Source organism: Ascidiaceihabitans donghaensis, from assembly GCF_900302465.1.
In the GTDB taxonomy this organism is placed as follows: Bacteria; Pseudomonadota; Alphaproteobacteria; order Rhodobacterales; family Rhodobacteraceae; genus Ascidiaceihabitans; species Ascidiaceihabitans donghaensis.
Genome location: NZ_OMOR01000001.1, coordinates 2677510 through 2789643, shown reverse-complemented (window position 1 = coordinate 2789643; position 112134 = coordinate 2677510). Strand labels below are relative to the sequence as shown.

Sequence of the window (112134 nt, the reverse complement as noted above, 5' to 3'; positions counted from 1 at the left end):
AACATATGCTTTACCCGGCCATCGGGGACCGCATGGCGCGGTTTGCGCATGCATTTGACGGGCGCATCAACGAAATCGTCCTGAATGTGCGGTCACATGATCACTATTGGGCCTCTGCCGCGTCTTACGGTGTGTGCCGTGGCCACGCATTGCCCACGGAGCGTGCGTTACAAGCCATTTCCGAAAGTACACGGACATGGCGGGATGTCATTGTGGACTTGTCTTGTGCCGTGCCGGACGCGGCCATTTGGGTCCTGCCGTTTGAAGAATTTGCTGGGCGTCCGGATGCAATGTTTCGTGCAAGCACTGGCATTGATGCGCCACGCGATACAGCGCATGAGTGGTTGAACCGTGCCCCAACAGTCGCCAATTTGCGCGACACGTTGCTTGAACGCGGCATTGTTCCCCATTTCCCGCAGAACGACACCGAACGCTGGCAACCGTTCGATGATGATCAACGCGCGGCGTTGCGCGAAGCTTACGCTGACGATTTGCATTGGCTTATGGCCGGAGCAGATGGAACAGCAACCCTGACAGAGGATCCGGGCCGGAAAAGAGCGGGACCAATCCCGTCTGCTGGCTCACAGACAAGAGGACACGACAGACATGACCAACAAGAAAGAAACTTGGCGCAATCTGGCTGAGGGCGAACTACGTGGGCGGCCATTGGACGACCTGACGTGGAAAACGCTTGAAGGCATTGAAGTGCAGCCGATCTACACGGAAGACGACCTTAAGGACGTGGCCCATCTGGGCACCATTCCGGGGCAAGCGCCATTCACGCGCGGTGTCAAAGCAACCATGTATGCCGGTCGTCCATGGACGATCCGTCAATATGCCGGGTTTTCGACCGCTGAAGAATCCAACGCCTTTTATCGTCGCGGTTTGGCGGCAGGGCAACAAGGTGTATCCGTGGCCTTCGATCTTGCAACGCACCGTGGGTATGACAGCGACCATGAACGGGTCGTTGGCGATGTCGGCAAAGCGGGCGTTGCGATTGACAGCGTCGAGGATATGAAAATCCTGTTTGACGGTATCCCGCTCGATAAAGTGTCGGTGTCCATGACCATGAATGGGGCCGTGATCCCTATTCTTGCGTCCTTCATCGTCGCTGGAGAAGAGCAGGGGCATGACAAATCGGTTCTGGCGGGGACCATTCAGAACGACATTCTGAAAGAATTCATGGTCCGCAACACCTATATCTACCCACCTGAGCCTTCGATGCGGATTATCGGTGATATTATCGAATACACATCCGATCACATGCCCAAGTTCAATTCGATCTCGATTTCGGGCTACCATATGCAAGAGGCCGGCGCGAACCTTGTGCAGGAATTGGCCTTTACCTTGGCGGATGGCCGCGAATATGTGCGTACTGCGATTGCGGCAGGCATGGATGTGGACCGGTTTGCGCCACGGCTTAGCTTTTTCTTTGCCATCGGCATGAATTTTTTCATGGAAGCCGCAAAACTGCGTGCGGCGCGTCTGCTGTGGCACCGCATCATGTCTGAATTCGAGCCCAAGAATGCAAAATCGTCCATGCTGCGCACCCACTGCCAGACGTCCGGTGTGTCGTTGCAAGAACAAGACCCCTACAACAATGTGGTTCGCACGGCCTATGAAGCGATGGCTGCGGCACTTGGAGGAACGCAATCACTGCACACCAACGCGTTGGACGAAGCCATTGCTTTGCCAACAGATTTTTCGGCACGTATCGCCCGAAACACCCAGTTGATCTTGCAAGAGGAAACGGGCGTGACCAACGTGGTCGACCCGCTTGCTGGCTCTTACTACGTTGAAAAGCTGACACATGATCTGGCCGAAGAAGCATGGAAGCTGATCCAGGAGGTCGAAGATCTGGGGGGCATGACCAAAGCTGTGGCATCGGGCATGCCAAAACTGCGCATCGAAGAAGCCGCGGCCACGCGTCAGGCCAATATCGATCGGGGGTCCGAGGTTATTGTTGGTGTGAACAAATACCGACTGGATAAAGAAGACCCGATCGACATTCTCGACATCGACAATGCGGCTGTTCGCGACAGCCAGATTGCACGTCTGAACACCATCCGCCAAACGCGCGATGACGCCGCTTGCACAGCTGCACTGGCTGAATTGACACGCCGTTCCGAAGAGGGAGGGAATTTGTTGGAAGGCGCAGTTGAGGCTGCACGCGCACGTGCCACTGTAGGAGAAATCAGCATGGCGATGGAAAAAGTGTTCGGACGCCACCGTGCAGAAGTGAAGACTTTGGCAGGTGTCTATGGTGCCGCTTATGAAGGGGATGAAGGTTTTGCCGCGATCCAGAAATCTGTAGAAGATTTTGCCGAAGTCGAAGGACGTCGCCCGCGTATGTTGGTTGTTAAGATGGGACAAGATGGTCACGACCGTGGTGCAAAAGTGATCGCGACCGCCTTTGCGGACATTGGGTTTGATGTGGACGTTGGTCCGTTGTTCCAAACGCCTGCTGAAGCTGCACAAGATGCGGTGGACAACGATGTCCATGTGATTGGCATCAGTTCACAAGCGGCAGGTCACAAGACATTGGCGCCGCAACTGGTGCAGGCCCTCAAAGACGCAGGTGCGGACGATATTATCGTCATTTGTGGCGGCGTCATTCCGCAGCAAGACTACCAGTACCTGTACGACAATGGAGTCAAAGCAATCTTTGGACCTGGTACAAACATCCCGAAAGCCGCTTCGGAAATTCTGGATATTATTCGCGACATGCGCACCTAAATTGCGCTTAACACGACTGTTAGATCAAAAAAAGGAGCCCCGATCAGGGCTCCTTTCGCATTGAATGCCGACGGCGATTAAGAGCGGGAGGGGAAAAGCCCCTGCAACGCTACACACCAGTTGATGGCAAGATAGGGGTTCGAGACATTGAATGCCTGATTTGAGCCTGTGTTTTGAACCATGCGCGGATCCATTGTCGAATCCGGGGGGCCATCGTGATAGATTTTTGCGCCATCACTTGATTTGGCCAATAAATCGGTCACTGGACCGCCTTTGTCACCGGTCTGATTGACAGACAGGATATTGTGGTTGTGTGACGGCAGGTTGGTTGCATTCAGCACAACAGTCTCTGTTCCGCCGCGTTGCCCAATGGTGCGCGGTGACAGACCTGGTCCATTGCCGTAATGCATTGGGATACGTCCGCGCAGGTCCGGCAATGCAAAAGTTGTCCGGCCGTCACCACCGTAAATGGTGCCATATAGTGAAAACAGTGCAGTGTTGCTGGAAATCGCCAGCAGTTGGCCGTTTGCAGCAGCAGTTGTGCGCTGGCAGAAGTTGAACCCTACCGGCACCAGTTGGCCGACGTAAAATTCCTGTGCAGAAGCAGATTGCGGCGCAGCCATCATGCCAAGTGACACCAGCGCTGCGGCTTTGGCACCTGCAATATATTTGGTTAGTTTTTTCATCTTAAAGTCGTCCTTTGTCATCTAAACATTTTGCCAAAAAGCAAAGCTGAATAGTCCTAAATTCAAATGTGATCAGCTGCGTGACGGGTAGATGCCCGCGTCCACAATGCACCAATTGATCGCCAAAAACGGGTTTTCGATGCTGAATTGCAAATTCGAACCAGTCATAGAAACCATACGTGGATCCATAGATGAATCCGGTGGCCCGTCGTGATACTCTCGTGCTGAACTGGACGATTTAGCCAACAAATCAGTGACCGGACCGCCTTTGTCACCATCCTTGTTCACAGACGCGATGATGTGATTGTGGGATGGCATGCTTGCGACGGTCAATTGCTGAACTTCGGAACCGGCTTTCTGACCGATTGGACGGTTCGACAGCCCCGGACCCTGTCCGTTGTGTAGCGGAATACGCCCGCGAAGATCAGGCAACGCGAAGGTTGTGCGCCCATCCCCGCCATAGATCGTTCCCAACAAAGAAAATAACGCGCTGTTGCTTGAGATCGCCAGCAGTTGGCCGTTCAGTTGCAATGATGACCGAGGGCAAAAATTGAACCCGACCGGAAAGATTTCACCCAGATAACTAGGCTGAGCAGAGACGCTTTGCGGCGCTCCGCCGACGCCCAAGGTAAGCATGACCGCAGTCAAGACGCCACCTAAGCGTTTGGTTTTATAATGCTTCATTCGTATTCCCCTGCAGTTTTACGGGGGCGGCGCCAAAATAACCCGGGCACGTGCCCCATAAAAGAATGATAATATTAAAAGTAGTACTCAGTATGGGGGAAGGGTCGCACTGCAAAAGTCCCTGTGTCAACACTGATCCATTACTGGGCGCAACCTATAGGGGAAAATTCAGAAAATTTCGGAAGTTTCGAAAAAAGACGAAAGGGACGATGCGGGGTCTTGCTTCGTCCTTTTAACATGCTCAACCCATAGGCTATGCTTTTGTAACAGCGCGACGGACATGTTCGGGGGGAAGACGATTGCAATTGGATCATTTGGCCGTATCTGGGGCGACCTTACAGGAGGCACGCACCCATGTTGAAGACGCGCTGGGCGTAAACATGCAGCCTGGCGGAGAGCACGATGTGTTTCACACCCACAACGCGTTGATGGGTCTTGAAGACGGGCTGTATCTGGAAGCGATTGCGATCAATCCGGATGCCCCGCAGCCGGACCGCCCCCGATGGTTTGCATTGGACGACTTTGCAGGGGCTGCGCGTTTGACGAATTGGATTTGCCGTACCGATGATCTGAAGGCAGATATGCACAACTTGCCTGCGTCCATGGGGACGCCTGTAGCGTTGCAAAGGGGCGACCTGCGGTGGCGTATGGTTGTGCCAGAAACCGGCCATTTGCCGTTCGACAACCTATGTGCGGCTTTGATCAAATGGGACACATCGCTTCATCCGGCGACCGCCATGGTTCAAACGGGGTGTCGTCTGCGCAGGCTGACGTTGACTCATCCGGACGCGGATGCGTTGAAAGCGACTTTGGGCAAGGTTCTAAGGGATGACCGGATCGCGATTGAAACAGGTGCAGTGGCCATGCAGGCGGATTTTTCAACGCCTCACGGACAACGTGCGCTATGATTCGGCCCGCGACGCCACCTGACGTTGACGATATTTGTGCGCTTTGGAACGATGTTATTACGTCCACAACAATCACCTTCACCACGCAAAACAAAACACCCGAGGATGTTCTGAAGACGCTGGATGGCCCGTGGCCCACGCTGATTGCGACCCGAAATGGCGCGTTTTCAGGTTTCGCAAGCCTGTCCCCGTTTCGCGCGGGTCCCGGGTATCGCCATGTCGCGGAACACACAGTGTACCTGCGCGACGACGCACGTGGCGCTGGCCAAGGGAAAGCGTTGATGATGGCGGTGCAAAAGGCGGCAAAAGACATTGGTCTTCGTGCCTTGATCGGTGCGGTCAGCGGCAGCAATCCTGCGGCAGTTGCGTTTCATGAAAAACTTGGCTTTTCCAAGGTCGGTGTTTTGCCTGAAATCGGCGAAAAATGGGGGACGCGTCTGGATCTTATTTTGATGCAGAAAAATCTGTGAAACGGCCTGACATGCCGCGCCGCAGCAGGTAGGCTGGTTGCATGTCTATCTGGTCCCGCATCACTGAAGCCATTTCGGCGCTGACGTCCGGCGAAGGTTTGTCTGCAGTTTTCGAAAAATTGCGCAGCCCGCCAGAACGGTCTGTGGCGTTTGCCATTGCGGTGATTGCTTTGGGCGCAAAAATGGCAAAAGCGGATGGGCAGGTGACCCGTGATGAGGTGACAGCCTTTCGTGAAGTGTTCCAGATCGCGGCGCAAGACGAAGCGGGGGCTGCAAGGGTGTTCAATCTGGCGCGGCAAGATGTTGCGGGTTTTGAAGACTATGCGACGCGCATTCACGCAATGTTTGCCGACGAAGAAAAGACGCTGACGGATCTGATGGAAGGCTTGTTCCACATCGCTATGGCCGATGGCTTTTATCATCCCAATGAAAATGCGTTTCTGGAACGCGTCGCCGACATTTTCAATTTAAGCAACCAGCAATTTCGCGCATTGCGGATGCGGTTTGTGCCCGCGTCGCGCTCTGACCCCTATTCGGTGCTGGGGGTTGATCCCGCGCAAAGCCTTGATGACATTCGTCGGGTCTGGCGCCAGCTTGTGCGTGAAAATCACCCCGATGCCATGATGGCGCGGGGTGTTCCTGCGGAAGCCGTGCAGCTGGCCGAAAAGCGTATGCGCGACATCAACCGGGCCTGGGACGAAATCCAAAAAGAGGCGGCCTGAATGCGGATCGCGACCTACAACGTCGAATGGATGAACACGCTTTTTGACGATGATGGGACGTTGATGCGCGATACCGTCTGGTCTGCGCGGCACAACATCACCAGAGCCCGACAAGCGGATGCGTTAGGCACTGTTTTCAAAGCTATGGACGCGGATGCTGTGATGATAATCGAAGCCCCTGACAGCGGGCGCAAGCGGTCGTCGACCACGGCTTTGGAAAGCTTTGCAAAAGCCTTTGGGTTGCGAACAAACAAGGCCGTGACGGGATTTGCCAACGACACGCAGCAAGAAATTACATTGCTGTTTGACCCGGACAAGATGCAGGCCCGCCATGATCCGATCGGCGCGGAAACAGGGTTCAGCGGCAGTAAAACAGCCCCGCGTTTTGACGAAGTGTTTCGCATCGATCTGGATGTTGACCGCACAGAGGATCTGGTGAAGTTTTCCAAACCGCCACTGGAACTGGCCATGCGCACGACGCAGGGGTTCGAATTTCGCATGATTGGGGCGCACTTGAAATCGAAAGCACCGCATGGTGCCAAAAACCACGATGAGGCGATGCGTTTTTCCATAGCAAACCGGCGCAAACAACTGGCGCAGGCAATATGGTTGCGTCAACGGGTTTCGGACCATCTGAACGCGCGGGTCCCGTTGATGGTTATGGGGGATTTGAATGACGGCCCCGGATTGGATGAATTTGAACATTTGTTTGGGCGGTCTTCTGTCGAAATCGTTCTGGGTCGCACCGACGAAATTCCCTTGTTTGATCCACATGCACGCATGGCCTTATCGCGCAAACTGGGGGCTGCCCCGACGACTTCGCGGTTTTGGATCAGGCATGAAAAGCGTTTTTTGCAGGCCTTGTTGGACTACATCATGATATCGCCCGATTTGCGTGATCATGCGCCTGTCTGGCGGATATGGCACCCTTTGGATGATCCCGATTGCTGGGCACAACCCGAACTGCGTGACGCATTGGTGGATGCGTCGGACCACTTTCCGGTGACTTTGGATATTGAAATTTAGTCTTTGACGACCTTCACCTGAACCTCCGCCGACAAAGACCGCGCAAGTGACTGTAACCGCGATTCCGCGACTTCGCCAAACAATGGAACCGAAGCTTTGCTCAGGCGCAATTCAAGCAACTTTTTCTTCGGATACCACCGAAAGGCAGCACGGTCGGCGTCTTTATCCATCCAAAGCATGGCACCAAAACGCATGGCCTTGCCTAGAATTTCAGCTTCAAGTCGGGTCTTTTCATCTACCAATTCGTACAAGTCTTCGAACCGGGTCCCCTCACGGGAATTGGAATAGCGATGCAACAAAGCCAACCCCAAATAAATACGTTCAGAGTGTTTAAGCCCGCCCAAATTCGCACGGGTGGCGTTGTCGAAGCAGACTTCGGCGCGGTAATCAGGATGGGCGCGCCAACTGACATCGTGCAACAGGCAAGCCGCGCGCACCAACCGTTTGCGCGGCGCTGAATAGCCTTTGAAAATTGGCATTATGAAATCATGCAGCACTTTGCCAAAGCCGGGCAGGCGGGCGTCTTTGGCTTCTGCGAAACGTGACGCTTCGATCAGCGGATCACGGTCCCGCAACTGCTGCGGCATCTGTTCATAAAGCATCCCTTCGCGGATGCCATAACTGCTGATTGCGATGTCTTTTGGTTTGAAGGTTTTGACCAGACGTTTCAGGACTTCTGCGGCCAGAGGCACCAAGGACATACGTGCCGCCGATATACCACACGCTGCGCGCAGGTCTTCGATGTCGGCCTTTGCAATGTATTTCGCGGTTTCACGTACAGTCTTCGGTGTCATGCGATATTCATGCAGAACATGCAGGGGATAACCGCGCCGGTGCATGTCAACACGGGCAATAGCACGCCAAGAGCCACCGACTAGAAACAGACGATCACGTTGTGCGCCCATCCGGCTGTGCAAATCTGCCATGACGGTGTTGATGTGGGCGGATCGCCCTTTTTTGCCGCCTTTAATGTCGCGCAGCTTCAAAGGCCCCAGATTCGATGTGACGCGACGCCCGACACGGCCATCGGAAATCTCGGCCAGTTCCATCGAAGATCCGCCGATATCGCACACCAGCCCGTATGATCCCGGCCAGCCCAACAAAACGCCCTGAGCAGACAGGCGCGCCTCTTCTTCACCGTCGATGACCCAGATGCGCAATCCCGTTTCACGCAAAACATCCGCGCAAAACTCGGGCCCGTCCGCTGCATCGCGCACAGCGGCTGTGGCCACAACCATCAGCTCTTTCAGACCCATGCCATCGGCCAAATGCTTGAAGCGCAGCAAAGCCGAAAGTGCGCGGACGCGCCCGTCCGGATTCAGATTGCCGCTTTCAGACAGGCCTGCACCCAAAGCACACATGATTTTTTCGTTGTAAAAATAGGCCGGTGATCGAGCGGCACCGTCAAACACGACCAACCGGACAGAGTTTGACCCCACATCCACAACGCCGACCCGCGCCAGTTTACGCGATCTCGGGTCGTCAAACAGTGGACGCCCAAAGGGGTTGGCCTCTGTGTCGGCGCGGGTGTCAGTTTGCATGGGCCCCCCAAAGGCGCTGTGTCGTTATCAAGTTGTGTACCAAGCCTTGGCGCAGGGTCAATCTTCGGTGTGGGTCAATTTCGGCACATCGGAAGCGCCCGCCGACCCGCGCCCGGACAGAGACGGGTTTTCCATAAAGAAACGGTGGCAGTTGAACGCGAAGGTCCCTTCCGCAATGTCGGGGCGATCAAAGCTGCCGTCAGGTTTCATCACCCAGCTTTGCGCGACATCAGCCAGATTGGCGGCCATGACTTGCCCTACGATCTGGGCTTTGACAGTGGCATTTTCGATTTCGACCAGTGTTTCAACCCGCCGGTTCAGGTTGCGGCCCATCCAGTCGGCAGACGACATGAAAACGCGTGACTTTTTGTGGGGCAGGCCTTTGCCATTGCCGAAACAAACGATCCTGCTGTGTTCCAGAAACCGGCCAACGATGGATTTGACGCGGATATTTTCGCTAAGACCTTTTACGCCGGGCCGCAGGCCGCAAATGCCGCGGATGATCAGGCTGATTTTCACACCTGCTTTGCTGGCCGAATACAGTGCATCAATCACCTCTGCATCGATAAGGCTGTTCATTTTTGCCCAGATGACGGCGGGGCGGCCGGCTTGGGCGTGTTCGGCTTCTGCAGCGATCATTTCCAACAGACGCGGTTTCAGCGTCATGGGTGAAATTGCAAGATTGCTCAGGCCTTCGGGTGGGGCGTAGCCAGACAGGTAATTGAACACTTTGGTGGCGTCGCGCCCCAGTTTTGCATCGCAGGTGAAGAACGAAAGATCGGTGTAAATACGTGCCGTGATTGGGTGATAGTTGCCGGTGCCGTAATGGGTGTAGGTGACCAGTTCTTTGCCTTCGCGGCGCACCACCGTGCTAATTTTTGCGTGTGTTTTAAGATCGATGAACCCGTAAACGACATGCGCACCAGCCCGTTCCAGCCGTCGTGACTGGCGAATGTTGGCAGCTTCGTCAAAGCGGGCTTTCAATTCCACAAGGGCGGTGACGGATTTGCCGTCTTCTGCCGCCTCACACAAGGCTTCCACAATCGGCGACCGCTTTGAGGTACGGTACAACGTCTGTTTGATGGCCACGACTTTGGGATCACGCGCGGCCTGTTGCAAGAACCGCACGACCATATCGAAGGTTTCATAGGGGTGGTGCAACAGCATGTCTTTCTGACGGATCGCTGTAAACATATCGCCGTCAAAGTCGGTGACGCGTTCAGGCACACGGGGGGTGAAGGTTGGCCAAAGCAAGTCGGGGCGGTCTTCCAGAACAAGTTCCGACAGATCATCGACGCCAATCATGCCGTCGATTTCGATGATCTCGTGTTCCTTGACGGCCAGTTCCTTCATGACGACGGATTTCAGCTTGTCGGGGGCCCCCGCAGACATGGTCATACGCACCACTTCCCCACGCCGCCGCCGCTTTAACGCCACTTCGAATTCTCGTACCAAATCTTCCGCTTCGTCTTCGACCTCTAGGTCGCTGTCACGCAAAACGCGGAATTCAAAATGATCTTTCAGCACATATCCCGGAAACAGCCCGCCGATGTTCATCACCAGCAGCTCTTCCAGAGGCAAAAAACGGTGCCCGTCGCCCCCCGGAACCGCGATGAAACGGTCGATCTGGGCGGGAATAGGCAACAAGGCCTGCAAGCTGCGCTTGTCTTTGCTGCGCTCAAGTTGCAGCGCAAGCACGTAACCGGTGTTGGGAATAAAGGGGAAAGGGTGCGCGGGATCGATAGCCAGGGGCGACAACACCGCGAACACCTCGGTCAGGAAGACCTGTTCAAGATGTGTGCGGTCCGCATCGGTCAAATCCGCCGCGCGCAATATCTTGATTTTTTCGGCTTCCATCTCGGCACGCAGTGCTGTCAGAACCCTTTGTTGCGTTTGCATCAGGTTGCGCGCGTTGTCGTTGATCAGCACAAGCTGCTCGGCGGGTGTTAGACCGTCAGCAGCGGGGGTTGTGTTGCCAGCTTGGGCCAGCTCGCGCAGGCCCGCCACGCGCACGGTGTAAAATTCGTCCAGATTGTCGGCGCTGATCGACAAAAAGCGCAGCCGCTCCAACAGTGGCACCCGTGGGTTTTCAGCCTCTTCCACAACGCGCCAGTTGAAACCCAACCAACTGAGTTCGCGATTGTAAAACCGACCGGGCCCGTCAAGGTCCAGGTCCGGCATTTCAACACCTGCGTCAAAAGGGGCCTTTAGGAAGTCTGCATGCGACATAGGGGCTTCCTACAATGTGGATGTAAAGTTCAGGTGACAGTTATGCGCCAGCCTACAGGATTTTGTCCAGTACAGTCGCGGCATAGCTGCGTGTCAGTTTGCGCTGCTCTGTCAGGCAGGCATGATCCAGAACGGCAACAATTTGGCGGGCGGCCTCAAATGAGCGATCCATCCGCAACACCAGATAGGGAATGACGTCACTTGCCGGTTGCACCTGCCGGTCGTGGAAAAGCTTCGCCAACACGGCAGCCAGCAAAGTATCGTCCGGGGCATCCAGCACCGCGACACCGGCGGCATCAATGCGGCTTTGCAAATCGGCAAGCCCCATGTGCCATAGGTTTGGCGCGCCTGCTCCGGTCATCAGCAGCGGCATCTGGGCCGCAAACATCATGTTGTGCAAGTGAAACGCGGCGGCTTGCGCGGTTGCGGTCTGCGCGATCTGATCGACGTCTTCGAGGGCCACAGGCGTGTTTGCAAGGGCTGGCACCATGTCTTCGGTCAAGGCCGCGGCGTCGACGATCCGGGCGCCCACCTCTTTGGCCCAAACATGCACCAGATGGGTTTTGCCCGCGCCAGAGGGGCCGCACAATACCATTTTGTGCAACGGCCATGCTGGCGTTCTGTCAATCATGGACACGGCCACGGCGTTGCTGGGCGATATCAAAAAGTCGTCCCGCCCCAACGCGGTGCGAGGGGGCAAATCAAAGTTCAATTGTTCCGCCATATCAGTTCTGATCTTGTCCGGTCAGGCCCTGATACAGGCGACTGCTTTGGTATTGGTTGACTGCAAAGCGGATCACAACCCCGATGGATGCGGCCAAAGGCACCGCAACCAACATGCCTACAAACCCGAACAGTGTTCCAAACACAGACAGCGCCAGCAACAGCCATACCGGGTGCAGTCCGACGCTGTTGCCGACCAATTTCGGGGTCAGGAAATTGCCTTCAAAGATTTGGCCCGTCACAAAGATGGCAGCGACAATGCCGATGCGAATCCAGTCGGTGCTGTATGTCGTGACATCTCCATTGGTCACTTCGATGCCGTTCCAGTACTGGAACAACGCAAGTCCGATGGCCAACGCACCACCGATCAGCGACCCCAGATAGGGGATGAAAGTGATCAGTCCCGCAACAAAGCCAACGACCAGCCCGAATTGTAATCCCACCAGCATCAAGGCCATCGCGTAATATGTGCCCAGGATCAGACACACAGTGCCCATGCCGCGAATAAAAGACGCCAGCGTCTTGTCTATGTCACCGGCCAATTGCCGGATAACAGGCGCATGGTCACGCGGCAGCAACGCATCAATACGCGCCACCATGTTGTCCCAATCCAGCAACAAATACACCGACACAACCGGCACAATCACAAACAGCATCACCACATTCAGCAATGACGCGGCAGAACTGAGCGCTGTGTTTAAAAGCTGCCCGCCTTTGCTTTGGATGGTGCTGCCGATGCTGGCAATGGATTGGCTTAGCGTTGAGGTTTCGTCCAGCAACGCTGGGAAGCGTTCTGTCAGGAAAGCGCCGAAATTTTTTGCATAATCTGGTGCGCTGGCAATCAACGCGGTGGTTTGGTTCACCAGCGTGGGCACCACCAAAAGCGCCATAAGCACAAAGATCATCAGACCCGAGACTGTGATAATCGCAGTGGCCAACATGCGGCTGGCCCCCATGCGTTCCAGCCTGTCCGCTACAGGGTCCAGAAAATATGCAACAGCGCCACCAAGAATGAACGGCAACAGCACGTCCCCAAGCGCCCAAAGCAGAACGAAAAAGACCACGGCCACAAGGCCCCAATATTTTAGCTGATCTCGGACGGGTAGGCCCATGTGTTTCTCCTTCGGGATAGGCATCACATCGCAAACGGCAGCCGGGATTTCAAGGTGTTTGCCCGTTTTGCTTGGCTGTTTCCCGTCAAAGAGCGGGCTTTGCCCGAATGGTTAACATTGACTAAATCATCCAAACCGCCCTAGATTTTACCCATTATCGGCATGCAATTTAAATATATCAGGAGAAGTTTTTTTGGGCACGATAGACATTAGTAAATATCTGAAATCGGCCGCTACATCGGCGGCTTCGGCTTTTGGGTCTGCAGTGGGTGCACAGGGTGCAGACTTTGTGCTCAACCTTGTGGGTATTGAAACAGACGAACTGGCCCCGGTGAAACGGGCTTTGGCGGACATTCAGCAGACCCTCAAAAGGGTCGAAGCAAAGCTTGGAACCATCGAAAACAAGATTGACTGGCTTTTGACGATGAAGTCTTTTTCAGAACTCAAAGCCTTGGTAGATACGCAGTTTGACAACGCAGCGGGCTTGATTGCGGCACAAAACAATTCAACCACGCGAGACGCAGAAATGACGGCGTTTCTGAACGGGTTGAATGCGGAAAAGATCGAGACGGCCATCGCGGCACTTTACAATGATGTCACCGGAAAATCGTCGTTGTTTGGCAATGGCGAAAACGCGGCCAAGCGGATGTACCGCACGGAATGGGGTACTTTGTTTGCCAATATGCCACTGCAAGATGCCACGGATCGGGCCATGGAAATCTGCTACCGTGTTATTGATCTGCAATGGCGTGGGGCCTTGCTGGCCTACAACGTGCGCATGATCAAAGGCGAGCCGACGATCGCGCAAAAAGGGATTTGGGCGGCTCAGGTCAGGTTACACGAACAAAACAAGCTGTTTGTGACCGAAGCGCCGTCCTTGATGGCCTACATTATGTCGGGCTTTCCCTATGCGGCCGCTGAAGGGGGCGGGTGGCATGTGCGTGTCAAATCCAGTGTGACGGCGGCAGACAGCAGGTATTTGTCACCGGATCCGATTTTGTGGAACGGGAATACGCTTATTTCCTCAAATATGGCGAAAACCGCGACAGATGTGCTGTTGGTCACGTCGCAAAAAGAACCAATGCGCTTTGAATTGCGTGGGGCGCAACAGTATCGGGGCATGGAGATCGTGTCACAGAAAATGCCTGTTACGGCAGGCAGTCGCTCGGTCTACAGAAAATTCGGACCGCGCGAAGAATCCCTGCCGGTTTCGGTGTGGCGTGGGTCCACCAATCTTGCGTCCAACCCTGATGTACAGGTCAATTTTTTAACCACGGCAAAACGCGAAGATTATCTGGTGCGCTTGGGCAATCAGAATCTGGTAGCTTACCACGTCCAGACCCCCAAGAAAGCGCCACTTGAAAGCAGCACAGGCGTGACCAACACGCCTTACAATATCACCTATGCGACCAGATTGCCGCTTCCGGCGGGCGAAGCCGCCACTTGGGAAGTGAAATTGAAGGATTCCAACGAAGTGATTTACAAACAGATGTTCCCATAAAAAATGCCCCATCACAGGATGGTGACGGGGCATAGCTAAAAATTCAGGCACCGGTTTGTCGCCGCGCAGGTGCCTGAATTTGCCTTAGTGGCAGGCGGGGCGTGTACCGGGCAACAACACTTTGTCGATCACGTGGATGACGCCGTTGTCCGCTTTGATGTTTGCGATAATCACATTGGCGGTTTCGCCGGTGCCATCAGCAATGGACACACCCGCAGAGCTTTTCGTGATGCACAAGCGCTCGGATGCCAGCACCGGTTTGAAATAGTTTGAACCCGCCGGGATTGCTTCGGCTGGCAAGTTGCGGTCGTCGACATGGTACAGCAGGACGTTTGTCAGATCGCCTTTGTTTTCAGGCTTCAACAATGTGTCAACGGTGCCAGCGGGCAATGCTGCAAACGCGTCATTGACGGGCGCATAGACTGTGAAAGGGCCAGGGCCTTGCAGCGTTTCCACAAGACCAGCAGCGGATACAGCCGCCACCAAAGTCGAAAAACGTTCGTCGCCCGCGGCAATGTCCACGATTGTGTTGGCAGAAGCGGCAGTTCCCAGCGTCAGGGCGGCGGCAGCGGCAGCGGTCAGGGTGCGCAAAGATTTCATAGGTGTGGTCCTTTCACATAATTGCGTGTGCAAAATACACACGCTTAATATGAACAATGTACGCGCCCTGTCTTTGATTGGATCACGAAGGGGCAAAGTTTTCTGAAAAATCGTGCAAGCCAAGGTGGAAACCCGTCCGAAAGCCGCTTTGAACTTGGCGTCAAGGCGCATACCATGTGTGACGATTGTAAGATTGCGGGTGCGCTCGCTTTGGCATACTCACAGCTAAACATTGTCATCAGGAGCCGCCCCAATGCGTATGAGCCGCTATTTTCTGCCCGTCCTCAAAGAAAACCCCGCTGAGGCGCAGATTGTCAGCCACCGCTTGATGCTGCGTGCGGGCATGATCAAACAGTCTTCGGCCGGTATCTATTCATGGTTGCCTTTGGGCTTCAAAGTTCTGCGCAAGATCGAAAATATCGTGCATGAAGAACAAGCGCGTGCAGGGCATCACGCCATGCAAATGCCCACAATTCAGTCAGCTGATCTATGGCGGGAGAGCGGGCGCTATGATGCTTACGGCGAGGAAATGCTGCGCATTAAAGACCGCCATGGCCGCGATATGCTGTTCACACCCACGGCCGAAGAAATGATCACGGATATTTTTCGTGCACATGTTGGCAGCTACAAAGATTTGCCGCTGACCATGTACCAAATCCAATGGAAATTCCGCGATGAAGTCCGTCCGCGCTTTGGCGTGATGCGGGGCCGTGAATTTTACATGAAAGACGGCTACAACTTTGACCTGACCAAAGAAGACGCGCTGCACGCCTACAACCGTCACCTTGTCAGCTACCTGCGCACTTATGAACGCATGGGGCTGCAAGCAATCCCGATGCGCGCCGATTCAGGGCCTATTGGTGGTGACAACACACACGAATTCCTTGTGCTGGCGGACACCGGTGAATCCGAGGTCTTCTATGACAGCGCCGTCACCGATTTGACGTTTGGTGATCGTGACATCGACTATGATGATCACGCCCAATGTGCCGCAGTGATGGAAGAATTCACCACCAAATACGCCCGCACCGACGAAACCCACGATGAAGCGCTGTTTCACGAAGTCCCAGAAGAACGCCGCAAAACGGCCCGTGGCATCGAAGTGGGGCAGATTTTCTACTTCGGCACCAAGTATTCCGAAGCGATGAAAGCGACCGTGCAAGGCCCTGATGGCAAACCGACGCCTGTGCACATGGGCAGCCACGGCATCGGTGTTTCGCGGTTGCTGGGCGCAATCATCGAAGCCAGCCATGACGACAAAGGTATCATCTGGCCCGAAGGGGTTACGCCCTACCACTGCGGTATTGTGAACCTGAAACAAGGGGACGAAGAAGCCGATGCGGCCTGTGATGCGTTGTATAAATCCATCACAGCACTTGGCCTGGAACCGCTTTATGATGACCGCAAGGAACGTGCGGGCGGGAAGTTTGCCACGATGGACCTGATCGGTTTGCCGTGGCGTATCACCGTTGGCCCTCGTGGTTTGAAAAACGGTGTGGTTGAACTGACCTCGCGGCGCACGGGCGAAAGTGTCGAGATGGCTCCAGAGGCCGCAGTGCAAAAAATTGCGGAAATTTACGCGCAACACTGAGGTGAAAGCCAATGATTTTGCGTGCGTTGACTTTGGCCGGTGGTTTGGCCGCCGGTGCCGCCACATCGCAGTTTCCGGAGTTTTCGCAGCAATATGCGCAGCGATTGGGCGGCGCAGTGGATGCGTTGTCACAGGTTGTGGCGGATTTTGATGCGTCTGCGGCGCAAGAAGGTCTGACACGCAGCGCGGCATTGGATCAGATGAATGGCACAGCCTTCGTGGAGCGGCGCAGGCAAGACATGGAACGGACCTTTGAGCGCCATGCCAAGCTGAGCGCTGATCTGGATGCTTTGCAGGGCCAAGGCCCCTTTACGCGGGCTTACCATGCCGCACGAATGACCGACGGGGATGTTGCGGGTGCGGCGTGGGACAATTTTCAACCAGCACTGCCGTTGAACTTTGCCGGTGCCGTGTTTTCAGGTGTGGGGTTTTTGGCAGGAATGATCGGGCTTGGCGCAGTGTTGGCTGTTCTTCGCTGGCCCTTGCGGTTCATGGGCCGTACGCACGCTTGACCCCACGCAGCACAAAGTCCACTTTGCGCCTGAGCAGCAGCAGGAGCCGTAAATGGCCAGCACCCCAAAGCCCTTTGCCCCCTTTGAATGGATGATCGCGTGGCGCTATTTGCGTGCCCGCCGTGCCGAGGGCGGGGTCAGCGTCATGACGTGGATCAGCCTGATCGGGATCACATTGGCCGTTTTTGCGTTGATCGCAACCTTGGCGGTGCGCGCAGGGTTTCGCGCTGAATTTGTCGGCACAATCCTTGGGGCCAACGCGCACGTGACGATCTATAATGCGGGTGAGGTGACGCAAACCGGCCAGATAGACCGCAACATCGCCAACTACAGCGACATGGCCGCGCGTATTGGCGCCGTGGCCGGGGTCACGCGCGTGGCACCTTTGGTGCGCGGCCAAGTCATGGCAAGTCTGCGTCAGGACAACAGCGGACTGGACGTCTACGGCATTGCCGCGTCTGATCTGGCGTCTTTGCCAAAGGTTGTGAACCCCGAAACCGGGCGCGGTGATATCGCACGGTTTGACCAGGGCATTGCTATCGGATCTGGTGTGGCGCGGGCGTTGAACGCTGGTATTGGCGATCGCATCAAGCTGATTTCGCCCAACGGCGTGCGCACAGCCTTTGGAACAAGTCCCCGTATCAACGCTTACGAAGTCGTCTACATCTTTAATTCCGGCAGCTTCGATATCGATGGAAGCCGGGCCTATCTTCCGCTTGCCGATGCTCAGGAATTTTTCAACAAAGAAGGCGTCGCAACCGAACTGGAAGTGATGGTGCAAGCCCCCGAAGACATCGCGACCCTTGTGCCTGCGATTGTGACCGCGGCGGGCGATCGTGCGCTGCCATGGACATGGCAGGAACGGGCAGGGGGCTTTATGCGTGCGATTTCCATGCAGGACAACGCGCTGTTTATTTTGCTGGCCATTCTGGTGCTGATTGCAACGATGAACATCATCAGTGGGTTGATTATGCTGGTGAAAAATAAGGGCCGCGATATTGGTGTTCTGCGCACCATGGGGCTGACGGAAGGGCAGGTGTTGCGGATTTTCTTCATTGTTGGTGCATCTATTGGCACCATGGGCACGCTGTTCGGTCTGCTGTTGGGTGTGCTCTTTTCTGTTAACATTGAAGGCATTTACCAGCTTGTTGACTTGTTTATGGGACAGGCGCGCACTTCCTTGGAACAACAGGGATTTATCTTTCCCACTGCCAAGCTTGAACTGGGGGATGTGGTGGCAGCGGTTGCATTGTCATTGGGGCTCAGTTTCATCATCACGATTTTCCCTGCGCGAAAGGCGGCGCGAATGAACCCGGTAGAGGCGTTGCGCTATGAGTGATCCAGTGTTGCAGTTGCAAAAGCTGGCCAAGACATACAACGCAGGTCTGCCCGGCGAAGTTCAGGTGTTGCGCGGCATCGATCTGACGGTTCAGGCAGGTGAAGTTGTGGCTTTGGTGGCGCCATCAGGCGCAGGCAAATCGACACTTTTGCACATGGCGGGGCTTTTGGATCAGCCTGATACAGGGGCGGTCGTTTTTAATGGCACCGATGTCACACGGCTAAATGACCATAAACGCACGGTGATCCGGCGTGATGAGGTCGGGTTCATTTACCAGTTCCATCACCTTTTGCCCGAGTTTTCCGCAGTCGAGAACATCGTTTTGCCGCAACTCGCCGCTGGCACATCGCGGAAAATGGCGGAAGGCAAAGCGCTGGATCTGCTGGATAAGGTTGGATTGAAAGGCCGCGGCTTGCATCGTCCGGCAGAGCTGTCGGGCGGCGAAGCACAACGTGTTGCGTTCTGCAGGGCATTGGCCAACGGGCCGCGTTTGCTATTGGGGGATGAGCCAACGGGCAATCTCGATCCGGCCACCTCTGACCAGGTTTTTGGTGCTTTGATGGACCTTGTCCGTGGAACAGGGCTGGCTGCGGTGATTGCCACGCACAACCTTGAACTTGCAGCCCGTATGGATCGGGTGGTGCGGTTGGATGCAGGGCAGATTGTGCCGTAAGGCTCTGATTTAATTTATAAGTTTTGAGGTGCGTTAGCATTGCCACATCATAAGCGGAAACAGTTTGTTTCCCGCGTGGCGCGTATTTTTTGAATAAAAGTCATGGTAAACGCAACGCTTGAGTTTGTTCAGGAGTACCACCTATGACACCCCTTATGATCATGTTGATCGCGGCGCTTGGTCCGATGGTTGCAGTCTTCGACACGGATTCCATATCCGACGATGATGGGGGCGGCACGGACCCTGTAGAACCCGTCGGCAATCCCGGCCTGACATTGACAGGCACGGACGGCACTGATGAGACGCTGACAGGTGAAAGCGGTGATGACACCATTACCGGCGCAGACGGTGCAGACACGCTGTCTGGCGGCGGCGGCGAAGACGTCATTTCAGGCGGCATCGGTGCGGATTCGATCTTGGGTGAAGATGGTGCGGATGTGCTGTCGGGCAATGATGGCGCAGACGTGATCAGTGGCGGCAACGGCGGGGATAATATCTCGGGTGATTTGGGCGCTGACACATTGTCGGGTGACGCAGGCAGCGACACTTTGAGCGGCGGGGGTGACAATGACGCCCTGACAGGTGGTGCGGGCGACGACATGCTGGATGGTGGTGAAGGCGACGACAGCGTGTCAGGTGGCAGCGGTGCGGACACGCTTGTGGGCGGTTTGGGCAATGATTCCCTAAGCGGCGGCTTGGCCAATGACAGCATGGATGGCGGTGAGGGCGACGATTCACTATTCGGCGGTCAAGGTGACGATACGATGGACGGCGGACTGGGGGCGGACACGTTTTCGGGGAATGAAGGCGCTGATGTGATCAATGGCGGCGGCGGCGATGATGTTGTGGCAGGCAATGACGACAATGACACGATCACCGGTGGTGCTGGCGCGGATCTGTTGGACGGTGGCAACGGCGACGATGACATCATGGGCGGCGACGACAACGACACGTTGCTTGGCGGTATCGGCGCGGACACACTTGCGGGTGATCTGGGCGACGACAGCATTGATGCGGGCGCAGGTGATGACAGCGCAGATGGCGGTGCCGGCGCAGACACTGTGATAGGTGGAGATGGCAATGATACGCTGGCCGGTGGTGAAGGCGCGGATCTTTTGCAGGGCGGTGAAGGCGACGACGCACTTTATGGCACAACAAGCACGCAAACAGCGGCATCTGACGCCTCTGCAGACACATTGACGGGTGGCGCGGGGGCAGACTTGTTGTTCCTCGGGGCTGGCGATGTTGGCACCGGCGGCGCCGATGCAGATCAATTCATTGTTGCCAGCGATACGACGGGTGCTGTGACAATCACCGACTACAACGGCGCGGAAGACAGCCTTGTTGTGCAAGCATTGGTGCCGGGGGATGTCTCGGTTACAGACCAGACCGTTGATGAGGGCAATTTGATCATTACACTCAGCACGGGTGCGACGATCACCTTGCAGGGTGTCGGTGTCGCCTTGGACGAAGATGACATCGTGATTGTTGAACCAACAGCCTAAACGGGCGCAATCAACGCTTGACCAAAGCCTAACCCTTTGTTTTGACTACACGTCGAAACAGGGGGACGGGTATGGTCACGGTCACACAAGACGAAATTGAAAAAACAGTCCGCATAGCACTTTTGGCGCATGGGGCAGGCAATTTTGCAGCCGCCGAGGTGGCCCGCGCTGTGCGCAAGGCAGAGGCCCACGGCAACCGCATTTGCGGGCTGTATTATGTGGAAAGCTATTGCCAGCAACTGCTGTCCGGTCGTGTCAAAGGTGAAGTGGCCCCCTTGATCACAACGCCGCGTCCTGCGGTTGTTCAAGTTGACGCACAGTTCGGATTTGCACAACCTGCTTTCGCCTATGGCATTGCAACTGCACTGGATGCAGCCCGCCAGTTTGGCACGGCGACCTTGGCTATTTGCCATGCACACACCTGCACATCGTTGGGATATTTCACCGAACAGATTGCCAACGCGGGGTTTGTCGCAATTGGCCTGACCAACGCGTCGCCGATCGTGGCGGCTCCTGGCGGGAAAACCCGCGTCATCGGCACGAACCCTATCGCGTTCTCGGTCCCTGACGGCAAGGGCGGTCTGGCGATGCAATTTGATCAATCTACAACCACCGTGGCTTTGGGCAAAATAACCATGGCCAAAGCAGCGGGTGAGCGTATTCCCGAAGGATGGGCCGTCGACAAAGACGGCAACCCCACCACAGACCCGGAAGCGGCGCTTGGCGGATCGTTGGTGTCTATGGGGGGCTACAAGGGCTGGGGTTTTGGGCTGATGGCTGAAGTTCTTGCGGCTGGCATGACAGGGTCGGTTCTGAGTAAAGACGTGAAGCCCCTGAAGGCCCCGGAAGGCGCACCGCATGATCTGGGGCAATACTACATTATCATGGACCCAAGCGTGACCGATGGGTTCGGGGAACGTATGGCAGAACTGGCACAAGCCGTATCCCATGACGCAGGGGCACGTATGCCGGGGCAAAACCGCGTTGCGGCGGATCCCGTCGAGGTGCCGGATGCGGTCTGGGAACTTGTCACCGGTCTGGCCGAAGCAACGGCCTAAACCCTAACCGCAAATCCCTTTAATCTGCACCCCATCCCATGGCATACGCACCGCATGTTCGCGGGATTGGGGCAGTGGGGCCACAGGCATCGCGCCGGAAATCAACGCATGCAGGCGTTGGGTGCGCGGGGCTTGGGGGACGAGGGCGCGGCAGCAGACGAATTCTTCCACGATGGCGCCTTGCTGCTCAAAGCCGAAGTCCGAGAACTTAGGTTGTTTGGTAATATCAAACAGATAGGGATCGCCGCCTTTCGAATGTTCGGATGCGGCACGCAGTGGTGAGTATCCTGTTTCGGCGCGGTTTTGCCATTGCCAGACGTGGGTCAGTTCATGTGCCAGCAGCATCGCAGCCACCAGCCCGATACGGTCCGGATAGTCTGGTAGATAGTCGTCCAAAAACCAGTCCTTGTCGAACAAGACAGTGTTAAACAAGGCAACAGCCGCGGGTTTCGCCGTGACGATATCTGTTGTAGGCGGTGGCAAAATACGCTCGCGGCAGGTCGTGCGTGGACGCGGTTTGCGTTTGAACGTGACGGCGCGGGTGGGGGCGCCGTCGTGCAAACGCACGCGTGAGACATCCAACGCATCGCCGTGAATCGTTTTGCTAAATGCAATTTCGGTTTCCGTCAGCGGACGGCCACAGGATGCCAGACCTAGACACAGGAAAAACGCCAGAAGATGCTTCATTTTGTAGGCCGCGCAAAAGTGGCAGTGGCGTGGGCGACATCTTTGCCCCCTGGCCATGTGGTCAACACGCAGCGGGTGAAGATCATCGCCTTACCTGTGCGCGTCACGCTGGCCTCGGCCCGCAGCATCCGCCCCGATCCGGGGCGCAGGAATTGTGTATCAAGGGTGACGGTGGCCACAGGTTCCAATGTTCCAAGGTCACCGATGCAGGCGAATACCATTGCAGTGTCTGCCAATGTGGCCATCGTTTGACCCGACACGATATCCCCCATGCGGGTAATTTGATCAGTGATAGGGATTTCCAGCACAGCGCCGGCTGATGAAATTTTGGTTACCCGAGGATCAAGCGCACGCACCCAAGGGGCAAAGTTCTCATCCAGAATGGCTTGGGCTTTTTCAGGGGTCATCGTGTGGTGTCCTTTGGAATGGGGGCCAGAGTAAGGCCTGCGGCAAAAGTTTCAAGCGCTCCGCAACGCGTGATGAAGGGTGATGGAAGTGGGGGTGTTTGTGTCATTATGTCGCACCTACCTCTTTATCATGATCGCAGCGGACAACCCGCCGCGGCACGCACCGCAAGGCTAAGGCTTTGCTTGGAAAGGAAGATTTGTCATGGAGAAAGTCATCATCCCCACCGTTTTCGGATTTGCAGCCCTGATGAGCTTGTGGGCCGTCACTGTGACTGTGGTCTAAAACACGCAAGCCATAAACCGAATGTTCATCGCTGATTTGTAGTGATGGTGATGGATAAAGAGTGGACTGGTTTTGTTGCGAGAAGGTGGTGCCCCTGCACTGCCTTCTTTTGCGTTTTGATCTAGGTCAGGGCGCATCGTGTTGTGTTGTTTCAAACTACCTGAAACAAGGGGGACTTCGATGCGAGATTGGATTGTGACGACAGCTTTGTGCGTGGGCGTGGCGGCATGTGCCACGTCCGCGCAGCAGGGGGGATCCAGCCCCGACGGGGAAGATGCGCGGCCTTTCGGCGGTCTGTTCGCACGCAAGGAAGCGTCCATGCCGGATCAGGCAGAAGGGCGAACCTTGTTTCTGGATTACTGCGCCCAATGCCACGGTCAAAACGCGATGGGGGGCGAGGCGTGGGAAGGCTACGACGGGCCGCTGCCTGCGAACCTGACAACGCTCTATGCACGCGGGCTGGACCGGGCCCAGATGTTGTCGACGATCGATGGTTACACGAGGGCACCGTTTGAAAGCCACGAGATGCCGGAGTTCGGGCTGTTGTTTAATGACGATTTGGTGCCGATTGAGGTGGACGGGGTTTTGACGCCTGTGCCGAGGGCACTGGCGGCGTTGATGGTGTATTTGGAAGAGGTGCAAGTGGACACAGAGTGAACGCGTAGCCCCGGCAGGGTATTGCGGAGCAATGCACGAGAGGGGCGGCGGATGGGCTGCGCCTGACCCTGGGGCGGAGGCCGTCTTGCAAAAGGTCCTGGGGACCTTTTGAGGCCGGAGCGGTCGCAGACCAGGGGGCACGCAGTGCGCCCTCCCGTGGGGAGGGTCGGGCGCGGCCCAAGGCGGGGCCTTGGTTTTTTGGTCTTTTGGCGGTGACAGTGCGTGATTGATTGCCAAAACAGTGCTTAGTTTAATAGCGCTCTGACTTAAATGCCCTGCATTTTGGCAGCCTCAGCGTTCCCGCAGGGGCGCGGACCCGGCAGCGTATTCGGTAAGAATGCGAGAGAGGGAGACCACCTATTCGTGTTAGAAAATTGGAAGCTGTAGGTGTAAATCTCAATTAGCAAGCCATACGTTGCAATAAGGGCGCTCGTAGGATATTATTGCATTATGTGGGTTGACACAACTTTCGTTCTGACCCATTGGTAGCAAGAGGGCGGAGCGTAGCGACAGTTCTTACGTGCCCTCTTGCTACCAATGGGTCAGAGAAAAGACGTAAGCCTTTGATTTTAAAGGCATTTATTTTCTCTTTACGATTCGTTTTGATGCTGTTTAAGGTGTTGAAAAGTCTCATGGAATTCGTGCTCCTAATTTGGGCGATTTACAAGATAATTTTACTTGATTTTGATAAAATTGTAAATCTTTTCAATTCCTTAAGTGTAATTTTTCTTGAGTAAAGAACTGCTGATTGGCTTCAACTCATGTCCTTTAAACATCCAACTCCTCCACAAACCGCGCGTTCTCTTGAATGTACTCATACCGCAGCTCTGGCTTTTTCCCCATCAAACGCTCGACCAGATCGCCGGTCTCACCCGGTTCGTCCTCGTCAATCGTGACCCTGATCAGTTTCCGCGTCGCGGGGTCCATTGTGGTTTCTTTCAGGTCTTTGGCGTCCATTTCGCCCAAGCCTTTGAACCGCTGTAGGTCGATTTTGCCTTTGCCGCCCAAGCCTTTGGCCATGACTTCATCTTTTTCGGCGTCGCTGGTCACGTAGACGCGGTTGGCGCCCTGCGTCAAACGGTACAAAGGCGGGCAGGCGAGGTACAAATGGCCCGCGTCGATCATCGGGCGCATTTGGGTGAAGAAGAAGGTCATCAGAAGGGCTGCGATGTGGGCGCCGTCGACGTCCGCGTCGGTCATGATGATGATTTTTTCGTAGCGCAGATCGTCGAGGTTGAACTTGGTTCCCATGCCGCAGCCGAGGCTTTCGCAAAGGTCTGATATTTCGGCGTTTGACCCCAGTTTGGAAGAGGCTGCGCCCAGAACGTTCAGGATTTTACCTTTGAGGGGCAAAAGCGCTTGGGTTTTGCGGTTGCGCGCACCCTTGCCAGAGCCGCCCGCGCTGTCGCCCTCCACGATGAACAATTCCGTGCCTTCGCGGTCTTTGCTTGAACAGTCCGTCAGCTTGCCGGGCAGGCGCAGCTTTTTCGTGGCGGTTTTGCGCGCGGTTTCTTTTTCCTGACGGCGGCGCAGACGCTCTTCGGCGCGCAGCACCAAGAAATCCAAAATAGCCCCTGCGGATTTTGTGTCAGCCGCCAGCCAGTTGTCAAAGTGGTCGCGCACAGAGTTTTCGACCATGCGTTGGGCTTCGACCGTCGCCAACCGGTCTTTGGTTTGGCCGACAAATTCAGGTTCGCGGATGAAGCAGGACACCAAGGCCCCGGCCCCTGTGATCAGGTCTTCACGTGTGATCGTGGAGGCTTTTTTGTTGTTCACCAATTCGCCGTAGGCTTTGACGCCTTTGAGGATCGCGGCCCAGAAACCTGCCTCGTGTGTGCCGCCTTCTGGGGTTGGGACCGTGTTGCAGTAGCTTTGGATAAATCCGTCGCGGGCCGGTGTCCAGTTGATGGCCCATTCGACTTTGCCGGGGACTTTGAATTTTTCAAAGCTGACGGACCCCGCAAAGGGTGTTTCGGAGTAGGTCGTGGCCCCTTGGAAAGTTTCCGAAAGGTAATCAGCGAGGCCGCCGGGGAAGTGGAACTTCGCCTCTTTGGGTGTCTCGCCATCATCGATGCCCGTTTTCCAGCGGATTTCGACGCCTGAAAACAGGTAGGCTTTGGATCTTGCCATTTTGAACAGGCGGGCGGGTTTCAGTTTCAGTGCGCCGAAGATGTCTGCGTCGGGGTGGAAGGTGACAGCGGTGCCGCGCCGGTTGGGCGCCGCGCCGATTTTCTCAAGCTTGCCTTGGGGCACGCCGCGCGAAAATTCCATCGCAAACAGTTCTTTGTTACGGGCGACTTCAACGCGCAGATGGTCGGACAGCGCGTTGACCACGGATGATCCAACGCCGTGCAGGCCGCCAGAGGTTTCATAGCTGTCGCCGCTGAACTTGCCGCCTGCGTTGAGCGTACAAAAGATGATTTCCAGCGCGGTTTTGGACGGGTCCTTGGGGTGTGGTCCTGTGGGGATGCCCCGCCCATTGTCGCGCACAGACACATGCCCGTTTTCGTGCAATTCGACTTCGATCCATGTGGCGTGCCCTGCGACGGCTTCGTCCATAGAGTTGTCGACGATTTCCGCCACCATGTGATGCAGTGCGCGATCGTCTTTGCCGCCGATATACATGCCGGGGCGCAGGCGGACGTGCTCCATATCCTCAAGCACTTGAATCGAGGAGGCGTCGTAATCATCGGCGCTTTTTGTGTTGGGCTTTAGCAGATCATCGGACATGGGCGTGCTCGGTTTTTTTATTGGTTGATCCCTAGTATGCCAGAGCAAAGGGGGCGGGGGAAGACATCACGCGTGTCTGATTTTGCGGGTGCTGTTGAGGCTGATGGCTGAAAGGATCGCCTGAATTTGGTGATTTTGAAAACTGGGTAGGATGATGGTGGTGGGCTTGCCTGACATTGGAAAGGCTGTAAGCCTGTGGATTGTCAAAAGACGGCCCGTCGGTGTGCCGCTGCGCCGAAAAAGATAGCTGCGTGGTTCGATGTCATCGCAGCGATACACGAAGTGATCTATTCCATGAAACGCAAGATGTCGTTTGGGCGACCAGAAGGGGCGATATGTTATGCTGTCTTTCGTCACGCTTAGGTTTGGGTGCGTGAAGTAGCTATAGGAACGGACCGCGGCCCACAGGCAAAAGGTGCCCATCGTGCCCATGAAATATTCGTCCGGGCCTGCGTAATTGATCCGGTTTATAAAACTGGTCATGCACATGATGCCAAAAAGCGTAAGGCAGCCGATGATAAACCAATAGGCTAAGGGTTCTGCCTGGATGCGGATGTGTAATTCGTTGGCTGCCATAGGGGGCAGCCTATGGGTATGTTGGCAAAAATTCGAGTGGTATGAGGGTGAGGTTCGAAATCACCAAAGACATCCAAGGGGGCGCGGCGCATGTGTGATGTTGTTGCAGGGTACGAAGCGGCAGCCCCAAAGCTACGCAAGGCGTATGATGCTGTGTGTTCCAGAACACTGCTGGCCCCTGTCCAAGACCTGCTGCCTGCGTCGCCTGCCCATATTCTGGATGTGGGGGCAGGTTCTGGTCGTGACGCAGTGTGGTTTGCGCAGCAGGGGTATCTCGTTCATGCCATCGATCCGGTGCCAGCATTGTCGTGCCAGAACCGCGGGCACCCATGTGTGACATGGATAGAAGATCGCCTGCCGCATTTGAATGCTGTGACAGGTCCCTTCGATTGTATCTTGGTTTTGGGCGTGTGGCAGCACCTGTCGGAAATGCAAAGGCAGGCCAGCTTGCCGCGTTTGTATGCGCTGTTGGCGCCACGGGGGACCGTTGTTTTGTCTTTGCGGCATGGTTTGGGGCATCCGGATCGCCCCATGTTCGACATCGATTTGGACCACCTGAAGGCGCAGGCTGATCACCATGGTTTCGAGTGTGTGCATGAACAGGGTACGGCGTCGGCACAGTCGAAAAATCGGGCCGCCGGTGTGCGTTGGACATGGGTTGTGCTGAAACGACGCGATTGATGCCTACAGATCGCGCAACACGTACAAAGATTTTACGCCGTTGTGCACAACGTTCGGGGCCACATGGGACCGGCAAAGAACGCGCAATCCGATGTATTGCATGACCAGCATATCAGCATATGTTTCGCCGTGTTCCCCAAGGGCTGCCGCAAAGGCATGGCGTAACTTCATCAGTCCTTGGGATACTGCGTCCGCAATTTCCGCGTCATAAGACGCAGGGCCTACAGCCGCAGAGCACAACAGACATCCGCGTCTGTCACCTGCGTCCCACGCATTCGCGACATTTTCAAATAGACCGATGATTCGGTCCCACCCGTTTGGTCCTGTGCGTGTGGGGGGGGCACTTAGGCTGGCTGCAGCATCACAAACGATATGTTGGTCGTAGTTTTCCAAAGATTGAAGAAACAACGTCTTTTTGTCGGTGAACGCTTTGTACAAGCTGCCGCGGGACAGGCCCATGCCGTCCAGCAAGTCGGGCAACGAAGCTTCCTCATATCCGCGTTCCCAAAAGACATTCATTGCTTTTTCAAGGGCGTCTTCAGTGTCGAATTCTCTGGGTCTGGCCATAATGTCGGGTCTCCTTACCTTGCCAATATAGCGTTGGGAACCAATTGGTCAATAATTCACGAAAACGTGTTTGGAACTATTCGGTTCCTTACTCTATCTAGGTTTCACGGAACACAACAACCCAACGCCCCAAGCGCTGATCGGCAGCGATACGGGCACATCGCGAAGGACCACATCATGAAACTTATTCTCTCCGCAGCACTTGCCCTGTCTCTGAGCGCCGCAGCATTCACCAGCCTGACAACATCCGCCGTTGCCGAAACTGTTGCAGCTTCGGGCACCTTCACAGGGGCCAGCGAACACATCACAACCGGCGTTGTGCAAGTGATCAAACAAGACGATGGCAGCGCCTTGGTCGTATTGGGTGATGATTTCAGCTTGGATGGTGCGCCCGACCCGCGTGTGGGCTTTGGCAAAGACGGGGCCTTCGTGGCTGCGACGGACCTGGGGAAACTGGAAAACCTGAACGGCAAGCAAGTTTACAAAGTGCCAGCATCCGTGAACGTCGATGACTTCAACGAAGTCTACATCTGGTGCTTGAAGTTTGGCGTGCCTTTGGGGGTCGCGGCACTGCAATAAGCAAACGATGACAGTGGGTGAAAGCCGTCCCTTCGGGGGCGGCTGATCCTGTTTGTGGTGCTATTGTTTGGAATAGGCGTCCATGAGGCTTTGCAGAACCTCAAGGGAGTCCGGAAGCGCGCCAAAGCTGTGTTGGGCCTGCACGTTAGCCCACGGCAGTTTCTGATCCACCATCACTTCAACAAATGGCGGGAACAACGCTGCATCATCCAAAACTGATGTACGCAAATTGACACGGAACTCGGCCTCTTCGATTTCGGAGAACACAAAGTTGAGGCATGATTTGCAAAAGTAGTGGTGACGGCCGCCTTGCTGAAGCCCGCCTTTGATCACGTCGCCTGTGCAGGCAAACCCGTCTTTTGGGACCATTGTGGTTAAGGAAAATGCGCTGGCGGTTAGTTTTTTGCAGCCGCCGCAATGGCAGGCAAGGGTCAACAAAGGGGGGGCTGTTACGGTGACTTGAACTGCACCACACAGACATGCCCCCGTCAGGGGTGGCTTGGGACGCGCCATTGGATTTCTTTCTTTGGGGATATGCCGACCTTTATAGCAGGCGTTTCACGAAAAAATCCAACAGATCGTCAAAACTTTCAAAGACCGGAGTTCACAACGCCCCAAGCCTTTGCGCAAAGATCACCATCCCAGGCTCAGAACCCATTAAGATAATGAGTCCTGAGCCTAGTCGTCCGGGCGGTTCAGTTCAAAGATGTTGTCGACAACTGCATAGTCCCGATACCCAAGGCGCGACAACGGTTGGAATGTGGTCACATCGAATCGCCCGTCCACAATGGTGTCATCGCGCATATGCACACCGGTCACTTCACCAAACACCACGTAATTGGACGCGCCTTCGATCTGTACGATCTGGGTCATACGACATTCCAGTGATGCAGGCACGCCGCTGATCCGCGCACAATTGATGGTTTCACAATCAACCGGTGTGAGACCGGCCTTCGCAAATTCGTCTTGGGTTTTGTCAAACGCGGCCGAGGTCGTGTTCATGGCATCGCGCGCAGCGCTTTCCACAATGTTCACACAAAACACGCCGGTGTCCCGGATGTTGGCGACGCTGTCTTTTGTGTTGTCTTGGTCGTCTTTCACGCCTGTTGAGGCAAACATCACCTGCGGCGGGACATAAGCGACGGCGTTGAAGAAGGAATAGGGGGCCAAATTGTTGCGCCCCTGCGCGTCGCGGGTTGATATCCAGCCGATGGGGCGGGGTGTGACAATCGCGTTGAATGGGTTGTGTGGCAAGGGGTGGCCGTTTTTGGGTTCATAGAACATTGCAAGCGCCTTGAGTTTGATGGTTTGGCAAAGGGGTAACGCCATGCTAGGGCGGATGCCAGACCGTTCCCTCAACGTAACAACAATTGAACTTGCACCAATGTATGCCCTTTGTCCTGAAACGATAGATGATTGGTGGGAGGTCGAGGCGCTATATGATCTGTGTTTTGCGCCGGGCCGCGAAGCGTTGTCGTCTTACCGCTTGCGCGATGATGTGCCTGCGGTATCGGGCCTTAGCATGGTGGCACGCGACAGTGATGGCATTTTGGCGGGCGCAATCCGGTTTTGGCCGGTCCGTGTTGGCGATGTGCCAAGTTTGCTGCTGGGACCTGTCGCGGTTCACCCGACCCGCCAAGGTGAAGGATTGGGGGGGCAATTGATCGAGGCCAGCCTGAACGTGCCGGAAGCCGCGGCATGGGACCGTGTGATGCTTGTGGGCGATGCGCCCTATTACAAACGCTTCGGATTTGAACGCTTGGAAGGGGTCGTTATGCCGCCGCCGACAAACCCTGCGCGGGTGTTGGGGCGGGCGCTGCGTTCAGGGGCTTGGGATGGTGTGGTCGGTGCCGTGCGCCGCTTTGCACATTGAAAATTGGCGCAAGCCCCCCAATCTTATAGACAAAGGAGCGCCATTTATGAACGATTTGATCTTGCTGCCAACGTCTGACGAAGCGGTTGATGTCGAGGCGGCATTGGACGCTTTGGCGACACGTTACAAAGGGGCAGGCGGCGTCGGGATTGATCTGTTGAACATGTTGGGCGCACAGGCGGGGGGGCTTTTGTCAAAGCTGCCAGCCAAAGTGCGCGATGGATTGCAGGACGCCACTGTTACGGCACTGGGGCAGGCCATGAAGGTGGCCCACACGTCAAGGGGGGTGGTTGCAGATCAGCCGGGCTGGCTGAATTCGGCCGTAAGTACCGCAATGGGGGCCGCGGGTGGGTTTGGCGGTCTTCCCACAGCGCTTGCGGAACTGCCTGTCACCACAACCTTGCTGTTGCGCGTTATTGAAGGCGTAGCGGCGGAACACGGCTTTGATCCGGCCGCTGATAGCGTGCGCTTTGACTGTGTGCAGGTCTTTGCGGCCGCGGGACCGTTAGAACATGACGATAGCGCGGATTTGGCGTTTTTGTCTGCCCGTGCGGCCCTGTCCGGAGCAGCCGTTCAGGCCGTGATCTCGCGCGTGGCCCCACGATTGGCTGTCGTGTTGGGCCAGAAACTGGCCGCGCAGGCGGTTCCGGTTTTGGGGGCTGTTGCAGGGGCCGCGACCAACTACGCCTATACCAGTTACTACACCGACATTGCCCATGTGCACTTTGGGTTGCGCAAGCTGGCCATAGAAGCGGACTGCACGCACGAGGAACTTGTCGAGAAACTGCGCGCCAGAATGCAATCGCTGCCTGTGAAACGGGCCTAACGTCAAATGCGGTGTCGGCGTGATTTAGCGCCCGATCGAACTTGGGGCCACAGAAGTTGCGTTGATCAAAGCGTAACAGGACGTGCCGGGTTTGATGTTCAGATCTTTGATCGCAGGGGCAGGGATACGAGCCAACAACCTGTCGGTTCCCGCCAACAGGCCAACAGCGGCCCCCGGTCCGATCCCCGTTTTGATGGTGGTCACTGTCACCGGCAGAACGTTGGCTGTTGAAAGACCTTCCGGCTTGCGGGGCGATAAAATGACGTCTTGCGCCAGTATCCGCAACCTGACGGTGCTGCCGATAGCGGCCTGTACACCGGGCAGCGTCAGCGTGCCCGCGCTTGTGCGCAATGTGCTTAAGCCCTCTGGCCCATGATTGACGACTGTTGCACACACAATTGCGCCCGCTTGGCGCACGCCCAACAGGGGAACGGCGTTCGGGTCTGACAGCACATCGAAAATGGGCCCCTGTGCGGCCACTTTGCCCTGCGACAACACTACAATGTTGTCGGCAAGACGGGCCACCTCATCCAATGCGTGGCTAACGTATAGAATGGGCAGGGCAGGCGCTGTAGATTTCAGCCGCTCAAGATATGGCAGGATCGCATCTTTGCGCGCGGCGTCCAAAGCAGCAAGAGGTTCGTCCATGAGTAAGGCGCGAGGACGGCTCAGCAAAGCCCGTCCCAAAGCAACGCGCTGCTTTTCGCCGCCTGATAGATCATGCGGTGCACGAGACAGCAAAGGTCCAAGACCCAGCAATTCGATCACGTCATTGCGCTGTGCCCCTTGTGGCCTTTGCGCAGCAAAGCGCACGGCATAATCTAGGTTCTTCGCAACGCTCATATGGGGAAAAAGCCGTGCGTCTTGAAAGACATACCCCATTTGACGTTTGTGAGGGGGGACGTTTGTGCGGACATCAAACAGCGTATCATCACCAAATGTGATCCGTCCGCTGTCCGGTGCAATGACCCCCGCAACCGCATTGATAAGCGTTGTTTTTCCCGCGCCAGAACGGCCGAAAACTGCGGTCACACCCGGACCTGCCTCAAAGCAGGTGTCCAAGGTGAAACCGCCAAGGCTGTGTGTGATGTCTATGCGCAGGGTCATGTGTGCCTCATGCCTGTGTTTGCCCCTGTATGCGCCGGGCCACTTTGTGCGCCAGCCATTCGGAAAGAGCCACAGCAGCAAATGCAATCAGACAGGCCCATATAACTAGGGCGATGGCGCGGTCTTCGCCGCCCGGAACTTGCAAAAACGCGTAGATCGCTGAGGGCAGTGTCTGCGTTTGCCCCGGAATATTGGCCACAAATGTAATCGTGGCGCCGAATTCGCCCAAAGCCTTGGCAAACCCCATGACGGCCCCCGCCAGAACGCCGGGCAAGATTAGGGGCAAGGTCACGGTTGAAAAGACGGCCAAAGGGGGGGCGCCCAAAGTGCGCGCGGCGACCTCAAGTTTCGGGTCTACCGCTTCAATGGCAAGGCGCATGGCACGCACCATCAAGGGAAACCCCATAATCACCGCAGCCAACACGGCGCCGGTCCATTTGAATGCAAGCGTGATACCGAACACGCTGTCCAGCAGATGCCCGACGGGACCATTTCGACCAAACACAACCAGCAGGATGTAACCCGTCACCACAGGGGGCAGCACTAGGGGCAGATGCACGATCGCATTCAGCAGCGCTTTGCCTTTGAAGGTGCCCCGCGCCAAAAGCCACGCCACCCAGAGGGCCAGCGGCAAGGCACACAATGTGGCAGTACTTGCCACCAACAGCGACAGCCCCAAAGCGTCCCAACTGGCGGCGTCCAAAGTCATCATGGGCTTTTGAACCCGTGCTGTTCAAAGACAAGTTGTGCGGGTTCGCTTTTTAAAAGGGTTAAGAATTCAGCGCCGGCGGGGGTCAGTGCTGCGCCGGGATAGGTGATGGGGGGATGATCCTGCGGGGGGATGTCATACACCACGCTCACGTTTATGTCGGCTTGGGCATCGGTGGCGTAAACGATGCCAAGGGGGGCTTCGCCGCGTGCGACAAAAGCCAAAGCACCGCGCACATTGTCAGTTTCCGCCAGTTGGTTTTTCGTTTTGTCCCAAAGCTCTACCCGTTGAAGCCAAGCCTTTGCGTAAAGCCCCGCAGGCACAGCATCGCGTTGCCCCATTGCCAGTCGATCAGTGCCCAGACGGTCGAGCATATCGTTTGGGGCTTGCAGTGCTGCACTCTTCGCGGGGCCGATGACCACCAGTGTATTCCGTGCAACAATGTGCCTGTGCGACGGGTCAACAACACCTTCGGTTTCAAGCCAATCCATCCACTGATCATGGGCCAGAACAATCACATCGGCTGGCGCCCCTTGCGCCACCTGCCGCGCGATTGTGCCTGATCCGGTGGCTGAAACTGTCACCTTGGTGTCGCTTAACTGTGCCACGTCTTGCAGAACATCCCGCAAAGAGGCGGCTGCAAACACAAGTGTCTCGGCCTGTGCAAAGGATGCAGCATTGGCAAGCACAAGCCAGATTGCGCATACACCGCCCGCCCTTGATCCTGCGGGCAAGCCTTTGGTTTTAAAGGGCCATGTCATGGCGCAGACTATTCATGAGCCCTACGAAAGCTGCAAGGCCTTCTGTGTCACGTGTCGCCTCAACTGTCTGGAAAATAACATTATTTTAACCATGCACTGGCAAGCCATTGGCATTTACCCTATTTTGCGGCACGAAACCTCACGCCGTGCGCCCTTGATGATGGGCGTAAATCACCTTTAGATCTGTAAAGAATGCTTGCTTGCGATGTCTGCACCCATGATCAAACAGCTGCCAATATCGGTGGACAAAAGCACCAAAGGCGAAATGCGGACGCAATTTGCAGCTTTGTGTTACCGGATTGTGAACGGCAAAGTGCAAATCATGGTGATCACATCGCGGCGGTCCAAGCGTTGGATTATACCAAAAGGCTGGCCCATGGACGGAAAAACGCCGGCGCAAGCGGCGGCGCAAGAAGCTTGGGAAGAAGCTGGTGTCGAAGGAAAGGTCGGGCAGACCCCTTTGGGCCTGTATTCCTACAAGAAGATGAAAGACGACTTGGGCGATTTGCCGTGCCTTGCAGTGGTCTATCCGCTGCGCGTCAAAAAGCACACGAAAACCTACCCCGAAGCAGGACAGCGCAAACGCAAATGGGTCAGTCGCAAGCGCGCGGCCAAAATGGTGGCTGAACCTGAACTTGCGCGCATCATCCGCGATTTTGCGCCTGTGTTGTGATCTGCTTGGACCTGGTTTTTCAACGGTACGCTTGGTCTTTGGCTTTGGCTGGCTTATGTTTGTTGGATAAATACAGGACAACAACACCGCGATGATAAAATACACTTTGAAATGCGACAACGGCCATGCCTTCGAAAGCTGGTTCCAGTCCGCGGCCGCTTTTGACAAGCTGGCGGGGGCGGGGCATATCGGGTGTGTGCAATGTGGCAGCAGCGCAGTTTCAAAAGCCATAATGGCGCCGCGTGTGCGTCCGGCCCGCTCTGCCGCAAGCGCAGATACGCAGGGCCAACCCAAGGAGTCCGGCACAAGCGTTGCATTGAATGCGCCGCAGTCCGAGGCGGAAGCCGTGCTGGCCAAGATGCGCCAACATGTCGAGGAAAACTCTGACTATGTGGGTGCAAATTTCACAAAAGAAGCCCGCGATATGCATCTTGGTGATGCGCCAGAGCGGTCCATTTACGGATCTGCCAACGCCGAAGAAGCCAAAGCCTTGATCGAGGACGGTGTGCCGGTTGTGCCATTGCCGTTTATGCCCAAAGCAAAAGCGAACTGAGCGTTCAAACAAAAAATCTGACAGGATTGGAAGACCACATGCATGTTGTGATAACCGGGGCATCCCGTGGAATTGGTGCAGGACTGGCGGCGCTCTATGCGGACGCGGGACATAAAGTGACGGGAACAGGCCGGTCTGTTGCGTCTGATGTGCAACTGGATGTGACCCGCCCTTCGGATCACGTCGCTATGGCAGATGCTTTGGCTGGTGAACCGATTGATTTATTGGTGTGCAATGCGGGTGTTTATCTGGACAAAACAGAGACACTGGACGGCGGGTACAGTGCAGATATGTGGGCCGCAAGTTTTGCGGCCAATGTCACCGGTGTCTTTTTAAGTGTGCAGCATATGTTACCGATGCTGCGTTTGGCTGATGCCCCCAAGATCGCAATCATTTCGTCGCAGATGGCATCCCACACACGTGCCCCAGGTGGGTCCTATATCTACCGCGCGTCTAAAGCTGCGGTGTTGAATTTGGGGCGTAATTTATCAACTGATTTGGCGTCTGAAGGTATCGCCGTCGGCATTTATCACCCCGGTTGGGTGCAAACTGACATGGGTGGGGCAGAAGGCGACATCACGGTTGATGCGTCTGTGCAGGGCCTTGCCTTGCGTTTTGATGCGCTGGGCATGGCCACAACAGGGTGCTTTGAGACCTGGGACGGCCGCGCCCATGCCTATTAGGGCCGAAATCCATTAAGCTGGCAACCGCGTCGTGAACCCATTGTGCAGGCCTGCGCCTGCGCGTGATGTTTTGCAAATCCCTGCGGCATTTGCGCTTTTGGGCGTTGTCTGCCCATGTTTGCGCGTGTTTTTGGTCAAGATAGCTCTGGTCTGCCTTGCGATTGCGCCAATCTGTGCGTAAAGCCCTTTGCGGTAAGCGACGCGGGGGATCTATGCCTGTTCTTGTGATGAAATTTGGTGGCACATCCGTCGCCACGTTGGACCGAATTCGCCGCGCGGCTAAGCGCGTGGGCGTTGAAGTGTCCAAAGGGTACGACGTTATTGTCATCGTATCGGCCATGTCCGGCAAAACCAATGAACTGGTTGGCTGGGTCAATGAAACCTCACCGATGTATGATGCACGCGAATATGATGCGGTTGTATCATCGGGTGAAAATGTCACTGCAGGTTTGATGGCGCTGACATTGCAAGAGATGCAAGTACCGGCGCGGTCCTGGCAGGGCTGGCAAGTGCCAGTGCAAACCACCTCTGCGCATGCGTCCGCCCGCATTGAAGCGATCCCTTCCGACAATATCATGGCCAGCTTTGGTGCCGGTATGAAGGTTGCCGTGGTCGCAGGCTTTCAGGGTGTCTCACCCGAGGGCCGCATCACCACATTGGGGCGGGGCGGATCGGATACCACAGCTGTGGCCTTTGCCGCGGCCTTTGAGGCCGAACGGTGTGACATTTATACTGACGTCGATGGTGTTTACACCACAGACCCCCGCGTCGAAAGCAAAGCCCGCAAACTGGACCGCATCGCTTTTGAAGAGATGTTGGAACTTGCGTCTTTGGGTGCAAAGGTTTTGCAAACCCGTTCTGTTGAACTGGCGATGCGATATAAGGTGAAACTGCGTGTACTCAGCAGTTTTGAAGAACAATCGGACGAAGCTGGAACGCTGGTCTGCGATGAGGAGGAAATCATGGAAAGCAATGTTGTGGCAGGGGTCGCGTTTAGCCGCGATGAGGCAAAAATGACCTTGGTGTCGGTGGCAGATCGTCCCGGTATCGCCGCTTTGATTTTCACGGCATTGTCAGATGCAGGCGTCAACGTCGATATGATCGTGCAGAACATTTCCGAAGAAGGTCGCACCGACATGACCTTCAGCTGCCCCACCGATCAGGTAGCGCGCGCCGAGGCTGCGATGGACGAGGCCAAAGGTGCTGGCACCATCAACTTCGCTGAACTTATTGCGGACGTTGATGTCGCCAAAGTCTCTGTGGTTGGCATTGGCATGCGGTCCCATACCGGTGTGGCCGCGAAGATGTTCCAGGTGCTTAGCGCCGAAGGCATCAACATCAAGGTGATCACCACATCCGAAATCAAGATCAGCGTTTTGATAGATCGCAAATATATGGAGTTGGCGGTTCAAGCTTTGCATGATGCCTTTGAATTGGACAAAGCCGCATAACCCTAAGTTTGTCTTTAACGCGTTTTGTTTCCGTTGCATTCGTGATCTAATCACGAGGGTATATCAGGGGGAGCCGCGCCAGTATGGCCGAGCGTTTTGAAACCGAAAGCCGCAAGCTGCTTGGCCGCTTGCGCGATGTGATGGCCGGGGATGACCCGGGCCAAGCCCGTTTGGACAAAATCACCCATCTGATTGCTGACAGTATTCGCACTGAAGTGTGTTCCATCTATCTGTTTCGCGACGAAGACACCCTTGAACTTTGCGCCACCGAAGGCCTGAACGCAGAGGCTGTGCACCAAACCCGCATGAAGATGGGCGAAGGCCTTGTCGGCCGTGTGGCAAAGCGCCGTCATGTGATCAACACCGCTGATGCTCCCAATGCCAAAGGCTTCCGTTTTATGCCGGAAACCGGAGAAGAGGTGTTTTCATCGTTTCTGGGGGTGCCGATCCAGCGTCTTGGCGAATCCATGGGTGTTTTGGTGGTGCAGTCCAAAGAGGCCCGCGAGTTTTCGACCGATGCGGTTTACGCATTGGAAGTTGTCGCAATGGTTCTGGCAGAGATGACGGAACTTGGCGCGTTTGTTGGCGAAGGTGCTGCGATGTCGGCGCGCCATTCCCAACCCTCGATGTTGCGCGGCACCGTGGCGCAGGAAGGCGTGGCGGAAGGGCACATCTGGCTTCATGAGCCGCGGGTTGTTGTATCAAATCCCATCGCCGACGATCCCCACCGAGAACTTGAGCGGCTGGAAGAAGCCGTGGAAGAAGTTCGCGTCGGCGTCGACAAAATGCTGCAGATGTCGCGCGATGCGGAACAACGCCAAGTCCTTGAAGCGTATCGGATGTTTGCCAATTCCAAGGGCTGGATGCGGCGCATGCAAGAGGCCATCAGCAACGGTCTGAGCGCCGAGGCGGCGGTGGAAAAAGAACAATCTATTGCGCGTGCGCGGATGGAAAGCGTGGCGGACAATTACCTGCGCGAACGTCTGAGCGATCTTGATGACCTGTCCAACAGGATGCTGCGCATTCTGACCGGGCAGGGGGCCGATACAGGCGCAGAAATGCCACCTGACCCGATCCTTGTGGCACGCAATATTGGTCCGGCTGAATTGTTGGAATACGGGCGTAACCTGAAGGGAATTATCCTTGAAGGTGGCTCTGTGGGATCGCATGCGGCCATCGTCGCCCGTGCGTTGGCCATTCCCTTAATCGTGCAGACGGCGCGCGTCACCAACGAGGCGCTGAATGGCGACCATGTGATGGTGGACGGCGAACAGGGCATCGTACATTTGCGCCCGGACGATACTGTTGTGACGGCGTTCCGTGACAAAATGGCGATGCAGACCGAAGCGTTGAAACGCTACGCATCTATTCAGGACAAGCCTGCGCTGACTGAATGTGGTCAGATCGTTGAATTGCATATGAACGCTGGCCTGATGGCGGATTTGCCGTCTTTGGAAAGCTCCGGCGCAGAAGGCGTAGGTCTGTTTCGCACCGAATTGCAGTTTTTGGTGCGCAACCAGATGCCGCGACGGTCCGAGTTAAGTGCGCTTTACACGCGTGTTCTGGATGCGGCCCAAGGAAAACGCGTGGTGTTTCGCACGCTGGATATCGGGTCAGACAAAGTATTGCCTTATATGAAGCCCACGGACGAACCCAACCCGGCTTTGGGGTGGCGCGCTATCCGTGTGGGCCTTGATAAACCCGGTGTGATGCAAATGCAGCTGCAGGCGTTGATCCGCGCGGCGCAAGGGCGTCCTTTGACGTTGATGTTTCCCTTTGTGGCGCAATATGAAGAATATCGCCAAGCTCGGGCAGCCTTGGATAAGGCCATCGCCCGTGAGACGCGCCTGGGCCATGTCATTCCTGACGATATCGAAGTGGGGGCCATGCTTGAGACCCCGTCTTTGGGGTTCGCACCAAGGCAGTTCTTTGAAGATGTCGGGTTTTTGTCCATTGGGGGCAACGACTTAAAGCAGTTTTTCTTTGCTGCTGACCGCGAAAACGAACGGGTGCGCAAGCGGTATGATTCCCTGAACGTTAGCTTCCTGAGCTTTCTGGAACAGATCGTGGAACGCTGCGCAGACACCGGCACACCTTTGTCTTTTTGTGGCGAAGATGCGGGGCGCCCTGTCGAAGCTTTATGTCTGGCCGCCATTGGTTTGCGCAGCTTGTCCATGCGCCCTGCATCTATTGGTCCGGTGAAAAGCCTTTTGCGGCGGTCAAATCTGGAAGAGGTGCGTAAGGTGATCATGGATGCGCGCCACCGCGGTGAGATGTCGGTGCGCCCTGCCATTATGAAATGGTTGGCGGAACAAGGGTAGGCCGCGCGGTCGCAGACATAAGTGAGGCACTGGAATGCACCGATTAAATGCAAGCTGGACGGCGCTGAACCGGGTTTTTCGTATTATGGACGAACGCAATCTGGGACTGATTGCGGCCGGTGTGGCTTTTTATGGGATTTTGGCTGTGTTTCCGGGGCTGGCTACGGTCATTGCCCTTTGGGGGGTGATTGGAGATCCCGGAGCGGTGGCGCTGGAGATGGCTGAATTTCAAGCCATGCTGCCCGCAGATGTCTATGCACTGCTGGATCAGCAGTTGAATGCCTTGGCGCAGGCGGACGGGCTGACATTGGGGTGGGCGTCTGGCGTGTCGTTGGCGCTGGCCGTTTGGTCTGCACGCGCCGGTGTAGCCGCTTTGATGCGAGGCCTGAATGCGATCTACAATGTGCCTAATCGTGATGGGCTTGCCCATTACACGCGCGCATTGACGCTGACGGTAGCCCTTGTCGTTGTGGCCGTGATCGCCATCGCATGTGTGGTTTTTGCGCCCATTGCCTTACAGTTTGTTCCATTAGGACCTTTGACGGCATGGGGTATTGAAGCGGCGCGCTGGATCATTGCATTGGGCGTTCTGTTGGCGGGATTTTCGCTGATTTACCGGTTTGGGCCGAACCGTGTGCACAAAATCAATCGCTGGGTCACCCCCGGGGCTGTTGTGTCTACCTTTTGTTGGGCTGCGGCCTCTGCCGGGTTTTCGTACTATTTGTCCAACTTCGGAGCCTACAACGAGGTTTACGGGTCTATCGGTGCGGTGATTGCGATGTTGATGTGGTTATACATCAGTGCGTGGCTGGTTTTGTTAGGGGGGGGGCTGAACGCGGAACTGGAATACCGGTCACGTCTAGCCCAGAACCGTCAACCACAACCAGATGCTTAGAACGGACGCCAGCGTGGCGATCAACACGCTGGACGCCACGACACGTTTCGCGCGCCCGTACATATTGGCAAAGATATAGGCATTGACCCCCGGTGCCATTGCCGCGGTCAGTACGCCCGATTTAAAGAGATCTTGCGGCACGTCCAAAGCAGTCCCGAAGCCAAACACCAATGCGGGATGAATGCACAGCGCAATGACGCAGACCATGGCAATCGCCAGTTTGTCGCCTTCGGGTTTGTATTGAAGCAACGCGCCCCCCAGTGAAAACAACGCCGTTGGCAAAGCCGCACGCACCACCAAACTCAGCGCATCATCAGCGACGGAAGGGATGCTGAAATCCAGCAAGTTCACCACGAACCCGGCACCAATCGCGATCACCAACGCGTTGTGGAACATGGCCCGCCCCACGGCGCGGGCTGTGCGCATGATCCCCGCACCTCGATTGCGTGTGATCTCCATCGCGGTGATTCCAAGCCCATAGCAAAAAGGCGCATGCATGGCGATGATAGCATAGTTTCCGGTCAGCGCCTCGGTGCCATAGGCACGTTCTGTGATCGGAAGCCCCAGCAGGACCGAATTTGAAAAGAGGCAACAAAATCCGATCGTCACGCAATCTTCCCAGTCGCGCTTAAACAAGACCCGTGCCCCCGCCATTCCAAGGGCAAAACAAATGGCGGCGCCGCTGTAAAAGCTGATCAGCAACCCCGGCTGAAACGAGCTTTGCAAATCGATTTTTGCGATGGCCTGAAACAACAGGCAAGGAATAGCAAAGCCTTGGGTGAATTTCATCAACCCATCGACGCCCGATGCGGGAAAGATGTTTTTCCACACTGCGACATAGCCCATGGCGATCACCAGAAAGACGGGCAGAATGACGTCGAGAAGCACTTGCATGACAGCGGCCGTTTCGTTTGGGCGGGCGTGGGATGCCTCCGGCGGAGGTTTATTTGGCGAGATGAACTACGGGATGTCGAATGTCAGGGTCATGCCGTCATATGCGGGGTCGATGTGTTCAGGCGTTTCGGCGGCGACCGTCGCATAATCAAGATCGTTGTGCATGTTGGTCAGCACTGCGTGTTTCGGTTGGGCTTTGGCGATCCAGTCCAGTGTTTGCGCCAGATGTGAATGGCTTGGATGCGGCGCGCGGCGCAAAGCGTCCACAATCCAGCAGTCCAGATTTTCCACATGGTGCCATTGATCGAGCGGGATTGTTTCGACGTCTGGCAAATAGGCAATGCCGCCGATGCGGAACCCGAGGCTGTCGATGGATCCGTGTTTCACTGTGAAGGGGGTGAATGTGATCTGTCCGCCCGGCCCATCGATAGTCACGTCGCCGATGAGGTCGTGCATGTCCAGAATGGGCGGATAAGGCGACCCTTCCGGTGTGATAAACGCGTAACCGAACCGTTCCAGCAGCGCCTCTTTTGTGGGGGCATCAGCCCAGACCTTGAGCCGCGCACGCATGTTGATGGCGATCATGCGCAAATCGTCTAGGCCGTGCACGTGATCGGCATGGCTGTGGGTGTATAGCACCGCATCAATACGGCTGGTGCCTGCGTTCAACAGCTGGGTGCGCATGTCAGGCGACGTGTCGATCAACACAGTTGTGGTCGCGCCGTTTGCCGTGCGTTCAACAAGGATAGAACATCGTTGACGGTGGTTTTTCTGGTTTGCGGGATCGCAATCCCCCCAATTTCCCCCAAGGCGCGGAACACCGCCCGAGGACCCGCACCCCAGTATGGTGATCTTGAGAGTTGCCATCACAAGGCCGCTTTCGTGAACAGCGCATCGAAGTTCTTTTGGGTTTGTGCCGCGAATTCCGCATAATCCATACCGAAGATTTCGGCACCGACCCGTGCCGTGTGCGCTGTATAGGCGGGTTCGTTGCGTTTGCCCCGAAACGGTGGCGGTGCAAGGTAAGGCGCGTCGGTTTCCACTAGAATGCGATCGACAGGCGCGGCTGCGAATATATCGCGCACCTCTTGGCTTTTGGGGAAAGTCGCGATGCCGGACATGGACAAATAGAACCCCAAATCAAGGGCGGCCATCGCCAGTTCTTTGGACGATGAAAAGCAATGCATCACACAGTTGTAGGGGCCTTTTGCGTATTCTTGCGCCAGAATTTGCGCCATATCGTCATCGGCGGCGCGCGCGTGGATGATGAGGGGCAGGCCGGTTTCGCGGGCCGCTTCGATGTGGACGCGCAAAGACTGTTGTTGGATGTCCGCGCTGTCGGCGGTGTAGTGATAATCCAGCCCGGTTTCGCCAATGCCCACAAACTTGGGGTGCTGTGCCAACGAAACCAGTTCATCCACGGTCACCAAGGGTTCCGAAGCCGCGCTCATCGGGTGGGTGCCTGCGGCGTAGAAGACAGGCGCGTGGGCCTCGGCAATGGCGCGCACCTGCGGTTCAAGACGCAATTTTGTGCAGATCGTCACCATGCGGGTCACGCCTGCGGCGGCGGCATCCGTTATGATTTGCTGCAATTGCCCCTCAAAGTCGGGGAAATCGAGATGGCAATGACTGTCTGTAATTTGGGGGGTGCTCATTCAGGCGTGGCCTATGCAGTGCTTTGTATCTTGAACATCGTATCTAGAACCAAAGCAGCGGGGTCAAGGTTCACGGCCCGACCGTGGCGTGCACGTGCCAACGCAGAGTGGCTGATGTCAGCCCAAGCGCGACCTTGATGCGCAGATCCGGACAGCCGCGATAAAACTTCGGCTTCACCGCGTGCTGCTTCGGTTTGGGGGGGCGCACCGGTGGCGCCTGTGCGTGCCAGTCGCGACAAAGCGATTTCCAAAAGGGTGAACAAAAGATCTAACTTTTCTTCGGCGCCTCGTTGGGCTGCTGCTTCGGCCAGACGCAGGGTGCGTGCACGATCCATTTGGGGCAAGGTGCCCAACAGTCCGATGATTTCGTTGTAAATTTCCAGCCCACCCAAAAGCGAAAGGCGCAAAGCTTCCCCGACCGAGCCACCAGACAATTCCGACAACGCGGACCCGCCGGGGCCGGGATCAACGCCAGCATTTTGCATCGCCTGTTCCATTTGTGGCCCGTTCAGGGTGTTCAGGCGCAACGTCCGGCATCTAGAGCGGATGGTAGGCAACAATCCGGACGGTTGATGCGTGATCAAAATTAGGGTTGCACGTTCCGGTGGCTCTTCCAGCATTTTCAGCAAGGCATTTGCGGCTTGGACGTTCATGTCGTCTGCCGCGTCCACAATGACAACACGGCGTCCGCCATCGGCAGACGACATTTGGAAAAATCCCGCCAGCTTGCGAATGTCATCAACACCGATTTTGTCGCGCATGCGTCCAGTTTTCTCGTTCGGAGTGCGGGTGACAGACACCAATCCAGGTTCGGCACCGGCCGCAATGCGGTGGGCCACAGGGTGATCCGGTGAGATATCCAGCGCTGTGGGCGCGGGCGGACCACCAAACATGTCGTCGTCGCCAGCTGGATCAGGGGTGGCCAACAAAAACTGTGCCATTTTCCACGCCAGAGTAGCTTTGCCAACCCCGCGAGGACCGGTCAACATCCACGCATGGTGCAACCTGCCGGATGTAAATGCGTCCAGAAACGCGGCTTCGGCCTGTTCCTGACCGATCAACAGCTGTGTTTCGCGCGGATGCGGTGCGCCGGGAACGCGGGTTGGGTCTGGTGCTTCATCTGCCATGATCGCGGGTGTAGCACCCCGCGCTGCCGGAGGAAACGGGGCACATAAAATTGGGTTGCGAGAGGTCGGTGGTTTTGCGAAGTTGACCAAAATCTGCGCACAGTGACATTCGTAGTTGTCACGCTCTTCATCCAAACGCGGGCAAGGCGTTGTATTGGGTTGTTGGGTAAACTTTAATAGCAACGGGATGCCTGATGGCTCGTATATTGGTTCTTGAAGACAATTGGGTTTTTTCCAATCTGATCTGCACCTCATTGGCGGAACACGGCCACGAAACCAAAGCCTGTGTTGACGCAAGTTCCGCATTGGCAGCCTTCAAGTCGGAACGCTTTGATCTGGTGATTGCCGATATCATTATCCGAAAAGACGGGGTGCCGGTGGCCGATGGGGGATATTCGCTGATCTCAAACATCAAAACCATCAAGGAAGCGCAGCGCCGATATATTCCGATCATCGCGATTTCAGGATCGGTGCACAATGAAGGCATGCAGTATCTTTTGGTGACGGCCAAGGGACTGGGGGCTGACGTGGCAATGGCCAAACCATTTGCGCCACACCAGCTGATCGCACAGATCGAGACCCTTCTGGCGGATGCACCAGACTAAATGTATGCGGATCTCACTTAACGTGGTAGGCTTTGGCCAACACCAACAGTGCGCGACATAGGATCAATTATGAAAATTTTGAAGAAAGCTGTGTTTGCCGCATGCTTTGCATTTGGGGCTGGCGCCGTGTCGGCATCTGAACTGCTGGTCGTTGCAGATGAATGGGCGCCATTTTCCGGGGCCAATTTGCCGGGTAAGGGCATGTCCCTTGATGTTATTACTACGGTTTTGGAACGCGCGGGCCACGATGTGCGCTCTGATGTCGTTCCGTGGGCCCGAATTATGAAAGGGGCGCGGGACGGGACCTATGATGTGGTTGGAAGCCTGTTTTACGATGAAGAAATTGCCAAATTCATGCTGTACAGTGATCCGTTTTATGAAACGCGCGTGAAGTTTATGCAGGCCAAAGGCAAGACGCATGATGTGACGTCGCTGGAGGCTTTGCTGCCTTATTCAATCGCGGTCGGGGACGGTTTTTTGTATGAACCCGAATTCGATCGCTCCGAAGACCTGAACAAGGTGGTTGTCACAACAACCCAACAAGCCGTTCAGATGGTGGCATTTGATCGGGCGGATTTAACATTGGACAGCGAAGAGGTGCTGTCATTTGCGATCCGGGGGTCTGACACAGACATCACGGACAAAGTTGATATTCCACCGCATATTTTGGCCTCTCATAATATTCATATGGCGGTGCGTCGGGATTTTCCGGGCGCTGCAAGCATCGTTGCTGATTTTAACGCGGCCCTCGCCGAAATGCGTCGCGACGGCAGTCTTGATGCGCTGTTGAGCAAGCATGTAACACTTCAAGAGTAACGACCTGCGCCCTCGCGCGTCTGTGTCACAGAGAGCAAAACAGACGATGAAATTTATCAAGCACAAGCTGGGGCGCCGGATCGTAGCCTATATGATTTTAGCGTCTGCAGTTTTTTCGGTTTTCGCGGCGGCGTTCCAACTTTTGACGATTTATGAAAATGGCTTGGACCGGGTGCGCGATGAATTTTCCGAAGTAGAGGGAAGTTTTCAAGCCGGGTTGGAAAGTGCGTTGTGGGAATTCAATTTCTCTCATGTTGATGTGTTGGTTGACGGCATTTACGCCCAACATGATGTGATTGCTGTGACCCTTGTCGCTGAGACAGGCCAACGGTTTGAGCGGGGCGCTATTGGGTCGGGCGAAGTTCTGGTTGAAGAATTTCCACTGTCTTTTGAACGCAGTGCAGGGGATGTGGCGCCTGTGGGGATTCTGCGTGTCACCGCGAGCTTGGAAAATGTGTATGATGAATTGTGGTCGCAAGTTATGGTTTTGCTACTGACCAATTTCGTCAAAACCTTGATTGCATCGCTGATCATGTTCTGGATATTCGACCGGATGGTGTCACGCCATCTGCTGTCGATCACCGGCAGATTGCAAGAAAAGGGCGGTTTTGACGCTGAGAAGAAAATCGTGTTGGATCGCCCCAAAGTCTACAACGATGAATTGGATCTGATCGTTGACGTTATCAACACCAGCCGCGCCACGGAACAATCCGCCAATGCCGAAACCCTTTTGCTGCGCAACCGGCTTGAGACCGTTCTGAACACCGCAACGTCGGGAATTATTGCGCTGAACGCCAATGCGGAGGTTGTGATGGTCAACCCGACGGCGCGACATCTTTTGGGAGGCGTATCGCGGGACGTACCTTTTGCTTGGCCTGAATCGATTCAATTTCTCGATGTGGAAAGCATGACACCTTTGGACGCCAGTGCCGACCCGATCCGGCGGGCTTTGACAGGTCATAACTTGCGTGCTGAAACCCATTTGCTGAGCAGGGTCAATTCCGACGAAGTGGGCCGCTACGTGCGTGTCCAATCCGGCAAGCTGGAACATGCCCGCGATGATATCAGCACCGTTCTGGTCGTGGATGACGTGTCAGTGGGCGAACGCAACCGTCAGGTTGTGGAACGCAAAAGCCGGTTGGATGCCTTGGGGCAACTGACAGGTGGCATCGCCCATGACTTCAACAATCTTCTGGCCTCCATGCTGTACGCCGTTGATCTGGCGCGCCGTCAAGAAGACAAGGAACGGCAAGGCGAGCTTCTGGATATTGCCAGTGCATCTATCGGTCGGGGTCGTGAATTGACGTCACGTCTGTTGGCATTTGCTAAAAAGCAACCCGGATTGGCCACATCCCGCAGCATTGGCCCGATGTTCGAAGAGTTTGAAAAGCTTGTCGGTCCGATGATCGAACAAAACCTTTCGATCACATTCGTGGTCGATGCGCCCGATTTGCAGGTTTATTGCGACCATGCCCAACTTGAAACGGCTCTGATGAACCTGGTTCTGAACAGTCGGGATGCGATTTTGCGCAGTGGTGTGGGACATTCCATCAAGGTGCACGCGCGCTCTGTGTCATTGCCGCAGCCTGTCCTGTTGCCCACTGGAAACCTGACTGAACCCCTAGAGGTCACCGAAGCGGCTGCATCAGCCTACCGCTACACCGAGATTTCCGTGACCGACAACGGCCCTGGAATGGATGAAGAAACCCGTGCGCGTGCAGCTGATCCGTTTTTCACCACCAAAGAAACCAACTCAGGCACCGGCTTGGGATTGTCTATTGTTTACGGCTTCGTGAGACAGGCAGATGGCGATTTGCGCATTTACTCCGAAGAGGGCGTAGGCACGACGATCAATCTGGTTCTGCCGCGGGGCACAGAAGCGGGCCCGCGTGAAGACCCGATGCCTTTGGATGTGCCAATGGCAGGCACAGGCCAGACGGTGATGTTGGTCGAAGATGAAGCAGATTTGCTGAACGTGATGGTCGAAGTGATCAAGGATCTGGGGTTCTTGGTTGTGTCGGCGCCCTCAGGCAACGTCGCAATTGACATGATTGATGCAGGGCAAAATTTCGATGTTCTGTTAACAGACGTCGTCATGCCCGGAAAAATCGGCGGCTTTGAACTGGCGCGAATGGTGCGGGCGCGCCATCCGGAAAAGCCGGTTATTTACATGTCCGGCTATACAGGCTTCACATCGCAGGAAATGGGCGAAGTCCAAGCCATGCTATTGCAAAAACCGACTCCACCCGTTGAATTGTCCGCGGCATTAAACGCGGCGCTTGCCCCGGTTCCGAAGCCTCCGTTGTTATAAAGGGTTGGTTAGTCGACGTTGATGGTCTGACGCAACTGCCCGTCCAAACGCCCGAAGATCAAGATCTGGTTTTGGTCGGTGACAACCGCGTACCAATCGTCGCCTTGGGTAAAGGCCAAGGCAGATGCCCCGATGGGCAGCGTCACGCTGGCAGGCAAGTCCGGCTTTGATCCAGACAGTCGCGTGACAAGCAGGCCGACCACCACTACAACGCCCAAAAGCATCGTGGCGGTCAGAACGGTTACAAGTCTGCGTAGAAAGCGCAGGTTGGCCGGTTCTGGCAGGTTTTCTGGAAGGTTGTCATCCATGTCTGAAACATCCGTGCGGTTTCGCATCGCCGAAGAGCCCCCGGCACGTCTTGATAAGGCGGTTGCGCGGGATGTACCAGTGGACGCGTCTTTGTCGCGGTCGCGTTTGTCCAAATTGATCGCGCAAGGTGCTGTTTCGGTGAATGGCGTGGTGGTCACAGACCCGCGGGCGCGCGTAACAGAAGGGGCAGACGTTCAGATCACCGTCGAGGAAGCGGCCGAAAGTCACATCCTGCCGGAAGACATTCCGCTTGAGGTGATCTATGAGGACGCCGACCTGATCGTGGTGAACAAACCCGCAGGCATGGTCGTTCATCCCGCGCCGGGCACCCCGTCGGGCACATTGGTGAATGCATTGCTGCATCATTGCGGCGACGATCTTTCGGGCGTTGGCGGCATGAAGCGTCCGGGCATCGTGCACCGTATCGACAAGGAAACATCGGGCTTGCTGGTGGTCGCCAAATCCGATGCGGCCCACCACGGGCTGGCAGCCCAATTTGCCGACCACTCGTGTGAACGCTATTACAAGGCGTTGGTGTTTGGCGTGCCCGACGCCAATGATCCCCGGTTGCGCGGGGTCAAAGGTGCAAATTTTGAATCCGGCAACATCCTGAAAATCACCACGATGCTGGCGCGTCACAAAACGGACCGTCAACGCCAAGCGGTCCTGTTCCAAGGTGGCCGCCATGCCGTCACTCGCGCCCGTACCGTGCAACAGTTTGGAACGCCCGGTGTTTTGGCGCTGATGGAATGCTGGCTTGAAACCGGACGGACGCACCAAATCCGTGTTCATATGACCCATGCGGGCCACGGGCTTGTGGGCGATCCGACCTACGGCGGCAAACGCAAACTGCCCAAAGGCGCGATTTCCGAGGCAGGTTTGGTGGCACTTGCGGCGTTTGATCGCCAAGCCTTACATGCGGCCGTGTTGGGTTTTGTGCATCCTGTATCAGGCGAGGCCATGCGCTTTGAAGCGCCTTTGCCGGGTGATATGGCAGATTTGCTGGCGGCGCTGGGCTAAGCGCCCCATGTCGCGGGATCAAGGTTAAACAACGCGGCAAGCTGCGCGTAAACCTGCGGCTCGTCACGCTTCAACTGCTCGGGCTTTTCAAAGAAAACCTCGACCGATGTGGCAAAGAATTCCTCGTAGCCCGTTGCGCCGTAAGGGTCGATCACGGTTTTGCGCCCCGCTTGGGTTTCGCTTGAGTGCCGCTCAAACGCCGCAGCCATGACGCGCCCCCATTCGGCAAGGCTTTGGCCGTCGGGCAGCACCGGAATGCCGTTGGTTTTGCCAGTCATATCGTCAATCTGATGGGCAAACTCGTGCAGAACCACGTTGTGCCCGTCCTCATTGTTCAACGCGCCTTGCGCACTGTCGGCCCATGACAGGATCACTGGGCCACCTGACCAGCTTTCGCCCAAACGCACGGTTTCTGCTTCACGTACAACGCGTCCATCGTGGGTGATGTTCTTGGACTTAAAGGCACTAGGGTAGATAAGAATGGTGGTGAGATTGCCGTACCAAAGGTCTGTGTTCACCACCAAAAGGCAGGCCTGCGCGGCGATGGACAGGCGCATTTCATCCGTGACGTCCAACCCGTTGCAGCCACCAAAATCGACCTGATCCAGAAACAATGCGATTTTGCCGTCAAGTTTGGTCCGCGTTTCTGGCGGCAACTTGCCGATCATCGGCACATGCCGTGAAATAAGCGCACGCTGGGCGTCGCTGAGCCGGCTTTGTAATAAATCGCGCTGTTTTTGCGCCGTATGGCGTCGCCAAAAGAAAATCGCGGCAAAGGTGCAGATCGCAAGGACTAAAAACAGGGTCATGGTGGCTTTCTTGGGTCTGTGAACGTGGGTTTAACGAACTGTTAAGACCTCTATGGTCAGTTCCCGGCGTTTTGTCACGAACAGCACATGCGCGTGAGCGCAGTGTCACAGCTCTGGTACATTTGGGGTGCAAGGGTAATATCAGTACAAGATGTCATCGGCCTACTTGAAACAGGTCAATGGCCCACCCATATCGATGTTAAGCCCATAAACATGGGTCTCCAAAAACAAGGAGGGGACAGAACATGGCGAATTACGCAAACCTACCGGCACCTACACCAGAAGGCGGTCTGAACCGCTATATGCAGGAAATCCGCAAGTTTCCGCTGCTGGAACCGGAAGAAGAATACATGGCCGCCAAGGCTTGGGTCGAAAAAGAAGACACAGCGGCAGCCCATAAAATGGTGACATCTCACCTGCGATTGGCGGCGAAAATTGCCATGGGCTACCGTGGATACGGTTTGCCGCAAGCCGAGGTGATTTCCGAAGCGAACGTGGGTCTGATGCAAGCGGTGAAACGCTTTGATCCCGAAAAAGGCTTCCGTCTGAGCACCTATGCAATGTGGTGGATTCGCGCGAGCATTCAGGAATATATCCTGCGTTCTTGGTCCTTGGTAAAGCTTGGCACAACGTCCGCGCAGAAGAAGTTGTTCTTTAACCTGCGCAAAGCCAAATCCAAGATCGGTGCGCTGGAAGACGGGGACATGCGCCCCGAAAACGTGAAACGCATCGCTACAGATTTGGGCGTGACCGAAGCCGAAGTGATCAGCATGAACCGCCGTCTCAGCGGTGGGGATGCATCGCTGAACGCGACTGTCGGCTCTGAGGGCGAAGGCACGATGCAATGGCAAGACTGGTTGGAGGACGAAAGTGCCGACCAAGCAGGCGATTACGAGGCCAATGACGAACTAACGGTGCGCCGCGAAATGCTGGCCGAGGCAATGGACGTGCTGAACGACCGCGAACGCGACATCCTGCAACAGCGCCGTCTCAGCGACGAGACGGTCACGCTTGAGGATTTGAGCGGTCAATACGACGTCAGCCGCGAACGTATCCGTCAGATTGAAGTGCGTGCTTTTGAAAAGCTGCAAGAACGCATGCGCAGCTTGGCGAAAGAAAAAGGCTTGGCTGTCAACGCGTAAGCCTTCGCCCCAAACGAAAACCGCAAAAGCCTCGATCCTAACCGGTCGGGGCTTTTTCATGTCTGGGCTTAGTGAGGACCAATCCCGAAAGAACGGTTTTGCATCCCACGAATGGCCTATCGTTTGTCGCAGGCGCTTTTGGGCTTAACCGTCCAATGACGTACCGGACCGCAGCCCCTAGACCCGCCGCGCCACACAGGCTACGTGTTGCGCTAACAGTGACCCAAAAAACGAGACTTGCTATGTCCAGCCACGGCGCCCCAATTCCAATGATTTCCAAACCTTGTGGGCCGTTGACTGGCACAGCAGAGGTGCCCGGCGACAAATCAATCTCGCACCGTTCTTTGATCCTTGGGGCAATGAGCGTCGGTGAAACCACCATTTCGGGCCTTTTGGAAGGGCAGGACGTGCTGGACACGGCCAAAGCGATGCAAGCCTTCGGGGCAGACGTGACAAATCATGGCGGTGGCAACTGGTCGGTGCATGGTGTCGGGGTCGGCGGCTTTGCAGAACCTGAAAACGTGATTGATTGTGGCAACTCGGGCACGGGTGTGCGCCTGATCATGGGGGCTATGGCCACCTGTCCGATTACGGTTACATTCACAGGCGACGCCAGCCTGAACGGTCGTCCTATGGCGCGGGTCACTGATCCTTTGGCCTTGTTTGGATGTCAGTCTGTCGGGCGCGAAGGCGGTCGTTTGCCCATGACGTTGGTGGGGGCGGCGGAACCGATCCCTGTGCGCTACACCGTGCCAGTGCCTTCGGCCCAAGTGAAATCTGCAGTGCTGCTGGCGGGTCTGAATGCGCCCGGCGAAACAGTTGTCATCGAACAAGAAGCCACACGCGATCACACGGAACGGATGTTGGCGGGTTTTGGTGCTGAGATCAGCACCGAAGTGACAGACGCAGGCCGCGTGATCACCTTGAAAGGGCAACCAGAGCTGCAAGCGCAGAAAATCGACGTGCCGCGTGATCCGTCCAGTGCGGCTTTCCCTGTGTGCGCGGCCATCATCACGCCAGGTTCTGATGTGTTGGTGCCAGGGATTGGCCTGAACCCGACGCGCGCCGGATTGTTCACCACGCTGCGCGACATGGGCGCTGACCTGACCTATGAAAACGAACGCCTTGAGGGCGGCGAGCCCGTCGCAGATTTACGCGCCCGTTTTTCGCCCGACATGAAAGGGATTGATGTCCCGCCTGCGCGTGCGGCCAGTATGATTGACGAATACCCCATCCTGTCGGTGGTGGCGAGTTTTGCAAAGGGCAAAACCCATATGGCTGGCGTTAAAGAATTGCGCGTCAAGGAAAGCGACCGCATCGATGCAATGGCCGTGGGCCTGCGAGCCAATGGAATCGCGGTTGAAGATGGCCCCGACTGGTGGACTGTGACAGGGTTGGGGCATGGTAATGTGCCGGGCGGTGCCACATCTGCCAGCCACCTTGACCACCGTATCGCCATGTCCTTTTTGATCCTCGGGATGGCCGCCAATGCACCGGTGAGTGTGGACGACGGTGGTCCGATTGCGACGTCTTTCCCGATTTTCGAAGGCCTTATGGGGGGCTTGGGCGCGGACGTGTCGCGCACATGAGCCAACCTTTTACAGTGGCCATTGATGGTCCTGCAGCCGCAGGCAAAGGCACAATCTCAAAAGCGGTGGCTGGCCATTTCGGGTTTGCGCATCTTGATACCGGCCTTCTTTACCGCGCTGTAGGGGCACGTGTTCTGGAGGGCGCACGCGCTGAAGAAGCGGCTGCTGCTTTGTGTGCTGAAGATTTGGGCGGTGACACGTTGCGTACCGCAGCTGTCGCGCAAGCCGCCAGCAAAGTGGCGACAATCCCTCAGGTGCGGGCCGCTTTGGTTGATTTTCAACGCAGTTTTGCACGACGGGCAGGGGGCGCTGTTCTGGACGGTCGTGATATCGGCACGGTCATTTGCCCTCAGGCGGAAGTGAAGTTATTTGTCACTGCCCGCGCAGAGATCCGCGCCGCGCGCCGCTACGAAGAGCTAAAGACCAAAGGTGGCGTGGACAGCTTCGAAACTGTGTTGGCGGATGTGCGTGCCCGTGATGCCCGTGATGCCGACCGCACACATGCGCCGATGGTGGCTGCAGACGACGCAATTCTGGTCGATACTTCGGATCTTTCGATCGCTGCAGCCGTCGCAAAAGCGATTGCAGCCGTTGACGATGTGCGCGGTTGATCACGTCGCCACAGACAGCCGCATCGCCCGTCTGACATATCTTTCACTAAAGTTTGCATCGCTAAGATAAGCCGCACAGCCTAGTCTGGTCTTACACAACCGAAGGGATAAGCGATGCGTGGATTTTTGTCAGTCTGTGTGATGGTCTTGGGAACAAGTTGGGCGGCAGCACAGGAAACACCCGCACCTACGGCCACGGAACCTGCCATGACGATGGACCGTTTGGGTCAGATTATTCTGGCGCTGGACCCTGACGCAAATTTCATTGGCAACGGGATTGATCTGGTGATCGAAGATATTCCGGTCATTGTAATCGCTGATCCCACCGCCAACCGCATGCGTGCCATGGTGCCTATCCGGTCGGCCGAGGGTTTGGAGCCGGAAGAATTAATGCGTTTGATGCAGGCGAATTTTGATTCCGCATTGGATGCGCGATATGCGGTGGCGCGCGGTCGTTTATGGGGCACCTTCATTCATCCATTGTCGTCCTTGGAAAAGGACCAGTTGATTTCTGCGCTTATTCAAACTGTCAACGTCGCCCGAACATACGGGCAGTCGTATTCGGGGGGCGCTTTGACCTTTGGCGGTGGAGACAGCAACGGAATTTATCAAGAGCTGTTTGATGAGTTGCGCAAGCGTGGTGAAGCGTTGTGAGTGATATTCAAATGAGCTGCGCAAGTTTTTGATTTAGGGGGCGCTGCCCCCGTCCTGCGGACTCCCCCGAGGTATATTTTCCAAGATGAAAAGCGGGGGCTGTTCCCTTGTCCTCCGGTATCGCTTTGTAGGCTCTGGACGGGTTTTAATTCGATGAAGCGCCGACGCCCCATTTGCTTTGGGGCAAGGGTTTGGCAGATGAAGTTGAGCGCATGGCCCCCTTGCTTTAGGTGGTTTCATCCCTTATACGCGCGAGCGTCAGTAAGGTGAACACACCGCGGACGTTGCAGCATACAGGGGTCGGAGTCTTCCGGCCCTCTTTGTTTTTCGTCCAAAATTCGTTCATTGACCAATTCGCAATCCAAAGACCGGCGGAGACAACCGCACGGCCCGAAAAACAAAACGTAGATTAGGAAAAACACGCCACATGGCAAATATGATGGATGAGTTTGAAGCGCTCTTAGAAGAAAGCTTCGAAATGGACACACCCGATGAGGGTTCTGTTGTCAAAGGCAAGGTTATCGCGATTGAAGCGGGCCAAGCCATTATCGACGTCGGCTACAAGATGGAAGGCCGCGTTGAGTTGAAAGAATTTGCCGATCCCGGCGAAGCCCCCAAAATCGAAGTTGGCGATGAAGTTGAAGTCTTCTTGCGTCAGGTCGAAAACGCCCGCGGCGAAGCGGTTATCTCTCGTGAGATGGCGCGCCGTGAAGAGGCATGGGACCGTCTGGAAACAGCTTACGCTGGCGAAGCCCGCGTTGAAGGTGCGATCTTTGGTCGTGTCAAAGGTGGTTTCACTGTGGACCTTGGCGGCGCGGTTGCGTTCTTGCCCGGTTCCCAAGTGGATGTGCGCCCTGTGCGTGACGCCGGCCCATTGATGGGTCTGAAGCAGCCATTCCAAATCCTGAAAATGGACCGTCGTCGTGGCAACATCGTTGTGTCCCGTCGTGCCATCCTTGAAGAATCACGCGCTGAACAGCGCGCTGAGGTCATCGGCAACTTGGCCGAAGGTCAGAATGTTGACGGTGTGGTCAAGAACATCACCGAATACGGTGCGTTTGTTGATCTGGGCGGCGTTGACGGCTTGTTGCACGTCACGGACATGGCATGGCGCCGTGTGAACCACCCTTCCGAGATCCTGACAATCGGCGAAACAATCGCTGTTCAGGTCATCAAGATCAACAAAGAGACACACCGCATCTCCTTGGGCATGAAGCAGTTGCAGGAAGATCCATGGGATCTGGTTGCCGCGAAATACCCATTGGAATCCACACACACAGGCCGCGTGACCAACATCACCGATTACGGTGCCTTTGTTGAGCTGGAAGCGGGCGTTGAAGGTCTTGTCCACGTCTCTGAAATGTCCTGGACCAAAAAGAACGTCCATCCGGGCAAAATCGTGTCTACGTCGCAAGAAGTCGAAGTCATGGTTCTGGAAATCGATGGCGCCAAGCGTCGCGTTTCCCTTGGCCTCAAGCAGACTATGCGCAACCCATGGGAAGTGTTTGCAGAAACACACCCTGAGGGCACAGAAGTCGAAGGCGAAGTCAAAAACATCACCGAATTCGGTCTGTTTGTTGGTCTTCCCGGAGACATCGACGGCATGGTGCACTTGTCCGACCTGTCATGGGACGAGCGCGGCGAAGATGCGATCCAGAACTACCGCAAAGGCGACATGGTCGGCGCGGTTGTGTCCGAAGTCGACGTTGAGAAAGAGCGCATCAGCCTTTCCATCAAAGGTGTCGGCGGCGACAAGTTTGCAGAAGCAGTGGGCGGCGTAAAACGCGGTTCCATCGTGACTGTGACTGTGACTGCGATCGAAGAGGGCGGCATCGAGTGCGAATACGAAGGCATGAAATCCTTCATCCGTCGTTCTGATCTGTCCCGTGACCGTGCCGAACAGCGCCCTGAGCGTTTCTCGGTTGGTGACAAGGTCGACGTGCGCATCACAAACGTGGATGCAAAATCCCGTCGTTTGGGTGTGTCGATCAAAGCACGCGAAATCGCGGAAGAGAAAGAAGCTGTGGAACAGTATGGTTCCTCCGACTCCGGTGCGTCCTTGGGCGACATCCTGGGTGCGGCGCTGAAAACCGGCGACGAGTAAGCTTTTCGCTTTTTAATCTTGGGCCTCGCACGGAAACGTGCGGGGCCTTTTTTGTGCACAACGCGCGGCCCCCACGGGGCGCACGCCCATCTGGGTTTCTGTGCAGTTGGGAACAGAGACACATCAAAGAGTGACTGTCTCTGATTGCCCGAATCAAACAGGTGGTATGGTGGCGAAGCTACCGCTTCTTCTCAAAAATTGCTGAAAATGAACGCAAGGTGCCGCGAAACCCAAAAATTATCCGGCAAAAACACGCTGGACCTGCTTTCACTCTATTCCCGATTTCGGAAAATCTGCTTATAGTCGAATGGATTACACATAAAACATCACTGCTCCGGGGGGAACACCAATATGATCCGGTCTGAATTGATCCAGAAAATCGCGGACGAAAACCCACATCTGTATCAGCGCGACGTGGAGCGTATTGTGAACACCATTTTTGACGAGGTGACCGCCGCCATGGCGCGTGGGGATCGTGTTGAATTGCGCGGCTTCGGTGCATTTTCCGTCAAACAGCGCGATGCCCGTGTGGGACGCAACCCACGCACCGGTGAAACAGTGAATGTTGAAGAAAAACATGTCCCGTTTTTCAAGACCGGTAAGCTGTTGCGGGACCGCCTGAACGGAAAAGCATGATGCGTTACATTCGCTACGCCTGCATTGCACTGTTTGCGCTTGCTCTGATCGCGGTGGCTTTGGCCAATCGCGCGGCGGTCACTTTGAAAGTGCTGCCAAATGAGGTCGCCGGCCTGTTTGCCGTCAACCCATCCATAGAAATGCCTTTGTTTGTTGTCATTTTTGGCGGTATTCTTGTGGGCCTTTTGGTGGGTTTTATCTGGGAATGGCTGCGCGAGTTTACTGTACGGTCTGAAGCTGCCAAGTCAGCGCGTCAGGTGCGCCGTCTTGAACGTGAAGTTGATCGCCTGAAGGGCGAAAAGCACGAAGGCAAAGACGACGTACTGGCTTTGCTTGATAAAGCTGGCTGACACACAGATGTCTAATCAAATTGCGGTAAAAATCTGCGGCGTGACGCGGCCTGCCGACGTGGACGCCGTGGCCGCGGCTGGCGCACGGTACCTTGGCTTCAATTTCTTTCCGAAATCACCGCGCTTTGTGTCTTTTGAGATGGCACGCGATTTATCCGTCGATACCCCGGTCGGAGTGGCGAAAGTGGGGCTTGTCGTCAACGCGGATGACGCGATGTTGCAAGATTTGACAGATAAGGTTCCGCTGGATTTTTTGCAGCTTCACGGGTCTGAAACCCCTGAACGCGTTGCGGAAATTCGGGCGCGGTTTGGTCTTCCCATTATAAAGGTGGTGGGTGTTGCCAATGCCGCCGACGTGAATCGCATTGACAGTTATGAAGCGGTCGCGGACCAGATTCTAGTTGACGCGAAAGCACCCAAGGATGCGATTTTGCCCGGTGGAAACGGTTTGGCATTTGACTGGGGGCTGCTGGCGGCACGCAAGTACTGGCGCAAGCCATGGATGCTGGCGGGCGGATTAACGCCCGACAATGTGCGGCAGGCAGTTTTGCGCACGGGTGCGCGGCAAGTTGATGTTGCTTCTGGCGTTGAAAGTGCTCCGGGTGTGAAGGATGCGGATGCCATCCATGATTTTGTGAAACAGGCGCAGATCCCATGAAGTTTAAGCTAAGCGTTGTGGTTGTGATTGTTCTGGGATTGGCGGCTTTGTTAACGAACCCGTCGCAGAACGAAGTCGAAGCGCAGATTGAAGCGCGTCTTTTGGCAGAAATCGATGCGTTTGATCCAGGCACACAACAAGAACCGGTTTTGCAACTGATTGCTGGCGCATGCCAGCTGGGGCGCTCTGCCTGTGCGGGGGTCATACGGTCTTTGATGGATGTGCAAATGGACGATCGCTGGTTTTATTCAAAGATCGATATCCGTTTTGGGCGCGATCATGCACAAAGCTGCATTGGCGTATTCTCAAAGGTGGTTTGTCGTTAATTCTGACGGCCTTTGTAACGAATTTTGCACCCAATCGCTTTACCCCGATTGCCGTTCACGCTACCCATTCATTTCAATGCGATAGGGAGCTTTCGCCATGGCAAATGACCTTTTCAATTCTTTCATGACCGGCCCGGACGAAAACGGGCGCTTTGGTGATTTTGGCGGACGTTTTGTATCCGAGACACTGATGCCTTTGATCCTGAGCCTTGAAGAAGAATACGAAAAGGCCAAGACCGACGAAAGTTTCTGGGCCGAGATGAACGATCTTTGGACCAACTACGTGGGTCGTCCGTCGCCGTTGTATTTCGCCGAGCGTTTGACCGATCACCTCGGTGGCGCAAAAATCTACATGAAACGCGACGAGCTGAACCACACTGGTGCTCATAAAATCAACAACGTATTAGGTCAGATCATTCTGGCACGCCGTATGGGAAAAACGCGTATCATTGCGGAAACCGGGGCAGGGCAACACGGTGTCGCCACGGCGACGGTTTGCGCAAAATTCGGGCTGAAATGTGTGGTTTACATGGGCGCACATGATGTTGAACGCCAAGCGCCCAACGTCTTCCGTATGCGCCTTTTGGGTGCTGAAGTGGTGCCTGTCACCTCAGGTCGTGGCACGCTGAAGGACGCCATGAACGACGCGTTGCGTGACTGGGTCACAAACGTCGACGACACCTTCTACTGTATCGGCACCGTTGCTGGCCCGCACCCATATCCGGCGATGGTGCGCGATTTCCAAAGCATCATCGGCAAGGAAGTTCGCGACCAGATGGTTGCCGCAGAAGGCCGTTTTCCCGACACGTTGATCGCGGCGATCGGTGGCGGGTCCAACGCGATGGGCCTGTTTTTCCCGTTTCTGGATGAGAAAGACGTCGGCATCATCGGTGTTGAGGCTGGCGGCAAAGGCGTCAACGAAAAGATGGAACACTGCGCGTCTTTGACAGGGGGACGTCCCGGCGTTCTGCATGGTAACCGCACGTATTTGTTGCAAGACGACGATGGTCAGATCCTCGAAGGCTTCTCAATCTCCGCGGGCCTTGATTATCCGGGTATCGGCCCTGAACACGCTTGGCTGCACGACATTGGGCGCGCGCAATATGTGTCGATCACAGACGTCGAGGCACTTGAGGCGTTTCAGCTGTGCTGCACCCTCGAAGGGATCATTCCAGCGTTGGAACCCAGCCACGCCTTGGCCCATGTGATGAAGATTGCAGGCGATTTACCCGCCGATCACATCATCTGCATGAACATGTGCGGACGCGGTGACAAAGACATCTTTACCGTGGCGCGCGCACTTGATTTCGACATGGGTGAGTTCGTTTGAAACTTTCCTAAAGAAAAGGCCCGAGAAACAGGGCAAAAGAGGGGTCGCAACTGCGGCTCCTTTTTCATTTATTGCGCCGGTGGGTAATTATGTTGCGCACTTGCCACATATTGTTGCGCGCAGGAATTTTCCCTGTTGAGCAGAATCGTTGTTCCCGCCTAAACACCGCCCACCGATGCAATGCATCAGACCTTAGCGGGATGGGGTGATCACCCACCCGGTGCGGGGCGGCTCTGTCGTCAACGTATACCAAGGCTGCTGCACCTCATTGGTACATTGGAAATGTAGCTCAGGCGGTAGAGCAGTAGGTTCCTAACCTTCATGTCGCAGGTTCGATTCCTGCCTTTTCACCATGGTACTGCGGAGACGCAGGGGTTCGATTCCCCACTTGCCTTCCACGCAAGCATAACATCGGTCGGGGGCTGTTCCTGCGTGGGAACGGCTTGGAATTCTGCACCCTTCGAGGGGCTGAAACCACCCGTGTCCACGCTCTGGCTTTGGGCCGGGACGACACTGGATGGCACGCATCGCCCGTGGTTCGGGTGGTTTGGATTTCGATCCGCACCGCCCCGCCTTTGGCCTTGCCTGCCCTCTCTTGGGTCTCCCCGTTCAACGTCATGGCAAGGGGCAGTTTCCGACCACACCAATTCCCTTTTCAAAAAGGGCAACACCTGACTGCACATGCGGCAACCCACTGAAACCAAAAGGAGTTCGCATTTTGCGACGACGATAAAGATCGAAACAAAAAAGGAGTGCATGACATGCAATTGATAGATCTTGTGACCGATATGGTCCTGGGGCGTACCCGCCTCACAGCAACCGAAACAGAGCGCGTGATCGTGCTGCGGGATGGTAAACTTGCTGACATTCTGACGGCTGGCCGTCACGCTGTGAAACGGCGTGGGTTGAGCACGCAGTGGCATGATCTGGAGCATCCTGAATTTGTGTCTGACTACGCGTTGGCGTTGATGCGCAACCGGCCTGATCTGGTCGCAACCCACTTCACCGAAGTGGCGACCGGGCGCGATGAGGTGGCGATTGTCTACCGTGATGGGCGGGCGTTTGCGGTGGTCACACCTGACCAACGGCGCTTGTTCTGGACCGAGGCTGGTCCTTGGACGTCGACGCTTTTGAACGTTGCTGAGGACACGCGACTTGAGATGTCCTTGGCGCAACGTTTGATGCGGTCTGGGCTGAGCGCAGCGCTGACGCGGGTGGAGGTGCCTGCGGGGAAAGTTGCGGTTTTAACAGTGGACGGGGCCGACCCCAAACTGCTTGATGCTGGGACGTACACCTTCTGGAACCTCGGGCGTAAACATGACGCCAAATTGGTCGATATGCGTTGGCAATCGCGTGAGGTCGTGGGGCAGGACATCCTGACCCGTGACCGCGTGACCCTGCGTGTGAACGTCACAGCAACCTACCGCATCACCGATGCGCTGGTCGCTGTGGGGGCGGTCAAGGACTTTGGCGAAACGCTGCATTTGGCGTTGCAACTGGCCTTCCGCAAGACGCTGGGGGCGGTGACGCTGGATCAGCTTTTGGCGGACAAAGTGTCTGTGAATGCTGAGGCGGCTGAACTGGTCCGTGCCGAAATGGCGGGTCTGGGTGTCGAAGTGGGCGAGATCGCGTTGAAAGACGTGATTCTGCCCGGCGAGATGCGCGAGATCCTGAACCAGGTCGTTGCCGCGCAAAAAGAGGCCGAAGCCAACGTGATCCGGCGTCGCGAAGAAACCAACGCGACGCGGTCATTGCTGAACACAGCCAAAGTGATGGCGGAAAACCCCGTCATGCTGCGGCTGAAAGAGCTGGAAGCGTTGGAGGTCATCGCCGGCAAAGTCGAGCGTTTGACCGTGCACAACGGGACCGAAGGGCTGATGTCCGACGTGGTCCGATTGCGCGATTAAGATATGGACCGATCCGGGGGAACCTCGGGTCGGTTTTTCCTGTCTGAACAATGTGCCGTCGCTGCCAATGCAGAAATTGATCGAATGACCGCTCTACGGACTTTTGAGACATTTGCTACGACTGCGCCAACGTCCGCATCGAAGTTCTGTTTGCATCAACAAGGCAACTTCGCTTTAGGGACTGCCTACAAGCCAACCGACATCGCTACGAGCCCCAAGCTCACAATCTTTGAGGCTTTCGTAATACCCGGACATTTCCGGGCAAGACCAATACCCACCGTCAGGATAGTGCAGTAATTCGTCGTCGCCGACGGTGATCCATACATTCTCATAGTAACGGAAAAGCTTGCCGTCAGGACTGACGCGTATGTCGACTGAACGTGTACCGTCGTCCTTTCGCAACGTCTTTTCTATAGACCAAATTTGCATCCCGTCAGTTTACCTACGATGTAAGAGATGAACAAGAAACCAAATTACGCGCACCTTGCGGCATTCGTCAATATGGGCTCAAACCGGCCATTGGTTTGTTCCAGACTTTCAACCCAATGAACGTCGTCATGTGTCCTAAGTCACCCCATACCCCCGCAACACCTCCAACGGCACAATCTCTAACGCCCGCTTGTGTGTCGCCTCCAGCTTCACCTGCGGCGCACAGCCCTCGTCATGGGCTTGCAAGAACCGCCCCGCGCACAGGCACCACGCATCCCCTGGTTTCAACCCGACAAACCCATACTCTGGCCGTGGGGTGCTGAGGTCATTGCCCACGTATTTGGAAAACGCTAAAAACTCTGCCGTCATCACGGCCGCCACCGTGTGGCTGCCCTGATCTGCGGCGCATGTGTTGCAATAACCGTCGCGAAAGAACCCTGTCACGGGGTCGGTGCCGCACAGATCCAAAGCAGTGCCAAGCACGTTTATGCTGTCTTCAGGTTCCATTCGCATCTCCTGTTGCTTTTGCGATGGCGCGGCAGGTGTCGACGGCGCTTTCTATGACGCCATCATCGCGAAACCCCCGATCGGCCGAGGTGATCACCACAACCACGCTTTGTTCATAGCTGATGTAGATGTATTGCCCGTAAATGCCACGGGCCATCACCTCTTTTCCGGCAATCGCGTCCTCGGGTATCCACCATTGATAGCCGTATTTGAATTCGCCGAGGCCCGTGTTGGCGGACGGGATAACGGATGCACGCACCCAGTCGGCGGACACGATGCGTTGCCCGTGCCATGTGCCGTGTTGCAAGATCATTTGCCCAAACCGCGCGTAGTCGCGTGTGGTCATGTTCAAGCCACCCAAGACAAAGGCGGTGCCTGCGCCATCGGTCAGGTAATAGGGCGTGGTTTCCAGACCCAGTCTGGCGATGACTTTTTCGCTCATAAGATCCACGATGTCGCGTCCGGTGGCGGCCCGCGCCACCATGCCCAGAACATGCGTGTCGATGGACGTGTATTGCATCACATCACCGGGTTCGGCGAATGTATCTGTAAGGCCCGCTGCGAAATCATCCATGCGCTTGCCCAAGGCCAACACGCGCCCCATTCGGTTGATGTCCGAGGCCTTGTCCAAATAGTCCTCATTGAAGGTGATCCCCGACGACATGCGCAAAACGTCGATGATCCGCGCCCGTTCATAGGCCCCGCCTTTCAGGACTGGCACAAGGTCTACGACCTTTGTGTCCAATGACGGGATCGCGCCCTCATCCACCAAAACACCAAATAAAACAGACAGATAACTTTTCGCCATCGACCAGCTGATGCGCAGATCGCTTTCGGTGGTGCCGTGGTGATAGCTTTGATGTACGATCGCACCGTTCTTTAACACCAGCGTCGATGTGACGTGGCGCACGGCGGCCCAAGGCGCAAAAACGGCTGGCATTTCAAGGGGCGTGCTCTCGGGCAGGGGGGACACCACACCAGTGCCAATATCAAGATCACGGTTCAGGAAGGCACCGCGCATATTGGAGAAATTCTGCACGATGCGGTCTTCGCGAAACAGGGTGTTCACCGCCATGAGCCGCTTTAGCTCTGCGCCCTTCCAGATCAGGCCAATGCCTATGGTGCCAATCAAGGTAGCCAAGACGACCAGCATGGATATCATTTGAACTTGTCCATCAGCTTTTGCATCGCGTTTCGCGTGTCGGGGGTGGCCTCGGGGACGGGTTTTGGAGCTTCGCCCGCAGGTTTAGCCGCGGTTTTGGCCGAAGTTTTGTTGGGGGCTTTGGTGCCGGAGCTTGGCCGTTGTGGCGACACACGCATCCCGACAGCATTCATGAACTTCGCGCTGTCACCTGCGGCCAGATGCGGCGCACCATCGGCACAGCCCCGCAGCACATCGTCCAACCAATCCTGATCAGCGCGTGAAAAATCATGCAACACATACCCCGGCACGCGGTCTTTGTGGCCGGGATGGCCCACGCCCAAGCGCACGCGCCCGTAGTCGGGGCCGATGTGTTGGTGGATGGATCGCAATCCGTTGTGGCCTGCGTGCCCGCCGCCCATCTTGTATTTGACTTTACCGGGGGCCAGATCAATTTCATCATGCAAAACAATGACATCTTCTGGAGTCAGCTTGTAAAACCGCATGGCGGCCTGCACGGATTGACCGGAATTGTTCATGAAGGTTTCGGGCTTTAGCAAAGCGGCACGGTCCGACCCGAAGCGGCCTTCGGACACGGCCCCGTTGTGTTTGCCTTTCCACGGGCCAAAGCCGTGATCGGCAGCGATCATATCCAAGGCCATGAAGCCGATATTATGGCGGTGTCCCGCATATTTGGCCCCTGGATTGCCCAAACCCACGATCAGTTTCATGTTTCTTCCCCACTTGGTTGGTGCGACATTACACAGCCGCTTGTGAATGCTCCAGCCAAGAGGCCGCGGCACACAAAAAAACGGGGCACCCGATAGGCACCCCGTTCACAGCAAACCCTTGCAGGATTGGCTTATTCTTCTGCTGCGGCTTCTTCACCAGCTTCTTCCGCGGCGTCATCTTCGCTTTCGGAAGAACGCAGACCGGATGGCGCAGATACCTGAGCGATCACAAAGTCACGGTCAATCGTTGGTTTGCAGCCTGCAGGCAGCTTCACGTTCGAAATTGTCGCGTTGTCGCCGATGTCCAGTTCGGACACGTCAACTGTGATGAATTCAGGGATGTCAGCAGCTGTTACAACCAGTTCGACTTCGGAACGGACCAGCGTCAGTACGCCGCCCTTCTTGATGCCGGGCGATACATCTTCGCCGGATGCTTCAACGTTGATGAACAGGTTGATTTTTGTGGTGCGCTTCAAGCGCATGAAATCAACGTGCGTTGGCAAGTCTTTAACAACGTGGCGCTGCACGTCGCGGCAGATCACACGCACGTCGTCGTGGCCCTCTACCTTCATGTTGAACAAGGTCGACTTAAAGCGGCCCGCTTTCAACATTTTGAACAGCTTGTTGAAGGGGATGTTGATCGGCAAAGGATCTACGTCACCACCAAAAACAATGCCCGGAACCATGCCATCGCGGCGTGCCTGACGAGCGGCGCCCTTGCCTGTCCCCGTCCGTTCCAAAGCTTCGAGATCAGGAATCTCTCCAGCCATAGTATTCTCCAATATTTTTAGGGCAGGACGCCTCCAAGGCTGTCGTCCCGCGTGAAGTCGCGCGTATAGACCGGATTATCGAGCAGGGGAAGAGGCAAAAAACCAAAGCGACGGCGTCTTTGTCTTGTCCCTGCAAACAAAGGCTGTCACCAGATACCTTGATGAGTATTCTCCAGGACATATCGCGCACTCGCGCCCCTTTGGCCAGCTTTTTGGTGATTGGCCTGGCATGGGCGTCGTTTTCTGCGCAAGCCCCTGTTTTAAAGTCTGAAATCGAAGCATCAGATAGTGTTTATGGACTGGTGATGTTGTTGGCATCTGTCGGTGCTTTGCTGGCCATGTGGTTGGCACCATTGGCCCATAAGTGGGCGGGGGCTTACAGTTTGATGGTGGGCAGCTTTTTGGTTGGAACGGGGTTCATCTTTGTCGGCATGTCGTCACAGATCGTTTTTTTCGGTCTCGCGTTGGGGGTGATGGCCGCAGGGGCGGGAATCGTTGATGTTCTGGCCAACGCTGAAATCGCCGAAGTCGAAGCCGACACCGGGGTGGCTTTGATGAACCTGAACCATGGGCTTTTTTCCTTTTCCTACGCAGGGGCGGCCCTTGCCACCGGTTGGATGCGCGAGGCGGGATGGGCCACGTTGTCGATCTTCATCGTTTTTGGCATGGGCATTGTTTGTCTGTGCCTTTTGATGCGTATTCCCAAAAGGCACCGGCTTGAGACGGGTATAGATGCGCTGCCTGCGCGTGTCCCGTTGGGGTTTGTCTTGACGGCCGGCGCTGTCGTGCTGGTTGCCTTTCTGGCAGAAGCGTCCAGCGAAGGATGGTCCGCGCTGCATATTGAACGCACGCTGCAAGGTGGGGCGGCGCAAGGGGCTATGGGGCCTGCAATATTGGGGCTGACCATGGGGATCGGTCGCTTGGGATGGCACTTTATCAACTATACAGGTCGGGACATTCACGCGATGATCATAGCGCTTTTGATATCTGCGTTCGGGATGTTTTTGGCAGGGATCGCGCCCAATCTGGCAGTGGCCTATCTGGGCTTTGGTCTTGGGGGGTTGGGGGTGTCCGTGGTGGCGCCTTTGGCACTTGGCCTGCTGGGGCGTAGTGTGCGTGGTGACGTGCGTTTGACTGCCATAAGCCGCGCCTCTGCTATCGGGTATGGCGCGTTCTTTCTTGGGCCGCCGCTGATGGGATTTGTCGCGGAAGGGTTTGGATTGCGGACAGCGTTTGTTGTGGTTGCGGTGCTTTTGGCACTGGTGGGGGTGGTCTTGGTGCCATTGTACGGCCGGTTGGCACAAGAGGTTTCGAAAGCACCTATTGGGGCGTGATCAAATGTCCGTCTGCTGCAACGATACTGTCATACAGGGCGAATTCTTGGGCCCGTGCAATGCGCAATTTTCCCTCTACCTCGGGAGATAGGGGGGCTTTGACAGGCGGTGATACATTGCGTTGTTGCAAGTTCATGGGCGCGTTGAACGCGTCCTCCAGAAACGCAATGAGTTTTGGCTGCGTTTCATAGGCAAAGATATGATCAACCAGCGGAGTGCCAGCGCCCGAGCATAAAAACGAAAACTGGCTTCCGATCCCCGCAAACGGCGCGTGATCTTTTTTGATCACTTCCAGCACGAAATCGTCAAAACTGCACCCGTTTGTGCTTTTGGCGCTGCCATTCAATCGGGGCGCACTGCGATACCGAAACCAACTGCGGATTTGTTCGATGGGGTCGCGCATCACCGCAAAGGCCGCAGGCCGGACCCCAAGTGTCCCGTCCAGAAAGGGCAGGATCTTGTTGCGATACTTTGCGGCTGGCATGTGTTTGCGATGTTTGCTGAAAATAACATCTGCGCGCGGCTTCAGAGCCATCTCAATGGCTGTGGTTCCGGTTTTTGGCACAGCGAGAAACGCGAGATTTTGATCAGAAAACACCAACATAAAGCCAAGGTAGTCCAGAGACTTCAGTCTTGCCAGCGTCCTTCGAAATCTTGCGGCACAAGTAGGTTTTGGCGTCCCAAATCGGCAACATTCACTTCGCCACACAGCGCCATGGTGGTGTCGAGTTCCTTGTGGATAACATTCAGCGCTTCGGTGACGCCCGGCTGGCCCATTGCGCCCAACCCGTAGATGTAGGCGCGTCCGATATAGGTGCCCTTGGCCCCCATAGCGACGGCTTTCAACACGTCCTGCCCGCTGCGAATACCGCTGTCCAGATGCACTTCGACCTGATCACCAACAGCTTCCAGAATGGACGGCAATGCGCGAATGGAAGACAAGGCACCATCCAGTTGACGCCCGCCGTGGTTGGACACGATGATGGCGTCAGCGCCGACTTTAAGGGCCATTTTGGCGTCTTCGGCGTCCAGAATACCTTTCAGAATGACCTTGCCGCCCCATTCTTCTTTTAACTTGGCGATCTTGTCCCAATCCAGGCTTGGATCGAATTGTTCGGCAGTCCATGCGCCAAGGCTTGAGGCGTCGCTGATGCCGTCGACGTGGCCTACGATATTGCCAAATTCGCGCCGCTGGGCACGTAGCATTTCAATGCCCCATGACCATTTGGTCGCCAGATTTGCCAAGGTTTTCACAGTTAGCTTGGGCGGAGCAGACAGGCCGTTTTTCAGGTCTTTGTGACGTTGCCCCAGAATTTGCAGGTCCAGTGTGATGACCAAAGCCGAACATTTTGCGTCTTTGGCCCGCTGGATCAGACGGCTGACGTAATCGGTGTCTTTCATGGTGTAAAGTTGGAACCAGAAAGGCTTTGTTGTAGCTTCGGCCACATCCTCGATCGAGTTTATGGACATTGTGGACAGGGTATACGGCACGCCAAACGCCTCAGCGGCGCGGGCTGCTTTGATTTCGCCATCTGCGTGTTGCATGCCTGTAAGGCCAACGGGGGCCAAGGCGACTGGCATGGCCACGTCCTGACCTATCATTTGTGTGGCGGTGGACCGACCCGTCATATCCACGGCGACGCGCTGACGTAGGCGGATTTGGTCGAAGTCGGATGTATTTTCGCGAAAGGTCTGTTCGGTCCAGCTGCCTGATTCAGCGTAATCATAAAACATGCGTGGCACACGTGACGCGTGCAGGCGTTTCAAGTCGGCGATGTTGGTGATGACAGGCATGGTTGCGAACTCCGCATATTGGTCAGGTTTTGTTACCAATTCAGGACATTGCTGGCAAGATTGAAATAAAGTGCGATATCGTACTTGTTTCAAGGGCGCGGATTGACTATGTAGTTCGATATCGCACCAAATGGAGATTTTCATGCCTGTATCCCGCCGCAAAGCCATCGCCCTGATCGGGGGCGGCGCCGTTCTGGCCGCAACCGCCGCTGTCGCAACCTTTTGGGGGACGCGTACCCCGCATGCGGCACTTGCGCCGTGGGATTTGGCGGGGGGGTATGATGACCCGCGCCTGAATGCTGTGTCCTTTGGTTTGCTGGCACCCAACCCGCACAACCTACAGCCATGGGTGATTGAACTGGTGGGGGACGACGGGCTGCTGTTGCATCACGACACATCCAAGCGCCTCCCTGAAACCGACCCCTTAGACCGTCAAATCATGATCGGAATGGGATGCGTGTTGGAGCAGACGCGCATTGCGGCGTCGGCTATGGGGTACAGCGTTGACATGCAGCCGTTTCCCGATGGCGCGAACGGCCCTGTTGCAGCCCTGACATTCGCAAGCGGAGGCAATGCTGATCCTTTGGTGGCCGGAATAATGAACCGCAGATCGTGTAAAGAGCCGTTTGAAGACAAGCCTGTGCCAGAAAACTTGGCCGAAAAACTGGCCGCATTTGCAGACATTTATACAGACCCTGCTGTCGTTGAAACTTTGCGCAAGCTGACATTTGACGCGTGGCAAGTTGAGTATGAAACGCCGCGCACGTTGCAAGAAAGTATTGATTTGATGCGGATGGGCAAGTCCGAGATCAATGCGTCACCGGATGGATTGGATATTGGGGGCGGCTTTCTGGAAAGTGCGATGGCCTTGGGGATGTTGTCGCGTGAAGACCTTGCAACGCCGGGCACCTATTCATTTGAGGAAGGGGTGCGCATGTACAAAACCATGTTAGAGGCGACACCCGCCTATGCGGTTTTGACCAGTAAAACAAACACACGGGCCGACCAACTTGACGCCGGGGCGCGGTGGCTGCGTTTGAACCTTGCAACAACGCAAGCAGGTTTGGCGTTGCACCCTGTCAGTCAGTGTTTGCAGGAGTATCCAGAAATGCACGATCACTATGCGGCGGCCCACGAGATTTTTGCTGGTCCCGGAGAAACGGTTCAAATGCTGGGCCGCTTGGGCTACGGTCCAACAATCCCGCGCACGCCGCGATGGGCGTTGGAGCACAAATTGAAGCATGCCTGATCACGAACCGACCCTGATATTCGAGATTTTCAACGAAATCGGGATCATTGAACAATTGACGCGGGCGTCATTGGAGGCGCGTTTGCCGGACGGGTTAATCGCGCCTCACTTTACGGTTTTGAACCATCTGACCCGTGTCAAAGACGGGCAGACACCATTGACGATGGCGCGGGCGTTTCAGGTTCCAAAAACCTCGATGACGCACACATTGAAAGGGCTTTTGGCCCGCGATCTGGTTGAAATCCGTGCCAATCCTGACGATGGGCGGTCCAAGCAGGTTTGGCTCACGCAGGCTGGAAAAGATCTGCGTGCGCAAACGATCACGGATCTGGTGGGCGATTCTATGGACTTGATCAAAGCCTTTGACTTGAACCGATTGGCAGCCATCAAACCCGTTCTGACAGAACTGCGTATCTTTTTGGACGAGCGCCGCAACAAGCCTCACGGGGTGGACTGAAGTCCACCTTACGGAACGACCTTGATGTTCTCAAGCTTTCTTGGGTTGGGCGTGGGGATGGGCTTCAGGCGCGATGGGCGCCATCTGACAAGGATTTCACGAAATCCAGAACCTCTGATACCGATGCGCCAGACGCCAGTTTTGACACGATAGCGGAGCCCACGACCGCACCATCCGCAACAGAAGCGATGTTTTCGGCCTTTTCCGGCGTGTTGATTCCGAACCCTACGATCACAGGCAAATCCGTTGAGCTTTTGATGCGGGTGACTTCGGGACCCACGTTTGTGGCTTCGGCCTCGGCGGAACCGGTGATGCCGTTGATCGACACGTAATAGACAAATCCGGATGTGTTTTGCAAAACGCGCGGCAAGCGTTTTTCGTCGGTTGTGGGGGTGGCCAGCCGGATAAAGTTCAAACCGGCTTTTTGCGCAGGAATACACAGTTCGCTGTCTTCTTCCGGTGGCAGATCCACCACGATCAACCCGTCGATGCCAGCCGCCTTTGCATCTTCCAGAAAACGGTCAACGCCGCGCGAATAGATCGGATTGTAGTAGCCCATCAGCACGATCGGGGTGGTGTCGTCGTCTTCCCGAAACCGTCGCGCCAGTTCCAATGTCTTGTTCAGCGTCATGCCGCCTTCCAAAGCGCGTTGCCCCGCCAATTGAATGGTCGGGCCGTCTGCCATCGGGTCTGTGAAGGGCAGGCCCAGTTCGATGATGTCCACGCCAGCTGCTGGCAGCCCTTTGACAACGTCGAGGGACGTTTCAAAGTCCGGGTCGCCCGCCATCACGTAAGACACGAACGCCTTTTTGTTGGCGGCTTTCAGCTCTGCGAATTTTGCATCGATCCGTGTCATGGCGCGTATCCCTTCATATCTGTCGCACCGCTTTGCCAACTCGGCGCAAGAAACGCAAGACACCTGTTCATCTTGGGCCTTTTCATGTTTTGGGAATAAGCGTATCAGGCGCCAAACTGTTATCAGGAGAACGCGCCATGGGTTTTAAAATGGGTATCGTCGGATTGCCAAATGTCGGCAAGTCCACGCTGTTTAACGCGCTGACCAAAACGGCTGCGGCGCAGGCTGCGAATTTTCCGTTCTGCACGATCGAGCCGAATGTGGGTGAGGTGGCTGTGCCTGACGCGCGGTTGGACAAATTGGCAGCGATTGCCAGCTCAAAATCCATCATTCCGACGCGCATGACCTTTGTGGACATCGCAGGCTTGGTCAAAGGCGCGTCCAAAGGCGAAGGGCTTGGCAACCAGTTTCTGGCCAACATCCGCGAAGTTGACGCGATTGCCCATGTGTTGCGCTGCTTTGAAGACGGTGATGTGACCCATGTTGAAGGCCGCGTTGATCCAGTGGCTGACGCCGAAACGATTGAGACCGAATTGATGTTGGCCGATATCGAAAGCATCGAAAAGCGTTTGCAAAACCTGGTGCGCAAGGTGCGCGGTGGTGACAAAGAGGCAGTAGAGCAGGAACGTCTGATGAAGATGGCGCTTGCGGCATTGGAAGACGGTAAACCGGCCCGCGTCGTCGACATCGACGAAGATGACAAGAAACAATGGACGATGTTGCAACTTTTGACGTCCAAACCTGTCTTGTACGTGTGCAACGTGGGCGAAGCTGAAGCGGCTGAGGGCAATGCCCATGCGCAGGCTGTGGCCGATATGGCCGCGGCGCAGGGCAACAGCCATGTCGTTATCTCGGCCCAGATCGAAGAAGAAATCAGCCAGCTTGAACCGGACGAAGCCGTGATGTTCCTAGAGGAAATGGGTCTTGAGGAAGCAGGCTTAGATCGCTTGATCCGTGCAGGTTACGAATTGCTGCACCTCGAAACCTATTTCACCGTGGGCCCCAAAGAAGCACGCGCTTGGACCATTCCATCAGGCACTTCCGCGCCAAAGGCTGCGGGTGTCATTCACGGTGATTTTGAAAAGGGCTTTATCCGCGCCGAAACCATCGCATACGATGATTTTGTGACTTTGGGCGGGGAACAACCCGCCAAAGAGGCGGGAAAAATGCGCGCAGAAGGCAAAGCGTATACTGTCAAAGACGGTGACGTGCTGCACTTTTTGTTCAACACCTGATGCCAAAAAAACGGTCTCCTCTAGGGGAAAGGAGACCGTTCCAAGCGCTGGTACTGTCAGATCACGCCAGTGAGGGGAACCGGAGTGGTCTGACGCCAAACATCAGCGACTGTCGTTATTCTTGCTGACGTATGTATTGTCAGCGACCCTATCCATCTTTTCTTTGTTTCGGGTACTGACCACCGGGGTCACGCTGTTGGCCGACTGCGCGTGCGCCGACGTATCAAGTTTGTTGTCGTGGTAGCGGTCTGATTGACCGGCAATGGCCGTCGTGGCGATCAAAGCGGCGGCAGCGGTAGAGATAATCAGTTTCATCTGTTTGTCCTTTCCAAGGATGCGGCACAGCGCCGTTTCGTTGTCTTCTGTCATTCAAAGTGGGGTGGTTTGACCGGGTTTACAAAACACGTCTGATCACTGGGATGTGTCTGTGATGTAACTTTCGCACGGCTCGACGATGCGGTTGTTTTGATCGCGTCAAAACACGGGGGTGTGAGGATTTTAGTGTTTTAATGTATGTGCTTAACGAGTGTTCGGGGAGTGAATGCACAAGCTGTTCATGACGTGTCACAGACGCGTGATCGTTTCGCGTGCAACAAGACTTCGCCAGATGTCCCGATCTTGTTCGCAACGACATGGAAACAGGATGCCGAGACACGTAAACCGTGAAGTCGTGAAACATCATTTCCGCCAAAAGCCAAGCAAATGTTTACAGTTTCAGCCGTTGCAAGTCTTCTAAAAGGTCCAACAAGTCGTCCAAACGCTCGGCGCCGAACTGCTCTGTGATGTTAGAGAAAATCGCGTCGCTTTCCGCCGTATGGGATTGGATCAGCGCACGGCCTTTGTCGGTTATTGTGATGATCGCTTTGCGTTTGTCGTTTGGATCTTCGGTGCGGTGCAAAAGCCCGTCGTCCACCATGGACTTGTTCAGCCGTGTCAGACTGGGCAGCAACAGGCTGGCGGCTTTGGCAATGGCGGTTTGTTCCAATGGGCCAGATTCTTCTACCACCCGCAAAACGCGCCATTTTTGTTCAGAAATGCCAGAGCTTTGCAGCATATCGCGTACCGGCCCCATCACCGTTTCACGTGCACGCAAAAGGGAAATTGGCAAAGATCGTTGGGTTGGGCGATTTGGGAAACTCATATACGAACTCTTAGGGGGCCGCGGATAAGTTGACAAGTTTTGCGCAGACCCAAAACCCAACCATAGGATGCTTGCGCTGCTGTGTCGCCAAACAGAAAATGTTAAAGCTTGTTGACCGGCAGCTTCATCATCATCGCACCAGACGGGTCACGCGGGATTTCACCTGCACGCATATTCACCTGAAGCGAAGGGATGATTAGCTTGGGCATCGCAAGTTGCGCATCGCGTGTCTCGCGCATTTGCACAAAATCTTCGCGGGTGGCGTTGGCGCCTACGTGAATGTTTGCCTCTTGTTGCGCCCCAATTGTCGTTTCCCACGCAATGGCGCGGCCACCGGGGCCATAGTCGTGGCATACAAAAAGCCGCATGTCTTCGGGCAGGCTGAGCACGCGCGTGATGCTGTCGTAAAGTTGCCCAGCGTCGCCCCCCGGAAAGTCTGCGCGCGCTGATCCCCCATCGGGCATAAACAACGTGTCCCCCGCAAACGCCGCATCGCCCATAACATGCACCATGCACGCAGGGGTGTGTCCGGGGGTGTGCATCGCAAAACAGTTCATTTCCCCGACTTGATAGGTATCATTGTCTTGAAACAGCTGGTCAAACTGTGACCCGTCACGTTGAAATTCTGTGCCTTCGTTGAAGATTTTTCCAAAGGTGTCCTGAACCTGCATAATGCCGGCGCCAATACCGATCTTACCCCCAAGGCGCTGCTGGATGTAGGGCGCACCCGACAAGTGGTCCGCATGGACATGGGTTTCGATGATCCATTCAAGAGACAGGCCGTTGCTTTCGATAAATGCGATCATTTCATCTGCACACTCATAGCTTAGCCGCCCCGCTGCATAGTCGAACTGCATAACAGCGTCGATCACCGCGCAGGCCGTGCTTGCCGGATCTTTCACGACATATCCGATGGTGTTGGATTGTGGATCGAAAAAGGCTTTGACGTCTGGCTTTTGCGTCATGTCGACAGGCGCATCGCAAAGGGGGGCTGAGGGCACGGAAAACTCCAGTTTATGTGATTGCCTTAAAGTGGGATCAGAAAATTGTCCCGTCAAGATGTCACTTTGGGGGAGCGGATTTCAAATCTTAGGTCAATTTTGGAATATGGGTCTAAGCGCTGCGCCATCCGGCCATGATGCCGCGAAGCTCGGCCAATCCGCGCATTCTGCCGATCAGGGGGTAGCCTGGCGTGCTTTCCATGTGCAAGTCGCCAAGCAATGCTTGCCCATGATCTGGACGCATCGGGATGTTCCAATCTGCGCGGCCTTGTGACTTGCGACGGTCTTGTTCGGCCATAAGCGCGTGTACGGTTGCGACCATGTCCGTGTCGCCCTCCAGATGGGGCGCTTCGTAAAAGCTGGGGCGGTTTTTGTCGGCAGATTCCTCACGTTTGGTGTTGCGCAAGTGAACAAAATGGATACGTGCACCCAACCGTCTGACAAAGTCCGCCGGATCAAATCCAGCATCCACACCAAGGGATCCGGTGCACAAGGTGGCGCCGTTGGCCGGGCTGTTGACTGCATCCAGCACTGCCGCGTAGTCGTCTGTCGATGACATCACGCGCGGTAACCCAAGCAGCGGAAAAGGCGGATCGTCGGGATGGCAACACAGCCGCATGCCAAGACGTTCGGCAACAGGCACCACATCACTTAAAAAATCGATCAGATTCTGACGCAGGTCTTGGGGCGAAATTCCGTCATATGTGCTGAGATGACGTGCCACATCCTGAACGCTCCAAGTGTCGTTCGCGCCGGGCAAGCCTGCAGTGATATTGTGCTGCAACTTCTGTTTGGCGCAGTCTGTCATTGCGGCAAATCGTGCATGGGCCATGTCTGAAAGGGCGTCGTCATAGTCATTGGTTGCGGTCGGGCGTTTGAGAATGCAAAGATCGAAGGCGGCAAAATCCACCAAATCAAAGGCCATAGCGGTGCCGCCATGAGGTTGCACAGCCGCCAAATCCGTACGCGTCCAGTCCAGAACAGGCATGAAATTGTAACAAATGGTCTGAATGCCGCGCGACGCCAGCCGCTCAAGACTGGTTTTGTAAGCCGCGATATGGTCGGCGCGATCCGCCGCCTTGGTTTTGATCGCCTCCGAGACAGGCAAGCTTTCGACCACATCCCACTGAAACCCTGCATCCTTCAACAGCGCACATCGCGTGTCAATTGCGTCTTCAGGCCATGCACACCCGGGGGGAAATTGATGCAAGGCTGTGACGATGCCCTGCACCCCAACCTGATGCAGATCGGCAAGTGCGATCGGGTCTTGTGGCCCGAACCAGCGCCAAGTTTGCTTCATTGTTTATGTTCCTTCCGCATCCTTGACCCTAACCTGTGCCAAGGCGTCGTGGCTACATTCAAAATGTGCGATGAAACCGCTGCCGCGCCAAGGGAAAACCTTCCCAAATGGCGAAAGCTTCGCCACACTCTGTTCAAAACTGGGGGACCTGATGCAACGACTGACCAGCGGCGCACAAACACTGTACGAGGGCATAAGGCACTTGCCGATTGTGTCGCCTCATGGGCATTGCGATCCTGAATGGTTTGCACAGAACAGTGCATTCTCGAACGCAGCAGAACTGCTGGTCATTCCAGATCATTATGTGTTTCGGATGCTGTATTCCCAAGGCGTGTCGTTGGAGGACCTTGGCATCGGGCACGCCGCAGACCCGCGCGAGGTTTTTCGGATCTTTGCGAAGCATTGGCATTTATTCCTGGGTACTCCGTCCCGCATGTGGATCAGTCATGTGTTGCAAGAGACATTGGGGATTATGACGTCGCTTGGGGCGGATACGGCCGATATGATCTACGACCAGATTGGCGAAAAGCTTGCACGCGACGATCACAGACCGCGGGCGCTTTTTGATCGGTTCAACATTGCGGCCTTGGCGACGACAGACAGTGCTTTGGACAGTTTGGAACATCACCAAAGGGTCAAAGACAGCGCTTGGTCCGGGCGTGTGATCCCAACCTTTCGCCCTGACGGGGTGCTTGATCCTGATGACCCCGACTTTGCTGAAAACATTCGTGCTTTGGCGAAGCTAACCCAAACCGATATCTCGGATTTTAGCGGCTACCTCGCAGCTTTGCGCCAGCGTCGCGCGGCTTTCCGCGACATGGGGGCCACGGCCACGGATCACGCCATTGAAGTGATCTGGACCGAGTGGCTGGAAGACCCGGATACACTTTGGCCACGCGTGCAAAGCGGTGCCGCATCTGCGCAGGATCGCATCAGGTTTTACGGGCATATGCTGATCGAGATGGCACAGATGTCCTTGGATGACGGGCTGGTCATGCAAATACATGCAGGCAGCAAGAGAAACACAAACGCCCATGTGATGGCCCGGTTCGGTCGGGACAAAGGTGCTGACATTCCAGTGCAAACCGATTGGGTGCGTGGGCTTGAGGCATTGTTGAACCGTGTCGGCAACCGTGCGGACTTTACTTTGATTTTGTTCACGCTGGACGAGGCAACCTATGCCCGCACATTGGCCCCTATGGCGGGGCATTGGCCCTGTCTTCGGATTGGGCCGCCGTGGTGGTTTCATGACAGTCCCGCCGGTATCGCGCGGTATTTTGATCAGGTGGTCGAGACTGCCGGGTATTACAATCTGGCGGGGTTTAACGACGATACGCGTGCGTTCCTGTCTATTCCTGCGCGCCACGATTTATGGCGCCGCGCGGTCGCTTTGCATTTGGCCCAACAGGTGTCTGATGGGGCGTTCGATGTCAGCGATGCCACGCATCTGGCACAGGAATTGGCTGTGGGGCTGGCGCAGGACGCCTACCGGTTGGGGCGCTGAATGGGACGTATTTTGCATTTTGGATTGGGCAGTTTCGCGCGTGCCCATTTGGCTGATTACACACAAGACGCAGGTGGATGGACAATCACTGGCGTCAGCCTGAGGTCCGCCGCCATCCGAGACGGGCTGGCCGCGCAAAACTACTGTTATGATCTGGCGGTACAAGGGCAGGGGACAAAACGGATTACGGCGGTTCGGGATGTGCTGGTCGCCGCCGAAAACCCCAAGGCGGTGCTGCAAGCTGTGGCTGATCCAAAAATTCAGATTATTTCGGCCACGGTCACTGAAAAAGGATATTGTTTGGACGCGCATGGTCATCTGGACGTGTCCAACCCGCAAATCGCATCCGACGTGCAAGGCGTTGGCCCGCAGACATTCATCGGATATTTGACGCGCGGCCTTGCGCGGCGCAACAGCCCGGTGACAGTGCTAAGTTGCGACAATCTGCAAGGCAATGGTGACGTGCTGGCGCGGTGTGTCGCGCAATTTGCGCAAGCCGCGGGCGTGGTGGTGAATTTCGCCCAAACGTCATTTCCCAATGCCATGGTGGACCGCATAACCCCTGCCACCACGGATGCGCTGCGCAACATGGGGGACCCCATGGTTGTGCCGACCGAGCCGTTTCGCGAATGGGTTATCGAAGACCGTTTTGCCGCATCGCGTCCCAATTGGCCCGACGTGCAGATTGTGCCGGACGTGGCCCCCCACGAGATGCGCAAGCTGCGGATGCTGAACGGTGCCCATTCTTATTTGGCTTATGCGGGGCTTTTGGCAGGGTATGTTTATGTGCATGAGGCGATTGCGGACACTGAATTGCGAAGGCAGGTAGAGCAATTGATGGCGCAAGCCGCAGAAACGCTTCCCCCCGACGCTCAAGCGGGAACGACCCGTTACGCAAAGGCGCTGCTGGCCCGTTTTGACAATCCACATCTGGCCCATGCTTTGGCCCAGATTGCGATGGATGGTAGCCAGAAATTGCCTCACCGGTTGGTGGCCCCTTTGCGGGCGCGGGGTAGACCGGGTGCGGCGGGGGCAGGGATCAAAGCTTGGGTGGATTACTGCTCAGGGGTGCAGGGCGATGTAGACGACCCGCAAGTGCACGCGATCCGGACAGCATTGCAAAACGATGATCCGCTGGGCGCAATGCTGGGATTGATCGGTGCGGAGGATCTGCGCCATCTTATAAGGGAACAATAGCCCCCGAATGTTGCACCACCAATGCGGCCATGTCATGGGCGCGCATCAAGGCTTCCGCTTGAGATGCCCCCGCAAGGACCGCGGCCACATACGCCCCGTTAAAACTGTCGCCAGCTGCGGTGGTGTCTATGACGTCTGATGCGGGCGAATAGGTCTGTGTTACGGGCTCTCCCAAAGACATAGGCCCTTCAGCCCCGCGCTTTAGCGCGCCGCGCCCCTGAAACGCAGCAAAGCGGGCTTCGGTTTGATGGGCTTCCTCGCCAAACAACAGCATTTCATCATCGATCGAGGGCAGTGCGACGTCGGCACGGGCCCACATCGCGCGCGTGACCATTTGTGCGTTGCTTCTGTTGTCCCACAGGTTGGGGCGGTAGTTGCTATCGTATATTAAAACAGTGTTGCTGTCATGCAGCCACTGGATCAGCTGCAGACGGACAGCATGGGGCAAAATCGCCATGGTGATGCCTGAAATATAAAGCGCGTCGTATCCGTCCAACGCGCTGAAGTCGCCACCTGCAAAAAGTGTGCGGGCAGGTGAGGCATTGCGCCAATAGGTAAAAGCACGTTCACCGTATTCATTTGTTGTGATGGCATACAGTCCCGGTGAGGCGTTGCGCACGCGTCCGATGCGTTGTGTTCCGACGCCGTTGGCCGCGATGAAGCTGCGGATCTTTTCTGAAAAGGGATCGTCTCCGACGCGGGTGATATAGTCGACCTGAATATCGGGAGCCGACCGGTGCATGTAAATCGCAGTGTTTAACGTGTCGCCGGCCACACCCACCGCGGCACTATCACGGCCTGCGCCTTGGGTCATGGCCAATTCAATCATGGCTTCCCCGATACAGGCGATTTTGGTCATGTCTGTTCCCGTTTCCAAATAATCAGGCCCGCACAAATGATGATCGCGGCCCCGGCCAGCGTGTAGCTGTCGGGAATGTCTCCGAACAGTGCATATCCAAGCACAGAGACGTAAATCATGAATGAATAGGTATAGGGCATCAGTGTATTGGCTGTGGCGTAGCGGTGGGCGTTTGTCAGCCATTGGTGGCCAAGCCAGGCAGATGCACCCAGACTGAACAGAACGCACCACCCCCACAGTGTTTCCGGGGATTGCCAAGCCCAAAGGGCAAAAGGCAAGGTAAAGACCGTGCCGATCAGCCCTGTGTAGAACTGCATGGTGTCCACAGCGACAATGCCCGACAACTTGCGTGTGATCAGCGCATAAAGTGCCATTGCAGTTGCATTGTAAACAACCAGCACTGCGCCCAACTGAAAGCTTTCATCAAATGGACGAACCACAACCAAAACGCCGATAAACCCCAGAATAATTGCAGCCCACCGCCATGGCCCAACACGTTCTTTCAAGACATAGATCGACAAAAAACACACGATGATGGGGGACGAAAACATAATGGCCGACACAACAGTCAGCGGCAAAAAGCGTAAAATATAGAAATTAAGCAAGGTGGCAGACATCAACAGCGCCGCGCGCATCAATACCAAACCCACATGGGTGGTGGCGAAGCGGTCGGCGCTCAAGCCGTCTTTGGCGATGATGCCCAATGAAATCACAAAGTGACCCGCATAGCGCATAAACGCGAGCTGGAATGCAGGCAAACCCGCCACGGCCAGCCATTTGGCGCCGGTGTCCACCAGTGAAAACATAAACCACGCGCCCAGCATCATAATGATGCCAAGGCGGGCTTTGTCTTCGATGGCTTGGGCGGCGACGGCCATGGGTCAGCCGTTGAAGCGTTTTGCGTAAAAATCGACGATCTGGCTGACCATATCGTCGCCTTGCCCCGCATCGCGGGCTTGCTCTAATGCAGAAAGCGTGCCTTTTGACATGATGCTGTCTACGCCTGCATCTTGGGTCATTTGTGCGTAATATCCGACATCTTTTGCTGCGTTTTTAATGGCGAATTCAAGCTTGGTGGGATCTTTGTCAACGCCGTAGGCAGCAACAAAGTCCATCATGCCGGAATGCAGCGGGCCCGCGGCCATAACGCCGTGCATCTGTTTGCGGTCGATGCCGGCGACATCGGCCATTGCAAAGGCTTCGGCCATGGCGTTGGCCACGGTCATTCCAAAGAAGTTGTTGATCAGCTTGATGGTGTGGCCTGCACCAAGAGCGCCAAGGTGGAACACGTTTTCGCCAAGGTCTTTGAGAGTGGGCTCAATCGCGTCAAATGCCGCTTTGTCGCCGGCGCACATGATATTAAGCAATCCGTCCTTGGCATGGGCGGGGGTACGTCCCAACGGGGCATCGAGATAGGTGCCGCCAGCGTCGGTCACTTCGGCGCCCAAAGCACGGGTGGATCCGGGCAAAGACGTTCCGAAATCGACGACGGTTGCACCGGGTTTCAACCCGGCGATGACACCGTCAGCACCGCGCATGCGGGCCTCGACGCTGGCAGATGTGTCCATGCACAACATCACAATATCGCTGGCGGCGGCCACATCACGCGCCGTGGCCACTTCCGTGGCGCCGCGCGCAACAGCCGCGTCAATATTGGGGCGTGACCGGTTGGCGGTGACGGTGACCGCGTAGCCTTTGTCTTGCAAACGCCCGACCATAGCTGCGCCCATAAGGCCAAGGCCAATAAATCCGATAGAGGGTTGCGTCATGACATGTTCCTTTTGTCGAGTGGTATTTACTGTTTTTGTTGGATCAACTGGGTTTCGATTTGCAGGGCGATGTCCAGGGATCGTGTAGCACAAGCCACATCGATCAAGGGGGCTGCCCCATCCATCACGGCCACAAAGTGATCCAATTGCGCCGCCAAAGGTGGCATTACATTATGGTCTGGCACCAAGGGCTGAACTTGCGCAGGGCTGCCCCAGTCTGTGCCACCCCAAAGTGTCATGGACGGAAAGCTGATCGCACCGGTGGTGCCCATGATCCACATCATATCCTGGCCTGTGGTTCCGATGTTCGGATTTTCGCCGGTACCGGCTTCAAAGCCCCACGGGCTTGGAGTGGTGTCCGCAAAGCTGATCGTGCCAGTTGCTCCGTTTTCGAACAAAAGTGCGACAGCGCCGCTTTCGATCCGCTCTGAACCGCGCAAAGCGGTGCCGGCAAGTGCGCTGACTTGTGCGATTTCACCAACAACAAAGCGCAAAATATCGATGTCGTGCACCAGATTGATCATCACGGGGCTGCCCCCCGCGGTGCGCCAATTGCCTTGAAAATACTCATCGGGTTTGCGCATGGCCCAGATCAGATTGGCCGCAACAACTGTGCCAATGGCGCCTTCAGCAAGCAGGAACTTCAGCTGTTGCACAGGCGCGTGATAGCGCCGGTGGTGCCCCACCAACGAACCGACATCGGCTGCAAATACAGCAGCTTGCAGGGCTTCTGCCTCGTCCAGTGTTTCCGCCACTGGCTTTTCGATCAACATATGCCAGCCACGCATTGCGGCTTCTAACCCGTGCGCACCATGCAAGCCGGTTGGCGTTGCAATGATGACCCCATCGACATCGTCAGGCGCGTGTTTCATGGAAGCGAAACGCGGCACATGCGGCGCAATAGACATGTCCGGATCCACCAGTCCAACCAGTTCGCAGCCTTCATGCGCCAGCACCGCATCCACGTGCCGACTGCCGATCAATCCGCCGCCAACGACCAAAATCCGTTTCACATCGTGGCTCCGATTTGCCAGGGTACGAATTCGTAGTCACCCAATCCTTGCGCTTCGGATTTACTCTGTGCGCCTGAGGCCACGGCCAGAAACATCTCGTAAATCTCGCGGCCTTTTTCTTCGATGCTGATGCCTTGGGTCAGAATGGTGCCTGCATCAACGTCCATGTCTTCGACCATGCGCGTGGCCATCTCGGAATTGGTTGCGATTTTGATGGTAGGGGCCGGTTTCGATCCAAATGCCGATCCGCGCCCTGTCGTGAAGCACACCAATGTGCAGCCCCCTGCAATTTGCCCCGTCACCGACGCGGGGTCGTAGCCCGGGCTGTCCATAAACGTAAACCCGTGTGCGGTGACAGGTTCGGCATATTTGAACACACCCATCAATGGTGTGGTGCCGCCTTTGGCTGCGGCCCCCAATGATTTCTCGAGGATCGTGGTCAAACCGCCAGCTTTGTTGCCCGGCGAGGGATTGTTGTCCATCGAACCTTTGTTGCGGCTGGTGTAGTCTTCCCACCATCGGATCAGGCTGACCAGCCTGTCACCTGTGGCACGGTCATTGGCGCGGCGCGTTAACAGGTGTTCGGCACCGTAAATCTCGGGTGTTTCGGCCAACACACCTGTGCCGCCCTGCGCCGCCAGCAAGTCGCACGCGTGGCCCAACGCGGGGTTGGCGGTGATGCCGGACCACGCATCGGACCCGCCGCATTGCAATGCCACCATCAGATGGGACGCAAGGCAGGGGGTGCGGGTGTATTCATTGGCCAAAGGCAACATTGCCGCGACCTTTTTGATGCCCAATTCCACCGTTTGACGCAGGCCCGCGACATTCTGGATGTTCATAGTCTGGAACAAGGGGCCTTGTTTCAGGCCGTATGCGTCAAGAAGCCAATCGATCTGGTTCATTTCGCATCCCAGCCCGACCATCACCACGCCCGCATGGTTCGGATGTTTGGCATAGCCCCACATTACACGCTGCAATGCCTCGAAACCTTCGCCATCGCCGCCCATGCCACATCCTGTGCCATGCACAAATGCAACGACCCCATCGACGTTGGGATAATCGGCCATCATGTCCGGCGTGAAATGATCTGCGATCATACGTGCAGCCGTGGCAGAGCAATTCACCGACGTTACAATGGCGATATAGTTGCGTGTGCCCACGCGCCCGTTTTCACGTCTGTACCCCATAAAGGTATCACCTTCGGCGGGCACAACATGGCGCAAGTCCGTGCCGAATTCATAGGCGGCTTGCGTGTTCCTAAAGTCGACGTTTTGGGTGTGGACATGATCGCCTGCCACAATATCTGCGCTGGCGTAGCCGATCAGCTGGTTGTACTTGCGCACGGCTTCACCTGCGGCAATGGGTGCCGTCGCGATCTTGTGGCCGGACGGGATCAGGGCGCGTGTTTCAATGGTCTCTACCGTCACGCCAACTTCAAGGGCGCGGGTGGCTGTGACCACATTGTCAGCGGGATCAAGGCGTACAAAGTCCATAGGAATTCCTAAAGTTCACGCACAATATGGCGCGTCTGATTGCCAGCGGTGGATCGGAGTGTGTGGTTGCGTCGCAAGGCGGGCGCGGGCGTCTTCCCACAAGGATTTGTAAGTCTGCCAGTCGCGCAGTTCCAATGCAGGATTGCTGCGCGACCGCGCCACAAATTCCGGGAAATGCTGACGCCCTGACGGTTGACCCGTTTTATGAAACCGGATGTCAAAGGACCAGCGAAACCCGTCTGTGGTATTGGGCAAAGATCCATGCGGCGTCAGGGGATGAAACAAGACGGCCCCACCTGCTTTGACGGGCAAAGGCATGGCGCCGGCTGCATCTATGAAACCGTCGGCGATGCCCGTCTGTGTGCGCGGGCAATGTGGCAGTATCGTTTGATCAGGAACCTGCGGCTGCACTTGCAAACAGCCGTTTTCGACCGTGGCATCGGTGATCGCAAGCCAAACAGTCACCATCTGCGTCGCATCTGCGTCTTCCAGTGCCACCGCGCGGTCCTGATGCCATTCCGTTGCCGTGATATGGGGGCGAATTTCGCCATTTTGTAACGCTGTTGCCGGGGGTTTGATACGCACATGCTGAATGGGGTTGGATGTGATTTCGGGGCCGATCAGCTGCTCCATCGCGTCCAAAAGTGGACCTGCAGTCAGCATATCGAAGATGGCCGGTCCAAAGTGAAACGGTGTGTCTGCTGCGATTTGGTCACCGGGCAAAGATATGTCCATCGGCTGAAAATAATCGCAGCGCGCGTGATAAGCCGCGAGCAGTTTGCCCCAAAAATCAAGGTTTTCAGATGCGGGCACCAGGCCCTGCTTGTGCCACTGCGCGTACAGGTCATCCAGAAGGGCCGCATATTCGACTTTCACCGCCTCAAGCACATCCGCAGGCAAAAGGTCTTCGACAACCACATACCCTTGGGTCTCAAACTGCTGAAGTTGCGCGGGTGTTAGCATATCGGCTGCTCCTACAGCAAAATCGCGATGATTGGCGGGTACAGCAGCAATACTGTCAATGCGCACAATTGGATGGCTATGAAAGGTAAAAAGCCTTTGAAAATATCGGTGAGGCTGATGTGGGGCGGGGCCACGGATTTAAGGTAGAACGCGGCGGGCCCAAACGGCGGCGACAAGAAGCTGACTTGCATGTTCATGCAGAACACGACCCCGAACCAGATCGCCACATGTTGTGGTTCAAGCTGGCCGAAGACGCCGATTTCCTCGATGGGCAAGCGCAAAACAATGGGCAAGAACACCGGAATAATCAGCAGCACGATGCCGACCCAGTCCATAAAGGCCCCCATAAACAGCAAAATCAGCATCATCGTCAGGATAATGCCCATAGTCGGCAAGTCGGCCCCGATGATCAGGTTCGCGATGTAATTTGGGCCGCCAGCAACAGTGTAAGCTCCGGCCAAAGCGGCCGCACCAATTGTGACCCAGATGATTGTGCCTGTGGATTTCAGCGTCCGTACCAAAGCGTCCCACAGAAGATCACGCATCTCTTCAATCCGCAAAATAGCACCGAAAATCGCGACAAACAAAATGGCGAAGCGGATTTCGCCAACAAGTTCTGTCGTTGGAAAGAAGACCATCGGAATGAAGATACACAAGGCAATGACAAAGCCTACGGTCATGGCAATGCGCGAAGCGCGACTGCGCACCAGATCAATCCATTCTTGGGTGGTGTAATGCAAAAGCACAGCGATCATAAAGACCGCCAAAGCGCCCATGCCCGCGGCTTCTGTGATGCCTGTGATGCCGCCATAGATTGACCCCAAAACCACGCCGATCACAATAATCGGTGGCACCAAACCCTTGCCAAGTGCCCAGGACCGCGCGGATCTGTCTTTGCCGAACACAAAGAATACGGCTGCCAAGCTGATCAGCGACAGGGTTCCCAACATGTAGAAATGCCAAAGCGAGGCCAAGGAGTAGGCATCTCCGTCGTTGGCGGCGTTCTGTCCGGAAAATTCGATATATCCGGCCCGCAGGCACAGCAGGGCTGTGCCCGCCACGACCAAAAGGTTCAAAAGTGCGAGAAACAAGCCCGCCTTTTCGCGGCCGACCGGATCGTCCGGTTCGGGATCTGGCAAGGGCGCGTCTTCGGGGCGCAGTTGTGTGCGGATGACAATGTAGAGAATGATAAACGACGCCAGCATAAAGCCCGGCAGGAAAGACGCCGTGAACAACGCCTTGATCGACGTTTCGGTGATAAGCCCGTAGATGATCAACACAATGGACGGCGGGATCATCGTGCCCAGCGATCCAGATGCGCAAATGACCCCGATGGCGAGGTTCTGGTTGTAGCCAAGACGCAGCATTTGCGGCAACGCGATCAAGCCCAGCAACACGACTTCGCCGCCAATGATGCCTGACATTGCGGCCATAATTACCGCCATGATCGAAGTGACAATGGCGATGCCGCCGCGTGTTCTGTTCAGCCACATCGACAAGCTGTCATACATGGTTTTGGCAACGCCTGAGCGTTCCAGCAAAGCGGCCATAAAGATGAAAAGCGGAATGGAAATCAGAACATAGTCGGTCAGCAGCCCGTAAATTTTATTCTGAAGCAAATTCAACGCGCCCGAACCGGGCTTGGCGGTCAGCATGCCGTCCCCGAAGGTCCATGGGGCCAGGATCAGGTCTGGTTCAAAGCGCAGAACCAGCACCAGAACAGCCAGCACAGCCGACGCAAAACCCAAGGGCATACCAATCGCCAAAAGGGCTATCAATGCGACCATCAAGATCAGTGAAATCGTACCGATATCCATTATTTTTCACCCAATGATTTTTTGATGGCTTCGATTTCGTCCAGATCGACCTCGGGGGTGCGCAGGACTTCGGGGTCCAGATTCCAGTCAGAAATCAGATTGATGACGGCTTGGATGGCGACCAACGTGATGACGATCAAAACCATGGGCTGCAAGGTGGCAGGGATCGGCGGGTTGAAGGCCGATCCATACAGCTCCCATTTGTACAGCTTGTTAAAGAAGACGTATTTGTAGCTGCCAAAGACGGTTGCCGCTGCAAAGACAAGGATAAGGATTGTGGAAATGGTGTCGAACACACGCTGCACATTGCGTGGCACCGCATCATACAACAAGACAATGCGGATGTGGCTGCGTTGCTGCATGGCGTAAAGACCGGCCAGCAAAAACACAAAGCTGGCAATCCAAAGGGTGGTTTCATTGGCCCAAAGCGTCGGGCGTTCAACGACGTAGCGCACAAACACCTCGTACAGCATGACGATTGTCAGCGTCAGGATCATCATCATGGTGACGCGGCCCAGAAAGATTGCGATCTTGTCGATCGCACGGACCGTTTCATTTTCGATCGAAGCGCGGCGGACAGTCATGACACCCAAGACGCCAAACACAGGGATGAGGATCAAAGCCGTCATATCGACAATGTCGATATGCCCGCCAAACAAGCTGCCTGCATCGACAATATCGTACAAGGCGAACAGCGCATCGATCTGGCCGTATAGCGATTCATTTTGTGGTGGGATCCAATCCAGAAAGAAGGCAGGCAACTGCCAGACAATGAAAGATATGCAGAAAAAGAAGGCAAAAGGGATTAACCATTCCCAGAGCGACCCTGACTTCATGGCGCGTTTGTTGGCCTGTGCCCTTGACTGTGTCATGTTGGTCCCCCTTCCACGGGTGTATTGCGTATCACCGGATTACGCATCCCATGTGTAGTGTTTGATAAATTCACGATCCGGTTGGACGCCGATGCCCGGGCCACCCGGGATCGCCACGCGCCCTGCATTGGCTTTCACCTGGCCCTGAATGTCCAAAGGTTGGGTAAGTAATTGGTCGCGGAATTTGTTGTCGGTTGTGTCGAATTCCAACATCGGTTCCCACGGATGCAAGCCTCCGGGCAGGGGGGGCATCGCAGCCAGCAATTGCAAATTGGTGGCCACGGCGATGGCGCTGCCCCAGACGTGGTTGATGACTGGCGTGAAATGGGCATGACACAGAGCCAAGACCCGCAAATATTCAGACACGCCGCCCAAGGCGCAGACTTCGGGTTGGGCAATGTCGAGACCGCGGTTTTCCAAAATGGCACGCCAGCCCCAGCGGTTGAATTCGGCTTCACCGCCTGAAATGTTGACGCTTAAGCCCGCGCGTAATTCGCGGTATCCATCCAGATCCTCGGGGGCGATGGGTTCTTCAAACCAATAGGCGTCTAGCTCTTCGAGCGCACGGCCCACATAAAATGCATCGGAGGTCGTGTAGGCGTGGTTGGCATCTACCATGAACCTGAAATCGTCGCCAATGCCTTTGCGTACAGCCTCGCACAGGCGCACGTCGGGTTTGGGGCCAAAACCCACTTTCATTTTTGTGGCGGCAAAGCCTGCATCCTTGATGGCGGCGGCTTCGTCGGTGAAACGGTCAGCAAGGGCGGCCACGGATTCTTCGCGCAACATCATGCCGTAGCCGTAGCACGGGACAGACGTGCGGTGCGCCCCGCCGATCAATTTGTGCAAAGGCAGATTTACGACTTTGCCCGCGATGTCCCAAAGGGCAATGTCCACGCCTGACAAAGACTGCAACGGCATACCTTTTTGGCCGTGGTCGCGCATCAGGTTGTAAACTTTGTGCCAAATGACATCGCGGTCCATCGGATCCATCCCCACAATCATAGGGGCAATGACACGCTCAACGATGGCCTTGTTGGCCAAAGCGATGGTGCCGGGACCAAAGCATTCACCCCAACCGGTCACGCCGTCGTCGGTCTCGACCTCTATCAAATGGGCCGTGCGCTGGGCGTAATACTGCTGCGAATACCCCAGACGTTCGGGCATGTCGTAGCGCAAGACGTGGGATGTGACGCGGGTGATTTTCATCGAAATGGCAGCTCTTTTAGGGAAAACGGCAGGACCTTTTGCAAAGCCCTGCCGCCAGTTTTCTTGTTTGCCAAGAAAGGCTTACTTCATGGCGCCCATGTCTTTAAGGAAGGCGATGTGGCTTTCCAACAATGCTTTGGCTTCAGGCGTGGTGGCAAATTCTGTCCAGCCTTTCTGAACCGCATCACGATAGACTTGCAGGTCCTCGGGCGTCCATTCGTACAGGTTCACACCTTTGGCGCGCAGGTCCTTTGCGGTCTGTGCATTTTGGACTTCGTTCTTGGTTGCGTTGTGCAAGGCCAAGCTGTCCATGCCGACTTCCATGATTTTTTTGTGGTGCGCAGGCATCGCATCCCAAACGTCCTTGCGGCATGCCAAGTGGTCAGCAGGCATAGAGTGGAAGCCGGGGAAGTTTGTGTGTTCGGCGATGTCGTACAGACCCAAGCCCACGTTGTTGGTCAGGTTCGCCGCGTCTGCGCCGTCAATAATACCTGTTTCAAGAGCCGTGAAGATTTCGTTGAAGTCCATCACAATTGGCGAAGCGCCCAGGTTGGCGAACACTTTGGTGGCCAAGCCGGGGGGGGAGCGGAATTTCCAGTCCTTGAAGTCACCGACGCTGCGAATGGGTTTTGTGGACGCCAGCGATTCAGGGCCGGGGATCCACCAGCCGATGAATTCCATGTCATAGCCGTTGTACAAACCGTTCAATGCCGCGCGGCCATCACCGTGCAACAGCCATGCCATTTGCTGATAGGGGTTCTGGTAGCCGCCCATCAGGTCGCCTGCGAATTGAAAGGCGGGGTTTTTACCGGTCTGGTATGCACCACCGGTCATGTCGCAATCCAGAATGCCAGTTGCAGCGGCATCAAAGGTTTCGACGGATTTTACAACAGACGAGGAATAGAACATCTCGATCTGGATTTCGCCGTTGGACATTGTTTGCACATCGTCCACGAATTTTTTGGCCATTTTGCCAGATAGTGTTTCAGGCGAAAAATGCGTTTGGATGCGCAGGCTTGTCGTCTGCGCAGTGGCGGTCAACGCCGTTGTTGCGGTCAAGGCCGCAGCGACGGCCAAGGTGGCCGCAGTTTTGAATAGTTTCATTTTGTCCTCCCAGACGTAGAGCGTCATAAGTCGGGCTTTTGATGCCCATTCCGAGTCACGCTAACAGAACGGTAGAGACTGAATCTCTGTCTGCCAAGAAAAAACTAAATTTACCAAAAATTTCGAGATTTTTATATATTGTTGAAATTCTGATGCTACTGTAAAGATGGACGGAAGGTGGGGATATGACGCAAGATATTGATATTTATGACGCTTTACGCCACCGTCTGATCGCCAACGGCTTTGTGCACGGTGCGAAACTTAAGGCGGAACATCTGCGTGCCGAATACGGATGCTCTGCCTCTACGATCCGCGAAGCATTGTTCCGGCTGTCCATTCAAGGCTTGGTGACCTTTCAGGACCAGCGCGGATTTCGAGTGCCTGAACGGTCGAAAGGTGTTCTTGCGGAATTGACGCACATGCGTGTGTTGCTGGAAGGCGAAGGCACGGTTTTGTCAATTCGTAACGGTGGCGTCGCATGGGAAGCCCGTCTAACCGCAGCACATCACCAGTTGAGCCACATTGAACGGCGCATCCATGCCGCCGATGACACAGGTGCTTTTGAAGGTATCTGGTTTGACGCAGAACGCGAATTTCACGAAACCCTGATTTCTGCTTGTGGGTCGGTCACATTGAAAGACCTGCATGCCAACGTCTATGGCCGGTTTCGACAGCAGTTGATGGTGGCGGACCGGTCGTTCGGGTTCATTTCGAAAAACATCGAACATCATCAGGAAATTTTGGCCGCCGCCTTGTCAGGGGACGAGGCCCTGACACGACAGAAAATTCACGATCATCTGGCGCGCCATCTGACTGGCGAAACATTGGGTGAGGACGCAAAACACTGACCCGCAGACCACGCGTCAGAAGATAAAATCATCACGGTCCAATTCGTTCAAACCGACCCCTTGCAGCAGAATGCTATTGCCACTGCCGGTATCGATCACAACACCGGTTGCGCCTTGAGATATATGGTTGTTCATCAGATCCGCAAAGTGATTGACGCTGCCCACCGCCGACAGGTCGATGACCTCGCCGCGTTGATCTACTTTAAAGTCACGAATGATGTCCCGCCCGTGACCTGTTGAAAACACGAAGGTATCTGCCGCAAACCCACCACGCAGAACATCATCACCTGCACCACCAATCAGTGTGTCGGCACCTTTATTTCCTCTTAGGCTGTCGTTGTTCTTGTTGCCGTTCATAAGGTCGTTGCCATCACCGCCAAACAGGATGTCATTGCCGGAACCACCGTTGATCAGATCATGTCCCGCGCCGCCATCCAACAGGTCCCCACCATTGCCCCCGATCACCGTGTCATCACCCGTTTGCCCAAAGACCTTGTCGTTGCCTTTGTCGCCGCGCATCACGTCGTTGCCATGTCCGCCCACAAGCCTGTCGTTGCCATCGCCGCCTGCCATGCGGTCATTGCCGGCGCGTCCGAACAACACATCGTTGCCGGCCTGCCCGTAAGTGAAGTCATTGCCCGATCCTCCGGACAAGTCATCCCGCCCACTGCCGCCATAAAGATAGTCATTGCCGTTTTGCCCTTTCAGGATGTCATTTTCGGTGCCGCCCCAAACAATGTCGTTCCCCGATCCGGCAAAGACCAGATCGCGATCCGTGCCACCTGCAATACGGTCATGGCCGTCACCGCCATAGATGGTGTCATGACCTTGCGCTGCATCAATCACGTCATCCCCGCCATTGCCTTTAATGAGTTGATCTGTCTGTCCGGGGTTCTTTTCCGCAAAGATATGATCTGCGCCGTTCGAACCTTTCGGGTTCTGTTGCGTCCCGTAAATCAGGCGTGCACCAGGCACATACGCAGAGGCGGGAACAAAATTCGTTGGGTCCACCCAAGGCACATCTGCGGAAGACGGTACGCCATTCAGCCATGCGGATGGCCAATCGATAAAATGGCGTTCTTCGCTGTCGGCATCCGGACCTGTGCGGCGCGCACCTTCAAGGGCATACAGGATGTTGCCATTGATCAGGATCCATTGTTGGTCCTGATGTGCTACAATTCGCACATTGTTTGGCAGGTTCGCCAGATCAACCGTTCGTCCGTCTACCACAATCCGGTCTTGGGACGGGTCAAAGTCGTCGATGCGCCCTACAACGCGTGCGTTGCTTTGGGTGACGTTGCTTGTGTTTTCAAATCGAAATGTGTCGCGCCCGAAGCTTCCGTAAACATGGTGTGCGTTCACTTCATTCTGCTTGGCAGGCACATACAAGTTGTTGTCAAAGCTGAGTGTTACATCGTCATCGCCTGCCTTGGCGCGGATATGGATTTGCGATTGCCCCGTTGCTTTGGATGTAATGAAATTCTTTGAGTTGTCGCCGAGTATTGCCAACATGCGCCACAGCCTTTCTGCTTGTGCTGCGCATCCATTTTAGATGTTCACTAAATGTTCCGGTGTTGTCCGGAACGCTTCAATAGCAGCATTTCACAGGCTTTGTTGCACGGGCATGTTTAATTTTTCGTCAAATTCGGACCAGATGTTCATAAATTGTTCCGGGGCGCAGAGGTGGCCAGTGATTTGCACGGTTACGGTCTATTTTTGAAAATCGTCCTCGAGGTAGACCTTTATAATCTCATCGAAACTGTCTTCGGCCTCAAACCCCAAGGCCTGCGCCCTTTGTGGTGCGAAATCCTGCGGCCATCCACGTACGATGCCCATGATTGCGTCATCCGGTGCCGGTTGAATTAATTTTACGGCATCCTGTCCTGCCACACGCCGCAGTGCTTCTATTTGTTGTGCAACCGTCACTGAAATGCCGGGCAAATTCAATGCTCTGCGTCCTTGCAACACCTCTGTGTCCAACTGGGCCGCTTTGCGCAGGAACCCGACTGCCGCGCGTGGCGAGGCATGCCAATGACGCACGGTGTCCGGAACAGGCAAAGGGGCCTGCACGCCGTTTAACGGTTCGCGAATGATACCCGAGAAGAATCCGGACGCAGCCGCATTGGGGGCACCGGGACGGACGCAGATCGTAGGCAAGCGCAGGGCAATCCCATCGACAAAACCTTTGCGGCTGAAGTCCGACAACATCAGCTCGCATCCTGCCTTTTGGGCACCATAACTTGTTTGTGGAGCCGTCAGGAAATCATCGTCGATCTTTTCGGGAAAGGGGGCCCCGAAAACTGCGATGGAAGAGGTGAACACAATTTTGGGGACATATGTCCCGTTGCTTGCGTCATGTTCTGCCTTCAATGCGTTCAACAGATGCCACATAGCCATCATGTTGATATCCCAACCCATCTCGAAATCGGTTTCGGCTTGGCCCGAGACGATGGCGGCGAGATGGTAAATCACATCCGGTCGCCGCGCGGCCAAAGCTTGGACCTTTGCAGGATCAGCAATGTTGCCGGTGATCTGTTGTTCCGGTGCGCCATCAGGTGGAAAGGCGATGTCGAACAAAGTCACATCAGATGTCGTAAGGCTGCGGGCCAGTTTTTGGCCAATCATTCCGCCGCCGCCCAAGATCAATACAGTCGTCATGATGGCATTCCATTGCGTGCTTTAAGTTCAAGATAAAGCCCCGAATGATCCAGATCAGCGCCCCCCATATGTTCAATAAAATGATCAAAGCGATCACGGACGGCTTGGGTCGATGGCAGTTCCAGACCAAGTGCGGCGGCTTCGGCCAGTGTATTATCCAAATCCTTGCGTTGGAACTTGGAAAGACCGCCCGGGGCGAAATCGCCTGCCGACATGCGTGCACCGTGTTGTTGCAAGATGACGCTGTCTGCGAAGCCGCCTTTCAGCGCGTCGCGTACGGCGGCTGGATCTGCGCCACCTTGTTCGATCAACAGCATGGCTTCGGCAACAGCGCTGATTGTCACGGCGACGATGGTTTGGTTGGCCAGTTTTGCCAGTTGCCCGCTTCCAACCGGTCCGACATGAACGGCGCGACCCATGGCGTCAAAGACTGGGCGCAGCACATCAAAAGTGTCCGCAGAACCACCCGCCATGATCGCCAAAGTCGCGGCCTGCGCCCCTTTGGTGCCGCCTGACACCGGCGCATCCATGAACGCCACCCCCATCGAGGACAACCGGGAGGACAGCGTGCGGGCATGTTCTGGCTTGGTGCTGGACATGTCCAACCAGATTTTTCCCGGTGTCAGCTGCGCTAAAAACTCAGCATCTTCCAGCAATGCCAGTACTGCGAAACCGTCAGATAGCATTGTGATAAGAACGTCGGCTTTGGCTAAGGCGAGGGCTGCGCTTTCGGCCCAGCGGGCACCTTTGTCCACGACAGGGGCCGCACGCGATTGCGTTCGGTTCCAAACGGTCAAATCATGGCCCGCCGCCATTAGGTTCAGCGACATGGGCACTCCCATCAGGCCGGTTCCGATCAAGGCAATGTTTCGTTTCTGCGCCATGACGCCTTCCTTCCCAAATCTATGCCATGGTCAAAGCCATAACTGTGTCATACGCTAACAAAATGCGGGAAGGGGACCAGCCCTTACGGTGAAATTCCTTTCCTCGTTCACGAATATTTCCGAAGGGGCAGGGTCCGGTTTTTGGACCGATTGCCGAAGGTCGGAACAGGGATACTGATATGAATCAAAGGCTTAAGGGAAAGCGTGCTTTGGTGACGGCCGCCGGGCAAGGGATCGGACGGGCGTCTGCGCTGGCTATGGCGGCACAAGGTGCTCACGTCTTTGCCACGGATGTAAACATGGATGCGCTTTCCACGATTCGGGATGCGAATCACGAAAATATTGAAATTTTCGAATTAAATGCCCTGGACGGTGACAGTGTTTTGGCAGGTGTGCAGGCGGCCCGGCCGGACATCTTGTTCAACTGCGCAGGCTTCGTGCATCACGGCACAATTCTGGATGCGTCCGAGGATGAAATTGATTTTGCGTTCGATCTAAATGTGCGCTCGATGGTGCGTACGGTGAAGGCGGCATTGCCGGGGATGCTGGACCGTGGAAGCGGGTCTATCATCAATATGTCATCGGCTTTGGGCAGCATTATCGGGGCGCCCAATCGCTTTGTGTACGGCACAACCAAAGCGGCCGTTGTGGGGCTCACCAAATCCATCGCGGTTGACTACATCAAGCAGGGCATTCGCTGTAATTGCATCTGCCCCGGTACCGTTGAATCGCCAAGCTGGCATGACCGTGTGACGGCGTTGGGTGAGGAGCTTGGCAGTTATGATGCGGCCCTGGCGCAGTTTGTGGCCCGCCAACCCATGGGGCGCGTGGCAAGCGCCGAAGAAATCGCACATCTTGTGGTGTATCTGGCCAGCGACGAAAGTGCCTTTACCACAGGTCATACTCATATCATCGACGGAGGCTGGAGCGGCCAATGACCAAAATGAAACCTGAAAATCTGCGCTCGCGCAAATGGTTCAACAATCCGGAAGACCCTGAAATGACGGCGCTCTATCTGGAGCGGTATCTGAATTACGGATTGACCCGCGAAGAGTTGCAATCGGGCAAGCCGATCATCGGGATCGCGCAAACAGGGTCAGATTTGTCGCCTTGCAACCGCCACCATCTGGAACTGACCAAACGTGTGCGCGACGGCATCATCGCGGCAGGGGGTACGTGCATTGAAGTGCCGGTTCACCCTATTCAGGAAACCGGCAAACGTCCCACCGCGATGCTGGATCGCAACCTTGCCTATCTGTCTTTGGTCGAAACGCTGTTTGGGTATCCGCTGGACGGTGTCGTGCTGAACATCGGCTGCGACAAGACCACGCCCGCGCTGCTGATGGCCGCCGCAACCGTTAACATTCCTGCGATTGCCCTGTCGGTCGGGCCGATGCTGAACGGCTGGTGGAAAGGCGAACGGGCAGGGTCGGGAACCGTGATCTGGAAGGCGCGCGAAGCGCTGGCCGCAGGCGAGATTGACGATGACGAATTCATGAACATCGCCGCCGCCTCGGCCCCGTCCGTGGGCTATTGCAACACAATGGGCACGGCGACCACGATGAATTCCCTCGCCGAAGCCTTGGGGATGCAAATGCCGGGAAGTGCGGCGATTCCAGCGCCTTACCGTGAACGTGGTCAAATGAGCTATAACACAGGCAAGCGCATCGTCGACATGGTGTGGGAAGATCTGCGCCCCTCGGACATTATGACGCGCGAGGCGTTTGAAAACGCAATTGTCATCAATTCTGCCATCGGCGGGTCCACCAACGCGCCTATCCATCTGAACGGCATTGCCCGCCATCTTGATGTGGCTTTGGACAACAATGACTGGCAGAAAATCGGCCACGAAATCCCGTTGCTTGTTAACCTTCAGCCAGCGGGAAAGTACCTTGGTGAAGATTATCAACATGCGGGCGGTGTGCCGGCTGTTGTCGGGGAATTGATTGCGGCAAATCTGTTGCCGCACCCGGATGCGATCACGGCCAATGGTAAAACCATGGGCGAAAACTGCACCGCTTCCCGCACCCAGAACGATGATGTGATCAAAACGGCGGCAGCGCCTTTGATGCAGGCTGCGGGGTTTATCAACCTGTCGGGCAACTTGTTCGATTCCGCGATCATGAAAACGTCCGTGATTTCGGATGCGTTCCGCGCCCGCTACCTCAGCGACCCCGACGATCCCGATGCCTTTGAAGGGCGCGCGGTGGTCTTTGACGGGCCAGAAGATTTCCACCACCGCATCGACGATCCATCGGAAAATATCGACGAAAGCTGTGTTCTGTTTATGCGCGGCGCAGGACCCAAGGGCTATCCGGGCGGCGCTGAAGTCGTGAACATGCGCCCTCCGTCATATCTGTTGAAAAAGGGCATAAACGCGCTGCCGTGCATCGGGGACGGGCGACAATCCGGTACATCGGGATCGCCTTCAATTTTGAACGCGTCCCCCGAAGCTGCTGACGGTGGTGGTTTGGCGCTTTTGCAAACGGGCGACACAGTGCGCATCGACTTGCGCAAATGCACAGCCGACATGTTGGTGCCGCTGGACGAATTGGCAGACCGCGCAAGGGTTTTGCTTGAAAACGGAGGATACGGTGTGCCGGAAAGCCAATCCCCATGGCAAGAGTTCTTCCGCGAAAAAGTTGGCCGCTTTGACGAGGGCATGACCCTCAAAGGCGCCACCAAATACCAAGACATTTCGCGCAAATACATGCCGCGTGACAATCATTAAGGAGCTGACATGAAACTTGTACGCTATGGCGCAAAAGGCGCTGAAAAACCCGGTTTGATGGATGGCGACACGCTACGTGATCTGTCGGCGCATGTTGATGACATCAACGGCGATATGCTTGGCGATGCCAAGCTGGCCGAGTTGGCCAAAATTGACCCAGCAACGTTACCCGCTGTTGAAGGCAGCCCGCGCATCGGGGCGTGTGTCGGTAATTTCGGTAAATTCCTGTGCATTGGTCTCAATTACTCTGACCATGCTGCCGAAACCGGTGCCGCCATCCCCGAACACCCGATCCTGTTTTTCAAGGCCAACTCCGCCATTGTCGGGCCAAACGATGATGTGGTGATGCCACGCGGCTCAGCCCACACCGATTGGGAGGTCGAATTGGGCGTCGTGATCGGAAAAGAAGCGAAGTATGTCAGCAAAGACAACGCCTTGGATCACGTGGCAGGCTATTGCATCGTCAATGATGTCTCTGAACGGCACTTCCAAACCCAGCTGACCGGACAATGGACCAAAGGTAAATCGTGCGACACATTCGGCCCCACTGGCCCTTATCTTGTGACCCGCGACGAGGTGCCAGACCCGCAAAATCTTGCCATGTCGCTTGATGTAAACGGCAAGCGTATGCAGACCGGCAACACCGCCACGATGATCTTCAGCGTTGCGGAAATCATCGAACATCTCAGCCAATTGTTCACGCTGCACCCCGGCGACATCATCACCACAGGCACGCCGCCCGGCGTTGGCATGGGGATCAAACCAACGCCTGTTTACCTCAAAAAAGGCGACGTCATGACGCTCGAAATCGAAGGCTTGGGCCGGCAAACACAAAAGGTCGACCAAGATGGCTGACCTTTTACAAATTGGCGGCGTGACCGAGGCTATGAAAGTGCGGCTTGAAGTGGCATTTACGGTACATTCTTTAGAGGATTACGATCCCGCAAAGATCACTCATATAATCACAAACGGGCACGATGGTGTGAAACCCGAGATCATGAACAGTTTGCCGAATTTGAAGGCGATCTCTTGTTATGGCGTGGGGTATGATGCCATCGACGTGCAGGCGGCGAAAGCGCGTGGCGTGGTTGTTACCCACACCCCCAATGTGCTGAATGCCGAGGTTGCGACCACGGCTGTGCTGTTGATGCTGGCGTGTTACCGCGAAATCCTGCGCGACGATTCTTACGTGCGTGACGGTGCGTGGGAAACCGAAGGGAACGCGCCATTGACGCGGTCTGCCGACAACCAAACGGTAGGTATTCTTGGGTTGGGCCGGATCGGGCAAGCAATTGCCGATAAGCTTGCGCCCTGGAACAGCAAGATCATTTACCATACGCGCACCAAAAAGGACGTAGATTACACCTACTACGACGACCTCACGGCCATGGCCCGAGACGCTGATGTGCTGATCTGTATCACCCCGGGCGGACCATCGACGAACAAGATCGTCAACGCAGACGTTATGGAGGCGCTGGGGGCAAATGGGACGCTGATCAATGTGTCTCGGGGGTCAGTCGTGGATGAGAATGCGCTGATTAAAGCGCTGCAAACCGGCAAGCTTGGCTGGGCCGGTCTGGATGTATTTGAGCAAGAACCCAAAGTGCCGCAGGCTTTGCGCGATCACCCTCGCACGGTGCTTTTGCCGCACGTGGGCAGTGGCACGGTCGAAACACGCGCTGCAATGGGAAACCTGACAGTGGACAATTTGTTGCGGCATCTTGAAGATGGCAAAACGCTGACGCCGGTACCGGAATGCGCCGATATGTGACCCCCACTTTCTTTTCGCCAAAAATATCCCGGGGGGAGGCGGCACAGCCGTCGGGGGGCAGAGCCCCCGTTACCCGAACCGCTAAAAAGGCACAGCGAAGGATCTAGGATGTTTAAAATCAAATCTGTTGAAGCGTGTTTGTTCAATGTTCCACTGGATGAGGTTTTGGTGGACGCCAAACACGGGGATCACAGCCACTTCCAACTGGTGACAGTGACAATCACATTGGAGGATGGCGCCCAGGGAACCGGGTACACCTACACAGGTGGGCGTGGCGGTCATGCTGTGCAGGCAATGATCCAACATGATATTGCGCCGTGGCTGATCGGGCAGGACGCAGGCCGTGTCGAAGCGATCTATGAGGCAATGCAATGGCACATGCACTATGTCGGGCGCGGTGGGATCGTGAGCTTTGCGATTTCGGCGATCGACATTTCGTTGTGGGATCTGCGCGGAAAGTCTGAAGAAAAGCCGCTTTGGCAAATGGCGGGTGGATATGGCAACACCTGCAAAGCCTACGGGGGCGGGATTGATCTGGCTTATCCGTTGCCAAAACTTTTGTTGCATGTGCAAAGCTATCTCGACGCAGGCCTGAATGCGGTAAAGATCAAAATCGGCCAACCAACCGAACACGAAGATGTCACGCGCATCAAAGCTGTGCGCAAACAAATCGGTGCGGAAGCAAAATTCATGATCGACGCGAATTATTCGATGACGGTCGATCAGGCGATCAGCCTTGCACATGCCGTAAAAGATCAGGACATTCTTTGGTTCGAGGAACCTATTATTCCAGACAATTACGCAGGTTACGCCGCAATCACGCAGGCCACCGGAATGGCTGTCGCCATGGGGGAAAACCTGCATACCATCCATGAATTTGAAATGGCGATGGCGCAGTCCGAATTGGGGTTCATCCAACCTGACGCCTCGAATTGTGGTGGGATCACGGGGTGGTTACAGGTCGCGGCATTGACCCAAAACACAAATGTGCCCGTGTGTTCACATGGAATGCAGGAACTGCATGTCAGCCTTGTGTCGTCGCAGGCCCATGGAGGGTGGCTTGAAGTGCACAGCTTCCCCATCGACCGCTATACCACGCGCCCGCTGGTGATCCGGAACGCGCAGGCTGTTGCACCGGACACCCCCGGAACAGGGGTGGAATTCCTTTGGGACACACTCGCCCCCTTCAAGGTTACGCCTGAATGATCGAATTTGCCTTGGCCGTGTTCTTCTTGATTGTGACCCCCGGTCCGGGCGTGTTGACAACAGCAGGCATTGGGGCGGCTTACGGGTATCGTCCGGGGCTGGCCTTTATTGCGGGGCTGTTTGTGGGCGGGCACATCGTGATGGTGCTGGTGATTTCTGGCATTGCTGCAGCTGGTCTTGCAATCCCATGGTTGCGTACGGGCCTTTTATTGGCGTCGGTAGGGTATCTGGTCTATTTGGCTTACCGTGTTGCAACCGCAGGCAGTCGCATAGGCTTTATCGATCCCAGCAAACCTTTGGGGTTCTGGAATGGATTGGCCTTACAACCGATTAACCCCAAAGCCTACGTCGTGACGGCCACATTGTTTTCGGGCTTTGTCATTTTTCCGCAGGCTTTGGCCTTTGAGGTTGTGGTCAAAATCGTGATCTACAATCTGATCTGGGTGCCTTTGCATGTCGGGTGGCTGTGGGCCGGGGTGACTTTGCATGCTTTGAACCTGCCGCATGTTATCCAGCGCCGCATCAATGTCGCTATGGCTTTGTCTATGCTGTTGGTTGTGGGTTTGGCGCTTTGGTCGGCGGCATAAGCTGCATGGACTGTGGTCTTGACCGCGGATTTCCCTTCGGCACTGGCGTTTTTCGTTGCAAGCCGATAGATATGCTTTAAGCCTAAAATATATTCATTCAACCGGAGACACCAATGTCCTCTATCTTGCGCAAAGATCAATTCCACCTGCCAGAAGGCGTCATTTATCTTGATGGCAATTCGCTTGGGCCTTTGCCTAAGTCGGTGCCGGCAAGGGTGGCTGCGATGTTGACGGACGAATGGGGCGAGATGCTGATCAAAGGTTGGAACACGGCCGGATGGATGGCGCAACCCAGCGCAGTTGGTAACACTGTCGGGGGGCTTGTTGGGGCACCAGACGGCACAATCGCCATGGGCGACACATTGTCCGTGAAAGTGTTTCAAGCCGTTGCCGCCGCAATCAAAATGCGACCCGAGCGCAAAGTGATCTTGTCGGACACCGGCAACTTTCCCACCGATCTTTACATGGTGGACGGGCTGACGAAATTGCTGGACGACGGCTACAGCCTGCGCACCGAATCCCCGGAAGATATCACAGACTTTATCGATGACAGCGTGGCGGTTGTGATGCTGACACAGGTTGATTACCGCACAGGGCGCATGCACGATATGGATGCAGTAACCAAGGCGGCCCACGCCGCAGGTGCCGTGATGATATGGGATCTTGCGCATTCTGCGGGTGCTGTGCCTGTTGATCTGTCAGCATGCCAATGTGAATTTGCGGTGGGGTGCACCTATAAATATTTGAACGGCGGACCGGGCGCACCTGCGTTTATCTATGTGCGTTCTGATTTGGCCGATCAGGTTGATCCTGCTTTGGCGGGATGGTTGGGCCATGACGCCCCCTTTGACTTTGACCTTGATTACCGCCCCGCACCGGGCATCGAACGGATGCGCGTCGGAACACCGCCCGTGATCCAGATGGCGTCTTTGGAAGAGGCTTTGAAGGTCTGGGATGGTGTCGACATGGCGGAACTGCGTCGTGCGTCCATCGCGCTGCAAGAACAGTTTATCGAAGAAATCGAAGCCCAAGTGCCCGCCTTGACCCTCGCAAGTCCGCGCGATTCTGCGACGCGTGGCAGTCAGGTGTCGTTTGCGTTCAAAGAAGGCTACGCGGCCATGCAGGCCGTCATTGCGCGTGGTGTTATTGGCGATTTCCGCGCCCCCAACATCATGCGCTTCGGCTTTACGCCGCTGTATGTAGACGCCGCGGACGTCACTGCAGCGGTGAAACACATCGCAGAAGTGATCAACGGCAATTTGTGGGATAACCCGGTCTACAAACAACGCAGCCGCGTCACTTAAAGGCGGCGCAACGCCCCAATCAGGTGGCTTGCAACAAACAAAATGGCGGCCAGCGTCACAATTGTTGGCCCCGTTTGTGTGTTCCATTGGAACGCGGCACCCAAGCCGCCCAATGCGGCCACAGCACCAAGCCCTGCGGCCATGATCGCCATTGCCTCGGGGGTGCGCACCAGCGGGCGGGCAGCGGCTGCGGGAATGATCAACAAGGCTGATATCAGCAATGCGCCCACAACCTTGATCGCCACAGCCACAACAACGGCCAAAGCGACCGTCAACACAAGTTGTTCGCGTCGGCTGTTGAGCCCTGCGGCCTGTGCCAGATCGGGGTTAAGGGTCACCGTCAGCAACGCATTCCAGCGCCAGATCATGATGCCCAGTATAGCCACGACACCGCCCCAAATCAGCGCGAGGTCCGTCTTTGAGACCCCCAAAATGTCACCCATTAGAAATCCCATAAGGTCCATACGCACGCCACTCATGAAGGAAACGGCCACGAGGCCGACAGCCAGAAGGCTATGGGCCAGAACCCCAAGGATGGTGTCTTCCCCCAGCCCGCGTCCCGATAAAAACGTGACACACACACCGACCACCAATGCGACCGCAAGAACACCGACCATAATGGGACCATCCAGCGCAAGCGAAAGGGCAACCCCCAACAAGGCCGCGTGGGCTGTAGCATCCCCGAAATAGGCCATCCGGCGCCATACCACAAAACATCCCAAGGGCGCTGCTGCTAACGCAACACCCACACCGGCCAGCGCAGCACGCACCATAAAATCATCTAAATAATTCAAAATTTTCAGCTCGCGTCTTAATGAGGATGATCATGATCATGGGCGCCTTCATGTTCGTGATTGTGATCATGATGATGGCGGTACAGCGCCAACGCGCCTTGTGTGCCGGTGCCAAACAACGCGCGATATTCTGGCGCCGAGGCCACAATATCGGGGGTCCCTTCACAACAGACATGACCGTTCAGGCACAAGACGCGGTCAGAAGCAGCCATAACAACATGCAAATCATGGCTGACCATCAAAATCGCGCAGCCAAGATCTTTGCGCACATCTTCGATCTGGCGATAGAATGCAGCAGCCCCGGGTTGGTCCAATCCTTGTGTGGCTTCGTCCAGGATCAAGATGTCGGGTTTTGTCAAAAGTGCGCGCGCCAGCATGACGCGCTGGAACTGTCCGCCTGACAGCTGGGACATTTGGGTCTGCGCCTGCTCGACCACACCAGCACGGGTCAGGGCGTCAGAAATAACATCCGCGTCCAAGCGTATGGGAATGTTCAAAAACCGCTTCACGGTTAACGGCAAAGTGGTGTCCACATGCAACTTTTGCGGCACATATCCGATGCGCAAACCGGCCTGCCGGACCACGCTGCCTTGCACGGGGCGCACAGCACCAATCAATCCGCGCAGCAAAGTCGATTTACCTGATCCATTGGGCCCAACAACGGTGACAATTTCGCCTTTTTCAATGCGGAAATCCACGTCGCGCAAAACGATTTTGCCACCCAGTCGCAACGTCATGTTTCGGGCCTCTATCAAGGCTGTCATGCGGCGTCCTGACACGATGGGCACAACCCAAGGGCCTCAACCACGGTACGCTCTATCTGAAACCCTGCCGCACGGGCGGCGTCACCCAGACGGCCATTGGCCAGCTCTGCGTTGGCTTCGTTGATGGCATTGCACTTGCGGCATATCAGGAACGCGGGTGCGTGATCCGACCCAAGATGAGAACACGCAATGTAGGCGTTCAATCGTTCTATCTTATGGGCGAAACCGGCGGACACCAGAAAATCCAAAGCGCGATAGGCAACGGGGGGCTGTTTGCCCATGCCGCTTGCCGCAAGCTCTGTCAGAAGATCATAGGCCCCGAGTGCGCGGTGTTCTTGCAACAGAATCTCCAAAGCCCGCCGCCGTACTGGCGTAAAATTGAGATTTTCTTCCCGACAATGCACTTCGGCCCGTTGCAAAGTGTCTGAAATACACGCGCTGTGATTGTGGTGTTCAAAGCCAAGGGGCATTGGGGTCCTCCGATTTGAAGGGTTGATATAATATAACATATCTTCTAGCAAGAGGCGCATCGTTACTTTATAACATCGGAAACTTCACCCATGCGTCTTAAAACCCTGTCTTTCATAGCAGCCGCCCTGCCGCTGTCCGCCCATGCGCAAGATGTGCGTGTTGCGGTCGACATCGCCCCTGTTCACAGTCTTGTATCGTTGGTTATGGAAGGCGTTGGTGCGCCGGATCTGATTGTTCCACAAACCGCATCGCCACATGATCACAGCATGCGCCCGTCCGAGGCGCGCGCATTGGATCAAGCGGATGTTGTGTTTTGGATAGGGCCAAATCTAACGCCCTGGTTGGAGAAATCTGTCGATACCTTGGCCGCTGATGCATTGGTTGTGAATGTGATGACGGATCCGTCCACCAATACTATGCCATTTCGTGGAGGCGCTACGTTCGAAGCGCATGACCATCATGATCACGGAGCGGGGCACGAGGACGATCATAAAGATGAGCATGCGGATGGGCATGACGAAGATGGGCATGAAGATCACGCGGATACGCATGACGAAAGCCACGATGAAGCGCATAGCGACGAGACGCACAACGACGAAGCGCATCACGATGAAGATCATCACGACACACATGGGGAAGGCCAAGACCCGCACGTTTGGATGGATCCGGACAACGCCCAAAACTGGGTGGCAGTGATCGCGGCGACTTTGGCCGAAGTTGACCCAGCCAACAAAGCCGTATACTTGCAAAACGCCTCGAATGCCGCCAGCCGGTTTGCGCAGCTGGACGCGGATGTCCGCGCACGTCTGGCCCCGATCAAAGGTATTCCTTTCGTCGTGTCCCACGATGCCTATCACTATTTCGAGGCGCATTTTGACATTGAAGCCGTCGGCGCAATCGCGGCCTCTGATGCGCAAAGCCCCAGCCCCAAGCGACTGGTCGAGATCCGCAACACCATCGAACAAACACAAGCGAAATGCGTGTTCACGGAACCTGCCGAAAACCGCGATTGGATTTCCGCCGTGGCACCGGACGTTGGCGTCGGTGAACTGGACCCAATCGGCTTTGATGTGCCACTTGGACCAGACCATTACTTTGAAACCATCCGTGCGTTGTCTGTTTCTTTGGCTGATTGCCTAAGCGACTGATTGCGGCTCGTCAGGTAAGATCAAGGTCGCTGCGTTCATAAACGTGGCGGCCGTCGTCCGAGGGAAGGGCACGCTTCAGGGCCCAAAAATGGCGCACGTCGGACATGCCCATCCTGGGATTGTCGCCTAAAAAATCGCGTGTGTATTGATTGAATTGGTTGTGGTGTGCGATCACGCTTTCATACTCGGGATCGGCCTCGCGCAGCTTCATGGCCATGTATTCGGCCACCGCATCCGCCAAGGTGGTGCCTGTGTTGTTCTTCATCCAAGCCATAAATTCAATGTTGAACTTGAATGTGTCCCCCACCTGCGATTTGAAAAACCGCCGCACGTTCTGGGTGTTTTTGTAGCTGTCTGTCAGCGTTGTATCCGGTGTCAGTTCAGCGCAATGCCAGTCGAATTTGGATGAGGTTTTGGGGGCTACGTCTGTTGGGGCGACTTTGGATCCTGTGTCGTGAAAATGTGCGATCCTGTCCAGAATTGCAAACTTTTGCCCCGTCGTTTTTAGCCCCAAGCGCCGTGCTTCAGCCAACAATTCCGTTTTTAGCCAATACCAGCGTTTCAACCCGGCGCCGGATGTCAGTGTCTTGATGTCGGGGCGTTTTTCTTGAGCCATTGGGACAGCCTTTCAAATCCGCGTTCAAAGAAATTCTTAGGTTTTTGGAACCTTTTGTTGGGGCGCGCCGTTGTCTCACCATACCCGAACACGAACGGGCTTAATAGAAGGAGACGACACGATGAAACGCATTCTTATGACTTCCGCACTGGCGACAACGCTGACAGCTGGTTCTTTGGCTGCCACGACAACGATCAGCGACGTAGAGGTCGACGTGGATCTGGACGCCATCAAAACATACGAGGCCGCCAAAGTCTGGTCCGATTTGCCAACCGATTTGGCCGCGGCCCTTGTGTTGCGCCTGAATGACCGCATTGACGAAGATGGTATGACGGTCAAAATCGACATCGATGAAGTGGCCCTTGCCAATTCGTTCGAAAGCGCGATTGGCCAAGCCGAAAGTTCATTGGCGGGTCGTGTTCAGCTGCTGCACGGTGACGACACCGGCATCGAAGGCAAGAACTACAAGACATATGACCTGTCGGTGACGGCGGAACAGGTTGTCGCATTTTACCCGGACGGCTTCGACACGAAATACGTGGCAGTGGACAGCGATGAATACTATGCGGCAGTGGTGTCGGCCTTTGCTGACAATGTCGCAAGTCAGTTCGAATAATACTGGACAGGCAGAAATTGGAAAGGGCAGCCCGTGCGGGCTGCCCTTCTTCGTTTGCGCATGGATCTTCATCCATGAAACTTAAACAGCGATTTTGCCGCCACCTTGTTTGGTCACAACCAGAACCGAAGGACGTGGCGGCATGGCGGGGTCAAAGTCAGGCCAACGTGTGGCAGGGTCTTCAAAGGTCGAGTTCCGTTCAAACCCCTTTAGGTCCTTGGTGCCGTCTGTTCCGGGATGCTGCACAGCCAGAAACAGTGTTTCACCGCTGTCGTGGAAATAGGGCCCGCACAATTCACCGCCCACGGGGCATCGGAAAAACAGCTTTGAGGTGCCGCGCGCATCGCCTTCGGTTTCAACGCCGTAAAGCCCGTCGGACTTGCCCGTTTTACCCCACTTCGATCCCTGATCCGTTGACACCCAAAGCCGCCCGTCCGCATCAATTGCGCAGTTGTCAGGGGAGCCGAACCAGCCATTTTCGGACGTTTCAGGGTTCCACTGGGCGCCAACTTCGGTCACTTCGGGATCGCCACATTTGACCAAGATAGACCATGTGCCGCGTGTGGCTGCGTGGTCCTGATTGTCTTCCTTGATCTCGATGATATGCCCGAAATCTGATGCAGCCCGCGGGTTGGCGGCATTCTCATTGCCCGCTTTGCGTTTGTTGTTGTTGGTCAGCATCACATAGGCTGTGCCATCACCGCGGGGTTGTGCGTCTTCGGGACGGTCCATTGGGGTGGCGCCAAGAAGGTCTGCGGCGATCCGGGTGTCGATCATCACATCCGCTTGGCTGTCAAAGCCGTTTTCTGCGGTCAGCGGCCCTGTGCCATGGACCAATGGCAGCCAGTCAATCACGCCATCTGCGTTAAAGCGCGCCACGTAAAGTGTGCCGTCCGAAAACAACGAGGACCCGAACACTGCCGTTTCGTCATTGACGACGCCTTTGGACACGTACTTGTATTGGTAATCAAAGCGGTTGTCGTCGCCCGAATAGATCACCAGATGCCCGTCTTTTGAGGTCGTGGTTTCGGCGCCTTCGTGGCGGAAACGTCCCAGCGCCGTGTGTTTGATCGGCTTGGCATCGGGGTTGCGCGGGTCGACTTCGACAATCCAGCCCCAGCGGTTCGGCTCATTGGGTTCTTTGTCGATGTTCCAGCGATCATGGTGCTGGCCCCATGCGTACCAGCGCCCGGGTACGCCGTAACGCTTCATTTTGTCGGCGTCCGCATGTGCTGAAATGTCGGGCTTGCCGTCGGCGTCGACCACATCGGTCCAAAAGTAGCCATGGAAATTTTCCTCGGCCATCAGGTAGGTGCCCCAAGGCGTCATGCCACCCGCGCAGTTGTTGACTGTGCCGATGACGGTCATGCCGTCGGGGTCGGCGTTGGTTTTCATGCGGGGGTGGCCTGCGGCTGGCCCGTCGATGGTCATTTGCGTGTTCAAGGGGGTGATACGGCGGTTGTACTGGCTGTCTTTGACCAGCGCCCATGTGCCGCCTGCATCTTGGGCAATCTCGACCACTGATCCGCCATGCGCTGCCATTTCGATGTCTATCAGTTCTTTGGTCATGCCTTTGAACCCGTCGCGGTCCTGACGGCCAAGGCCGGGGAACATCACCTCTTCGTTGGTGTATTCGTGGTTCACACACAGCAATCCACGAGTGCCTTCGTCGTTCAGCGCGGTGAAGCCCACGTAGTCATTGTTATATCCAAACTGTTGGAGCTGTGCTTCGGCGCTTTGGTTCATCACATCGAAATCAGGGGCGTCGGCCGTGATCGGATCCCCCCACCGCAGCAAAACATCCGCGTTGTAGCCATTTGCAATGTGATGCGTTTCATCGTTGCCCCAAGCCAGTTCATCAAAGCTGTAGCGGCTGCTGGTGTCTGTTGCGGCATTTGCATGCGATGGCGCGATCAGCGCAGATGTACCGAACAGGGCAGTGGTTGCAGACACCCCCAAAACGCCACGTAGAATATCGCGGCGGCCATAGCGGGCATTGATCACATCACCGATGGTGTTGGACAGGTTGGGGTTTGTGGGAATGTCGTCAAAGGCTTCATAAGCTTCTGCTTTGTTGCCGATTTCGGGATCGTTGATGATGTCTTTGCGGTTCATTTCATGTCCTCAAGCTGCGACTGACGGTGACGTGGCGTATCGTTGATGCTCGCATGGGTCGTGGATTCGTGTAACAGGGGCGTAACAGCCGTGTGACGAATTGGCGAAAAGCCGCTCAATCAGTGGTAGAAATTCCGTTCAGGTAGCCGATCAGTTTGGGGATTTTTTCCTTGAATTTAAAAAACCCGTGGGTGGCAAAAGGCCAAGCGGCTGTGTCGTAGGGCCGTCGCACGCGGACCACCGGCACAGATTTGACTGCCGCCAAAGCATCTGCATTTGGGCCCACCGGAGCCACGGCTGCCACAATTTGCTCAATGCCATTGTCTTTGGCCCATCCTTCGATGTCTTTGGCGCTTTGCCCGTGGGACAGTGTGCCCAATTGCCCGGCCCAACGGGTGGTCACGTCCTGTGAAGCGGCTTTTGCAAAGTCAATCACGTGAGGGGCGGGTGCCAAGGGGCTGAGCCTTCGGGATGTTTCAAGGCACAGCGTTGCATCGACGCCTTTGACGCGGTCCAGCACGAATTGCGGGCTTAGGTCGTCTGTGTGTAAAACCAGACCTGTACGCTTTGAGGGGTCCGGCTCTCGCAGGTGGGGCAGGGGAAGGGGCGCGGGCTTTTGTGCACCGGGCAGGGCATCGGCATAGGTGGCAAGCCCTTGTGGCTGGAACCGCCCTTCGGTGTATTTTACGATGTTGTCGGGGCGCGCCAGATAGGTTTTGCCCGGTGTCTGAATGCCTGCGACCCATCGCCACGACAATGTATTAGAGGCCGGATCGCCGTCCAGAAGATGCCGCAAGAAGAAATCCGCGCCCAGTTCCCAAGGCAGCTTTAAGGTAAATATCCAGATTGAGGCAAACCACATCCGCGCATGATTGTGCAGATATCCGGTTGTGACCAATTCTTTGGCCCATGCGTCAAAGCACGCGATGCCGGTGTCACTCATGCAGGCCGCTTCCCAACGGTCGTGCAGGCCGGATTGGGTATGCACAGCGTCCATTTGGCGCATCACACCTTGCTGGTAGTCGCGCCAGACTGTCGGGCGCAGTTCCAGCCATCCTTTCCAATAGGTGCGCCAAAAGACTTCCTGAATGAATTTTTCGGCGCTGGACAGCGAAAACCGGGCTAAAACCGCTTCCAATACCTCTGCTTCGGTCAAAATGCGATGGCGCAGATAGGGTGATAAAACCGACACATGGGTGTGGCGACCTGCGCCCAAATCATAGTTGCGTTTGCTTGTGTAATCGCGCCCGGCGTGGGGCACAAAACGGGCCAAACGGGTCAGGGCTGCGGTGCGGGTCGGGGTAAATTCTGTTAACGCTTTTGTCATGCTCTGGCAGGTAAAACGATTTGAAACCAGATCAACCGTTCGGCCCCCCTTGCAGGTCCCGAAAGGCAATACTAACATTCAAGCAAGGTCGCGGCTGGTATGGTCCAGCACGACGGTAATTCAGGCAGGCATTCCATGAACGATCCCATCGACACATATATGAACACAATGGTCCCCATGGTGGTGGAACAGACAAGCCGGGGCGAACGCGCCTACGACATTTTCTCGCGGCTTTTGAAAGAGCGGATTATTTTCGTGAACGGCCCGATCCACAGTGGTATGAGCCATCTGGTTGTCGCGCAGTTGCTGCACCTTGAAGCGGAAAACCCGTCCAAGGACATCAGCATGTACATCAATTCGCCCGGTGGTGAAGTGACGGCCGGCATGAGCATTTATGACACGATGCAATATATCCGCCCCAAAGTGTCCACGCTGATTTGTGGCATGGCGGCCTCTATGGGATCTTTGATCGCGATTGGCGGCGAAAAGGGAATGCGGTTTGCGTTGCCCAACGCCGAAGTGATGATTCACCAACCCTCTGGCGGATCACAGGGCAAAGCCGAAGATATCCTGATCTCTGCGCGCCACATCGAACGCACCCGCGAACGGATGTATCAATTGTACGTGAAGCACTCTGGCCAACCCTTGAAGACAGTTCAGAAGGCTTTGGATCGTGATCTGTGGATGACCCCCGAAGAAGCCAAAGAGTGGGGCCACATCGATGAAATCGTCGAAAACCGAGCCAAAGACGGTGACGACGCGGAATAAGCGCCTGGCGCCGCGACAGGTCATGTTCGCAATTGCATCCATTTTGCGATTGTGGACCTGTCGGGGCTGGCCTAAGCTGGTCCAGACCAGCGTAAAACGCGCCTTTGGGTGTGGCCGCCATTTCGGTATGGCACACCAGACGTAAGACTAAACGGGTAAAACCCTGAAAGAGTGACAATGGCAACGAACTCCGGCGGCGATAGCAAAAACACCCTTTACTGCAGCTTTTGCGGCAAAAGCCAACACGAAGTGCGCAAGCTGATTGCTGGGCCGACAGTGTTCATTTGTGATGAATGCGTCGAACTTTGCATGGACATCATCCGCGAAGAAACCAAAGCCTCTGGCTTGAAGGCGACCGACGGTGTGCCAACGCCGAAAGACATCTGCGAAGTGCTGGATGACTATGTTATCGGGCAAGCCATGGCCAAACGCGTTTTGTCTGTTGCTGTTCACAACCACTACAAACGTCTGAATCACGCGCAAAAGGGCGGTGATATAGAACTGGCAAAATCCAACATTCTTTTGATGGGACCAACGGGCTGTGGCAAGACTTTGCTGGCGCAGACCTTGGCGCGCATTCTTGATGTGCCGTTTACAATGGCAGACGCGACAACCCTGACCGAAGCCGGCTACGTCGGGGAAGACGTCGAAAACATCATTCTTAAGCTGCTTCAAGCGTCCGAATACAATGTGGAACGGGCGCAACGCGGCATCGTATACATCGACGAAGTCGACAAGATCACACGCAAGTCTGAAAACCCCTCCATTACACGTGACGTGTCAGGTGAGGGTGTACAACAAGCGCTTTTGAAACTGATGGAAGGCACTGTGGCCTCTGTGCCGCCGCAAGGTGGACGCAAACACCCGCAGCAAGAATTCCTGCAAGTCGATACAACGAATATCCTGTTCATTTGTGGCGGTGCATTCGCCGGTTTGGATAAAATTATCGCGGCGCGCGGCAAGGGGTCTGCGATGGGCTTTGGCGCGGACGTACGTGACAATGATGTCCGAGGCGTGGGTGAAATCTTTACAGATCTTGAGCCAGAGGATTTGCTGAAATTCGGTCTGATTCCCGAGTTCGTGGGCCGTTTGCCTGTTTTAGCGACATTGGAAGATCTGGACGAAGACGCATTGGTTACCATTCTGACGGCACCCAAAAATGCCTTGGTGAAGCAATATCAGCGTTTGTTTGAACTGGAAGACACAGCACTGACATTCACCGAAGATGCGCTAAGCGCGATTGCCAAACGGGCGATCGAACGTAAGACGGGTGCGCGGGGCTTGCGGTCAATTCTGGAAGAAATTCTGCTTGATACGATGTTTGAATTGCCAGGCATGGAAAGTGTGACTGAAGTTGTGGTGAACGAAGAAGCCGTAAACTCGGATGCGGCACCTTTGATGATTCACGCAGATGCAGAAAAAGAGCCTGCCTCTGCGGGATAGAGTTTTCCAGACGTGTTTTGGTTGGGGGCTTTGCCCCCAAGCCCCCAGGATATTTTAAGCGAAAAGAAAACGGATCATGACAATTAAACGTATTCATTCCGGCGGGCCGTTCGAAGCAAAGATCGGGTATTGTCGTGCCGTTGTTGCAGGTGGATTTGTTCATGTCGCGGGAACGACCGGAGCGGGAGACGACGTGCAAAGCCAGTGCGCATCTGCTTTGGCCACGATTGGGGCCGCATTAAAGGAAGCCGGGGCTTCAATGGCTGACGTTGTGCGTGTGACTTACATGCTTCCTGAGGCATCGGATTTTGAGCCTTGCTGGCCGATGCTGCGCACGGCCTTTGGTGAAAACCCGCCAGCTGCGACCATGATTGAATGTGGGCTGATCGCGTCGCATCTAAAAATCGAGATTGAAGTCACGGCTCTTTTACCCGGCTGATGCGGTTGTTTATCTTTTGCAAAGAGAAAATGCGCTAAATCTTGCGTGCGTGCCCGCTTTGATGGCTTAGCCACCTCTGGACGCGGCGACAAAAATAAACCATATCAAAGGTAACCAGATATGAGGCACCTATGGGACTTCTGAAAACAGCTTTGCGCGCCGTGACATGGTGGAACGGGCAGACTTTGAACACGCAGCTTTTCACCTGGCGCAAAGGCGTGAAAGTTGGCGAGGATGGTCAAGGCAATATCTTTTACAAGACCCATGATGATGCCCGTCGCTGGGTCATCTTTAATGGGGAAGCCGAAGCATCGCGGATCGATCCGGAATGGCATGGCTGGCTGCACCGCACATGGGACGAACCCCCAACAGACAAACCGTTGCCACACAAATCATGGGAAAAGCCGC

General features: G+C 55.6%; 112 protein-coding genes and 1 tRNA gene (2 of these 113 cut by a window edge). 60 read left to right on the top strand and 53 right to left on the bottom strand.

Annotation, left to right across the window (positions count from 1 at the left end; genetic code table 11):
- Positions 1–644, top strand: the 3' portion of a protein-coding gene (locus ASD8599_RS13925) for a hypothetical protein (RefSeq protein WP_245926051.1). Its footprint begins 364 nt before the window's first position; only the last 644 of its 1008 coding nucleotides appear in the window; the start codon falls outside the window, past its left edge; it ends in the stop codon at positions 642–644.
- Positions 607–2736: a methylmalonyl-CoA mutase gene (gene scpA / locus ASD8599_RS13920; protein WP_108829091.1), complete on the top strand. Its 2130-nt coding sequence runs from the start codon at positions 607–609 to the stop codon at positions 2734–2736. The genes ASD8599_RS13925 and scpA overlap by 38 nt, the downstream gene beginning before the upstream one ends.
- A 77-nt stretch (positions 2737–2813) precedes the next feature.
- On the opposite strand, the gene ASD8599_RS13915 is transcribed toward scpA, so the two are convergent.
- Positions 2814–3422 (bottom strand): phage tail protein, encoded by a 609-nt coding sequence (locus ASD8599_RS13915; protein WP_245926049.1) that lies wholly within the window; start codon positions 3420–3422, stop codon positions 2814–2816.
- A gap of 72 nt (positions 3423–3494) precedes the next feature.
- Positions 3495–4106, bottom strand: coding sequence for a phage tail protein (locus ASD8599_RS13910; RefSeq protein ID WP_245926047.1), 612 nt, complete (start codon positions 4104–4106; stop codon positions 3495–3497).
- Between the two features lie 299 nt (positions 4107–4405).
- On the opposite strand from ASD8599_RS13910, the gene ASD8599_RS13905 reads away from it, so the two are divergent.
- From ASD8599_RS13905 to ASD8599_RS13890, 4 genes are read left to right on the top strand one after another with little or no spacing between them, the layout of a single operon-like run.
- Positions 4406–5014 (top strand): VOC family protein, encoded by a 609-nt coding sequence (locus ASD8599_RS13905; RefSeq protein WP_108829090.1) that lies wholly within the window; start codon positions 4406–4408, stop codon positions 5012–5014.
- Entirely contained in the window at positions 5011–5484 is a 474-nt protein-coding gene (locus tag ASD8599_RS13900) for a GNAT family N-acetyltransferase (protein WP_108829089.1), read from the top strand. Before ASD8599_RS13905 ends, ASD8599_RS13900 begins: the two co-directional genes overlap by 4 nt.
- Before the next feature lie 41 nt (positions 5485–5525).
- Positions 5526–6206: a molecular chaperone DjiA gene (locus ASD8599_RS13895; RefSeq protein WP_108829088.1), complete on the top strand. Its 681-nt coding sequence runs from the start codon at positions 5526–5528 to the stop codon at positions 6204–6206.
- Positions 6207–7232, top strand: a complete 1026-nt coding sequence (locus tag ASD8599_RS13890) for an endonuclease/exonuclease/phosphatase family protein (protein WP_108829087.1) — start codon at positions 6207–6209, stop codon at positions 7230–7232.
- Here the strand turns inward: ASD8599_RS13890 and ASD8599_RS13885 are convergent.
- From ASD8599_RS13885 to ASD8599_RS13870, 4 genes are read right to left on the bottom strand one after another with little or no spacing between them, the layout of a single operon-like run.
- Positions 7229–8773 carry a Ppx/GppA family phosphatase gene (locus tag ASD8599_RS13885; RefSeq protein WP_108829086.1) on the bottom strand — a complete coding sequence of 515 codons (1545 nt, stop codon included), beginning with the start codon at positions 8771–8773 and terminating at the stop codon, positions 7229–7231. The genes ASD8599_RS13890 and ASD8599_RS13885 overlap by 4 nt on opposite strands.
- Positions 8774–8830: 57 nt before the next feature.
- Entirely contained in the window at positions 8831–11002 is a 2172-nt protein-coding gene (locus ASD8599_RS13880; RefSeq protein ID WP_108829085.1) for an RNA degradosome polyphosphate kinase, read from the bottom strand.
- A 52-nt stretch (positions 11003–11054) separates the two neighbouring features.
- The gene (locus tag ASD8599_RS13875) at positions 11055–11726 is read right to left on the bottom strand and encodes a P-loop NTPase family protein (protein ID WP_108829084.1); all 672 of its coding nucleotides are present in this window, start codon (positions 11724–11726) and stop codon (positions 11055–11057) included.
- Between the two features lies 1 nt (position 11727).
- Entirely contained in the window at positions 11728–12837 is a 1110-nt protein-coding gene (locus tag ASD8599_RS13870) for an AI-2E family transporter (protein ID WP_108829083.1), read from the bottom strand.
- A gap of 193 nt (positions 12838–13030) precedes the next feature.
- Between ASD8599_RS13870 and ASD8599_RS13865 the strand changes: the two genes are divergently transcribed.
- Complete coding sequence (locus tag ASD8599_RS13865) at positions 13031–14338, top strand: hypothetical protein (RefSeq protein ID WP_108829082.1); 1308 nt, start codon at positions 13031–13033, stop codon at positions 14336–14338.
- 84 nt (positions 14339–14422) lie between these two features.
- Here the strand turns inward: ASD8599_RS13865 and ASD8599_RS13860 are convergent, their stop codons facing one another.
- A complete protein-coding gene (locus tag ASD8599_RS13860) occupies positions 14423–14938 on the bottom strand; it encodes a fasciclin domain-containing protein (protein ID WP_108829081.1) in 516 nt (171 codons plus the stop codon).
- A gap of 253 nt (positions 14939–15191) precedes the next feature.
- On the opposite strand from ASD8599_RS13860, the gene proS reads away from it, so the two are divergent.
- The 6 genes from proS (at position 15192) to ASD8599_RS13830 (ending at position 21616) form a co-directional block, all read left to right on the top strand.
- Positions 15192–16529: a proline--tRNA ligase gene (gene proS / locus ASD8599_RS13855; protein WP_108829080.1), complete on the top strand. Its 1338-nt coding sequence runs from the start codon at positions 15192–15194 to the stop codon at positions 16527–16529.
- An 11-nt stretch (positions 16530–16540) separates the two neighbouring features.
- The gene (locus tag ASD8599_RS13850) at positions 16541–17041 is read left to right on the top strand and encodes a DUF2937 family protein (protein ID WP_108829079.1); all 501 of its coding nucleotides are present in this window, start codon (positions 16541–16543) and stop codon (positions 17039–17041) included.
- A 52-nt stretch (positions 17042–17093) separates the two neighbouring features.
- Positions 17094–18380 (top strand): ABC transporter permease, encoded by a 1287-nt coding sequence (locus tag ASD8599_RS13845; RefSeq protein ID WP_108829078.1) that lies wholly within the window; start codon positions 17094–17096, stop codon positions 18378–18380.
- A complete protein-coding gene (locus tag ASD8599_RS13840) occupies positions 18373–19053 on the top strand; it encodes an ABC transporter ATP-binding protein (protein ID WP_108829077.1) in 681 nt (226 codons plus the stop codon). The genes ASD8599_RS13845 and ASD8599_RS13840 overlap by 8 nt, the downstream gene beginning before the upstream one ends.
- Before the next feature lie 143 nt (positions 19054–19196).
- The gene (locus ASD8599_RS13835; RefSeq protein WP_108829076.1) at positions 19197–20558 is read left to right on the top strand and encodes a calcium-binding protein; all 1362 of its coding nucleotides are present in this window, start codon (positions 19197–19199) and stop codon (positions 20556–20558) included.
- Between the two features lie 71 nt (positions 20559–20629).
- Positions 20630–21616: an Ldh family oxidoreductase gene (locus tag ASD8599_RS13830; protein ID WP_108829075.1), complete on the top strand. Its 987-nt coding sequence runs from the start codon at positions 20630–20632 to the stop codon at positions 21614–21616.
- A gap of 3 nt (positions 21617–21619) precedes the next feature.
- Here ASD8599_RS13830 and ASD8599_RS13825 read toward each other — a convergent pair whose 3' ends face one another.
- Both ASD8599_RS13825 and ASD8599_RS13820 read right to left on the bottom strand, forming a co-directional pair.
- On the bottom strand, positions 21620–22303 hold the full coding sequence (locus ASD8599_RS13825) for a hypothetical protein (protein WP_108829074.1): 684 nt from the start codon (positions 22301–22303) through the stop codon (positions 21620–21622).
- Complete coding sequence (locus ASD8599_RS13820; protein ID WP_108829073.1) at positions 22300–22710, bottom strand: PaaI family thioesterase; 411 nt, start codon at positions 22708–22710, stop codon at positions 22300–22302. Before ASD8599_RS13820 ends, ASD8599_RS13825 begins: the two co-directional genes overlap by 4 nt.
- 463 nt (positions 22711–23173) lie before the next feature.
- On the opposite strand from ASD8599_RS13820, the gene ASD8599_RS13815 reads away from it, so the two are divergent.
- Positions 23174–23650: a c-type cytochrome gene (locus tag ASD8599_RS13815; RefSeq protein ID WP_245926045.1), complete on the top strand. Its 477-nt coding sequence runs from the start codon at positions 23174–23176 to the stop codon at positions 23648–23650.
- A gap of 768 nt (positions 23651–24418) precedes the next feature.
- Here the strand turns inward: ASD8599_RS13815 and ASD8599_RS13810 are convergent.
- Positions 24419–26380: a DNA gyrase/topoisomerase IV subunit B gene (locus ASD8599_RS13810; protein ID WP_108829072.1), complete on the bottom strand. Its 1962-nt coding sequence runs from the start codon at positions 26378–26380 to the stop codon at positions 24419–24421.
- Positions 26381–26446: 66 nt separating this feature from the next.
- The gene (locus tag ASD8599_RS13805; protein ID WP_108829071.1) at positions 26447–26956 is read right to left on the bottom strand and encodes a hypothetical protein; all 510 of its coding nucleotides are present in this window, start codon (positions 26954–26956) and stop codon (positions 26447–26449) included.
- Positions 26957–27046: 90 nt separating this feature from the next.
- Here ASD8599_RS13805 and ASD8599_RS13800 point away from each other — a divergent pair, with 90 nt between their 5' ends.
- Positions 27047–27637, top strand: coding sequence for a class I SAM-dependent methyltransferase (locus ASD8599_RS13800; RefSeq protein WP_108829070.1), 591 nt, complete (start codon positions 27047–27049; stop codon positions 27635–27637).
- A gap of 3 nt (positions 27638–27640) precedes the next feature.
- Here ASD8599_RS13800 and ASD8599_RS13795 read toward each other — a convergent pair whose 3' ends face one another.
- Complete coding sequence (locus tag ASD8599_RS13795) at positions 27641–28204, bottom strand: TetR/AcrR family transcriptional regulator (RefSeq protein ID WP_108829069.1); 564 nt, start codon at positions 28202–28204, stop codon at positions 27641–27643.
- Between the two features lie 177 nt (positions 28205–28381).
- Here ASD8599_RS13795 and ASD8599_RS13790 point away from each other — a divergent pair, with 177 nt between their 5' ends.
- A complete protein-coding gene (locus ASD8599_RS13790) occupies positions 28382–28783 on the top strand; it encodes a DM13 domain-containing protein (protein WP_108829068.1) in 402 nt (133 codons plus the stop codon).
- A 60-nt stretch (positions 28784–28843) separates the two neighbouring features.
- On the opposite strand, the gene ASD8599_RS13785 is transcribed toward ASD8599_RS13790, so the two are convergent.
- Complete coding sequence (locus ASD8599_RS13785; protein ID WP_108829067.1) at positions 28844–29296, bottom strand: GFA family protein; 453 nt, start codon at positions 29294–29296, stop codon at positions 28844–28846.
- A gap of 165 nt (positions 29297–29461) precedes the next feature.
- Positions 29462–30067 (bottom strand): flavin reductase family protein, encoded by a 606-nt coding sequence (locus tag ASD8599_RS13780; protein ID WP_108830191.1) that lies wholly within the window; start codon positions 30065–30067, stop codon positions 29462–29464.
- Between the two features lie 100 nt (positions 30068–30167).
- On the opposite strand from ASD8599_RS13780, the gene ASD8599_RS13775 reads away from it, so the two are divergent.
- Positions 30168–30656 (top strand): GNAT family N-acetyltransferase, encoded by a 489-nt coding sequence (locus tag ASD8599_RS13775; protein WP_108830190.1) that lies wholly within the window; start codon positions 30168–30170, stop codon positions 30654–30656.
- A 46-nt stretch (positions 30657–30702) separates the two neighbouring features.
- Positions 30703–31482 carry an EcsC family protein gene (locus ASD8599_RS13770; RefSeq protein WP_108829066.1) on the top strand — a complete coding sequence of 260 codons (780 nt, stop codon included), beginning with the start codon at positions 30703–30705 and terminating at the stop codon, positions 31480–31482.
- A 24-nt stretch (positions 31483–31506) separates the two neighbouring features.
- Here ASD8599_RS13770 and modC read toward each other — a convergent pair whose 3' ends face one another.
- The 3 genes from modC to modA are packed head-to-tail and all read right to left on the bottom strand — an operon-like array spanning position 31507 to position 34059.
- The gene (gene modC / locus ASD8599_RS13765) at positions 31507–32589 is read right to left on the bottom strand and encodes a molybdenum ABC transporter ATP-binding protein (protein ID WP_108829065.1); all 1083 of its coding nucleotides are present in this window, start codon (positions 32587–32589) and stop codon (positions 31507–31509) included.
- 7 nt (positions 32590–32596) lie between these two features.
- Positions 32597–33298: a molybdate ABC transporter permease subunit gene (gene modB, locus ASD8599_RS13760; RefSeq protein WP_108829064.1), complete on the bottom strand. Its 702-nt coding sequence runs from the start codon at positions 33296–33298 to the stop codon at positions 32597–32599.
- Complete coding sequence (gene modA / locus ASD8599_RS13755; RefSeq protein ID WP_108829063.1) at positions 33298–34059, bottom strand: molybdate ABC transporter substrate-binding protein; 762 nt, start codon at positions 34057–34059, stop codon at positions 33298–33300. Before modA ends, modB begins: the two co-directional genes overlap by 1 nt.
- A 205-nt stretch (positions 34060–34264) precedes the next feature.
- Between modA and ASD8599_RS13745 the strand changes: the two genes are divergently transcribed.
- From ASD8599_RS13745 to ASD8599_RS13720, 6 genes are all read left to right on the top strand, one after another.
- Positions 34265–34732, top strand: coding sequence for an NUDIX hydrolase (locus ASD8599_RS13745; RefSeq protein ID WP_245926043.1), 468 nt, complete (start codon positions 34265–34267; stop codon positions 34730–34732).
- 91 nt (positions 34733–34823) lie between these two features.
- Positions 34824–35285 (top strand): DUF1178 family protein, encoded by a 462-nt coding sequence (locus ASD8599_RS13740; RefSeq protein ID WP_108829061.1) that lies wholly within the window; start codon positions 34824–34826, stop codon positions 35283–35285.
- A 38-nt stretch (positions 35286–35323) separates the two neighbouring features.
- Complete coding sequence (locus ASD8599_RS13735) at positions 35324–35968, top strand: SDR family NAD(P)-dependent oxidoreductase (protein WP_108829060.1); 645 nt, start codon at positions 35324–35326, stop codon at positions 35966–35968.
- 212 nt (positions 35969–36180) lie between these two features.
- The gene (locus tag ASD8599_RS13730; RefSeq protein ID WP_108829059.1) at positions 36181–37419 is read left to right on the top strand and encodes an aspartate kinase; all 1239 of its coding nucleotides are present in this window, start codon (positions 36181–36183) and stop codon (positions 37417–37419) included.
- A gap of 83 nt (positions 37420–37502) precedes the next feature.
- Complete coding sequence (gene ptsP, locus ASD8599_RS13725; RefSeq protein WP_108829058.1) at positions 37503–39740, top strand: phosphoenolpyruvate--protein phosphotransferase; 2238 nt, start codon at positions 37503–37505, stop codon at positions 39738–39740.
- Between the two features lie 34 nt (positions 39741–39774).
- Entirely contained in the window at positions 39775–40635 is an 861-nt protein-coding gene (locus ASD8599_RS13720) for a YihY/virulence factor BrkB family protein (RefSeq protein WP_108829057.1), read from the top strand.
- Here the strand turns inward: ASD8599_RS13720 and ASD8599_RS13715 are convergent.
- The 4 genes from ASD8599_RS13715 to ASD8599_RS13700 form a co-directional block, all read right to left on the bottom strand.
- A complete protein-coding gene (locus ASD8599_RS13715) occupies positions 40600–41529 on the bottom strand; it encodes an AEC family transporter (protein ID WP_108829056.1) in 930 nt (309 codons plus the stop codon). The genes ASD8599_RS13720 and ASD8599_RS13715 overlap by 36 nt on opposite strands.
- Positions 41530–41595: 66 nt before the next feature.
- Complete coding sequence (locus tag ASD8599_RS13710; protein ID WP_108829055.1) at positions 41596–42396, bottom strand: MBL fold metallo-hydrolase; 801 nt, start codon at positions 42394–42396, stop codon at positions 41596–41598.
- Positions 42396–43184 carry a TatD family hydrolase gene (locus ASD8599_RS13705; RefSeq protein ID WP_108829054.1) on the bottom strand — a complete coding sequence of 263 codons (789 nt, stop codon included), beginning with the start codon at positions 43182–43184 and terminating at the stop codon, positions 42396–42398. Before ASD8599_RS13705 ends, ASD8599_RS13710 begins: the two co-directional genes overlap by 1 nt.
- Positions 43185–43195: 11 nt before the next feature.
- A complete protein-coding gene (locus ASD8599_RS13700; protein ID WP_108829053.1) occupies positions 43196–44311 on the bottom strand; it encodes a DNA polymerase III subunit delta' in 1116 nt (371 codons plus the stop codon).
- A gap of 194 nt (positions 44312–44505) precedes the next feature.
- Between ASD8599_RS13700 and ASD8599_RS13695 the strand changes: the two genes are divergently transcribed.
- The 3 genes from ASD8599_RS13695 to ASD8599_RS13685 all read left to right on the top strand — a co-directional run bounded on the left by ASD8599_RS13695 (position 44506) and on the right by ASD8599_RS13685 (position 48043).
- On the top strand, positions 44506–44916 hold the full coding sequence (locus ASD8599_RS13695) for a response regulator transcription factor (RefSeq protein WP_108829052.1): 411 nt from the start codon (positions 44506–44508) through the stop codon (positions 44914–44916).
- A gap of 69 nt (positions 44917–44985) precedes the next feature.
- Positions 44986–45732: a substrate-binding periplasmic protein gene (locus tag ASD8599_RS13690; protein ID WP_108829051.1), complete on the top strand. Its 747-nt coding sequence runs from the start codon at positions 44986–44988 to the stop codon at positions 45730–45732.
- A 46-nt stretch (positions 45733–45778) separates the two neighbouring features.
- The gene (locus ASD8599_RS13685) at positions 45779–48043 is read left to right on the top strand and encodes an ATP-binding protein (RefSeq protein ID WP_108829050.1); all 2265 of its coding nucleotides are present in this window, start codon (positions 45779–45781) and stop codon (positions 48041–48043) included.
- 8 nt (positions 48044–48051) lie between these two features.
- Here ASD8599_RS13685 and ASD8599_RS13680 read toward each other — a convergent pair whose 3' ends face one another.
- Complete coding sequence (locus ASD8599_RS13680; RefSeq protein ID WP_108829049.1) at positions 48052–48351, bottom strand: DUF6476 family protein; 300 nt, start codon at positions 48349–48351, stop codon at positions 48052–48054.
- Between ASD8599_RS13680 and ASD8599_RS13675 the strand changes: the two genes are divergently transcribed.
- Positions 48350–49372 (top strand): RluA family pseudouridine synthase, encoded by a 1023-nt coding sequence (locus ASD8599_RS13675; protein WP_108829048.1) that lies wholly within the window; start codon positions 48350–48352, stop codon positions 49370–49372. The genes ASD8599_RS13680 and ASD8599_RS13675 overlap by 2 nt on opposite strands.
- Here ASD8599_RS13675 and ASD8599_RS13670 read toward each other — a convergent pair.
- The gene (locus ASD8599_RS13670; protein WP_108829047.1) at positions 49369–50181 is read right to left on the bottom strand and encodes a M90 family metallopeptidase; all 813 of its coding nucleotides are present in this window, start codon (positions 50179–50181) and stop codon (positions 49369–49371) included. The two genes, ASD8599_RS13675 and ASD8599_RS13670, sit on opposite strands and share 4 nt — an antisense overlap.
- 245 nt (positions 50182–50426) lie before the next feature.
- Here ASD8599_RS13670 and rpoH point away from each other — a divergent pair, with 245 nt between their 5' ends.
- The 12 genes from rpoH to ASD8599_RS13610 all read left to right on the top strand — a co-directional run bounded on the left by rpoH (position 50427) and on the right by ASD8599_RS13610 (position 61488).
- Entirely contained in the window at positions 50427–51323 is an 897-nt protein-coding gene (gene rpoH / locus ASD8599_RS13665) for an RNA polymerase sigma factor RpoH (protein ID WP_108829046.1), read from the top strand.
- Positions 51324–51565: 242 nt separating this feature from the next.
- On the top strand, positions 51566–52912 hold the full coding sequence (gene aroA / locus ASD8599_RS13660) for a 3-phosphoshikimate 1-carboxyvinyltransferase (protein WP_108829045.1): 1347 nt from the start codon (positions 51566–51568) through the stop codon (positions 52910–52912).
- Positions 52909–53523: a (d)CMP kinase gene (locus ASD8599_RS13655; protein WP_108829044.1), complete on the top strand. Its 615-nt coding sequence runs from the start codon at positions 52909–52911 to the stop codon at positions 53521–53523. Before aroA ends, ASD8599_RS13655 begins: the two co-directional genes overlap by 4 nt.
- A gap of 114 nt (positions 53524–53637) precedes the next feature.
- Positions 53638–54177 (top strand): polysaccharide deacetylase family protein, encoded by a 540-nt coding sequence (locus ASD8599_RS13650; protein WP_181364488.1) that lies wholly within the window; start codon positions 53638–53640, stop codon positions 54175–54177.
- A gap of 427 nt (positions 54178–54604) precedes the next feature.
- Positions 54605–56281 carry a 30S ribosomal protein S1 gene (gene rpsA, locus ASD8599_RS13645; RefSeq protein ID WP_108829043.1) on the top strand — a complete coding sequence of 559 codons (1677 nt, stop codon included), beginning with the start codon at positions 54605–54607 and terminating at the stop codon, positions 56279–56281.
- 351 nt (positions 56282–56632) lie between these two features.
- Positions 56633–56917: an integration host factor subunit beta gene (ihfB, locus tag ASD8599_RS13640; protein ID WP_108829042.1), complete on the top strand. Its 285-nt coding sequence runs from the start codon at positions 56633–56635 to the stop codon at positions 56915–56917.
- Positions 56917–57267 carry a LapA family protein gene (locus tag ASD8599_RS13635; RefSeq protein ID WP_108829041.1) on the top strand — a complete coding sequence of 117 codons (351 nt, stop codon included), beginning with the start codon at positions 56917–56919 and terminating at the stop codon, positions 57265–57267. The genes ihfB and ASD8599_RS13635 overlap by 1 nt, the downstream gene beginning before the upstream one ends.
- A gap of 7 nt (positions 57268–57274) precedes the next feature.
- Positions 57275–57925, top strand: a complete 651-nt coding sequence (locus ASD8599_RS13630; RefSeq protein ID WP_108829040.1) for a phosphoribosylanthranilate isomerase — start codon at positions 57275–57277, stop codon at positions 57923–57925.
- On the top strand, positions 57922–58251 hold the full coding sequence (locus ASD8599_RS13625) for a hypothetical protein (RefSeq protein WP_108829039.1): 330 nt from the start codon (positions 57922–57924) through the stop codon (positions 58249–58251). Before ASD8599_RS13630 ends, ASD8599_RS13625 begins: the two co-directional genes overlap by 4 nt.
- A 97-nt stretch (positions 58252–58348) precedes the next feature.
- The gene (gene trpB / locus ASD8599_RS13620) at positions 58349–59581 is read left to right on the top strand and encodes a tryptophan synthase subunit beta (protein WP_108829038.1); all 1233 of its coding nucleotides are present in this window, start codon (positions 58349–58351) and stop codon (positions 59579–59581) included.
- 278 nt (positions 59582–59859) lie between these two features.
- Positions 59860–59934 (top strand) — tRNA-Arg (locus ASD8599_RS13615).
- A 408-nt stretch (positions 59935–60342) separates the two neighbouring features.
- Positions 60343–61488, top strand: a complete 1146-nt coding sequence (locus ASD8599_RS13610) for a slipin family protein (protein ID WP_108829037.1) — start codon at positions 60343–60345, stop codon at positions 61486–61488.
- A 564-nt stretch (positions 61489–62052) separates the two neighbouring features.
- On the opposite strand, the gene ASD8599_RS13600 is transcribed toward ASD8599_RS13610, so the two are convergent.
- From ASD8599_RS13600 to ASD8599_RS13585, 4 genes are all read right to left on the bottom strand, one after another.
- A complete protein-coding gene (locus tag ASD8599_RS13600; protein WP_108829035.1) occupies positions 62053–62424 on the bottom strand; it encodes a DUF2237 family protein in 372 nt (123 codons plus the stop codon).
- The gene (locus tag ASD8599_RS13595) at positions 62414–63586 is read right to left on the bottom strand and encodes a serine hydrolase domain-containing protein (RefSeq protein WP_108829034.1); all 1173 of its coding nucleotides are present in this window, start codon (positions 63584–63586) and stop codon (positions 62414–62416) included. Before ASD8599_RS13595 ends, ASD8599_RS13600 begins: the two co-directional genes overlap by 11 nt.
- The gene (pth, locus tag ASD8599_RS13590; protein WP_108829033.1) at positions 63583–64296 is read right to left on the bottom strand and encodes an aminoacyl-tRNA hydrolase; all 714 of its coding nucleotides are present in this window, start codon (positions 64294–64296) and stop codon (positions 63583–63585) included. The genes ASD8599_RS13595 and pth overlap by 4 nt, the downstream gene beginning before the upstream one ends.
- Positions 64297–64427: 131 nt before the next feature.
- Positions 64428–65066, bottom strand: coding sequence for a 50S ribosomal protein L25/general stress protein Ctc (locus ASD8599_RS13585; protein WP_108829032.1), 639 nt, complete (start codon positions 65064–65066; stop codon positions 64428–64430).
- Positions 65067–65227: 161 nt separating this feature from the next.
- On the opposite strand from ASD8599_RS13585, the gene ASD8599_RS13580 reads away from it, so the two are divergent.
- Positions 65228–66400 carry an MFS transporter gene (locus tag ASD8599_RS13580; protein ID WP_108829031.1) on the top strand — a complete coding sequence of 391 codons (1173 nt, stop codon included), beginning with the start codon at positions 65228–65230 and terminating at the stop codon, positions 66398–66400.
- Here ASD8599_RS13580 and ASD8599_RS13575 read toward each other — a convergent pair.
- Together ASD8599_RS13575 and ASD8599_RS13570 are read right to left on the bottom strand one after the other, a co-directional pair.
- Positions 66387–67004, bottom strand: a complete 618-nt coding sequence (locus ASD8599_RS13575) for a hypothetical protein (protein WP_108829030.1) — start codon at positions 67002–67004, stop codon at positions 66387–66389. The genes ASD8599_RS13580 and ASD8599_RS13575 overlap by 14 nt on opposite strands.
- A gap of 23 nt (positions 67005–67027) precedes the next feature.
- Positions 67028–68194, bottom strand: coding sequence for an alpha-hydroxy acid oxidase (locus ASD8599_RS13570; protein WP_108830187.1), 1167 nt, complete (start codon positions 68192–68194; stop codon positions 67028–67030).
- Between the two features lie 142 nt (positions 68195–68336).
- Between ASD8599_RS13570 and ASD8599_RS13565 the strand changes: the two genes are divergently transcribed.
- The gene (locus ASD8599_RS13565) at positions 68337–69443 is read left to right on the top strand and encodes an Acg family FMN-binding oxidoreductase (RefSeq protein ID WP_108829029.1); all 1107 of its coding nucleotides are present in this window, start codon (positions 68337–68339) and stop codon (positions 69441–69443) included.
- Positions 69436–69900: a MarR family winged helix-turn-helix transcriptional regulator gene (locus ASD8599_RS13560; protein WP_108829028.1), complete on the top strand. Its 465-nt coding sequence runs from the start codon at positions 69436–69438 to the stop codon at positions 69898–69900. Before ASD8599_RS13565 ends, ASD8599_RS13560 begins: the two co-directional genes overlap by 8 nt.
- A 64-nt stretch (positions 69901–69964) precedes the next feature.
- On the opposite strand, the gene trpA is transcribed toward ASD8599_RS13560, so the two are convergent.
- Positions 69965–70756: a tryptophan synthase subunit alpha gene (gene trpA, locus ASD8599_RS13555; protein WP_108829027.1), complete on the bottom strand. Its 792-nt coding sequence runs from the start codon at positions 70754–70756 to the stop codon at positions 69965–69967.
- Between the two features lie 137 nt (positions 70757–70893).
- Here trpA and ychF point away from each other — a divergent pair, with 137 nt between their 5' ends.
- Complete coding sequence (gene ychF, locus ASD8599_RS13550) at positions 70894–71991, top strand: redox-regulated ATPase YchF (protein WP_108829026.1); 1098 nt, start codon at positions 70894–70896, stop codon at positions 71989–71991.
- Between the two features lie 102 nt (positions 71992–72093).
- Here ychF and ASD8599_RS13545 read toward each other — a convergent pair whose 3' ends face one another.
- From ASD8599_RS13545 to uxuA, 4 genes are all read right to left on the bottom strand, one after another.
- Entirely contained in the window at positions 72094–72306 is a 213-nt protein-coding gene (locus tag ASD8599_RS13545) for a hypothetical protein (protein ID WP_108829025.1), read from the bottom strand.
- Between the two features lie 391 nt (positions 72307–72697).
- The gene (gene hpaR / locus ASD8599_RS13540; protein WP_108829024.1) at positions 72698–73132 is read right to left on the bottom strand and encodes a homoprotocatechuate degradation operon regulator HpaR; all 435 of its coding nucleotides are present in this window, start codon (positions 73130–73132) and stop codon (positions 72698–72700) included.
- Between the two features lie 101 nt (positions 73133–73233).
- The gene (locus tag ASD8599_RS13535; protein ID WP_108830186.1) at positions 73234–74097 is read right to left on the bottom strand and encodes an MBL fold metallo-hydrolase; all 864 of its coding nucleotides are present in this window, start codon (positions 74095–74097) and stop codon (positions 73234–73236) included.
- A 148-nt stretch (positions 74098–74245) separates the two neighbouring features.
- Positions 74246–75433 (bottom strand): mannonate dehydratase, encoded by a 1188-nt coding sequence (gene uxuA / locus ASD8599_RS13530; protein WP_108829023.1) that lies wholly within the window; start codon positions 75431–75433, stop codon positions 74246–74248.
- A 151-nt stretch (positions 75434–75584) separates the two neighbouring features.
- Between uxuA and uxaC the strand changes: the two genes are divergently transcribed.
- On the top strand, positions 75585–76937 hold the full coding sequence (gene uxaC / locus ASD8599_RS13525; RefSeq protein ID WP_108830185.1) for a glucuronate isomerase: 1353 nt from the start codon (positions 75585–75587) through the stop codon (positions 76935–76937).
- Positions 76938–78134, top strand: coding sequence for a mannitol dehydrogenase family protein (locus ASD8599_RS13520; protein WP_108829022.1), 1197 nt, complete (start codon positions 76938–76940; stop codon positions 78132–78134).
- Here the strand turns inward: ASD8599_RS13520 and ASD8599_RS13515 are convergent.
- From ASD8599_RS13515 to ASD8599_RS13470, 10 genes are all read right to left on the bottom strand, one after another.
- A complete protein-coding gene (locus tag ASD8599_RS13515) occupies positions 78118–78993 on the bottom strand; it encodes a sugar kinase (RefSeq protein ID WP_108829021.1) in 876 nt (291 codons plus the stop codon). The genes ASD8599_RS13520 and ASD8599_RS13515 overlap by 17 nt on opposite strands.
- The gene (locus ASD8599_RS13510; protein ID WP_108829020.1) at positions 78990–79871 is read right to left on the bottom strand and encodes a DMT family transporter; all 882 of its coding nucleotides are present in this window, start codon (positions 79869–79871) and stop codon (positions 78990–78992) included. The genes ASD8599_RS13515 and ASD8599_RS13510 overlap by 4 nt, the downstream gene beginning before the upstream one ends.
- 3 nt (positions 79872–79874) lie before the next feature.
- Positions 79875–80762, bottom strand: coding sequence for an NAD(P)-dependent oxidoreductase (locus tag ASD8599_RS13505; protein WP_108829019.1), 888 nt, complete (start codon positions 80760–80762; stop codon positions 79875–79877).
- A gap of 26 nt (positions 80763–80788) precedes the next feature.
- Positions 80789–81775: a Gfo/Idh/MocA family protein gene (locus ASD8599_RS13500; protein ID WP_108829018.1), complete on the bottom strand. Its 987-nt coding sequence runs from the start codon at positions 81773–81775 to the stop codon at positions 80789–80791.
- Positions 81772–83271 carry a UxaA family hydrolase gene (locus ASD8599_RS13495; protein ID WP_108829017.1) on the bottom strand — a complete coding sequence of 500 codons (1500 nt, stop codon included), beginning with the start codon at positions 83269–83271 and terminating at the stop codon, positions 81772–81774. The genes ASD8599_RS13500 and ASD8599_RS13495 overlap by 4 nt, the downstream gene beginning before the upstream one ends.
- A 15-nt stretch (positions 83272–83286) precedes the next feature.
- The gene (locus ASD8599_RS13490) at positions 83287–84234 is read right to left on the bottom strand and encodes a phytanoyl-CoA dioxygenase family protein (protein WP_108829016.1); all 948 of its coding nucleotides are present in this window, start codon (positions 84232–84234) and stop codon (positions 83287–83289) included.
- An 11-nt stretch (positions 84235–84245) separates the two neighbouring features.
- Positions 84246–86051 carry a TRAP transporter large permease gene (locus ASD8599_RS13485; RefSeq protein ID WP_108829015.1) on the bottom strand — a complete coding sequence of 602 codons (1806 nt, stop codon included), beginning with the start codon at positions 86049–86051 and terminating at the stop codon, positions 84246–84248.
- Positions 86051–86923 carry a TRAP transporter small permease subunit gene (locus tag ASD8599_RS13480; RefSeq protein ID WP_181364487.1) on the bottom strand — a complete coding sequence of 291 codons (873 nt, stop codon included), beginning with the start codon at positions 86921–86923 and terminating at the stop codon, positions 86051–86053. Before ASD8599_RS13480 ends, ASD8599_RS13485 begins: the two co-directional genes overlap by 1 nt.
- Positions 86924–86962: 39 nt before the next feature.
- A complete protein-coding gene (locus ASD8599_RS13475) occupies positions 86963–88132 on the bottom strand; it encodes a mandelate racemase/muconate lactonizing enzyme family protein (protein WP_108829014.1) in 1170 nt (389 codons plus the stop codon).
- An 81-nt stretch (positions 88133–88213) separates the two neighbouring features.
- Positions 88214–89236 (bottom strand): TRAP transporter substrate-binding protein, encoded by a 1023-nt coding sequence (locus ASD8599_RS13470; RefSeq protein ID WP_108830183.1) that lies wholly within the window; start codon positions 89234–89236, stop codon positions 88214–88216.
- Between the two features lie 185 nt (positions 89237–89421).
- Here ASD8599_RS13470 and ASD8599_RS13465 point away from each other — a divergent pair, with 185 nt between their 5' ends.
- The gene (locus tag ASD8599_RS13465; protein WP_108829013.1) at positions 89422–90084 is read left to right on the top strand and encodes a GntR family transcriptional regulator; all 663 of its coding nucleotides are present in this window, start codon (positions 89422–89424) and stop codon (positions 90082–90084) included.
- Between the two features lie 15 nt (positions 90085–90099).
- Here the strand turns inward: ASD8599_RS13465 and ASD8599_RS13460 are convergent, their stop codons facing one another.
- From ASD8599_RS13460 to ASD8599_RS13450, 3 genes are all read right to left on the bottom strand, one after another.
- Entirely contained in the window at positions 90100–91596 is a 1497-nt protein-coding gene (locus tag ASD8599_RS13460; RefSeq protein WP_108829012.1) for a calcium-binding protein, read from the bottom strand.
- A 198-nt stretch (positions 91597–91794) separates the two neighbouring features.
- The gene (gene denD, locus ASD8599_RS13455; RefSeq protein ID WP_108829011.1) at positions 91795–92742 is read right to left on the bottom strand and encodes a D-erythronate dehydrogenase; all 948 of its coding nucleotides are present in this window, start codon (positions 92740–92742) and stop codon (positions 91795–91797) included.
- The gene (locus tag ASD8599_RS13450; protein ID WP_108829010.1) at positions 92739–93626 is read right to left on the bottom strand and encodes an NAD(P)-dependent oxidoreductase; all 888 of its coding nucleotides are present in this window, start codon (positions 93624–93626) and stop codon (positions 92739–92741) included. Before ASD8599_RS13450 ends, denD begins: the two co-directional genes overlap by 4 nt.
- Before the next feature lie 179 nt (positions 93627–93805).
- Between ASD8599_RS13450 and ASD8599_RS13445 the strand changes: the two genes are divergently transcribed.
- The 7 genes from ASD8599_RS13445 to kynU all read left to right on the top strand — a co-directional run bounded on the left by ASD8599_RS13445 (position 93806) and on the right by kynU (position 101225).
- Complete coding sequence (locus ASD8599_RS13445) at positions 93806–94564, top strand: SDR family oxidoreductase (protein WP_108829009.1); 759 nt, start codon at positions 93806–93808, stop codon at positions 94562–94564.
- Positions 94561–96357 (top strand): IlvD/Edd family dehydratase, encoded by a 1797-nt coding sequence (locus tag ASD8599_RS13440; RefSeq protein WP_108829008.1) that lies wholly within the window; start codon positions 94561–94563, stop codon positions 96355–96357. Before ASD8599_RS13445 ends, ASD8599_RS13440 begins: the two co-directional genes overlap by 4 nt.
- Positions 96358–96366: 9 nt before the next feature.
- On the top strand, positions 96367–97212 hold the full coding sequence (locus tag ASD8599_RS13435) for a fumarylacetoacetate hydrolase family protein (protein WP_108829007.1): 846 nt from the start codon (positions 96367–96369) through the stop codon (positions 97210–97212).
- Positions 97205–98128, top strand: coding sequence for a 2-hydroxyacid dehydrogenase (locus tag ASD8599_RS13430; RefSeq protein ID WP_108829006.1), 924 nt, complete (start codon positions 97205–97207; stop codon positions 98126–98128). The genes ASD8599_RS13435 and ASD8599_RS13430 overlap by 8 nt, the downstream gene beginning before the upstream one ends.
- A gap of 108 nt (positions 98129–98236) precedes the next feature.
- On the top strand, positions 98237–99334 hold the full coding sequence (locus ASD8599_RS13425; protein ID WP_108829005.1) for a mandelate racemase/muconate lactonizing enzyme family protein: 1098 nt from the start codon (positions 98237–98239) through the stop codon (positions 99332–99334).
- Positions 99331–99921 carry a LysE family translocator gene (locus ASD8599_RS13420; RefSeq protein WP_108829004.1) on the top strand — a complete coding sequence of 197 codons (591 nt, stop codon included), beginning with the start codon at positions 99331–99333 and terminating at the stop codon, positions 99919–99921. The genes ASD8599_RS13425 and ASD8599_RS13420 overlap by 4 nt, the downstream gene beginning before the upstream one ends.
- 113 nt (positions 99922–100034) lie before the next feature.
- Positions 100035–101225, top strand: a complete 1191-nt coding sequence (kynU, locus tag ASD8599_RS13415) for a kynureninase (protein WP_108829003.1) — start codon at positions 100035–100037, stop codon at positions 101223–101225.
- Here kynU and ASD8599_RS13410 read toward each other — a convergent pair.
- The 3 genes from ASD8599_RS13410 to ASD8599_RS13400 are packed head-to-tail and all read right to left on the bottom strand — an operon-like array spanning position 101222 to position 103253.
- Positions 101222–101998 (bottom strand): metal ABC transporter permease, encoded by a 777-nt coding sequence (locus tag ASD8599_RS13410; protein WP_108829002.1) that lies wholly within the window; start codon positions 101996–101998, stop codon positions 101222–101224. The two genes, kynU and ASD8599_RS13410, sit on opposite strands and share 4 nt — an antisense overlap.
- Before the next feature lie 38 nt (positions 101999–102036).
- On the bottom strand, positions 102037–102783 hold the full coding sequence (locus tag ASD8599_RS13405) for an ATP-binding cassette domain-containing protein (RefSeq protein ID WP_108829001.1): 747 nt from the start codon (positions 102781–102783) through the stop codon (positions 102037–102039).
- On the bottom strand, positions 102780–103253 hold the full coding sequence (locus ASD8599_RS13400) for a helix-turn-helix domain-containing protein (protein WP_108829000.1): 474 nt from the start codon (positions 103251–103253) through the stop codon (positions 102780–102782). Before ASD8599_RS13400 ends, ASD8599_RS13405 begins: the two co-directional genes overlap by 4 nt.
- A gap of 90 nt (positions 103254–103343) precedes the next feature.
- On the opposite strand from ASD8599_RS13400, the gene ASD8599_RS13395 reads away from it, so the two are divergent.
- Positions 103344–104402: a zinc ABC transporter substrate-binding protein gene (locus ASD8599_RS13395; protein WP_108828999.1), complete on the top strand. Its 1059-nt coding sequence runs from the start codon at positions 103344–103346 to the stop codon at positions 104400–104402.
- 10 nt (positions 104403–104412) lie between these two features.
- Here ASD8599_RS13395 and ASD8599_RS13390 read toward each other — a convergent pair whose 3' ends face one another.
- Positions 104413–105018, bottom strand: a complete 606-nt coding sequence (locus ASD8599_RS13390) for a DUF6434 domain-containing protein (RefSeq protein ID WP_108828998.1) — start codon at positions 105016–105018, stop codon at positions 104413–104415.
- 121 nt (positions 105019–105139) lie between these two features.
- Between ASD8599_RS13390 and ASD8599_RS13385 the strand changes: the two genes are divergently transcribed.
- Entirely contained in the window at positions 105140–105634 is a 495-nt protein-coding gene (locus ASD8599_RS13385; protein ID WP_108828997.1) for a hypothetical protein, read from the top strand.
- An 81-nt stretch (positions 105635–105715) separates the two neighbouring features.
- On the opposite strand, the gene ASD8599_RS13380 is transcribed toward ASD8599_RS13385, so the two are convergent.
- Positions 105716–107749, bottom strand: a complete 2034-nt coding sequence (locus ASD8599_RS13380) for a PhoX family protein (RefSeq protein WP_108828996.1) — start codon at positions 107747–107749, stop codon at positions 105716–105718.
- Positions 107750–107864: 115 nt separating this feature from the next.
- On the bottom strand, positions 107865–109076 hold the full coding sequence (locus ASD8599_RS13375) for an FAD-binding domain-containing protein (protein WP_108828995.1): 1212 nt from the start codon (positions 109074–109076) through the stop codon (positions 107865–107867).
- A gap of 135 nt (positions 109077–109211) precedes the next feature.
- Here ASD8599_RS13375 and ASD8599_RS13370 point away from each other — a divergent pair, with 135 nt between their 5' ends.
- The 4 genes from ASD8599_RS13370 to ASD8599_RS13355 form a co-directional block, all read left to right on the top strand.
- Positions 109212–109844, top strand: a complete 633-nt coding sequence (locus ASD8599_RS13370; protein WP_108828994.1) for an ATP-dependent Clp protease proteolytic subunit — start codon at positions 109212–109214, stop codon at positions 109842–109844.
- Between the two features lie 177 nt (positions 109845–110021).
- Complete coding sequence (gene clpX / locus ASD8599_RS13365; protein ID WP_108828993.1) at positions 110022–111287, top strand: ATP-dependent Clp protease ATP-binding subunit ClpX; 1266 nt, start codon at positions 110022–110024, stop codon at positions 111285–111287.
- 76 nt (positions 111288–111363) lie between these two features.
- The gene (locus tag ASD8599_RS13360; protein ID WP_108828992.1) at positions 111364–111726 is read left to right on the top strand and encodes a RidA family protein; all 363 of its coding nucleotides are present in this window, start codon (positions 111364–111366) and stop codon (positions 111724–111726) included.
- A 131-nt stretch (positions 111727–111857) separates the two neighbouring features.
- Positions 111858–112134, top strand: partial view of an NADH:ubiquinone oxidoreductase subunit NDUFA12 gene (locus ASD8599_RS13355; protein WP_108828991.1) — the 5' portion only. Its footprint extends 107 nt past the window's final position; the window shows 277 of its 384 coding nt (coding positions 1–277); its start codon is at positions 111858–111860; its stop codon lies off the right edge, out of view.

Excerpts from the sequence above, each read along its gene's own strand:
- denD (WP_108829011.1), bottom strand. The coding sequence starts at position 92,742 with ATGACGACTGTATTGATCTTGGGCGGCGGCGGAATGATTGGCCAAAAA.
- ASD8599_RS13690 (WP_108829051.1), top strand. The coding sequence starts at position 44,986 with ATGAAAATTTTGAAGAAAGCTGTGTTTGCCGCATGCTTTGCATTTGGG.
- ASD8599_RS13900 (WP_108829089.1), top strand. The coding sequence starts at position 5,011 with ATGATTCGGCCCGCGACGCCACCTGACGTTGACGATATTTGTGCGCTT.
- ASD8599_RS13430 (WP_108829006.1), top strand. The coding sequence starts at position 97,205 with ATGGCTGACCTTTTACAAATTGGCGGCGTGACCGAGGCTATGAAAGTG.
- ASD8599_RS13580 (WP_108829031.1), top strand. The coding sequence starts at position 65,228 with ATGAGTATTCTCCAGGACATATCGCGCACTCGCGCCCCTTTGGCCAGC.
- ASD8599_RS13370 (WP_108828994.1), top strand. The coding sequence starts at position 109,212 with ATGAACGATCCCATCGACACATATATGAACACAATGGTCCCCATGGTG.
- ASD8599_RS13465 (WP_108829013.1), top strand. The coding sequence starts at position 89,422 with ATGACGCAAGATATTGATATTTATGACGCTTTACGCCACCGTCTGATC.
- ASD8599_RS13875 (WP_108829084.1), bottom strand. The coding sequence starts at position 11,726 with ATGGCGGAACAATTGAACTTTGATTTGCCCCCTCGCACCGCGTTGGGG.
- proS (WP_108829080.1), top strand. The coding sequence starts at position 15,192 with ATGCGTATGAGCCGCTATTTTCTGCCCGTCCTCAAAGAAAACCCCGCT.
- ASD8599_RS13635 (WP_108829041.1), top strand. The coding sequence starts at position 56,917 with ATGCGTTACATTCGCTACGCCTGCATTGCACTGTTTGCGCTTGCTCTG.
- ASD8599_RS13850 (WP_108829079.1), top strand. The coding sequence starts at position 16,541 with ATGATTTTGCGTGCGTTGACTTTGGCCGGTGGTTTGGCCGCCGGTGCC.
- ASD8599_RS13770 (WP_108829066.1), top strand. The coding sequence starts at position 30,703 with ATGAACGATTTGATCTTGCTGCCAACGTCTGACGAAGCGGTTGATGTC.
- ASD8599_RS13650 (WP_181364488.1), top strand. The coding sequence starts at position 53,638 with ATGCGTGGATTTTTGTCAGTCTGTGTGATGGTCTTGGGAACAAGTTGG.
- ASD8599_RS13630 (WP_108829040.1), top strand. The coding sequence starts at position 57,275 with ATGTCTAATCAAATTGCGGTAAAAATCTGCGGCGTGACGCGGCCTGCC.
- rpsA (WP_108829043.1), top strand. The coding sequence starts at position 54,605 with ATGGCAAATATGATGGATGAGTTTGAAGCGCTCTTAGAAGAAAGCTTC.
- ASD8599_RS13625 (WP_108829039.1), top strand. The coding sequence starts at position 57,922 with ATGAAGTTTAAGCTAAGCGTTGTGGTTGTGATTGTTCTGGGATTGGCG.
- ASD8599_RS13420 (WP_108829004.1), top strand. The coding sequence starts at position 99,331 with ATGATCGAATTTGCCTTGGCCGTGTTCTTCTTGATTGTGACCCCCGGT.
- ASD8599_RS13485 (WP_108829015.1), bottom strand. The coding sequence starts at position 86,051 with ATGGATATCGGTACGATTTCACTGATCTTGATGGTCGCATTGATAGCC.
- modA (WP_108829063.1), bottom strand. The coding sequence starts at position 34,059 with ATGACATGGCCCTTTAAAACCAAAGGCTTGCCCGCAGGATCAAGGGCG.
- ASD8599_RS13535 (WP_108830186.1), bottom strand. The coding sequence starts at position 74,097 with ATGACGCAAAAGCCAGACGTCAAAGCCTTTTTCGATCCACAATCCAAC.
- ASD8599_RS13815 (WP_245926045.1), top strand. The coding sequence starts at position 23,174 with ATGCGAGATTGGATTGTGACGACAGCTTTGTGCGTGGGCGTGGCGGCA.
- ASD8599_RS13820 (WP_108829073.1), bottom strand. The coding sequence starts at position 22,710 with ATGACCCCTGAAAAAGCCCAAGCCATTCTGGATGAGAACTTTGCCCCT.
- ASD8599_RS13800 (WP_108829070.1), top strand. The coding sequence starts at position 27,047 with ATGTGTGATGTTGTTGCAGGGTACGAAGCGGCAGCCCCAAAGCTACGC.
- ASD8599_RS13505 (WP_108829019.1), bottom strand. The coding sequence starts at position 80,762 with ATGACGCAACCCTCTATCGGATTTATTGGCCTTGGCCTTATGGGCGCA.
- modB (WP_108829064.1), bottom strand. The coding sequence starts at position 33,298 with ATGACTTTGGACGCCGCCAGTTGGGACGCTTTGGGGCTGTCGCTGTTG.
- ASD8599_RS13675 (WP_108829048.1), top strand. The coding sequence starts at position 48,350 with ATGTCTGAAACATCCGTGCGGTTTCGCATCGCCGAAGAGCCCCCGGCA.
- ihfB (WP_108829042.1), top strand. The coding sequence starts at position 56,633 with ATGATCCGGTCTGAATTGATCCAGAAAATCGCGGACGAAAACCCACAT.
- ptsP (WP_108829058.1), top strand. The coding sequence starts at position 37,503 with ATGGCCGAGCGTTTTGAAACCGAAAGCCGCAAGCTGCTTGGCCGCTTG.
- ASD8599_RS13805 (WP_108829071.1), bottom strand. The coding sequence starts at position 26,956 with ATGGCAGCCAACGAATTACACATCCGCATCCAGGCAGAACCCTTAGCC.
- ASD8599_RS13810 (WP_108829072.1), bottom strand. The coding sequence starts at position 26,380 with ATGTCCGATGATCTGCTAAAGCCCAACACAAAAAGCGCCGATGATTAC.
- uxuA (WP_108829023.1), bottom strand. The coding sequence starts at position 75,433 with ATGAAGCAAACTTGGCGCTGGTTCGGGCCACAAGACCCGATCGCACTT.
- ASD8599_RS13405 (WP_108829001.1), bottom strand. The coding sequence starts at position 102,783 with ATGACAGCCTTGATAGAGGCCCGAAACATGACGTTGCGACTGGGTGGC.
- ASD8599_RS13480 (WP_181364487.1), bottom strand. The coding sequence starts at position 86,923 with ATGACACAGTCAAGGGCACAGGCCAACAAACGCGCCATGAAGTCAGGG.
- ASD8599_RS13440 (WP_108829008.1), top strand. The coding sequence starts at position 94,561 with ATGACCAAAATGAAACCTGAAAATCTGCGCTCGCGCAAATGGTTCAAC.
- ASD8599_RS13730 (WP_108829059.1), top strand. The coding sequence starts at position 36,181 with ATGCCTGTTCTTGTGATGAAATTTGGTGGCACATCCGTCGCCACGTTG.
- ASD8599_RS13830 (WP_108829075.1), top strand. The coding sequence starts at position 20,630 with ATGGTCACGGTCACACAAGACGAAATTGAAAAAACAGTCCGCATAGCA.
- ASD8599_RS13720 (WP_108829057.1), top strand. The coding sequence starts at position 39,775 with ATGCACCGATTAAATGCAAGCTGGACGGCGCTGAACCGGGTTTTTCGT.
- ASD8599_RS13445 (WP_108829009.1), top strand. The coding sequence starts at position 93,806 with ATGAATCAAAGGCTTAAGGGAAAGCGTGCTTTGGTGACGGCCGCCGGG.
- hpaR (WP_108829024.1), bottom strand. The coding sequence starts at position 73,132 with ATGAGTTTCCCAAATCGCCCAACCCAACGATCTTTGCCAATTTCCCTT.
- pth (WP_108829033.1), bottom strand. The coding sequence starts at position 64,296 with ATGAAACTGATCGTGGGTTTGGGCAATCCAGGGGCCAAATATGCGGGA.
- ASD8599_RS13385 (WP_108828997.1), top strand. The coding sequence starts at position 105,140 with ATGAAACGCATTCTTATGACTTCCGCACTGGCGACAACGCTGACAGCT.
- ASD8599_RS13685 (WP_108829050.1), top strand. The coding sequence starts at position 45,779 with ATGAAATTTATCAAGCACAAGCTGGGGCGCCGGATCGTAGCCTATATG.
- ASD8599_RS13785 (WP_108829067.1), bottom strand. The coding sequence starts at position 29,296 with ATGGCGCGTCCCAAGCCACCCCTGACGGGGGCATGTCTGTGTGGTGCA.
- ASD8599_RS13595 (WP_108829034.1), bottom strand. The coding sequence starts at position 63,586 with ATGATATCCATGCTGGTCGTCTTGGCTACCTTGATTGGCACCATAGGC.
- ASD8599_RS13795 (WP_108829069.1), bottom strand. The coding sequence starts at position 28,204 with ATGGCCAGACCCAGAGAATTCGACACTGAAGACGCCCTTGAAAAAGCA.
- ASD8599_RS13915 (WP_245926049.1), bottom strand. The coding sequence starts at position 3,422 with ATGAAAAAACTAACCAAATATATTGCAGGTGCCAAAGCCGCAGCGCTG.
- ASD8599_RS13895 (WP_108829088.1), top strand. The coding sequence starts at position 5,526 with ATGTCTATCTGGTCCCGCATCACTGAAGCCATTTCGGCGCTGACGTCC.
- ASD8599_RS13710 (WP_108829055.1), bottom strand. The coding sequence starts at position 42,396 with ATGGCAACTCTCAAGATCACCATACTGGGGTGCGGGTCCTCGGGCGGT.
- ASD8599_RS13870 (WP_108829083.1), bottom strand. The coding sequence starts at position 12,837 with ATGGGCCTACCCGTCCGAGATCAGCTAAAATATTGGGGCCTTGTGGCC.
- ASD8599_RS13700 (WP_108829053.1), bottom strand. The coding sequence starts at position 44,311 with ATGGCAGATGAAGCACCAGACCCAACCCGCGTTCCCGGCGCACCGCAT.
- ASD8599_RS13490 (WP_108829016.1), bottom strand. The coding sequence starts at position 84,234 with ATGCTAACACCCGCGCAACTTCAGCAGTTTGAGACCCAAGGGTATGTG.
- ASD8599_RS13360 (WP_108828992.1), top strand. The coding sequence starts at position 111,364 with ATGACAATTAAACGTATTCATTCCGGCGGGCCGTTCGAAGCAAAGATC.
- uxaC (WP_108830185.1), top strand. The coding sequence starts at position 75,585 with ATGCAACGACTGACCAGCGGCGCACAAACACTGTACGAGGGCATAAGG.
- ASD8599_RS13375 (WP_108828995.1), bottom strand. The coding sequence starts at position 109,076 with ATGACAAAAGCGTTAACAGAATTTACCCCGACCCGCACCGCAGCCCTG.
- ASD8599_RS13545 (WP_108829025.1), bottom strand. The coding sequence starts at position 72,306 with ATGAAACTGATTATCTCTACCGCTGCCGCCGCTTTGATCGCCACGACG.
- clpX (WP_108828993.1), top strand. The coding sequence starts at position 110,022 with ATGGCAACGAACTCCGGCGGCGATAGCAAAAACACCCTTTACTGCAGC.
- ASD8599_RS13780 (WP_108830191.1), bottom strand. The coding sequence starts at position 30,067 with ATGTTCTATGAACCCAAAAACGGCCACCCCTTGCCACACAACCCATTC.
- ASD8599_RS13395 (WP_108828999.1), top strand. The coding sequence starts at position 103,344 with ATGCGTCTTAAAACCCTGTCTTTCATAGCAGCCGCCCTGCCGCTGTCC.
- ASD8599_RS13835 (WP_108829076.1), top strand. The coding sequence starts at position 19,197 with ATGACACCCCTTATGATCATGTTGATCGCGGCGCTTGGTCCGATGGTT.
- ASD8599_RS13670 (WP_108829047.1), bottom strand. The coding sequence starts at position 50,181 with ATGACCCTGTTTTTAGTCCTTGCGATCTGCACCTTTGCCGCGATTTTC.
- ASD8599_RS13840 (WP_108829077.1), top strand. The coding sequence starts at position 18,373 with ATGAGTGATCCAGTGTTGCAGTTGCAAAAGCTGGCCAAGACATACAAC.
- ASD8599_RS13890 (WP_108829087.1), top strand. The coding sequence starts at position 6,207 with ATGCGGATCGCGACCTACAACGTCGAATGGATGAACACGCTTTTTGAC.
- ASD8599_RS13495 (WP_108829017.1), bottom strand. The coding sequence starts at position 83,271 with ATGGACTTTGTACGCCTTGATCCCGCTGACAATGTGGTCACAGCCACC.
- ASD8599_RS13715 (WP_108829056.1), bottom strand. The coding sequence starts at position 41,529 with ATGCAAGTGCTTCTCGACGTCATTCTGCCCGTCTTTCTGGTGATCGCC.
- ASD8599_RS13475 (WP_108829014.1), bottom strand. The coding sequence starts at position 88,132 with ATGAAAATCACCCGCGTCACATCCCACGTCTTGCGCTACGACATGCCC.
- ASD8599_RS13390 (WP_108828998.1), bottom strand. The coding sequence starts at position 105,018 with ATGGCTCAAGAAAAACGCCCCGACATCAAGACACTGACATCCGGCGCC.
- ASD8599_RS13515 (WP_108829021.1), bottom strand. The coding sequence starts at position 78,993 with ATGACCAAAATCGCCTGTATCGGGGAAGCCATGATTGAATTGGCCATG.
- aroA (WP_108829045.1), top strand. The coding sequence starts at position 51,566 with ATGTCCAGCCACGGCGCCCCAATTCCAATGATTTCCAAACCTTGTGGG.
- ychF (WP_108829026.1), top strand. The coding sequence starts at position 70,894 with ATGGGTTTTAAAATGGGTATCGTCGGATTGCCAAATGTCGGCAAGTCC.
- ASD8599_RS13410 (WP_108829002.1), bottom strand. The coding sequence starts at position 101,998 with ATGGTGCGTGCTGCGCTGGCCGGTGTGGGTGTTGCGTTAGCAGCAGCG.
- rpoH (WP_108829046.1), top strand. The coding sequence starts at position 50,427 with ATGGCGAATTACGCAAACCTACCGGCACCTACACCAGAAGGCGGTCTG.
- trpB (WP_108829038.1), top strand. The coding sequence starts at position 58,349 with ATGGCAAATGACCTTTTCAATTCTTTCATGACCGGCCCGGACGAAAAC.
- kynU (WP_108829003.1), top strand. The coding sequence starts at position 100,035 with ATGTCCTCTATCTTGCGCAAAGATCAATTCCACCTGCCAGAAGGCGTC.
- ASD8599_RS13470 (WP_108830183.1), bottom strand. The coding sequence starts at position 89,236 with ATGAAACTATTCAAAACTGCGGCCACCTTGGCCGTCGCTGCGGCCTTG.
- scpA (WP_108829091.1), top strand. The coding sequence starts at position 607 with ATGACCAACAAGAAAGAAACTTGGCGCAATCTGGCTGAGGGCGAACTA.
- ASD8599_RS13400 (WP_108829000.1), bottom strand. The coding sequence starts at position 103,253 with ATGCCCCTTGGCTTTGAACACCACAATCACAGCGCGTGTATTTCAGAC.
- ASD8599_RS13705 (WP_108829054.1), bottom strand. The coding sequence starts at position 43,184 with ATGAGCACCCCCCAAATTACAGACAGTCATTGCCATCTCGATTTCCCC.
- ASD8599_RS13570 (WP_108830187.1), bottom strand. The coding sequence starts at position 68,194 with ATGCCTGTCATCACCAACATCGCCGACTTGAAACGCCTGCACGCGTCA.
- ASD8599_RS13695 (WP_108829052.1), top strand. The coding sequence starts at position 44,506 with ATGGCTCGTATATTGGTTCTTGAAGACAATTGGGTTTTTTCCAATCTG.
- modC (WP_108829065.1), bottom strand. The coding sequence starts at position 32,589 with ATGACCCTGCGCATAGACATCACACACAGCCTTGGCGGTTTCACCTTG.
- ASD8599_RS13880 (WP_108829085.1), bottom strand. The coding sequence starts at position 11,002 with ATGTCGCATGCAGACTTCCTAAAGGCCCCTTTTGACGCAGGTGTTGAA.
- ASD8599_RS13910 (WP_245926047.1), bottom strand. The coding sequence starts at position 4,106 with ATGAAGCATTATAAAACCAAACGCTTAGGTGGCGTCTTGACTGCGGTC.
- trpA (WP_108829027.1), bottom strand. The coding sequence starts at position 70,756 with ATGACACGGATCGATGCAAAATTCGCAGAGCTGAAAGCCGCCAACAAA.
- ASD8599_RS13510 (WP_108829020.1), bottom strand. The coding sequence starts at position 79,871 with ATGGCCGTCGCCGCCCAAGCCATCGAAGACAAAGCCCGCCTTGGCATC.
- ASD8599_RS13460 (WP_108829012.1), bottom strand. The coding sequence starts at position 91,596 with ATGTTGGCAATACTCGGCGACAACTCAAAGAATTTCATTACATCCAAA.
- ASD8599_RS13610 (WP_108829037.1), top strand. The coding sequence starts at position 60,343 with ATGCAATTGATAGATCTTGTGACCGATATGGTCCTGGGGCGTACCCGC.
- ASD8599_RS13585 (WP_108829032.1), bottom strand. The coding sequence starts at position 65,066 with ATGGCTGGAGAGATTCCTGATCTCGAAGCTTTGGAACGGACGGGGACA.
- ASD8599_RS13380 (WP_108828996.1), bottom strand. The coding sequence starts at position 107,749 with ATGAACCGCAAAGACATCATCAACGATCCCGAAATCGGCAACAAAGCA.
- ASD8599_RS13560 (WP_108829028.1), top strand. The coding sequence starts at position 69,436 with ATGCCTGATCACGAACCGACCCTGATATTCGAGATTTTCAACGAAATC.
- ASD8599_RS13655 (WP_108829044.1), top strand. The coding sequence starts at position 52,909 with ATGAGCCAACCTTTTACAGTGGCCATTGATGGTCCTGCAGCCGCAGGC.
- ASD8599_RS13740 (WP_108829061.1), top strand. The coding sequence starts at position 34,824 with ATGATAAAATACACTTTGAAATGCGACAACGGCCATGCCTTCGAAAGC.
- ASD8599_RS13565 (WP_108829029.1), top strand. The coding sequence starts at position 68,337 with ATGCCTGTATCCCGCCGCAAAGCCATCGCCCTGATCGGGGGCGGCGCC.
- ASD8599_RS13680 (WP_108829049.1), bottom strand. The coding sequence starts at position 48,351 with ATGGATGACAACCTTCCAGAAAACCTGCCAGAACCGGCCAACCTGCGC.
- ASD8599_RS13775 (WP_108830190.1), top strand. The coding sequence starts at position 30,168 with ATGTATGCCCTTTGTCCTGAAACGATAGATGATTGGTGGGAGGTCGAG.
- ASD8599_RS13745 (WP_245926043.1), top strand. The coding sequence starts at position 34,265 with ATGTCTGCACCCATGATCAAACAGCTGCCAATATCGGTGGACAAAAGC.
- ASD8599_RS13825 (WP_108829074.1), bottom strand. The coding sequence starts at position 22,303 with ATGAAGCATCTTCTGGCGTTTTTCCTGTGTCTAGGTCTGGCATCCTGT.
- ASD8599_RS13885 (WP_108829086.1), bottom strand. The coding sequence starts at position 8,773 with ATGCAAACTGACACCCGCGCCGACACAGAGGCCAACCCCTTTGGGCGT.
- ASD8599_RS13425 (WP_108829005.1), top strand. The coding sequence starts at position 98,237 with ATGTTTAAAATCAAATCTGTTGAAGCGTGTTTGTTCAATGTTCCACTG.
- ASD8599_RS13600 (WP_108829035.1), bottom strand. The coding sequence starts at position 62,424 with ATGGAACCTGAAGACAGCATAAACGTGCTTGGCACTGCTTTGGATCTG.
- ASD8599_RS13435 (WP_108829007.1), top strand. The coding sequence starts at position 96,367 with ATGAAACTTGTACGCTATGGCGCAAAAGGCGCTGAAAAACCCGGTTTG.
- ASD8599_RS13575 (WP_108829030.1), bottom strand. The coding sequence starts at position 67,004 with ATGTTGGTGTTTTCTGATCAAAATCTCGCGTTTCTCGCTGTGCCAAAA.
- ASD8599_RS13520 (WP_108829022.1), top strand. The coding sequence starts at position 76,938 with ATGGGACGTATTTTGCATTTTGGATTGGGCAGTTTCGCGCGTGCCCAT.
- ASD8599_RS13735 (WP_108829060.1), top strand. The coding sequence starts at position 35,324 with ATGCATGTTGTGATAACCGGGGCATCCCGTGGAATTGGTGCAGGACTG.
- ASD8599_RS13860 (WP_108829081.1), bottom strand. The coding sequence starts at position 14,938 with ATGAAATCTTTGCGCACCCTGACCGCTGCCGCTGCCGCCGCCCTGACG.
- ASD8599_RS13845 (WP_108829078.1), top strand. The coding sequence starts at position 17,094 with ATGGCCAGCACCCCAAAGCCCTTTGCCCCCTTTGAATGGATGATCGCG.
- ASD8599_RS13450 (WP_108829010.1), bottom strand. The coding sequence starts at position 93,626 with ATGGCGCAGAAACGAAACATTGCCTTGATCGGAACCGGCCTGATGGGA.
- ASD8599_RS13790 (WP_108829068.1), top strand. The coding sequence starts at position 28,382 with ATGAAACTTATTCTCTCCGCAGCACTTGCCCTGTCTCTGAGCGCCGCA.